Below are 101,264 nucleotides of genomic sequence, written 5' to 3'. Positions count from 1 at the left end.
ATCTTGAGGTTGACGTTGCGGCGCAGGGCGTGGATGAGGTGGTTGCCGCCGATGGACAGCGCGTCGCCGTCACCGGTGACCACCCACACCGACAGATCCCGGCGCGAGCTGGCCAGCCCGGTGGCGATGGCGGGGGCGCGGCCGTGGATGGAGTGCATCCCGTAGGTGTTCATGTAGTACGGGAAACGGGAGGAGCAGCCGATGCCCGAGACGAAGACGATGTTCTCCTTCGCCAGCCCCAGCTCCGGCATGAAGCCCTGCACCGCGGCGAGGATGGCGTAATCGCCGCAGCCCGGGCACCAGCGCACTTCCTGATCGGACTTGAAGTCCTTCATCGACTGCCTGCCCTCGGCCTTGGGGACGAGGGACAGCGCTTCGACGGTGCCCGCGCCGTGCGTGGACGTCTCAGCCATCGATGGCCTCCTTCAGAGCCGCGGCGAGCTGTTCCGCCTTGAACGGCATGCCGTTGACCTGGGTGTAGGAGTGGGCGTCGACCAGGTACTTCGCCCGGATGAGCGTGGCGAGCTGCCCGAGGTTCATCTCGGGGATCACCACCTTGTCGTAACGCTGCAGCACCGGACCCAGATTCCGCGGGAAGGGGTTGAGGTGGCGCAGATGCGCCTGCGCGATCGACTCCCCGGCCCGGCGCAGCCGCCGCACCGCCGCCGTGATCGGCCCATAGGTCGAACCCCACCCCAGCACCAGCGTCTTCGCCCCGTGCGGGTCGTCCACCTCGACGTCGGGCACGTCGATGCCGTCGATCTTCGCCTGGCGGGTGCGCACCATGAAGTCGTGGTTGGCCGGGTCGTAGGAGATGTTGCCCGTGCCGTCCTGCTTCTCGATGCCGCCGATGCGGTGCTCCAGCCCCGGCGTGCCCGGGATCGCCCAGGGGCGGGCCAGCGTCTCGGCGTCGCGCTTGTACGGCCAGAACACCTCGGAGCCGTCGTCGAGCGTGTGGTTGGGCCCTTGCGCGAACTGCACCCGCAGGTCCGGCAGCTCCTCGATGTCCGGGATCCGCCACGGCTCGGAGCCGTTGGCCAGATAGCCGTCGGACAGCAGAAACACCGGCGTGCGGTACGTCAGCGCAATCCGGGCCGCCTCCAGCGCGGCGTCGAAGCAGTCGGCCGGGGTGCGCGGCGCCACCACCGGCACCGGCGCCTCACCGTTGCGCCCGAACATCGCCTGCAGCAGATCCGCCTGCTCCGTCTTGGTCGGCAGACCCGTCGACGGGCCGCCGCGCTGGATGTCCACGACCAGCAGCGGCAGCTCCAGGGACACCGCCAGGCCGATCGTCTCCGACTTCAGCGCCACACCCGGACCGGACGTCGTCGTCACCGCAAGCGAACCACCGAACGCCGCACCCAGCGCCGCCCCGATCCCGGCGATCTCGTCCTCCGCCTGGAACGTGCGCACCCCGAAGTTCTTGTGTTTGCTCAGCTCGTGCAGGATGTCCGAGGCCGGAGTGATCGGGTACGACCCCAGGTACAACGGCAGATCCGCCTGCCGGCTCGCCGCGACCAGCCCGTACGACAGGGCGAGGTTGCCGGAGATGTTGCGGTACACACCCGGCGGGAACGCCGTCGCCGCCGGCGCCACCTCGTAGGAGACCGCGAAGTCCTCCGTCGTCTCCCCGAAGTTCCAGCCCGCCCGGAACGCCGCGATGTTGGCGGCCGCGATGTCGGGCTTCTTCGCGAACTTCGACCTCAGGAACTTCTCCGTGCCCTCGGTGGGCCGGTGATACATCCAGCTCAGCAGACCCAGCGCGAACATGTTCTTGCTGCGCTCGGCCTCCTTACGGCTCAGGTCGAACTCCTTCAGCGCCTCGACCGTGAGCGTCGTCAACGGCACCGGGTGCAGGTGGTAGCCGTCCAGCGAGCCGTCCTCCAGCGGGGACGTCTCGTAGCCGACCTTCTGCATCGCCCGCCGGGTGAACTCGTCCGTGTTGACGATCACCTCGGCACCGCGCGGCAGGTCGCCGATGTTCGCCTTCAGTGCCGCCGGGTTCATGGCCACCAGCACGTTCGGCGCGTCGCCGGGCGTGAGGATGTCGTGATCGGCGAAATGCAACTGGAACGACGACACACCCGGCAGGGTCCCGGCGGGCGCCCTGATCTCGGCCGGGAAGTTCGGCAGCGTCGACAGGTCGTTGCCGAACGACGCCGTCTCCGAGGTGAAACGGTCACCGGTGAGCTGCATACCGTCACCCGAGTCCCCCGCGAACCTGATGATCACCCGGTCCAGACGACGCACGTCCTTCGCGCCCGCCGCTTTGCGCTGCTCCTCTGCGACTGCTTCGTCGGCCTGCTCCGCTGGGCTACTGACCTGGCTGGTCACTGAACTGGACCTCCCTAGAGGACGCTGTCCGGGACAGGCCCTCCCGGAGGCCTTCCCAGGATCAACACTACGACCGCGGGGGTCGCGTTCTTCGGGTCATTCGCATCTTGGACACGACTTCGGTATGGCTATGCGTCCGTCTTTGTCCGGGTTTCCGGTGGCGGGGATCGTGAACGTCAGGAGTTCAGATACGTCAGCACGGCCAGGACCCTGCGGTGGTCGCCCTCGCTCGGGGACAGCCCCAGCTTCATGAAGATGTTGCTGACGTGCTTCTCGACCGCCCCGTCGCTGACCACGAGCTGCCGTGCGATCGCCGAGTTCGTCCGCCCCTCGGCCATCAGCCCCAGCACCTCACGCTCCCTCGGGGTGAGCCCCGCCAGCACGTCCTGCTTGCGGCTGCGTCCCAGCAGCTGCGCGACCACCTCCGGGTCGAGCGCCGTACCGCCCTCCGCGACCCGCACCACCGCGTCCACGAACTCCCGTACCTCGGCGACCCGGTCCTTCAGCAGGTAGCCGACACCCCGGCTGGATCCCGCGAGCAGCTCCGTGGCGTAGCGCTCCTCCACGTACTGCGACAGCACCAGCACCCCGAGTCCCGGGTGGGCCTTGCGCAGCTGCACCGCCGCCCGCACCCCCTCGTCGGTGTGCGTCGGCGGCATACGGACGTCGGCCACGACCACGTCCGGCAGCTCGCCCTGCGCGTCCAGCTCCGTGATGGTCTTGATCAGTGCCACGCCGTCACCCACACCGGCGACGACGTCGTGACCCCGGTCGGTCAGCAGCCGGGTCAGGCCCTCCCTGAGCAGCACTGAATCCTCGGCGATGACCACCCGCACCCTGTCCTCCACGATTGTCCGGCCCCCCACAGCCCGATGCCGCCCGTCCGCAGCCCACAACGGCTGCGCGCCCACCCGTGCGACGGGTCCAGCATTTCAGGGTCGGGGGGTGGATGGGGGCAGGAGCGGCCTCTTGGCCGACGGAATCGGGGGCCCCGCGGCTCTCGTCCGGCCGGTCCCCTGGCCTTGCTTCCTGGCCCACCGCGTCGGACGGCGGACGGGCGAAGGCCGCCGGCCCAGGGGGCGGAGCGGCCTGGCCAGGTCACCGGGGCGGAGCCCCGGCACCGGCCCCCGACCGCAGGTCACCGCACATGAGCTCCCCGCCACGGCAACTCCGCGGTCACCCGGGTCGGGCCGCCCGCCGGCGAATCCACCACCAGGATCCCGTCCACCGCGTCGAGCCGGTCCGCCAGACCCGCCAGACCCGAGCCCCGGGACGCGTCGGCCCCGCCCACGCCGTTGTCCACCACCTGCAGCATCAGCCGGTTCTCCGTCCGCCACACCTCCACCCCGGCCCAGGTGGCCCGCGCGTGCTTGCTGATGTTCTGCAGCAGCTCCGACACCGTGAAGTACGCGATCCCCTCGATCGCCGGCGCCGGCCGCTCCCCTAGGTCGACCTCGACCCGCACCGGGACCGTGCACCGCGATGCCACCGAGGACAGGGCCGCGTCCAGACCCCGGTCGGTCAGGACCGCCGGGTGGATGCCGCGCGCCAGGTCCCGCAGCTCCTGCAGCGCCGTCTTCACCTCGCCGTGCGCCTCGTCCACCATCCGCGCGGCCGCCCTCGGATCCTCATGGAGCTTCTCCTTCGCCAGCCCCAGATCCATGGCCAGCGCCACCAGCCGGGCCTGCGCCCCGTCGTGCAGATCCCGCTCGATCCGCCGCAGATCGGCCGCCGCGGTGTCGACCACCACCCCCCGGTCCGACTCCAGCTCCACCACCCGCGAGACCAGCCGCGACGGCCCGAGCAGCCCGTGCACCAGCAGCCGGTCCACCATCGTCAGCGCCCGCACGATCCACGGCGCCGCGATCGTGAACAGCAGCCCCACCAGCGCGGTCACCGTGATCTCGAAGGGGTTGTCGAGGCGGATCCCGCGCGTCTCGCTGCTGTACAGCTGGAACCCGTCCGTGCCGGCCCGCATCGGGAGCGCCCAGAACCACAGCGGATACGTCAGCAGCCCCCAGCCCAGCACCCACACGTTCACGGCGACGACGAACGAGAACACCGCCCAGGGCAGATGCAGCACCGCGTACAGCAGCGCCCGCCACGAGGCGCCGCTCTTGAGGACGGCCCCCATCCACGCCATCGCGCCCGGCTTGGCCGCCCGCAACGGCTCCGGCTCGCCCACCTCCATGCCCAGCAGCGCCCGCGCCCGCGCCCGCTCCAGCGCCCCGATACCGCGGCACCCGGCGAGCGCCGCCGCCAGCACCGGAATCCCGATGAACGTGACCAGCAGCCCCGCCCCCAGCGACACCATCGTGACCGCGTAGGTGAACATCAGGATGCCGACCGGCAGGCTGAGCAGCACATGGGCGAACTCGCGCCACGAGCGGCCCTCGACCGGCGCCCGCAGTGCGGCCGGCAGCCGGTACCGCCGTTCGGTGCTCCCGGGGAACCCGGACCCACCGTCGAGCCCGTACCCCTGTCCGTACTCCGTGGCCATCGGCGCCGTCCTTCTCCTCGTCACGCGACTGTGCTCCCGTACCTCCACCCTGCTCCGCCGCAGGCCGGCGGACCATGGAGTACGTCGGCGTGTTGAGCGGGGGGTTTTCCCTACCCCCGGGCCTCGGACCGGTCACGCCACGGCAGTTCCGCGGTGACCGTCGTCGGGCCGCCCTCAGGCGACTCCAGGACGAACAGCCCGTCGACGGCGTCCAGCCGGTCCGCCAGGCCCTTCATCCCCGTACCGCCGCCGAGGCTCGCGCCGCCCACCCCGTCGTCCCCCACCTGAATCAGCAGCCGGGTGTCGGTCCGCCACACATCCACCGAGGCCGACTTCGCCCCGCTGTGCTTGCTGACGTTCTGCAGCAGCTCCGAGACGGTGAAGTAGGCGATGCCTTCGATGGCCGCGGCCGGCCGCTCCGGCAGGTCGACCGTCACCTTCACGGGGACCGTGCAGCGCGAAGCCACCGAGGACAGGGCCGCGTCCAGACCCCGGTCGGTCAGCACCGCCGGATGGATGCCGCGTGCCAGGTCCCGCAGCTCCTGCAGCGCCAGCTTCACCTCGCCGTGCGCCTCCTCGACCATCGCCGCCGCCGCGTCGGGATCCTCCAGCACCTTCTCCTTCGCCAGGCCGAGCCCCATCGCCAGATTGACCAGCCGGGCCTGCGCCCCGTCGTGCAGGTCCCGCTCGATGCGCCGAAGGTCGGCCGCGGCCGTGTCCACCACGACCCCCCGGTCCGACTCCAGCTCGGCGATCCGCCGCTCGAGCTCGTCCGAGGGTGACAGCAGCGCCCGCACCATGGCCCGGTCGGCATTGGCCAGCCCCCGCGCGATGAAGGGCAGCACCGGCCACAGCACGAACAGCGAGACCAGCGTGACGGTGAAGGTGAGCACCCCCCACGGCAGCCGGATGAACTCGTACAGCACCGTGCGCCAGCCCACCGGGTCCTTCAGCTGCATCCACAACCGCTGGAAGAAGCCGCCCTCACCCCACAGGCGCAGCCGGCTCGGCTCCTCGATCCGCACCCCGAGCAGCGCCCGGGCCCGCGCCCGCTCCAGCCTGCCCAACAGCCGCGCACCCATCAGACCGGCCGCGAGCAGCGGGAACCCGACCACCGTGACGGTCAGCCCGAAACCGACGGACAGCATCGTCACCACATAGGTGAAACCGAGCAGCGCGACCGGAAGGTTCGCCAGCAGGTGCGCGATCTCTTTCCAGGTGTGCCGGTCATAGGCGAGACGGGCCGGCGGCGGACGGTCGTCCGGCCCGGCCGCCGACCGGGCCGCCGTCGTGCCCGAGGACGGGATGCGTTGGGTCATGTGCGTCAGCCTGCCCGGCGGCGGACGGCTGCGCCATGAGGGGGACCGCCAGGATCGACTGAGGAAAACCCCACCCCCCGTATGCCCGGCGGTGACGGGCTGCTTACCCTGCCCTTATCAGGGCCTAGACTCCCGTGCGTACAGATCGCCGAACGGCGGCACCCAGCGAGCCGCGGCCTCGTCGAAGGATCCAGGTCCGAAATTCTGAGGGAGCGAGGGACGGACGTGCCGGAACCGACCGTCGTCACCACGACCGTCGTCGCGGCGGACTACTTCCAGTCCTACTCGGTCGTCGGACTGCTCGCCGTGATCGGCGTGCTGTTCGTCGCCGTCGCCTTCGGGGCCGGCCGCCTGCTGCGGCCCGTGGTCCCCACCCCCGAGAAGCTCCTGACGTACGAGTGCGGCGTCGACCCCGTCGGCGAGGGCTGGGCCCACACCCAGGTCCGCTACTACGTGTACGCCTTCCTCTACGTGATCTTCGCCGTCGACTCGATCTTCCTGTTCCCCTGGGCGACCGTCTTCGCCGCCCCCGGCTACGGCGCGACGACCCTGGCCGAGATGTTCATCTTCCTCGGCTTCCTGGCGGTCGGCCTGCTCTACGCCTACAAGAAGGGCGTCCTGGCATGGACGTGAACCCCTCGGTGTCCGAGCCTGTTCTGCTGCCCGAGCCCAAGCGGCTGGGCGCCCTGGCCCGCCTCGCCCCCGAGCCGATGAAGGTCGTCCTCAACTGGGGCCGCCGCTACTCGCTCTGGGTCTTCAACTTCGGCCTCGCCTGCTGCGCGATCGAGTTCATCGCCGCGTCGATGGCCCGCCACGACTTCATCCGCCTCGGCGTCATCCCGTTCGCCCCGGGCCCCCGCCAGGCCGACCTGATGGTCGTCTCCGGCACGGTCACGGACAAGATGGCCCCGGCCGTGAAGCGCCTCTACGAGCAGATGCCGGAACCGAAGTACGTCATCTCCTTCGGCGCGTGCAGCAACTGCGGCGGCCCCTACTGGGACTCGTACTCCGTCACCAAGGGCGTCGACCAGATCATCCCCGTCGACGTCTACGTCCCCGGCTGCCCGCCCCGCCCCGAGGCGCTGCTCCAGGGCATCCTCAAGCTCCAGGAGAAGATCGCCCGCGAGTCGCTGGGGGAGCGGTACGGCAGCGGTGCCGAGCGCCCCTCGGCTGCGGCACTGCAGAGCGGACTGGTGCGGCCGCCCGCCCCGGAGACGGCCCCGGGGGAGGGGCGATGACCGCCGTCGGCTGGCTGCCCGCCACCGCCGAGGAACTCTTCGGCCCCGACGCCACGGCCGAGGAGTCCTACGAGGTCCTGACGGTCGACGTCCCCCCGGCAGCCTGGATCACCGCCCTGGAGACCGCCCGCGACCGCCTCGGCTGCACCTACTTCGACTGGCTGAGCGCCGTCGACGAACCGGGTACGGGCTTCCGCGTCACGGCCCACGTCGCCGCGCTCTCTCCCGTCCGACGCCTCCTGCTGCGTACGACGGTCCCGCACGACGCCCCCACCCTGCCCTCGGCGGTCGACGTCTACGCGGGCGCCGCCTGGCACGAACGCGAGACGTACGAGATGTTCGGCATCACCTTCGACGGCCACCCGGCGCTCGACCACCTCCTCCTGCCCGAGAACTTCGAAGGCCACCCCCTGCGCAAGGACTTCGTCCTCGCCGCCCGCGTGGCCAAGGCCTGGCCCGGCGCGAAGGAGCCGGGCGAGTCGGACCACGGCGGCCCCAAGCGCCGTCAGATGCTCCCGCCCGGCGTCCCCGACCCCAACGAATGGGGCCCCCTCAAGGGCCAGCTCCCGCCGGCCCCCGCACGCCCGGCCCGCGGCGCGGCCCGCGCCGCAGGCGACCGTCCCGCCCGATCCGCGGCACGCCCCCCGGGGGAACGCCCCGCGGGAGAACGCCCGCCCCGCCGAACCCGCTCGGCATCGGAAGGCTCGGCGAGCCAGTCTGCTGCCGGTGAAGGGTCTCCGGCCGCGGGCACGGAAACCTCGGCTGCCGGTGGTGCGGACACCCCGGCTCCCCGTGCGCAGGCTCCGGCTGTTCCGCGCCGTGGGCGTACGGCCGCCGAGGGCTCGGCGAGCCAGTCGACCCCCGGCGAGCCGACGGCCCGGGCCTCGGCGGGGCCGCGCCGGAACCGCTCGGCGGCACAGGGATCGGCAAGCCAGCAGCCCAGCACTGCCGCATCTCCGACGCCCGGCTCCGGATCCCCACAGCCTGGCCGCCCCGAGCCGGCGACGCCTGGTTCCGAAGCCTCGAACTCCCCGCGCAGCTCGGACGCCCCCTGGCACCACGCCCGTCCCGCCTTCGATGAACCGGCCCCCGAACCGTCGCCGGAAGCAGCGCAGTTGCCGCCTCAGTTGCCGTCGGTCGCGTCGCAGCCCACCGAGCCCGCGGACAACCCGGAGTCCTCCAAAGCCCCGCAGAGCCCCACCAGCTCGCCGGATGCCCCGAACGCCCCCGATGCCCCGGGTTCCTCGGGCACCCCGAGCTCGGGTACCAGGGACACCCCGGGCTCGGGTACCAGGGACACCCCGGGCTCGGGTACCAGGGACACCCCGGGCTCGGGTTCCTCGGACGCCCCGGGCTCGGGTTCCTCGGGCCCGGCGGACGAGACGAAGCCCACGGACGACGACGCGAAACCCACCGCCAAACCCGGCGAGACCGGTGATCCGGCCGACCCCGCCACCCCCGAGGACCCCACAGGAGGCCCGCAGTGAACGACGTGCTCGACGTCGCCCTGCGACTCCTGGTCGTCTTCGTCGTCTTCCTCACCTTCCCCCTGATCATCGGCCAGACCGAACACAAGGTCATGGCCCATATGCAGGGCCGCCTCGGCCCCATGTACGCCGGTGGCTTCCACGGCTGGGCCCAGCTGATCGCCGACGGCGTGAAGTTCGCGCAGAAGGAGGACGTCGTCCCCGCGGGCGCCGACCGCCGCATCTTCCAACTGGCCCCCGCCGTCGCCCTCCTGCCCTACCTCCTCGTCCTGCTCGCCATCCCCGTCGGCCCCGGCGAGGGAGCCGTCGGGCAGGTCATCGACGCGGGCGTCTTCTTCGTCCTGGCCGTCATGGGCGTCGGCGTCCTCGGCTCACTCATGGCCGGCTGGGCGTCCGCGAACAAGTTCTCCCTCCTCGGCGGACTGCGCACCGCCGCCCAGCTCCTCGCCTACGAACTGCCGATGCTCCTGACCGCCGCCTCGGTGGCCATGGCGGCCGGCACCGTCTCCCTCCCCGGCATCCTCGACGCCTTCGAGTGGTGGTGGCTGCCCTGGCAGATCGTCGGCGCGATCGTGTTCTTCGTGGCCGGACTCGCCGAACTCCAGCGCCCGCCCTTCGACATGCCCGTCGCCGACTCGGAGATCATCTTCGGCGCCTACACCGAGTACACCGGCCTCCGTTTCGCTCTCTTCCTCCTCGCCGAGTACGCCGGAATCGTCGTCCTGTGCGGCCTGACCACCGTCCTCTTCCTGGGCGGCTGGCACGGCCCCTGGGGCGCCGACGGCCTCGGCTGGGTCTGGACCCTGCTGAAGACCGCCGTCCTCGCCTTCCTCGTGATCTGGCTGCGCGTCACCTATCCGCGCCTGCGCGAGGACCAGCTGCAGAAGCTCGCCTGGACCCTCCTCGTCCCCCTCTCCCTCGCCCAGATCGCCCTCACCGGCATCGTCAAGGTGGTGATCCGGTAACCATGGCTGAGTCGCTTCCGCCCACCCGGCCCCGCATCCCCGGCCGTGGCCTCGCCAAGGGCCTGGCCGTCACCCTCCGCACGATGACGAGGAAGTCCGTCACCGCGCAGTACCCCGACGCCCAGCCCGACCTCCCGCCCCGCACCCGCGGTGTGATCGGCCTGTTCGAGGAGAAATGCACCGTCTGCATGCTGTGCGCCCGCGAGTGCCCGGACTGGTGCATCTACATCGACTCCCACAAGGAGACGGTCCCGCCGGCGGCCCCGGGGGGCCGGGAGCGCAGCCGCAACGTCCTCGACCGCTTCGCCATCGACTTCTCCCTGTGCATGTACTGCGGTATCTGCATCGAGGTGTGTCCTTTCGACGCCCTGTTCTGGTCACCTGAGTTCGAGTACGCCGAGACCGACATCCGCGACCTCACGCACGAGCGCGACAAGCTCCGCGAGTGGATGTGGACCGTCCCGGCCCCGCCGGCCCTCGACCCCGGCGCGGAGGAACCGAAGGAACTCGCCGCCGCCCGCAAGGCCGCCGACAAGCTGGCCGCCCAGCAGGCCCCGCCGGCCGCCGAACCCCACGCCGACGAGCAGGCCCGCGCCGCCGAACAGCCCACCCGGCCCCAGGGCGACTCCCAGCAGCAGACCGACCAGCCGAAGCCGGACCGCCAGGAGCCGGGCCGTCAGGACCCGGACCACCGGGAGCCGATCCGCCAGGAACCGGATCGCCCCAGGCCGACTCGTCCGGAGCCGGGTCACCCGAAGCCGGATCGCCCCAAGCCCGGGCAGGAGGGCGCGGAATGACGCTCGCCGCACACCCCGCTCTCCTCGCGACCGGTCCGGCCACCGGGGCCGCCGCGCAGACCCACGGCTTCCTCTCCCCGACCGGCGTCGAGATCGCCTTCCTCCTCGTCGGCCTGGTGACCTTCGGCGCCGCCCTCGTCACCGTCACCACCAGGCAGCTGGTGCACGCCGCCCTGTGGCTGGTGGTCACCCTCGGCGGACTCGCCGTCGAGTACCTCCTGCTCACCGCCGAGTTCATCGCGTGGGTGCAGGTCCTCATCTATGTCGGTTCCGTCGTCGTCCTCCTCCTGTTCGGTCTGATGCTCACCAGGGCCCCCATCGGGCGCTCTCCGGATGCCGACTCCGGCAACCGCTGGGCCGCCCTCGTCGTGGCCGTCGCCGCTGCCGCCGCTCTGGTCTGGGTCGTCGTCGACGCCTTCCGCACGACCTGGATCGACCTGGACGGCCCCGCCGCCGGCTCCACCGAGGCCACCGGCGCGAGTCTCTTCCAGAACTGGGTGCTCCCCTTCGAGGCCCTCTCCGTTCTCCTCCTCGCCGCACTGGTCGGCGCCATCGTCCTGTCCCGCAAGGCGAAGGCGGAGTCGAGCTCTCCCCCCGTGAACGCCCCAGGTGCCACCAGGAGTTCCCGGACGGTCACGGAGAGTTCAGGTTCAGGCCATTCGGGGCGTTCCGAGCAGGAAGGCACCCGCTGATGCACCTCGCCTACCCCGCCGTGCTCTCCGTCCTGCTCTTCTGCACGGGTCTGTACGGAGTCCTGGCCCGTCGCAACGCGATCCTGGTCCTGATGTCGGTCGAGCTCATGCTCAACGCCGTCAACCTGAACCTGGTCGCCTTCGACGTCTGGCTCAGCAAGGCCGCCAGGGAGACCCTGCACTCCGGTCAGGCCCTGACCCTGTTCACCATCGCCATCGCCGCCGCCGAGATCGGCATCGGGCTGGCCATCGTCCTGGCCGTCCACCGCAACCGCGGCACCTCGGACATCGACAAGCTCCGCGACACCGCCGAACGGCACGACCCCGACGACCCCGACCACGACGCCCGCCCGGCCCAGCAGTCCGACGAGGCCCAGAAGGCTGAGGCCACCGCGTGACCACCACCACCCTCGCCGCCCTCGTCCCCCTCCTTCCGTTCCTCGGCGCCGCCGCCGGCCTGCTGCTGGGCCGCACGGCACCCGGCTTCGTCCGCCCCCTCGCCGTCCTGCCGACGCTCACCTCCCTGGTGCTCGCCGCACTGGTCGCCGTACGCCAGGGCGGCGGAGCGGCCGTCGACTCGGCCACGGAACTCACCCCCACCGGCTCGGTCCCGATCGAGCTCGCCCTGCACATCGACGGCTTCGCCGCCCTCGTCGCCGTGCTGGTCGGCCTGGTCGCCTCCTGCGTGCAGATCTACTCGACGGGCTATCTGCGCGACGACCCGCGCTACCCCTCCTACGCCGCCCTCGTCTCGCTGTTCACCTCCGCGATGTTCCTGGTCGTCTACTCCGGCGACCTGATCGTGCTGCTGGTCGGCTGGGAGGTCATGGGCATCTGCTCCTACTTCCTCGTCGGCCACTACTGGGAGACCCCGGAGGCCCGCGCCGCCTCCCTCAAGGCCTTCCTCGTCACCAAGCTCGGCGACGTCCCCTTCCTCATCGGCCTGTTCGCCCTCGCCACCGACGCCGGCTCGTTCCGCATCACCCGCATCCTCGGCACCGTCGCGTCCGGCGGGCTCGACAACCCGACGCTCATCGCGTTGCTGCTCCTGGCGGGAGTGGCGGGCAAGTCCGCGCAGTTCCCGCTGCACACCTGGCTCCCCGACGCGATGGCGGGCCCGACCCCCGTCTCCGCCCTGATCCACGCGGCGACGATGGTGGCCGCAGGTGTCTACTTCATCGCCCGTCTCCTCCCGGTCTTCGAGGCCTCCCAGGCCGCGATGGTCGTCCTCGCGGTCATGGCCGCCGTCACGATGACCGGCTCCGCGCTCGCCGCGCTCGCCCAGGACGACATCAAGCGCGTCCTCGCCTACTCGACGATCGGCCAGCTCGGCTACATGACCGGCGCTCTCGCCGTCGGCGACCGCGGGGCCGCCGTCTTCCACCTCCTGTCCCACGGCGCCTTCAAGGCGCTGCTGTTCCTCGCGGCCGGCGTGATCATCCACGCCGCCGGCACCAACTCGCTCGCCGCCATGTCCCGCATGCGGAACCTGCGCGACCGCATCCCCGACGCCTACTGGACGATGACCGTGGCGCTGCTCGCGCTCGCCGCGATCCCGCCGTTCAGCGGTTTCTTCTCCAAGGAGGCCGTCCTCGGTGTCGCCGAGCACGTCGTCACCGGGCACACCGAGCACGCCCCCGCCGCCGCGGGCTGGATCGTCCTCGTCGCCGGCCTGCTCACAGCCGTGCTCACCGCCGCCTACGCCATGCGCCTGTGGCTGCTCGCCTTCCGCGGCCAGGGTCCCGAAGCCCCCGACCACGGCAGGCAGCCCCTGACGATGACCGTCGTGCTGTGGGTCCTCGCCGTCCCGTCCCTGGCCCTCGGCGGGTTCGCGTTCCGCCTGCTTCCCGACTGGTTCGACGGCCGGGACCTCGGCCCGACCCTGACCACCTCCGTGCTCGGCACGGGCGTGGCCCTGGTCGGCGGCATCGTCACCTACGCCGCCTGGCGGCACACCACCGCCCTCGCGGCCCGCGTCCCGCTGGGAGCCGTCGCGGCGCATCCCGAGGGCGACGCCGCCCAGGTCGAGGCAGAAGCCATCGCCACCCATGAGCCGGCCTACGGCGACATCGCCTACGCGCCCGACCCCGCCGATCCCGGGCGGCTCCTGCTCGGCCCGCTGCACCGCCACGCGGCCGCCGGCTTCCACCTGGACGCGGTGTACACGGCCCTCTTCGTCCGCCCGGTCCAGGCCGGGGCGAGCCTCGTCAGGTTCCTCGACCGCGAGGTCGTCGAGACCTATGTCCGCGGTGCGGGGGAGCTGCCCCGCTGGCTCGGCGCCGCCGTACGGCGGTCCCAGACCGGCAACGTCCAGACCTATGTGAGCGCGCTGCTCGCCGGCACCGTCGTCCTCGCGGTCGCCGTCGTCCTCGTCGCCACGGGAGCGTGAGCAGGCGTGATCGATATCAACGAGTCCGTGATGCAGTTCCTTCTGGCATTCGTTGTCGTCGGCCCGCTCCTGGGCGCCGCCGCGGCTCTGCTGCCCGCCCCGCCCGGGCTGAAGGGGAAGTCACCCGAGCAGGCCGTCCTCCGGCACGGTGTCACGGTCACCGGCGCGATCCTCATCGCGGCGATCGTCCTCGCGCTCGGCTTCGACCACGACCAGCCGTCGAAGATGCAGGCCAGCACCGACATCAGCTGGATTCCCGCACTCGACGTACGCATCCACCTCGGCATCGACGGCATCTCCCTCCCCCTCCTGGTCCTCACCGCGCTGCTGACCTTCCTCTGCGCGCTCTACTCGTACTTCAAGATGCCCGAAGGGCCGACCCCGAAGGCCTTCGTCGCCCTGCTGCTCGTCCTCGAAGCCGGCACGCTCGCGACCTTCGCCGTCCTCGACCTGGTGCTGTTCTTCCTCGCCTTCGAGATGGTCCTCATCCCGATGTACTTCCTCATCGCCCGCTGGGGCGGCGAGGGCCGGAGCCAGGCCGCCTGGCGATTCATCCTCTACACCCTGCTCGGCTCCGTGGTCATGCTGCTCGGCCTGCTCCTGATCGGGATCAAGGCGGGCACGTTCGACATGATGGCACTGGCCACTGACAACGGCCGGTCACTGAGCACATCCGTGCAGGTCATCGCCGTTCTGTCGATCGGGATCGGACTCGCGGTGAAGACGCCGATGTGGCCGCTGCACAGCTGGCTGCCCGACGCCCACACCGCCGCGCCGACCGTCGGCTCGGTCCTCCTCGCCGGCGTGCTGCTGAAGATGGGTACGTACGGGTTCGTCCGGATCCTGCTTCCCATCGCACCCGAGGGGTTCCGCACCTTCGCGCCCTACCTCGCCGCCCTGGCGGTCGTCGGCATCATCTACGGATCCCTGGCCTGCCTGGCCCTCGCCAAGCAGGGCGCGAAAGGCGACCTCAAGCGCCTCATCGCCTACTCCTCCGTCGGCCACATGGGCTTCGTGCTGCTCGGCATCGCCACCATGACCCCGACCGGCGTGAACGGCGCCCTGTTCGCCAACATCGCCCACGGCCTCATCACCGGCCTGCTCTTCTTCCTGGTCGGCGCGCTGAAGGACCGCACCGGCACCACCGACCTCGACACCCTCGCCGAGGAGACCGGCGCCGCCCTCTACGGCAAGGCCCCGCGCCTCGGCGGCCTGCTCGCCTTCGCCGCCGTCGCCTCGCTCGGCCTGCCGGGCCTGGCCGGGTTCTGGGGCGAGATGCTGGCCCTGTTCGGCGCGTTCCGGCCCGCCGAGGGACTCAGCCGGCCGGCCTTCCTCACCTTCATGGCGATCGGGGCGTTCGGCACGCTGCTGACGGCCGCCTACCTGCTGGTCGTGGTCCGCCGCGTCTGCATGGGCGCCCGGCCCCAGGACGCTCCGACGCTCCCCGACGTCCGTGCCTACGAGTTCGCGGCGTGGACCCCGCTCGTGGCCCTCACCGTCGTCGCGGGCCTGTGGCCCAGAGTCCTCCTCGGCCTGAGCGACCCGGCCGTCCAGCAGCTCCTCGCAGGAGGCACCCGATGAGCTCCCCGGTCCAGCCCCCGGCGGCGTCGCTGGTCCAGTCCGTCGACTGGCTCGCGATCGCCCCGCCCACCATCGTGGCGGTCGTCGCACTCGTCGTCCTGGTGGCCGACCTGTTCGTCGCCGAACACCGCAAGGCCGTGCTCGGCTGGACATCGGTGGCGGGCCTGGCCGCCGCCACGCTGATGCTGCTGCCCCTCCTGGACGGCGACCGCAGCACCTTCTGCCTGACCGGTGACACCACCGTGTGCAGCTACACGGCCGACCGCTTCACCCTGGTCATCCAGTTCCTGGTCCTCGGCGGCGCTCTCCTCGCCGCCCTCCTGTCGGTCACGGCCCTGAAGGACGCCCGCAAGGAGCTCCCCGAAGGCGAGTACTGGTTCCTGCTGCTGTCCTCCGCGGCCGGTGCCGCCCTCCTGCCCGCCTCCCGCGACCTCGCGACCCTGATCGTCGCCCTGGAGGTCGCCTCTCTGCCCGCCTTCGCACTGGTCGGCCTCAGGTACGGCGACCGGAAGTCCTCGGAGGCGGCGCTGAAGTTCTTCCTGTCCTCGGTCACCGCGACCGCGGTCAGCCTGATGGGCATCAGCTTCGTGTACGCCACCACGGGCACCCTCTACCTCACCCAGGTCGCCGACCGCATCCAGCACGTCGACGGGCAGTTCCACACCCTCGCCCAGACCGGCGTCGTCCTCACCCTCGTCGGCTTCGCCTTCAAGACGGCCGCCGTGCCCTTCCACTTCTGGGTGCCCGACACCTACGTGGGAGCGCCCCTGCCGATCGCGGCCTACCTGTCGGTCATCGGCAAGGCGGTCGGCTTCAGCGGCCTCATCCTCGTCACGGTCGTGGCCCTCCCGTCGTACGCCGACGTCTGGGGCCCCGCCCTGGCAGCACTGGCGGCGCTCACCATGACCGTGGGCAACGCCGGAGCCCTGCGCCAGCAAGCCACGCGCGCGTACAGCGCCGTCCGCCTGCTCGCCTGGTCCTCCGTCGGCCAGGCGGGATACCTCCTGGTGCCGATCGCCGCCGCCGCGTACTCGGGGGACGCCGAGAAGTCGATCGGCTCCACCGTCGCCTACGCTCTGATGTACGGCGCCGTGAACCTCGGCGCCTTCGCGGTGGCCGCCCTCGTGGGCCGCACGAAGACCCCCAACCGGATCGCCGACTACCGCGGCCTGTACGCCTCCAGCCCGCTGTCCGCGCTGCTCCTGGCGTTCTTCCTGCTCTGCCTCGCCGGACTGCCGCCGGGCATCATCGGTCTCTTCGCCAAGGTCACCGTCTTCTCGGCGGCCGTCGACGCCGGGCTCGGCTGGCTGGCCGTGGTCATGGCCGTCAACGTCGTGATCGCACTGTTCTACTACCTCCAGTGGACGGCCCTGCTGTTCCGCGCCCCGGAGGGTGAACCCGAGAAGCACCGTGTCCCCGGACCGGTCACCGCCGCGATCGCCCTGACCGCAGTCCTCGGTATCGCCCTGTCCGGCGCACCCCAGCTGGTCCTGCGCTTCACCGACACCCAACTCTTCTGAATCTCGCTCCGGGTACGGACGTCTACCGGAAGGACGGCGAAGGCCCACCGGAATGACGGCCGCTTACACCGCACGCGTGCGGGGCACTCGCTCCACGGGTGCGGGGCACTCGCTCCACGCGTGCGTGCCGCTTGTCGGTGCCGTCACCCGGACGGTCCACACCCGCCGCCGCACGCACCAGGGAACTCGAGCCTCCCGCCTGGCGTTGACCAGTACGGGAGGGTCCACTGGACGTGAGAACGCGGCACCAGTGGCACCGCAGATTCAGCAAGCAAGGGTCCCCCTGCCGCACGACTTGGAGGGCGTACCGTGCACCGCCGGCACAACGGGCTCAGGACAGCGATACTCCTGGGAGGCCTGTCCGCACTCATCATCGTCATCGGCAGCTTCTTCGGCCGCATGGGGCTCGTCATCGCCGTCCTGGTAGCGCTGGCCACCAACGCGTACGCCTACTGGAACAGCGACAAACTGGCCCTGCGCGCGATGCGTGCCCGCCCGGTGAGCGAGTTCGAGGCGCCGGCGCTCTACCGCATGGTCCGCGAGCTCTCCACCCAGGCCCGCCAGCCCATGCCGCGCCTGTACATCTCCCCGACGGAGGCCCCCAACGCCTTCGCCACGGGCCGCAACCCACGCAACGCCGCGGTGTGCTGCACCGACGGCATCCTGCGCCTGCTGGACGAGCGTGAACTGCGTGGCGTCATCGGCCACGAGCTCAGCCACGTCTACAACCGCGACATCCTCATCTCGTCGGTGGCCGGCGCCCTCGCCTCCGTCATCATGTTCCTGGTCAATTTCGCCTGGCTGATCCCCATCGGACGCTCGGACGACGACGACGGCCCCGGTCTGCTCGGCATGCTGCTGATCATGCTCCTGGGCCCGCTCGCCGCCTCGCTCATCCAACTCGCCATCAGCCGCTCGCGGGAGTACCAGGCGGATGCCTCCGGTGCCCAGCTCACCGGCGACCCGCTCGCCCTGGCCAGCGCCCTGCGCAAGCTCGAACTCGGCACGAAGCAGCTCCCGCTGCCGCCCGAGCCGCGCATCGAGACCGCCAGCCACATGATGATCGCGAACCCGTTCCGGCCCGGCCAGGGCCTCTCGAAGATGTTCTCCACGCACCCGCCGATGGCGGAACGCATCGCCCGGCTCGAGAAGATGGCAGGTGGGAACCAGTGAGGACCATACTCAACGTCATATGGCTCGTGCTGAGCGGCTTCTGGCTGTTCCTCGCCTACATGCTCGCGGGGGTGCTGCTCTGCATCACCATCATCGGCATCCCGTTCGGGATCGCGGCCTTCCGCATCGGCGTCTACGCCCTGTGGCCCTTCGGGTACACGACGGTCGAGCGCCGTGACGCGGGCGCGCCGTCCTGTGTGGGCAACGTGCTGTGGCTGGTGCTCGCGGGCTGGTGGCTCGCCCTGGGCCACATCGCCACCGGCATCGCCCTGTGCGTCACGATCATCGGCATCCCGCTGGGCGTCGCCAACTTCAAGCTCATCCCGGTCTCGTTGCTTCCGCTCGGCCGCGACATCGTGCGGACGGACGAGCCGTTCGCGGTGCGCTGAACGGAGAGACGCCGCTCCTCCGTTGTCCACAGGCCGGAGGTTGTCCACAGGCCCGCCCGGCTGTCAGCGGCGGTCTGCATCATGGATCCATGACCGCGATCGAGCAGTTGCCGACCCGAGTGACGACCGAGACTCACAACACCGGCTGGCCGGGCGGTACTCCGCCCCACGAGCCGACCACCGCGATACGAGGCGCCCGAAGGACGATGGCGAACGGCCGTGGGAGATCCGAGCCGAGAAGCCATGCAAGTTCTGGGCTGGCAGGCCGTGCGGGGCTTGAACCGAGAGGCTCCCGAAGCCCGGGCTGAAAGGCCGCGCGGGCCCGAGCCCAGGCGCTCCTGCAGTTGCGGGCCCTCGTGGAGGCCGGTCCTACCGTTCCCCTGCCCCGGCCCCTGCCTGCTTCGACCGCCGCACCGCATAGGCAACGATCCCCGCCACCAGCACCCCCGCGCCCACGACGACCGACACCACGGGCAGCGAGAACGCCAGCACCGCACACCCGGCCAGCCCCACCGCCGGCACCACCCTTGCCGACCACGCCGAAGACAGAGTCCAGGCCGACGCGTTGGCCACGGCGTAGTACGCCAGCACACCGAAGGAGGAGAACCCGATCGCGCCCCGGACGTCCACCGTGGCCGCCAGGACCGCCACCACGGCACCCACGGCCAGCTCCGCCCGGTGCGGCACCTGGAACCGCGGATGCACAGAGGCCAGCGCCCTCGGCAGATGCCGGTCCCGTGCCATGGCAAGCGTCGTCCGCGACACCCCGAGGATCAGCGCCAGCAGCGACCCCAGCGCGGCCACGGCGGCACCCACCCGCACCACCGGCACGAGCCAGGGAACCCCGGCCGCCCGCACCGCCTCGGCCAGCGGCGCCGTCGTGGCCCCGAGACCACTCGACCCCAGTACCGAAAGGACAGCCACCGCGACACACAGGTAGACCACCAGGGCGATGCCCAGCGCCAGCGGGATCGCACGCGGGATGGTCCGTGCCGGATCCCGCACCTCCTCACCGAGGGTCGCGATCCGGGCGTACCCCGCGAAGGCGAAGAACAGCAGACCGGCCGCCTGCAGCACCCCGTCCGCCCCGCCTGAGGCCCCGATGTCCAGGCGCCCCGCGTCGGCCTCACCGGATGCCAGACACACGACCACCACACCTGCGAGGACCGACAGGACGAGCGCCACGATCACCCGCGTCAGCCGGGCGGACTTCTGGACACCGCCGTAGTTCACCGCGGTCAGTGCCACCACGGCCGCGACCGCCACCGCGTGCGCCTGCTCCGGCCACACGTACGTGCCCACGGTGAGCGCCATAGCCGCACAGGAGGCCGTCTTCCCGACCACGAACGACCAGCCCGCGAGATACCCCCAGAACTCCCCGAGCCGCTCCCGCCCGTACACATAGGTACCGCCCGAGGCCGGATACAGGGCGGCGAGCCGAGCCGACGACATGGCGTTGCAGTACGCGACCACAGCGGCCACGGTCAGCCCGAGGAGCAGCCCGGAGCCGGCGGCGTGCGCGGCCGGCGCGAGGGCGGCGAAGATCCCGGCTCCCACCATCGAGCCGAGTCCGATGACGACGGCGTCGCCCACGCCGAGCGTGCGGCGCAGTCCAGGGCCGGAGGCTGTCATGCGTCGCACCCTACTGATCAGTGCAACCGGCGGGCGTGGCCGGGGCGTCTTCCCGACCAAGACGGCGTGAACGTGCGGGGCGAGGAGGCCGCGCGCGGGATCCCCGACGTACGACGCATGGGCCGGGCCTGCCGAAAGCAAGATCACATGCCCGAAACCGTGCGGGCACAGCGTGGAAGGGCAGGTTCACGGCATGACCATCATCAGCTGGATCATCCTGGGGCTGTTGGCCGGAGCCATTGCGAAGTTCCTGTTGCCCGGGCGCGACCCGGGCGGCCTCGTCGGCACGACTCTGATCGGCATCGCGGGCGCGTTCATCGGCGGCTGGATCTCGGCCCGCTGGATGGACCACCCGGTCACCAAGGACTTCTACGACGGTGCGACCTGGGCAGCGGCGATCGGCGGATCGCTCGTCCTCCTGATCGCCTACCGCCTCCTGTTCGGCAACTCGCGCGACTGACGCGCCCGCCGAGGGAAGCCGGCGGACGAGAAGGGTGGGCACCGCGGGTGCCCACCCTTCTCATGTCCGTGGATGCGTGGGCCAGGGCCCTGCGGGGGGCCGGACCTACCGGTAGTTCACGAACTGCAGGGCGAAGTCGAAGTCCTTGCTCTTCAACAGGGCGATGACGGCCTGCAGATCGTCACGGTTCTTGGAGCTGACCCGCAGCTCCTCGCCCTGCACCTGCGCCTTCACGCCCTTGGGGCCCTCGTCGCGGATGGTCTTCGCCACCTTCTTCGCGTTCTCCTGGGAGATGCCCTCCTTGATGGACGAGAAGATCTTGTACTCCTTGCCGGAGAGCTGGGGCTCGCCCGCCTCCAGAGCCTTCAGCGAGATGCCCCGCTTGATCAGCTTGGACTGGAAGACGTCGAGGATGGCCTTCACCCGGTCCTCGGAGTTCGCCTCCATGAGGATCTGCTCACCGGACCACGAGATCGAGGCACCCACGCCCTTGAAGTCGTAGCGCTGCGAGATCTCCTTGGCGGCCTGGTTGAGTGCGTTGTCGACCTCCTGCCGCTCGACCTTCGAGACGATGTCGAAACTGGAGTCGGCCATGTCCTGTGGCTCCTTGTATCGGGGTGCGTATCGTGCGTACCGGCGTTGTGGGCGGTCGCAGGGCCCGTTCGGGTCCCGGGCCGCATCCGGACCAGCCTAGCCACCCGCGGCCCTCCGAGCGCTGATCAATCGGGTGGCGAAGCACCCCTCGGCATCAGGTATTGTTTACGTCGTTGCCACGGAGCGCCGCGGAAGAGCGGCTCGAAGGGCAGCAACCCCGGCGGTGTGCCCGAGCGGCCAAAGGGAGCAGACTGTAAATCTGCCGGCTCAGCCTTCCCAGGTTCGAATCCTGGCGCCGCCACACTGGGGAAGACCCCCTCTGATCAGGTTGTGTACCTGACCGGAGGGGGTTTTTCGTTGTCTGCTCCTCGCCAGGCCAGGCCCCCGGGCGGTCCCTCCGGCCCCGGTCCCCCCGGCGCCCCGGGCGTGAGCATGATCACTGCACCTTGCCGGGACCGGAAGGGATGAGCGTGTCGGATACGCTGCCGCCTCTTGTAACGGCACCCTCCTGAAGAGGTGTAATGAAATCAGTCAGACGGACCGTCGCGGTGGCCACGCTCGTGGGGGCGCTGGGGCTCTCGGTGCTGAACGCGCCGACCGCTCAAGCGGCGGACACCGGTATCACCGTGTCGGACATCGTCATCAACAACGGCAAGCCGATCGTCGTCGGCACGTCGAAGGTGGTGGAGCCGCCCATACGCTTCAACATCGCGCTGCCCTCCGGGTACAGCACCGCGGACCCCTCCCGGTACGACGCGTATCCCTTCCTCTACCGCGGCACCATGAAGACGGCGGCCGACACGGGCGAGAACTTCATCCAGCCGGGCGGCTACACCTGCTTCGAGATCGACGCCAAGCACGCTCGCTGCGAGGGCAACCTCTACATCGACCCGCATCCGAGCCAGGAACACGTCGACTCCAACAGCGACGCCACCAGCTGGAAGGTCGGCGTCTCGCTCAAGCTCTGGAAGGCCGACGGCGGCCTCAAGACCGGGGAACTGGAGACGCGGTCCACGACCGTTCAGCTGAAGCGCGCGGCCAAGGCCACCACCAACGCCTCGCCGGAACCGGTCGTCAAGGGCAAGACGATCACCGTCACGGGCAAGCTGACCCGGGCGAACTGGAGCACGAAGAAGTACGACGCCTACAGCGGCCGCACGGTCAGCCTGCAGTTCCGGGCCAAGGGCACGGACAGCTACAAGACGCTCAAGAAGGCCACCACCAGCAGCACCGGGGGACTGAAGACCACGGTCACCGCCTCGGTCGACGGCTCCTTCCGCTGGGTGTACTACGGCAACTCCACGACCGGCGCGGCCACCAGCGCGGCCGACTACGTCGACGTGAACTGACGCCCTTCGGCGATCCGGCCGAAATCCCGGGCCCGGTCTTCCCCTGGCCCGGCCCGGCTATTGGCGCCGCACACCGGGAAAGCCCCCTCTCATCTACGGAGACGCAGATGAGAGGGGGCTTTCCCCGTGCCCCCGAAATCAACGTCCCCGCAAATCAGCGTTCCCTCACCTCGCCGGCCCAGCGCGGCCGGAGCCCGCATGATGACCTCTGACCTGCCGTTACGCAGTGAAATGAGATGCGTTGGCACACATGAGAAAGGCAAGGAGTTCCTCACTCCTTGCCACTCTCAACGTATAGCGCATGGGGGGTCTTGCGGCAAGGCCCCTGTCGTACCGCACAATTTCCGGCCTGAAGTCAGAAACGGGCGAAAATTGGGGTCTGCCTTGATCGATGTGGTCATTGCCGGCGGTGGTCCGACCGGAATGATGCTGGCCGGGGAGCTGCGACTGCACGCCGTGCGGGTGCTCGTACTGGAGAAGGAGGCGGAGCCGGCCCCGTACGTTCGCGCGCTCGGGCTGCACGTGCGCAGCATCGAGATGCTCGACCAACGCGGGCTGCTGGAGCGCTTCCTCGCCGAGGGCAGCAAGCACCCGCTCGGCGGCTTCTTCGCCGGACTCGCCAAGCCGGCGCCCGACCGGCTGGACACCGCGCACGGATACGTCCTCGGCATCCCGCAGCCCGTCACCGACCGCCTGCTGGCCGAGCACGCGGCCGAGCTCGGGGCCGAGATCCGGCGCGGCTGCGAACTGGTCGGGCTCAGCCAGGACGACGACGGTGTGACCGCCGAGCTGGCCGACGGCACGCGGCTGCGCTCCCGCTACCTCGTCGGGTGCGACGGCGGCCGCAGCACGGTGCGCAAGCTGCTCGGCGTCGGTTTCCCCGGCGAGCCCTCCAGGGTCGAGACGCTGATGGGCGAGATGGAGGTCGCCGCCCCGCCGGAGGAACTGGCGGCCGTGATGGCCGAAGTCCGCAAGACCCACTTCCGGTTCGGCGCCATGCCGATCAGGGACGGCGTCCACCGCGTCATCGTGCCCGCCGAGGGCGTGGCCGAGGACCACACGACCCCGCCGACCTTCGAGGAATTCAGGCGGCAGCTGCACAAGTTCGCCGGCACCGATCTCGGTGTGCACTCCCCGCGCTGGCTCTCCCGCTTCGGCGACGCCACGCGGCAGGCCGAGCGCTACCGCACCGGCCGGGTCCTGCTGGCCGGCGACGCCGCGCACGTCCACCCGCCGACCGGCGGGCAGGGGCTCAACCTCGGCCTCCAGGACGCCTTCAACCTCGGCTGGAAGCTGGCCGCCGAACTGCGCGGCTGGGCACCCGAGGGATTGCTGGACAGCTACCACACCGAACGCCATCCGGTGGGCGCCGCGGTGCTGGACAACACCCGCGCGCAGATGCACTTGCTGGCGCCAGAGCCGGGGCCGCAGGCGGTGCGCCGGCTCCTGGCGGAGCTGATGGACTTCGAGGAGGTGAACCGGCTCCTGATCGAGAAGGTCACCGCGATCGCCGTCCGCTACGACTGCGGCGAGGGCCATGAACTGCTCGGCCGGAGGCTGCGGGACGTGGCGTTGCGGCGGGGCCGCCTCTACGAGCGGATGCGTGACGGCCGCGGCCTGCTGCTCGACCGGACCGGCGGCCGGCTGTCGGTGGCGGGCTGGTCGGACCGCGTCGGCCACGTCGTCGACGTCAGCGCGGAACTCGACGTGCCCGCGGTGCTGCTGCGACCGGACGGACACGTGGCATGGACCGGCGACGACCAGCAGGATCTTCTCGACCGGCTGCCGAGGTGGTTCGGGGCGGCAACCGGCTGACATGACGTCGTGCGGCCGGTGGGGGCGTGCGGGCGGCCGAGCTCACCACCCCACCGGCGCACGCCCTGCCACGCCTCCTCACACGCCCCGGACGCCAAGGGGGCAGCACGTGAGAAGGAGCCGCAACCGCGGGGGAGCGGCTCCGCGCGGCACACTGGCCCCATGTCCTCCCGCCGCAGACTCTGCCCCGAGTGCCGCCGTGAGATCGCCGTCGTCGCCGGGCGGTACGCACGCCACGACCCGCCCGGCGCCCGCGAGCACGGCGAACTCACCTCGTGCCCGGGCTCCCGCCGCCAGGCTCGCCCGGGCCCGGAGCAGCCGTCCCTGGACGGCTACACGGTTCCGGACTTCCCCGGCCAACTGCCCCTCTTCTAGAGCCCTGCGAAGGGCCCCACGAGTCGGCGGACGCGAACCTCAGTTCCCGGCCACCGACTTCACCGCCACGGACACCGGTACCGGACCGCTGATCAGCTCCAGGGTGAGCCCGGCGGTCGCCGACGTGTCCACCAACTCCGCCAGTACGGCGGCCACGTCGTCGCGTGGGATCGGACCGCGGCCCGTGCGCGCCTCCAGCCGTACGAGACCGGTGCCGGCGTCGCCGGTGAGCTGGCCGGGGCGCAGGATCGTCCAGTCCAGGGCGTCCAGGCCACGCACGTACGCGTCCGCCTCGCCCTTGGCCCGCAGATACACGTCGAAGATCTCGTCACCCTGGTGACGCGGGTCGGCGCCCATGGACGACACGACCACGAAGCGCCGCACGCCCGCCCTCACCGCCGCGTCCGCGAAGAGGACCGCCGCCGCCTTGTCCACCGTGTCCTTGCGGGCCGCCCCGCTGCCAGGCCCCGCGCCCGCCGCGAAGACCGCGGCGTCGGCGCCCCTGAGCCGCTCCGCGACCTCGTCGACGGACGCCGACTCCAGGTCGAGCACGACCGGTTCGGCACCGGCCTGTCGCAGCTCGTCGGCCTGTTCGGCCTTCCGGATGATCCCGACTGCTTCGTCCCCGCGCGCGGCGAGCAGCCGCTCCAGCCGCAACGCGATCTGACCATGACCACCAGCGATGACAATGCGCATGCCTTCGACCGTACGCCTCGACAGCACCCTCCGCCGCACGACTTGGGCCGCGCCCCACCGCAGGCCCACCACACTTCGCCCCGCCCCCCCGCTCCCCTCCGTGCCTACGACACCTCGCCCCGCCCCAGGCCCGCCCCCCGCTCGACTCCGTGCCTACGACACCTCGCCCCGGCCCTGCCGCGGCAGCCCCAGTTCGACCGAAGCCGCCGAACTGCAGTACTCGCGCACCGCGCTGGTCCGCGCCACCACGCGCCCCTGGTGCACGACGATGCGGCTGTACGCCAGGGACAGCACCCCCGCGAGCCGCTCCCCGCGCACCGCGAGCAGCTCCGCCGGGAAACCCGCCTCCACCCGCACCTCCGGCAGCCCCAGCACCGCCCGCGCCGAGGAGCTCACCGCGTCGTACGCCTCCTCGGGCGGCAACCCGTGGCGCGAGGCCAGCAGGAAGGCCGCCTCCAGGGGGTCGCCGCGTCCCACCGGGTTGGACACGTCCCGCAGCGCCCCGCTCCCGGCGGCCACCCGCACCCCGGCCGCGCGCAGCAGCCGTACCGGAGCCGCCCCGCGCCGGTCGACGCCGCCGCAGCCGCCCTGCGGCAGGCACGCCACGGACACACCGGCCGCCGCGAGCTGGTCGGCCGTCCGCGAGGCCACCTCGGAGGGCAGCCGGCCGAGGTCGCCGCACGGGCTGAGGGTCACCCCGGGGCGCAGTCCGCCCGCCATCGCGGCGAGCCGGGCGAGCCGGGCCGGGTCCCCGGCGTCCGTGTGCAGGTCGACGGGACAGCCGTGCTCGGAGGCCGTCTCCAGGACCGCTTCCACGTACCCCGCCGGATCCGGGTCGAGGTCCGGCCGGCCGCCCACCACCGAGGCGCCCATCTTCACGGCGTCCCGCAGCATCGCCAGCCCGTCCGCGCCGGCCACCCCGGTCAGCACCCGGGGCATCGCCACCGTCGTCAGCTCCGCAAGCCCCCGCAGTGCCCGCCGCGCCTGCAGCACGGCCGTCAGTGCGCCGAGGCCCTGGACGTCCCCCACGCGCACGTGCGCCCGCAGCGCCGTCGCCCCGTGCCCGAGCTGGAGCAGCGCGGCCTCCGTGGCCCGGCGCTGCACGTCCTGCGGCTCGTAGGAGACGGGCCCCTCGGTGTCGGCCGACAGGGCTGTGTCGGCGTGGGCGTGCGGCTCGGCCGGGGCCGGCAGCAGCAGATAGCCGCTGAGGTCCACCCGTGCCCCGCACGCGCGCGTGCCGCCGCCTCCCAGGCTGCCGGCCGTGCCGACCGCCTCGATGCGCCCGCCGCACAGCCGCACGTCCACGGTCCGGCCGTCGGTGAGCCGCGCCCCGCACAGCAGCAGCGACGACGGGTCGGCCGGACCCGGCGAGGACGACGGGGGCGGTGGTGGCTGCGGCCGGCTGTCGGGCATCGCACTCCAGGGGCTCGGGCTGCGCACGGGAGGACGCGTGATCACGCAGAGTGAGACGAGCCTAGGACGGCCTCACGCCGCTGTCGGGGAGGAGCGCAATAGTCGTACCGGCGTGGTCCGCCCGTGGTGCGCCCACCGTCCGACCGAGGTCCGCTCCTGGGGCGGGAGACGTTCACGGGGCTGCCGGGAGGACGGTTCGAGCGCCCGGGGCGGGGGCATCGCAACGGATTTGGGCGAACGGCGGCCGAGCGTGTAATGTCTTCATCGCTCGCCCCAATAGCTCAGTCGGCAGAGCGTCTCCATGGTAAGGAGAAGGTCAACGGTTCGATTCCGTTTTGGGGCTCTGGTGTGACTGGTTCCGTCGCGAGGCGGAGCCGGACCACATCAAAGCGGTGTAGCTCAGTCGGTAGAGCAAGCGGCTCATAATCGCTGTGTCACCGGTTCAAGTCCGGTCACCGCTACTCTCAGTAGCCGATTGCGGGGTCGGTCCTTCGATCGGCTACTCTTTTCTGCGTTAAATAGTCCATCCGTTCGTCTTAGGAGCACTCACGTGGCTGCCACCGACGTCCGCCCGAAGATCACGCTGGCCTGCGTGGAGTGCAAGGAGCGGAACTACATCACCAAGAAGAACCGGCGTAACAACCCGGACCGTCTTGAGATGAAGAAGCACTGCCCGCGTTGCAACGCGCACACCGCGCACCGCGAGACGCGATAAATCAGGCTCGTACGCGAGGCCGTTCCCGAGTGATCGGGGACGGCCTCGCGTCGTTGAGGTACCCGTAGCGGTCAGTAGAGCCGCAGAGCTACCAGGAGGTGCCGAGCCATGGCGCTCGACCAGTCCTTCGTGGGGCGGACGTACCCGCCCACCGCGCCCTACGAGGTGGGCCGGGAGAAGATCCGTGAGTTCGCCGAGGCGGTCGGGGACGACAACCCCGCGTACACGGACGCGGAGGCCGCCAAGGCGCTCGGCCACCCCGACGTGATCGCCCCGCCGACCTTCGTCTTCGCGATCACCTTCAAGGCCGCCGGTCAGGTCGTCCACGATCCGCAGCTCGGCCTGGACTACAGCCGCGTGGTGCACGGCGACCAGAAGTTCGCCTACCGCCGCCCGGTCCGTGCCGGTGACCGGCTCACGGTCACCTCGACCATCGAGGCGGTCAAGTCCCTCGCGGGCAACGACATCCTGGACGTCCGTGGCGAAGTCCACGACGAGGCCGGCGAGCACGTCGTGACGGCCTGGATCAAACTCGTGGCCCGCGCGGCCGAGGAGGCGTGAGCGATTCCATGACCGCGAAGATCTCCTACGCCGACGTCGAGGTCGGCACCGAACTGCCCGCCCAGACCTTCCCCGTGACCCGCGAGACCCTCGTCCGGTACGCAGGTGCCTCCGGCGACTTCAACCCGATCCACTGGAACGAGAAGTTCGCCAAGGAGGTCGGCCTGCCGGACGTCATCGCGCACGGCATGTTCACCATGGCCGAGGCGATCCGGGTGGTCACCGACTGGACCGGCGACCCGGGCGCGGTCGTCGAGTACGGCGTCCGCTTCACCAAGCCGGTCGTGGTCCCGAACGACGACCAGGGCGCCGTGATCGAGGTGGCCGGCAAGGTCGCCGCCAAGCTCGACGACAACACCGTCCGCGTGGACCTGACGGCGACCAGTGCCGGGCAGAAGGTCCTGGGCATGTCCCGGGCGGTCGTCCGGCTGGCCTGAGGCGGTTCGCGACATCACGTAAGGGGCGCTCGCCGTTGCGGGCGCCCCTTACGCATCGCGGGGAAGGCGCACTGCTTGACATAGTTAGTGATTGAGCACTAACTTCATTCGCATGGCCAGGATGAGTGCGGAAGAGCGACGCGAGAGCGTCATCCGGGCGGCGACGACCGAGTTCGCCCGCGGCGGCTACCACGGCACCTCGACCGAGGCGATCGCCCGCCGGGTCGGCGTCTCGCAGCCGTATCTCTTCCGGCTGTTCCCGGGCAAGAAGGCGATCTTCCTGGCGGCGGCCGAGCGGTGCGTCGAGGACACCATCCGGATGTTCGCGGAGGCGGCCGAAGGGCTGGAAGGCGAAGAAGCTCGCCATGCCATGGGCGGGGCGTACATCGAGACCATCTCCGAGCAGCCCGAGCGGCTGATGATGCAGATGCAGATGTATCTCGCCGTGGCGGCCGCCGAGGAGGAGGGGGACCGCGAGTTCGGTGAGGCCGTGCGTGCGGGCTGGATGCGGCTGTGGGACACCATCCATCTGCCGCTGGGCGCCGACTCTCACGAGACGACGACGTTCCTCGCGCAGGGCATGCTGATCAACTGTCTGGTGGCCATGGGCTTCCCGGCCGATCACCGGGTCTGGGCGGGGCTGGGTGCGCCGGAGTCGGACGGCTGACACAGCAAGGTGAGGAGTCGGACCCTTTTCATGACCTCGAAAGTTAGTAATCAATAACTAATCGATCACGGCACACACTCCATGGGGGAGCGATGTCACAGCAGACCGCACGTCGCGGGGGAGCCGCCTGGGCCCTCGTCATCACCAGCGTCGCCGGGTTCATGGCGGCTCTCGACAATCTCGTCGTCACCACCGCCCTGCCCTCCATCCACGAGGACCTCGGCGGCGGCCTGCACGACCTGGAATGGACGGTGAGCGCCTACACGCTCACCTTCGCCGTCCTGCTGATGTTCGGCGCGGCCCTCGGTGACCGCTTCGGCCGCCGCCGGCTGTTCATCGCCGGACTCGCCGTCTTCACCGGCGCCTCCGCCGCCGCGGCCATGGCGCCGGGCATCGACTCCCTCATCGCCGCCCGGGCGGTCCAGGGCGCGGGCGCCGCGGTGATGATGCCCCTGACGCTCACCCTGCTGACCGCCGCTGTTCCCGCCGCCAAACGCGGGATGGCGTACGGCATCTGGGGCGCCGTCAACGGGCTCGCCGTCGCCTCCGGACCGCTCGTCGGCGGCACCCTCACCGAGCACATCTCCTGGCAGTGGATCTTCTGGCTGAACGTCCCGCTCGGCCTGGCCCTGCTGCCGCTCGCCCGCCTCCGCCTCGCCGAGTCCCACGGCACCGGAGCCCCGCTCGACGTCCCCGGCACCCTCCTTGCCAGCAGCGGCCTCTTCGGCATCGTCTACGGCCTGGTCCGCGGCCCCGTCGACGGCTGGACCGGCGGCATGGTCCTCACCGGCCTCGTCGCGGGCACCGCGCTGCTGACCGGCTTCGTCCTCTACAGCGTCCGCGCCAAGAACCCCATGCTCCCGATGCGGCTGTTCCGCTCCCGGGCGTTCGCCGGCGTCAACGCGGCCAGCCTGCTGATGTTCCTCGGCATGTTCGGCTCGATCTTCCTGCTGAGCCAGTACATGCAGGGCGTGCTCGGCTACTCGCCCACGGAGGCGGGCCTGAGGATGCTGCCTTGGACCGGCATGCCGATGCTGGTCGCCCCGATCGCCGGCCTCCTGGCCGACCGCGTCGGCGGCCGCCCGGTCGTCGCCACGGGTCTGTTCCTGCAGGCCATGGGCCTCGGCTACATGTCGGTCGTGGCCACCACGGACGCCTCCTACGCCGCCCAGCTGCCCGCCCTGATCATCAGCGGCGTCGGCATGGCCCTGTTCTTCGCCCCCGCCTCGCATCTGGTGATGTCCAGCGTGCGGCCGTCGGAGCAGGGCATCGCCTCCGGCGCCAACAACGCCCTGCGCGAGGTGGGTGGGGCGCTCGGCATCGCCGTCATGGCCTCGATCTTCGCGGCCCAGGGCGGCTACGAGACCGGCCAGACCTTCGTCGACGGCATGCGGCCCGCCCTGGTGACGGGGGCCGCGGTGGTCGCCCTCGCGGGCATCGCCGCCCTGCTGATACCGACCCGGCGGCACACCGAGCGGCAGGCGGCCCCGGCCGAACCGGCCCCGGCACTGGAGACGGCCACCCACTGACCCCTCAGGACCCCGACAAGGAGAAGCGGCATGCCCACTCTTCCCTGGACCGTCCCGAACACCCCGCCCCGCGACACCGAGGTGCACGTCTTCGCCTCCCGCTTCGAGACCCGCACGCTGTGGGGAGCGCTGAAGTTCCTCGCCGGGACGCCCGCCGTCTGGCGGCAGGTCCGCCGCAGCCCCGGCGCCTACGGAGCGACCCTGAGGGCGAAGCCCCTGAAGCGGACCTTCTGGACCCTGTCGGCCTGGGAGTCCAAGGACGCGCTGCACGCCTTCGTCCGTGCCGGTGCCCACGGCCCGGCCTCCCGGGGCCTGGCCCCGCAGATGAAGGACGCGGCCTTCACCTCCTGGCAGGTGAGCAGCGACGACCTCCCCCTCTCCTGGTCCGAGGCGCTCCGCCGCCTGTCCTGACAACCACCACACGCGCGTGCGGCCCCTTCCCTCCCGGAACGGGGCCGCACGCACGCGTGCCCGGCGCCGTCAGTGCCGTCTCGTACGCTTGGGCCCGTGCAGGAACTCCACGACGCCCCCCTCGCCCCGCTGACGACCTTCCGGCTGGGCGGCCCCGCGACCCGGCTGCTCACCGCCACGACGGACGACGAGGTGATCGCCGCCGTCCGCGAAGCCGACGAGGCGGGCACCCCGCTGCTGCTCATCGGCGGCGGCTCCAACCTGGTCATCGGCGACAAAGGCTTCGACGGCACCGCCCTCGTCATCGCCACCCGGGGCTTCACCCTCGACGGCACGACGCTGGAGCTGGCCGCCGGCGAGGTATGGACCGACGCCGTCGCCCGTACGGTCGAAGCGGGCCTGGCGGGCATCGAATGCCTGGCCGGCATCCCCGGCTCGGCCGGCGCGACGCCCATCCAGAACGTCGGGGCGTACGGCCAGGAGGTCTCCGCCACGATCACCGAGGTCGTCGCCTACGACCGCCGCACCGGCGACACGGTCACGCTCGCCAACGAGGACTGCGCCTTCTCCTACCGCCACAGCCGCTTCAAGTCCGACCCCGAGCGGTACGTGGTCCTGCGCGTCCGCTTCTCCCTGGAGGACGCCGAGGGCCTGTCCGCCCCCCTCCGGTACGCCGAGACGGCCCGTGCCCTCGGTGTGGAACCGGGCGATCGCGTCCCCCTCGCGCAGGCCCGCGAGACGGTGCTCGAGCTGCGCGCCGGCAAGGGCATGGTCCTGGACCCCGAGGACCACGACACCTGGTCGGCGGGCTCCTTCTTCACCAACCCGATCCTCACGGACACGGACTTCGAGACGTTCCGCGTCCGCGTCCGCGACCGGCTCGGCGACGGGGTGGAGCCCCCGGCGTACCCGGCCGGCGAAGGCCGCACCAAGACCTCCGCGGCCTGGCTGATCGACAAGGCGGGCTTCACGAAGGGGTACGGCGAGGGTCCGGCCCGTATCTCCACCAAGCACACCCTGGCGCTGACGAACCGCGGCAGCGCGACGACCGAGGACCTCCTCGCCCTCGCCCGCGAGGTCGTCGCCGGAGTCAACGAGGCCTTCGGCATCACCCTGGTCAACGAGCCGGTGACGGTCGGGGTCAGCCTGTAGCCACGCGGCGTCGCTGCTGGGGCCGGGGGTGCAACCCGGCGGAGCGGGGTGCCGCTGCGCCCACCCGTGCCGCCCTCAGCCGCACGCATGCCCGCAGCGGGGCCGCCGTACGACGCAAGGGGCCGTGTCGGGGGGTGTCCGCCCGCAGCGGTTGTCGCGTCAACGCCAGTCAGTCGGTATGGGGGCCCATCGCGACGTTCCGAGGACGGACACCCCCCGGCGCGGCCCCGACCCCCACCCGGCGCCAGGCGAAGACGCGCACCTACGACGCCAGCCAGTCGTCCACCCCCGCCAGCAGCTTCGACTTCACATCCTCCGGCGCCGCCGACCCTCGCACCGACTGCCGCGCCACCTCCGCCAGCTCCGCATCCGTGAACCCGTGATGCCGCCGCGCGATCTCGTACTGCGCCGCGAGCCGCGACCCGAACAGCAACGGATCGTCCGCACCCAGCGCAAGCGGCACCCCCGCCTCGAACAACGTCCGCAGCGGCACGTCCTCCGGCTTCTCGTACACCCCCAGCGCCACGTTCGACGCCGGGCACACCTCGCACGTCACCTGCCGGTCCGCGAGCCGCTTCATCAGCCGCGGATCCTCCGCCGCCCGCACCCCGTGCCCCACCCGGTTCGCCCCCAGGTCGTCCAGACAGTCCCGCACCGACGACGGCCCGGCCAGCTCACCCCCGTGCGGCGCCGACAGCAACCCGGCCTCACGCGCGATCCCGAACGCCCGGTCGAAGTCCCGCGCCATCCCCCGCCGCTCGTCGTTCGACAGCCCGAACCCGACGACCCCCCGGTCCGCGTACCGAGCCGCCAGCCGCGCCAGCGTCCGCGCGTCCAGCGGGTGCTTCATCCGGTTCGCCGCGACCAGGACCCGCATCCCGAGCCCGGTCTCCCGCGACGTCGTCTCCACCGCGTCCAGGATGATCTCCAGTGCCGGGATCAGCCCGCCCAGCCGCGGCGCGTACGACGTCGGGTCGACCTGGATCTCCAGCCACCCGGACCCGTCCCGCAGATCCTCCTCCGCGGCCTCGCGCACCAGCCGCTGGATGTCCTCCGGCTCCCGCAGGCACGAGCGCGCGGCGTCGTACAGCCGCTGGAAGCGGAACCAGCCCCGTTCGTCCGTCGCCCGCAGTCTCGGCGGCTCCCCGCCGACCAGCGCCTCGGTCAGCGCGTCGGGCAGCCGCACCCCGTACTTGTCGGCCAGTTCCAGCACGGTCGAGGGCCGCATCGACCCGGTGAAGTGCAGGTGCAGATGGGCTTTCGGCAGCTCAGAGACATCACGTTCACGCTCCATCCCAGGATCCTGCCGCATGCCTCAGCAGTCACAACAGCGTTTTCCCCGAACGTGGTCTTGCTCGCACGCGCACACGGCAAAGCACACAGCAAAGCGGGCCGCTCCCCGCAAGGGGAAGCGGCCCGCTCAGCCGACTCACATGAGGAGGCTGGATCAGTCCCTGGCCTCCGCCAGCAGCTTCTGGATCCGGCTCACGCCCTCGACCAGGTCCTCGTCGCCCAGCGCGTAGGACAGCCGCAGGTACCCGGGCGTGCCGAACGCCTCACCCGGCACCACCGCGACCTCGGACTCCTCGAGGATCAGCGCGGCCAGCTCGACCGTGTCCTTGGGCCGCTTGCCCCGGATCTCCTTGCCGATCAGCGCCTTCACCGACGGGTAGGCGTAGAACGCCCCCTCCGGCTCCGGGCACAGCACGCCGTCGATCTCGTTCAGCATCCGCACGATGGTCTTGCGGCGCCGGTCGAAGGCCTCTCGCATCTTCGCCACGGCGTCCAGCTCACCGGAGACGGCGGCCAGCGCGGCCGCCTGGGCGACGTTGGACACGTTGGACGTGGCGTGCGACTGCAGGTTCGTCGCGGCCTTGACGACGTCCTTCGGGCCGATGATCCACCCGACGCGCCAGCCGGTCATCGCGTACGTCTTCGCGACGCCGTTCACCACGACGCACTTGTCGCGCAGCTCGGGCAGCACCGCCGGCAGCGACACGGCGGAGGCGTCGCCGTAGACCAGGTGCTCGTAGATCTCGTCCGTCATCACCCACAGGCCGTGCTCGACGGCCCAGCGGCCGATCGCCTCGGTCTCCTGCTCGCTGTAGACCGCGCCGGTCGGGTTGGACGGCGAGACGAACAGGACGACCTTCGTCTTCTCCGTACGGGCGGCCTCCAGCTGCTCGACGGTCACCCGGTAGCCGGTCGTCTCGTCGGCGACGACCTCCACCGGGACACCCCCGGCCAGCCGGATCGACTCCGGGTACGTCGTCCAGTACGGCGCGGGCACGATGACCTCGTCGCCCGGGTCGAGGATCGCGGCGAAGGCCTCGTAGATGGCCTGCTTGCCACCGTTGGTGACCAGGATCTCCGAGACGTCCGGCTCGTAGCCCGAGTCACGCAGGGTCTTCGCGGCGATCGCGGCCTTCAGCTCGGGGAGGCCGCCGGCCGGCGTGTAGCGGTGGAACTTCGGGTTCGAGCAGGCCTCGATCGCGGCCTGCACGATGTAGTCCGGGGTCGGGAAGTCCGGCTCACCGGCGCCGAAGCCGATCACCGGACGCCCGGCGGCCTTGAGGGCCTTGGCCTTGGCGTCCACGGCGAGGGTGGCGGACTCGGAGATCGCGCCGACTCGGGCGGAGACCCGGCGCTCGGTGGGAGGGGTTGCAGCGCTCATGGGCCCATCGTTTCAGACCGGAAACGCGCGCGGCACGGGGGTTTCACAGACTGAACAACGTCGGGCAAACCCCTGAACAACCGTGCGGATCGCCCGCTCGGCCTGGGCGATCTTCAGCGGATTCACGTCAGCCCCGCCCCCGTTCCGCAGGCGATCTTCCGTCAACGAGCCCTCCCGCGGGCCCTTTCTGTTCGACGACCGGCCTCGGAGCACGTACACTCTCACCTCGTTGGCCTCCCGCAGGCCGCGCCCGTTCGGTGCACACCAAGCATCCGGACGGATGCGGTACGTTGGGGGACACACAAAGGGTCGTAGCTCAATTGGTAGAGCACTGGTCTCCAAAACCAGCGGTTGGGGGTTCAAGTCCCTCCGGCCCTGCTACACACTCCATCGCCAGGATGTGTGCGCATGTACGTACAGCAATGCACCGCCGTGCGGCTCAGACCGGGCGCGGCACGGCCACGACCCGGAATCAGGTGAGGACGAGTGACGGACGCCGTGGGCTCCATCGACATGCCTGATGCCCAGGACGAGGCGCCGGAGTCAAAGAAGGCCCGCAAGGGCGGCAAGCGCGGAAAGAAGGGCCCGCTGAAGCGGCTCGCCCTCTTCTACCGCCAGATCGTCGCGGAGCTGCGCAAGGTCGTCTGGCCGACCCGCAACCAGCTGACGACCTACACGACCGTGGTGATCATCTTCGTCGTCATCATGATCGGCCTGGTCACCGTGATTGACTATGGGCTCAGCAACGCCGCGAAGTACGTGTTCGGCTGAGCAGTCCGCGAAGAGCGCCGAGGTACCCGGCGCTCCTTTCGCATGTTCCACCCCTATGTATCCAGGAAGAAGCAGCCACCGTGTCTGACCCGAACGTGAACGACGCCATCGAGCCGGTCGAGTCCGTCGAGGACGAGCTCGACATCGTCGAGGGCGCGGACAACGAGGACACCGAGGCCTCCGCCGAGGTCGAGGCTGCCGACGCCGTCGCGGACGACGCCGCAGAGGCGGAGACCGAGGACGGCGAAGAGGCCGCGGAAGAACTTGAGGAAGAGCCCGAGGACGACCGCGACCCGATCGAGAAGCTCCGCGAGGAACTGCGGGTCCTGCCCGGCGAGTGGTACGTCATCCACACCTACGCCGGCTACGAGAACCGCGTGAAGACCAACCTCGAGCAGCGCGCCGTCTCGCTGAACGTCGAGGACTACATCTTCCAGGCCGAGGTGCCGCAGGAAGAGGTCGTCCAGATCAAGAACGGCGACCGCAAGACGATCAAGCAGAACAAGCTCCCGGGCTACGTCCTGGTCCGCATGGACCTGACGAACGAGTCCTGGGGCGTCGTCCGCAACACCCCCGGCGTCACCGGCTTCGTGGGCAACGCCTACGACCCGTACCCGCTGACCCTGGACGAGATCGTCAAGATGCTCGCCCCCGAGGCGGAGGAGAAGGCCGCCCGCGAGGCCGCCGAGGCCGAGGGCAAGCCGGCTCCGCAGCGCAAGGTCGAGGTCCAGGTCCTGGACTTCGAGGTCGGCGACTCGGTCACCGTCACCGACGGCCCGTTCGCCACGCTGCAGGCGACCATCAACGAGATCAACCCCGACTCGAAGAAGGTCAAGGGCCTCGTCGAGATCTTCGGCCGCGAGACGCCGGTCGAGCTCTCCTTCGACCAGATCCAGAAGAACTAGTTTCTTCCGGACACCACCGCTTCCGCGCAGGTCAGGCGATCGCTCGAGCGTCCGCCTGACCTGCTCGGTTTTCAGCCGCGCATCTATACCCGCTATCGTTGTGCGGTATGCCTGCGTCCGGGTGGTCCCCGGCGGCGGGCAGGACCCGAATCGAAAGGACCCGGAGAGCTATGCCTCCCAAGAAGAAGAAGGTCACGGGGCTCATCAAGCTCCAGATCCAGGCCGGTGCCGCCAACCCGGCCCCGCCGGTCGGCCCCGCGCTGGGTCAGCACGGCGTGAACATCATGGAGTTCTGCAAGGCCTACAACGCCGCGACCGAGTCGCAGCGTGGCTGGGTGATCCCGGTGGAGATCACGGTCTACGAGGACCGTTCCTTCACCTTCATCACCAAGACGCCGCCGGCCGCGAAGATGATCCTGAAGGCCGCGGGCGTCGAGAAGGGCTCTGGCGAGCCGCACAAGACCAAGGTCGCGAAGATCACGCGTGACCAGGTCCGTGAGATCGCCACGACCAAGATGCCCGACCTCAACGCCAACGACCTGGACGCCGCCGAGAAGATCATCGCCGGCACCGCCCGTTCCATGGGCGTCACGGTCGAGGGCTGAGCCCCAACCTCCATCAGCAGAAGTGGCAGGGCCTGCTCGGCCCGGACCACGACTCCTAAGAATCCACAGGAGCAGTAGTGAGCAAGCGCAGCAAGTCCCTTCGCGCTGCGGACGCCAAGGTCGACCGGGAGAAGCTCTACGCCCCGCTCGAGGCCGTCCGTCTCGCCAAGGAGACCTCCACGACCAAGTTCGACGGCACCGTCGAGGTCGCCTTCCGTCTGGGTGTCGACCCGCGCAAGGCCGACCAGATGGTCCGTGGCACCGTGAACCTTCCGCACGGCACCGGCAAGACCGCCCGGGTCCTGGTCTTCGCGACCGGTGACCGTGCTGCGGCCGCGGAGGCCGCGGGCGCCGACATCGTCGGCTCCGACGAACTGATCGACGAGGTGGCGAAGGGCCGTCTGGACTTCGACGCCGTCGTCGCCACCCCGGACCTCATGGGCAAGGTCGGCCGTCTCGGCCGCGTGCTCGGTCCGCGTGGTCTGATGCCGAACCCGAAGACCGGCACCGTCACCCCCGACGTGGCCAAGGCCGTCACCGAGATCAAGGGCGGCAAGATCGAGTTCCGCGTCGACAAGCACTCGAACCTGCACTTCATCATCGGCAAGTCGTCCTTCGACGACACCAAGCTGGTGGAGAACTACGGCGCCGCGCTGGAGGAGATCCTCCGTCTGAAGCCGTCCGCCGCCAAGGGTCGCTACATCAAGAAGGCCGCCATCACCACCACGATGGGCCCCGGCATTCCGGTCGACCCGAACCGCACCCGCAACCTCCTCGTCGAGGAGGACCCGGCCGCGGTCTGAGCCTGAGGCTCACCCAACCGGTCACGGGCCCCGCACCTCTTACAGGTGCGGGGCCCGTTCCCTTTTCCGGTACGTACGCCGGTGGCCTGGGTTAACGTGCGGGAACCGGATGCGAACGGGGGGACGTATGCAGGGCACGACCGTGCGCCGCGTGGGCCTGGTGCTCGTGGCGACCGCGCTGACGGGGGTGGCCGCCTGCACGTCCCAGGAGTCCTCCGGCACCCCCGGCCGGGACGACCGCGCCGTACGCGGCCGGGCCCTCGCCGCCCTGCGCGCCGCCGAGCGCGCCACCGAACACGCCGAGTCCGCCCGGGTGGAGTCCACGACGACCATGGGCTCGCTGATGTCCATGACCGCCGACGGCACCCTCGGCTGGAGCGACGGCATCACCGGCACCCTCACCATCGAGTACACCGGCGGCACCATCGCCGACACCATGCGGCGGCTCGGCACCACCTCGATGGAGGCCCGCTACCTGCCGGAGGCCTACTACGCCCGCATGGGCGAGAAGTTCGCCGAGCAGACCGGCGGCAGGCGCTGGATCCGGTACGCGTACGAGGACCTCGAAGCCCTCGCGGGCGGCTCCGGTGCCCACCTCGGCGACCAGATGCGCAGCACCACGCCGAACCAGTCCGTGAAGCTCCTGCTGTCCTCCGGCGACGTCAGGAAGGTCGGTGAGGAGACCGTTCGCGGCCGGTCCGCGACGCACTGGTCCGGCACGGTGACAGCGGCCGACGTCGCCGATGCCGGCCTGCGCAAGCAGCTCACCGGGGCCGGGGTCACCACCGAAACCGTCGACATCTGGGTCGACGAGCGGAACCTGCTGGTCAAGAAGGTCGAGAAGGCGCGGATGGCCACCGGTCTGATGACCCAGACCGCCCACTACGCCGACTACGGCGTCACGGTCCGGGCCGAGCGACCCCCGCGGTCCGACACCGGAGACTTCGAGGACCTGATGCGCAAACAGCCGGGCACGCCCTGAGGCCTGCGCCTATAGCGATAGATCACGTGTGCCCCCTGGGATAGGCTCACGGCCTTGCTGTGTAGCAAGCATGTATTCCTTGGGGGGAATCGATGAGAACATCCATACCTGCCGCCGGGGCCTGTGCCCTGCTTCTCGCCGTCGGCGCCGTCGGCTGCGGATCCGAGCAGTCGCCGGAGATGACGCCCGCCGCGGCGGTCGCCAAGGCGGCGAAGAACACGGAGGACATCACGTCCTTCCGTTACCGGCTGAAGGGCACGGTCCCGGAGTCGGGCCGCGTCGAGGGCGAAGCCTCCATGCGTCTGAAGCCCACGATCGCCATGAGCATGAAGATGACGGCCCCCGATCAGGCGGCCGGCGAGAGCGTCGAGATCCGTCTCGTCGACAAGGCCATGTACCTCGGTGGGGGAGCCGAGATGGCCAAGGAGATGGACGGCAAGCGCTGGCTGAAGTTCGACTTGTCCGGCTCCGACGCCGCCAAGGACCTGGAGCAGATGGGGTCCCCGAGCCAGGCCGAGCAGAACCCGGCGGCGCAGTCCACCTTCCTCACGGGTGCCAAGGACGTGAAGAAGGTCGGCAGCGAGAAGGTCGACGGCGTCGAGACCACCCACTACACGGGCACGGCCACCCTCGCCGATCTGCGTGCTTCGCTCAAGGACAGCAAGGGCGAGACCCGCGAGCAGCGCGAGAAGAGCCTCAAGCAGTTCGAGAAGCTCGGCGTCGACAAGCTCACGATGGACATGTGGGTCGACGGCGAGGACCACACCAAGCAGTTCCGCATGAAGGGCCAGGCCGACAAGGGCCCGATGGACATGACCATCACCTTCCTCGACTACAACAAGCCCGTCACCGTCACGGCCCCGCCGACCAAGGACGTCGCGGACCTGAGCGAGATGTTCAAGGAGCTGGGGCAGGGCTGAACCGCCCCGCTCCGATCCGCCGTACGGGCGGATTTGCCTCACGGTGAACCGTTCCCGTACTCTCCTACTGAAGCCAAAGACCGCTGGTCGTTACCGCGCGCTCATCAGAGGGCGCGGTGGCCGAAGGATCCGCTGAAACGGCGGACGGCCCGCGCAGGTGACACTGGAGAAGCTCCCGGAACCCGCCGCCTCGTGCGTGTGTGAGACCGGTCGAGCTACGCCCCGTGCGCTTGCGCCGGGGCGTTTCGTTTTCCCCAGTCCTCCTTCGGGTCCGCGCGGTCCGAATCACCCGGAAGGAGGCCGAGGCTCATGGCGAGGCCTGACAAGGTCGATGCCGTCGAGGAGATGCGGGACAAGTTCCGCAACTCCAACGCTGCTGTCGTTACCGCGTACACCGGTCTCACCGTCGCGCAGCTCCAGAAGCTGCGTCGTTCACTCGGTGAGAACGCTCAGTACCGTGTGGCGAAGAACACGCTGACCAAGATTGCGGCCAACGAGGCCGGGATCACGACGCTGGACGACCTCTTTGCGGGTTCGTCGGCCGTCGCCTTCGTGACCGGTGACCCGGTCGAGGCGGCGAAGGGTCTCCGTGACTTCGCCAAGGACAACCCCAACCTCGTCATCAAGGGCGGCGTCCTTGACGGCAAGGCGTTGTCCGCCGATGAGATCAAGAAGCTTGCGGACCTCGAGTCCCGCGAGGTTCTGCTCTCCAAGCTGGCCGGTGCCATGAAGGGCAAGCAGTCCCAGGCTGCCTCTGTCTTCCAGGCGCTGCCGTCGAAGCTCGTCCGCACCGTGGACGCGCTCCGTGCCAAGCAGGACGAGCAGGGCGGTGCCGAGTAACTCGGCTCGCATCCCGGCCGCCGCTGCCTGAACGCGGCGACCGTCGCGGGCCAGTAGTACGCCCGCCTCACATGTACATCCGGCACCTGCCGAATTAGTGGAAGGACCGCCAATCATGGCGAAGCTCAGCCAGGAAGACCTGCTCGCGCAGTTCGAGGAGATGACCCTCATCGAGCTCTCCGAGTTCGTGAAGGCGTTCGAGGAGAAGTTCGACGTCACCGCCGCCGCTGCCGCGCCGGTCGTCGTCGCCGGTGGTGCCGCTGGTGGCGCCGCTGCCGAGGCCGCTGAGGAGCAGGACGAGTTCGACGTCATCCTCACCGGTGCCGGCGACAAGAAGATCCAGGTCATCAAGGTCGTGCGTGAGCTGACCTCCCTGGGTCTGAAGGAGGCCAAGGACCTCGTGGACGGCGCCCCGAAGCCCGTTCTCGAGAAGGTCGCCAAGGACGCCGCCGAGAAGGCCAAGGAGTCCCTCGAGGGCGCCGGCGCCTCCGTCGAGGTCAAGTAAGACCTTCCGGATCCGCCAGGATCCACGACACGTCCCCCTGGACGTGTAACGCGTAAGCGCGGAAGAGCGATCATCCATCCGGGTGGTCGCTCTTCGGCGTTCTCGGGGGCGGGCCACGGTTGCCTTGAAGCCCCGGTGACGGGGGGTATGGTGATCTTCCTCGTGTCCCCGGGCGGCGCCGGATCGGGCAAGGGGGCCTTGACGAACCGCACGCAGCGCGCAATTCTCAGGACGCGTCGTCACGGGATCCGAATCCGAGGCATGGATCGACGACGAAGAGGGCAGTATCAACGTGCGTTGAGGGCAGCGCCTTGTCGCAGGAGTGGAACAACGAGGGTGAACACGGGTTCCAGAACCCGCACTGGACATCAGTGTGCCAAGTGGCTACACTGACCCTTTGCGCTGCCTGTTAGCTGTCCCCTGCCCGTCACCAGGGGTCTGCCCTCGCCCGAGCATCGATGACAAGACATGCCTGACCTGGCCTTTAGGCCCCCATGGCACAGCTTGTCTCCGTGTACGGGAGAGGGGCCGGTACGCGCGTAGTGAGTCCGAGCCCTCGGAAGGACCCCCTCTTGGCCGCCTCGCGCAACGCCTCGACCGCGAATACGAACAACGCCGCCAGCACTGCCCCGCTGCGCATCTCTTTTGCAAAGATCAAGGAGCCTCTTGAGGTTCCGAACCTGCTCGCGCTGCAGACCGAGAGCTTTGACTGGCTCCTCGGCAACACCGCCTGGCAGAGTCGGGTCGAGGAGGCTCTCGAGAACGGTCAGGACGTCCCCACCAAGTCCGGGCTCGAGGAGATCTTCGAGGAGATCTCCCCGATCGAGGACTTCAGCGGGTCGATGTCGCTGACCTTCCGCGACCACCGCTTCGAGCCGCCGAAGAACTCCATCGACGAGTGCAAGGACCGCGACTTCACGTACGCGGCCCCGCTCTTCGTCACTGCCGAGTTCACGAACAACGAGACCGGCGAGATCAAGTCCCAGACGGTCTTTATGGGCGACTTCCCGCTCATGACGAACAAGGGCACCTTCGTCATCAACGGCACCGAGCGTGTCGTGGTGTCGCAGCTCGTCCGTTCGCCCGGTGTCTACTTCGACTCCTCCATCGACAAGACGTCCGACAAGGACATCTTCTCCGCCAAGATCATCCCCTCCCGGGGTGCCTGGCTGGAGATGGAGATCGACAAGCGCGACATGGTCGGTGTCCGCATCGACCGCAAGCGCAAGCAGTCCGTCACCGTCCTGCTCAAGGCGCTCGGCTGGACCACCGAGCAGATCCTCGAGGAGTTCGGCGAGTACGAGTCCATGCGCGCCACCCTGGAGAAGGACCACACCCAGGGCCAGGACGACGCGCTGCTCGACATCTACCGCAAGCTGCGTCCGGGCGAGCCCCCCACGCGTGAGGCCGCGCAGACGCTGCTCGAGAACCTCTACTTCAACCCCAAGCGCTACGACCTGGCCAAGGTCGGCCGCTACAAGGTCAACAAGAAGCTGGGTGCGGACGCTCCGCTGGACGCGGGCATCCTGACCGTCGAGGACATCATCTCGACGATCAAGTACCTGGTGAAGCTGCACGCGGGCGAGACCGAGACGGTCGGCGACAGCGGTACGAACATCGTCGTCGAGACCGACGACATCGACCACTTCGGCAACCGCCGCCTGCGCAGCGTCGGCGAGCTCATCCAGAACCAGGTCCGTACGGGTCTGGCGCGTATGGAGCGTGTCGTCCGCGAGCGGATGACGACCCAGGACGTCGAGGCGATCACGCCGCAGACCCTGATCAACATCCGGCCGGTCGTCGCCTCCATCAAGGAGTTCTTCGGCACCAGCCAGCTGTCGCAGTTCATGGACCAGAACAACCCGCTGTCGGGTCTCACCCACAAGCGCCGTCTGTCGGCTCTTGGCCCGGGTGGTCTCTCCCGTGAGCGGGCCGGCTTCGAGGTCCGTGACGTGCACCCCTCGCACTACGGCCGCATGTGCCCGATCGAGACGCCCGAAGGCCCGAACATCGGTCTGATCGGCTCGCTCGCCTCCTACGGCCGGGTCAACGCGTTCGGTTTCGTCGAGACCCCGTACCGCAAGGTGTTCGAGGGCCAGGTCACCGACGAGGTCGACTACCTGACCGCCGACGAGGAAGACCGCTTCGTCATCGCGCAGGCCAACGCGCCGCTCACCGACGACCTCCGCTTCGCCGAGGCGCGCGTGCTGGTCCGCCGCAAGGGCGGCGAGGTCGACTACGTCGGTGGCGAGGACGTGGACTACATGGACGTCTCGCCGCGCCAGATGGTGTCGGTCGCGACCGCCATGATCCCCTTCCTCGAGCACGACGACGCCAACCGTGCCCTCATGGGCGCGAACATGATGCGTCAGGCCGTGCCGCTGATTAAGTCCGAGGCCCCGCTCGTCGGCACCGGCATGGAGTACCGCTCCGCGGTCGACGCCGGCGACGTGGTCAAGGCCGAGAAGCCCGGTGTGGTCCAGGAGGTCTCCGCGGACTACATCACCACCGCCAACGACGACGGCACGTACATCACGTACCGCCTGGCCAAGTTCGCCCGCTCCAACCAGGGCACCTCGGTCAACCAGAAGGTCATCGTCAACGAGGGCGACCGGATCATCGAGGGCCAGGTCCTCGCCGACGGTCCGGCCACCCAGAACGGCGAGATGGCGCTGGGCAAGAACCTGCTCGTGGCGTTCATGCCGTGGGAGGGTCACAACTACGAGGACGCGATCATCCTGTCGCAGCGCCTCGTGCAGGACGACGTCCTCTCCTCGATCCACATCGAGGAGCACGAGGTCGACGCCCGTGACACCAAGCTCGGCCCCGAGGAGATCACCCGGGACATCCCGAACGTCTCCGAGGAGGTCCTCGCCGACCTCGACGAGCGCGGCATCATCCGCATCGGTGCCGAGGTCGTCGCCGGTGACATCCTCGTCGGCAAGGTCACGCCCAAGGGTGAGACCGAGCTGACGCCCGAGGAGCGCCTGCTGCGCGCCATCTTCGGTGAGAAGGCCCGTGAGGTCCGTGACACCTCGCTGAAGGTGCCGCACGGCGAGATCGGCAAGGTCATCGGCGTCCGCGTCTTCGACCGCGAGGAGGGCGACGAGCTTCCCCCCGGTGTGAACCAGCTGGTGCGCGTGTACGTGGCGCAGAAGCGCAAGATCACCGACGGTGACAAGCTCGCCGGCCGTCACGGCAACAAGGGCGTCATCTCGAAGATCCTGCCGATCGAGGACATGCCGTTCCTGGAGGACGGCACCCCGGTCGACATCATCCTCAACCCGCTCGGTGTGCCGTCCCGAATGAACCCGGGACAGGTCCTGGAGATCCACCTCGGCTGGCTCGCCAGCCGCGGCTGGGACGTCTCCGGCCTCGCGGACGACTGGGCGCAGCGCCTGCAGGCCATCGAGGCCGACCAGGTCGCCCCGGGCACCAACGTCGCCACCCCCGTCTTCGACGGTGCGCGTGAGGACGAGCTGGCCGGTCTGCTGAACCACACCATCCCGAACCGCGACGGCGAGCGCATGGTGCTCCCGACCGGTAAGGCGCCGCTGTTCGACGGCCGCTCCGGCGAGCCGTTCCCGGAGCCGATCTCGGTCGGCTACATGTACATCCTCAAGCTGCACCACCTGGTCGACGACAAGCTGCACGCCCGGTCGACCGGTCCGTACTCGATGATCACCCAGCAGCCGCTGGGTGGTAAGGCCCAGTTCGGTGGCCAGCGCTTCGGTGAGATGGAGGTGTGGGCGCTGGAGGCTTACGGCGCCGCGTACGCCCTCCAGGAGCTGCTGACCATCAAGTCCGACGACGTGACCGGCCGCGTGAAGGTCTACGAGGCCATCGTCAAGGGCGAGAACATCCCCGAGCCCGGCATCCCCGAGTCCTTCAAGGTGCTCATCAAGGAGATGCAGTCCCTGTGCCTCAACGTGGAGGTGCTGTCCTCGGACGGCATGTCCATCGAGATGCGCGACACCGACGAGGACGTCTTCCGCGCTGCGGAGGAGCTTGGCATCGACCTGTCCCGGCGTGAGCCGAGCAGCGTCGAAGAGGTCTGACGGGAGTTCGGCGGCCTTCGTCATGAAGGCCGCCGGCCCCAGGACCCCCGTATCAGACCCCATGACTTACAACCCTGAGAGGGATTGACGCATAGTGCTCGACGTCAACTTCTTCGACGAGCTCCGGATCGGTCTGGCCACCGCTGACGACATCCGTCAGTGGAGCCACGGCGAGGTCAAGAAGCCCGAGACGATCAACTACCGCACGCTCAAGCCCGAAAAGGACGGACTCTTCTGCGAGAAGATCTTCGGTCCGACCCGGGACTGGGAGTGCTACTGCGGCAAGTACAAGCGTGTCCGCTTCAAGGGCATCATCTGTGAGCGGTGTGGCGTCGAGGTCACCCGCGCCAAGGTGCGCCGTGAGCGGATGGGCCACATCGAGCTGGCCGCCCCGGTCACGCACATCTGGTACTTCAAGGGTGTTCCGTCGCGCCTGGGCTACCTGCTCGACCTGGCGCCGAAGGACCTCGAGAAGGTCATCTACTTCGCGGCGTACATGATCACGTACGTCGACGAGGAGCGCCGTACGCGCGACCTGCCCTCGCTGGAGGCCCACGTCTCCGTCGAGCGCCAGCAGATCGAGCAGCGCCGCGACGCCGACCTGGAGGCCCGCGCCAAGAAGCTCGAGACCGACCTGGCCGAGCTGGAGGCCGAGGGCGCCAAGGCCGACGTGCGCCGCAAGGTGCGCGAGGGTGCCGAGCGCGAGATGAAGCAGCTGCGTGACCGCGCGCAGCGCGAGATCGACCGCCTCGACGAGGTGTGGAACCGCTTCAAGAACCTCAAGGTCCAGGACCTCGAGGGCGACGAGCTGCTCTACCGCGAGCTGCGTGACCGCTTCGGCACGTACTTCGACGGCTCGATGGGTGCCGCGGCGCTGCAGAAGCGCCTGGAGTCCTTCGACCTCGACGAGGAGGCCGAGAAGCTCCGCGAGATCATCCGCACCGGCAAGGGCCAGAAGAAGACCCGTGCGCTCAAGCGCCTGAAGGTCGTCTCCGCGTTCCTGCAGACCAGCAACAGCCCCAAGGGCATGGTGCTCGACTGCGTGCCGGTCATCCCGCCGGACCTGCGTCCGATGGTGCAGCTGGACGGTGGCCGCTTCGCGACCTCCGACCTGAACGACCTGTACCGCCGTGTGATCAACCGCAACAACCGCCTGAAGCGCCTTCTCGACCTCGGTGCGCCCGAGATCATCGTGAACAACGAGAAGCGCATGCTCCAGGAGGCCGTGGACGCGCTGTTCGACAACGGCCGTCGTGGCCGTCCGGTCACCGGTCCCGGTAACCGCCCGCTGAAGTCCCTCAGCGACATGCTGAAGGGTAAGCAGGGCCGCTTCCGTCAGAACCTGCTGGGTAAGCGTGTGGACTACTCCGCGCGTTCCGTGATCGTCGTCGGTCCGCAGCTGAAGCTGCACCAGTGCGGTCTGCCCAAGGCGATGGCGCTGGAGCTCTTCAAGCCGTTCGTGATGAAGCGCCTGGTCGACCTGAACCACGCGCAGAACATCAAGTCGGCGAAGCGCATGGTCGAGCGCGGCCGCACGGTCGTGTACGACGTGCTGGAAGAGGTCATCGCGGAGCACCCGGTTCTGCTGAACCGTGCGCCCACGCTGCACCGCCTCGGCATCCAGGCCTTCGAGCCGCAGCTGGTCGAGGGCAAGGCCATCCAGATCCACCCGCTCGTCTGCACCGCGTTCAACGCGGACTTCGACGGTGACCAGATGGCCGTGCACCTGCCGCTGTCCGCGGAGGCGCAGGCCGAGGCCCGCATCCTGATGCTGTCCTCGAACAACATCCTCAAGCCGGCCGACGGCCGCCCGGTGACGATGCCGACCCAGGACATGGTCCTCGGTCTGTTCTTCCTCACCACCGACGGCGAGATGCGCGACCTCAAGGGCGAGGGCCGTTCCTTCGCCTCGGTCGCCGAGGCGATCATGGCCTTCGACGCGGGCGAGCTGTCGCTCCAGTCGAAGATCGACGTCCGCTTCCCGGTCGGCACCATCCCGCCGCGCGGCTGGACCCCGCCGGCGCGCGAGGAGGGTGAGCCCGAGTGGCAGCAGGGTGACAGCTTCCGGCTGAACACCACGCTGGGCCGCGCGCTCTTCAACGAGCTGCTGCCCGAGGACTACCCGTTCGTCGACTACGAGGTCGGCAAGAAGCAGCTCTCCGAGATCGTCAACGACCTCGCCGAGCGCTACCCCAAGGTCATCGTGGCGGCGACGCTCGACAACCTGAAGGCGGCCGGCTTCTACTGGGCGACCCGCTCCGGCGTCACCGTCGCCATCTCCGACGTCGTCGTTCCCGAGGCGAAGAAGGAGATCGTCCGCGGTTACGAGGCGCAGGACGAGAAGGTCCAGAAGCAGTACGAGCGCGGTCTGATCACCAAGGACGAGCGCACGCAGGAGCTCATCGCGATCTGGACCAAGGCGACCAACGAGGTTGCCGAGGCGATGAACGACAACTTCCCGAAGACCAACCCGATCTTCATGATGGTGAACTCGGGTGCACGAGGCAACATGATGCAGATGCGTCAGATCGCCGGTATGCGTGGTCTGGTGTCGAACGCCAAGAACGAGACGATCCCGCGTCCCATCAAGGCCTCCTTCCGTGAGGGCCTGTCCGTGCTGGAGTACTTCATCTCCACGCACGGTGCCCGTAAGGGTCTGGCGGACACCGCTCTGCGTACCGCCGACTCGGGTTACCTCACGCGTCGTCTGGTCGACGTCTCCCAGGACGTCATCATTCGCGAGGAGGACTGCGGCACCGAGCGCGGTCTGCGTCTGAAGATCGCCGACCGCACCGAGACCGGTCTGGTCAAGACGGAGGACGTCGAGACGTCCGTGTACGCGCGCTGCCTCGCCGAGGACATCGTGGTCGACGGACAGGTGCTGGCCCCGGCCGGTACCGACCTCGGCGACGTCCTCATCGAGGAGCTCGTGCAGCGCGGCGTCGAGGAGGTCAAGACCCGCTCGGTCCTGACCTGCGAGTCCGCCGTCGGCACCTGCGCGATGTGCTACGGCCGTTCGCTGGCCACCGGCAAGCTGGTCGACATCGGTGAGGCGGTCGGCATCATCGCCGCCCAGTCCATCGGTGAGCCCGGTACCCAGCTGACGATGCGTACCTTCCACACCGGTGGTGTGGCCGGTGACGACATCACCCAGGGTCTGCCGCGTGTCGTCGAGCTCTTCGAGGCCCGTACCCCGAAGGGTGTCGCCCCGATCTCCGAGGCCCAGGGCCGCGTGCGGATCGAGGAGACCGAGAAGACCAAGAAGATCGTCGTCACCCCGGACGACGGCAGCGACGAGACGGCGTTCCCGATCTCCAAGCGTGCCCGTCTCCTGGTCAGCGAGGGCGAGCACGTCGAGGTGGGCCAGAAGCTCACCGTGGGTGCCACCAACCCGCACGACGTGCTGCGCATCCTGGGTCAGCGTGCCGTTCAGGTCCACCTGGTCGGCGAGGTCCAGAAGGTCTACAACTCGCAGGGTGTGTCGATCCACGACAAGCACATCGAGATCATCATCCGGCAGATGCTCCGCCGCGTGACGATCATCGAGTCCGGCGACGCCGAGCTGCTGCCCGGCGAGCTGGTCGAGCGCTCGAAGTTCGAGACCGAGAACCGTCGTGTGGTCCAGGAGGGCGGTCACCCGGCTTCGGGCCGTCCGCAGCTCATGGGTATCACCAAGGCCTCGCTGGCGACGGAATCCTGGCTGTCGGCCGCCTCCTTCCAGGAGACGACCCGAGTCCTGACGGACGCGGCGATCAACGCCAAGTCCGACAGCCTCATCGGCCTCAAGGAGAACGTCATCATCGGTAAGCTCATCCCGGCCGGTACGGGTCTGTCCCGCTACCGCAACATCCGGGTCGAGCCGACCGAGGAGGCCAAGGCCGCGATGTACTCGGCCGTCGGCTACGACGACATCGACTACTCGCCGTTCGGCACGGGCTCCGGCCAGGCCGTTCCGCTGGAGGACTACGACTACGGTCCGTACAACCAGTAAGCGAGTGGCTTGAGCCATGGAGGGCGGTCATCCTGCGGGGTGGCCGCCCTTCGGCGTTCCCGGTACCCGGGGCGCGCGCGGGAAGGGCCCCGACGCCGTCTCACCGGGCGTCTGCGGGCGTGCCGACACGGCGGCGAATCCGGGGCGCGGCTGCGCGAGGGAGCGCCTGAGTCGGCTGTCTGGCCGACTTGCGCCGCCCCGCGCCGGACGCACCGGTGCCGGAACCTCCGCTTCGGCGCATCATGGAAGGACTCCGGCCCCTCGGGGAGGTGCTCCGTGTCGCAGTCGCCCTACTCGTCCTGGCAGCCGTGGCAGCCCTGGCAGGGCTCCGGTGGCCCGTCGATGCTGGCGTCGCACGCCGATCGGGAGCGGGCCGTGGACGTGCTCAGAGCCGGGTACGGCGAGGGGCGGATGGAGCAGGGGGAGTTCGAGAGGCGGGTGGGGCGGGCGTATGCGGCGCGGACCGTGGGGGAGCTGGCGCTGCTCGTCGCGGACCTGCCGCAGGGACCGCTGCCGCAGCCGACCTCGGTCATGCCCGTCCCGGCGACGTTCGTGCCCGTGCCGCGGGCGCGGACCAACGGCAAGGCCGTCGCGGCCGGGGTGTGCGGGCTGCTGTGTGTGCCGACCATGGGGCTGACCGGGATCCCGGCCGTCGTGCTGGGGCATGTGGCCCGGGCCGAGATCCGCAGCCGGGGAGAGCTGGGGGACGGGCTCGCGCTGACGGGCCTCGTACTCGGGTGGTTGTCCACGGCGGGCTGGGCACTCGTACTGGTGTTGCTCACGGTGGTGTCCGTCGTAGCATCGTGAAGGTATGCAAAACGGACAGTCGCCGTCGAATTGAAGATCGATAACGGCCGGGGGGCTTGACATGTCCCGCATGGCGATGCGGGCGGTGCCCATTTGTTTTGACCGCAGCGAATGCGGTAGGTACGCTCAGACCTTGTGCCTGGGGTGTGCCCTGGCTCGCGTGTGTGCCATGAACCGCACGGCGGGCCGACACCGGCCACCGTAATCTGCGCTGTTTCTGCCTCGCGGCGGGAGTCCGCGGGTTCGACACACCCGACCGCGTGGGTCGGCGACGTTCCAGGTTAGCTTCACCATTCGGCACACAGAAACCGGAGAAGTAGTGCCTACGATCCAGCAGCTGGTCCGCAAGGGCCGGCAGGACAAGGTCGAGAAGAACAAGACGCCCGCACTCGAGGGTTCCCCTCAGCGCCGGGGCGTCTGCACGCGTGTGTTCACGACCACCCCGAAGAAGCCGAACTCGGCCCTGCGTAAGGTCGCGCGTGTGCGTCTGACCAGCGGGATCGAGGTCACCGCTTACATTCCGGGTGAGGGACACAACCTGCAGGAGCACTCCATCGTGCTCGTGCGCGGCGGCCGTGTGAAGGACCTGCCGGGTGTTCGCTACAAGATCATCCGTGGCTCCCTCGACACCCAGGGTGTCAAGAACCGCAAGCAGGCCCGTTCCCGCTACGGCGCCAAGAAGGAGAAGTAAGAATGCCTCGTAAGGGCCCCGCCCCGAAGCGCCCGGTCATCATCGACCCGGTCTACGGTTCTCCTCTGGTGACGTCGCTCATCAACAAGGTGCTGCTGAACGGCAAGCGCTCCACCGCCGAGCGCATCGTCTACGGCGCCATGGAAGGTCTGCGTGAGAAGACGGGCAACGACCCGATCATCACGCTGAAGCGCGCGCTGGAGAACATCAAGCCGACCCTCGAGGTCAAGTCCCGCCGTGTCGGTGGTGCGACGTACCAGGTTCCGATCGAGGTCAAGCCCGGTCGTGCCAACACGCTCGCGCTGCGCTGGCTGGTCGGTTACTCCCGCGCCCGTCGCGAGAAGACCATGACCGAGCGTCTGCTCAACGAGCTTCTCGACGCCTCCAACGGCCTTGGTGCCGCTGTGAAGAAGCGCGAGGACACCCACAAGATGGCCGAGTCCAACAAGGCCTTCGCGCACTACCGCTGGTAGTCGCTACCCACATCGAGACCGAGAGAAGACTGAAGCCTTATGGCTACCACTTCACTTGACCTGGCCAAGGTCCGCAACATCGGGATCATGGCCCACATCGACGCGGGCAAGACGACCACCACCGAGCGGATCCTGTTCTACACCGGCGTGTCGTACAAGATCGGTGAGGTCCACGACGGCGCTGCCACCATGGACTGGATGGAGCAGGAGCAGGAGCGTGGCATCACGATCACGTCTGCTGCGACCACCTGTCACTGGCCGCTCGAGGACAACGACTACACCATCAACATCATCGACACCCCTGGTCACGTCGACTTCACCGTCGAGGTGGAGCGCTCCCTGCGCGTGCTCGACGGTGCCGTGACGGTGTTCGACGGTGTCGCCGGTGTCGAGCCGCAGTCCGAGACGGTGTGGCGTCAGGCCGACCGCTACGGCGTGCCGCGTATCTGCTTCGTCAACAAGCTGGACCGTACCGGCGCCGAGTTCCACCGCTGCGTGGACATGATCTCGGACCGCTTGGGCGCGCAGCCGCTGGTCATGCAGCTGCCGATCGGTGCCGAGGCGGACTTCAAGGGCGTCATCGACCTCGTGACGATGAAGGCCCTGGTCTGGTCGGCCGAGGCGACCAAGGGCGAGATGTACGACACCGTCGACATCCCGGACACCCACGCCGAGGCTGCCGAGGAGTACCGCGGCAAGCTGCTCGAGGCCGTCGCCGAGAACGACGAAGAGCTGATGGAGCTGTACCTGGAGGGCACCGAGCCCACCGTGGAGCAGCTCTACGCCGCGATCCGCCGTATCACCATCGCGTCCGGCAAGGGCGGCGGCACCACCGTCACCCCCGTGTTCTGCGGCACCGCGTTCAAGAACAAGGGCGTTCAGCCCCTGCTCGACGCGGTCGTGCGCTACCTGCCCACCCCGCTCGACGTCGAGGCCATCGAGGGTCACGACGTCAAGGACCCGGAGCAGGTCGTCGTGCGCAAGCCGTCGGACGAGGAGCCCCTCGCCGCGCTCGCGTTCAAGATCATGAGCGACCCGCACCTCGGCAAGCTCACCTTCGTCCGCGTGTACTCCGGCCGTCTGCAGTCCGGCACGGCTGTGCTGAACTCGGTGAAGGGCCGCAAGGAGCGCATCGGCAAGATCTACCGCATGCACGCCAACAAGCGTGAGGAGATCGAGTCGGTGGGCGCCGGCGACATCGTCGCCGTCATGGGCCTGAAGCAGACCACCACCGGTGAGACGCTGGCGGACGAGAAGAACCCGGTCATCCTGGAGTCCATGGACTTCCCGGCGCCGGTCATCGAGGTCGCCATCGAGCCCAAGTCGAAGGGCGACCAGGAGAAGCTCGGCGTCGCGATCCAGCGCCTGGCCGAGGAGGACCCCTCCTTCCAGGTGCACACCAACGAGGAGACCGGCCAGACCGTCATCGGCGGTATGGGCGAGCTTCACCTCGAGGTGCTCGTGGACCGCATGAAGCGCGAGTTCAAGGTCGAGGCCAACGTCGGCAAGCCGCAGGTCGCGTACCGCGAGACGATCCGCAAGGCCGTCGAGAAGGTCGAGTTCACCCACAAGAAGCAGACGGGTGGTACCGGCCAGTTCGCTCGCGTCATCATCGCGATCGAGCCGATCGAGGGCGGCGACGCCTCGTACGAGTTCATCAACAAGGTGACCGGTGGCCGTGTGCCGAAGGAGTACATCCCTTCGGTGGACGCCGGTGCGCAGGAGGCCATGCAGTTCGGCATCCTCGCCGGTTACGAGATGACCGGTGTGCGCGTGACGCTGCTCGACGGTGCCTACCACGAGGTGGACTCCTCCGAGCTCGCGTTCAAGATCGCCGGTTCGCAGGCCTTCAAGGAGGCCGCGCGCAAGGCCAGCCCCGTGCTGCTCGAGCCGATGATGGCCGTCGAGGTCACCACGCCCGAGGACTACATGGGTGAGGTCATCGGCGACATCAACTCCCGCCGTGGCCAGATCCAGGCCATGGAGGAGCGGGCCGGTGCCCGCGTCGTGAAGGGCCTCGTGCCCCTCTCGGAGATGTTCGGTTACGTCGGCGACCTGCGCAGCAAGACGTCCGGCCGTGCGAGCTACTCCATGCAGTTCGACTCCTACGCCGAGGTTCCGCGGAACGTCGCCGAGGAGATCATCGCGAAGGCCAAGGGCGAGTAACGCACCGCGTCTACACGCCGTAGGCTTGACTCCGGAGCCTCGTGGGGCATTCCGCCGCAACAGTGGAGGGAATGCCCCGGGGATCCGGGCCATCCAGCAAAGATCACCTGGCGCCGATGAGTAAGGCGTACCAGAACCACTCCACAGGAGGACCCCAGTGGCGAAGGCGAAGTTCGAGCGGACTAAGCCGCACGTCAACATCGGCACCATCGGTCACATCGACCACGGTAAGACGACCCTCACGGCCGCCATTACCAAGGTGCTGCACGACGCGTACCCGGACCTGAACGAGGCCTCGGCCTTCGACCAGATCGACAAGGCTCCTGAGGAGCGCCAGCGCGGTATCACCATCTCCATCGCGCACGTCGAGTACCAGACCGAGACGCGTCACTACGCCCACGTCGACTGCCCCGGTCACGCGGACTACATCAAGAACATGATCACGGGTGCGGCGCAGATGGACGGCGCCATCCTCGTGGTCGCCGCCACCGACGGCCCGATGCCGCAGACCAAGGAGCACGTGCTCCTGGCCCGCCAGGTCGGCGTTCCGTACATCGTCGTCGCCCTGAACAAGGCCGACATGGTGGACGACGAGGAGATCCTGGAGCTCGTCGAGCTCGAGGTCCGTGAGCTCCTCTCCGAGTACGAGTTCCCGGGCGACGACGTTCCCGTCGTCAAGGTCTCCGCTCTGAAGGCCCTCGAGGGCGACAAGGAGTGGGGCAACTCGGTTCTCGAGCTCATGAACGCCGTCGACACGGCGATCCCCGAGCCCGAGCGTGACGTCGACAAGCCGTTCCTCATGCCGATCGAGGACGTCTTCACGATCACCGGTCGCGGTACGGTCGTCACCGGCCGTATCGAGCGTGGTGTCCTGAAGGTCAACGAGACCGTCGACATCATCGGCATCAAGACCGAGAAGACCACCACCACGGTCACCGGTATCGAGATGTTCCGGAAGCTCCTCGACGAGGGCCAGGCCGGTGAGAACGTCGGTCTGCTCCTCCGCGGCATCAAGCGCGAGGACGTCGAGCGCGGCCAGGTCATCATCAAGCCGGGCTCGGTCACCCCGCACACCGAGTTCGAGGCGCAGGCCTACATCCTGTCCAAGGACGAGGGTGGCCGCCACACGCCGTTCTTCAACAACTACCGCCCGCAGTTCTACTTCCGTACGACGGACGTGACCGGCGTGGTGACCCTCCCCGAGGGCACCGAGATGGTCATGCCGGGTGACAACACCGAGATGAAGGTGGAGCTCATCCAGCCCGTCGCCATGGAGGAGGGCCTGAAGTTCGCCATCCGTGAGGGTGGCCGGACCGTGGGCGCCGGCCAGGTCACCAAGATCAACAAGTAAGTCTTCGGACTGGCTTGAGGGTCCACTGACCTGAGTGGCTCGAAGGGGCCCGTACGACTTCGGTCGTGCGGGCCCCTTTGCTGTGCCCTTGTGCAGCGGGGCCCGGCCGCCGGTACGACTCTGATGGGCTCGGGGCGGGTGTGCCGGCCCGGGTCGGTCGGGTGGTTCCGGGCGCGCTTGGCGTAAGAAGGGGTGATTCTCGGCGAAGGAGTGCCAGAAGACGTCGAAGGCGGTGCGTGGGTCCTCGGGGGTGGTGCGGGTGCAATCGGCCGGCCGTTCCCGGGCGCGCCGCAGTGAGCGGTGTCGGTGTCCGACCGAGGTGTCGAAGCCCAAAGTGGCGCGGTTTCCACCAGGGCCGGGGCGGACGGTCATCGTGGCGCCGTCCGCGGTCGCGTACGGGCCGGGGCCGGTCCGTCGAGCGCTGTCACCCTCGGGGCAGCTGACGGAGGTCGTCTGGAACTCCGGGAGGGTGTCGCCGTCGCGCGAGAGGACGGTGCCGTAGCCGTCCATCCACCCGAGGGCCCGCGCTCGGTCTGTCGCCGCGGTGGCGGGGGCGGCTGCCGCCGTTGCTGCCGCGAGGCCGAGGCGAGGGCGGTGGCTGTGAGGGTGCGCATGCCGGGTTCCCGTGGTGTGGTCGTGTGCCACCACGGTGACTGGGGGAGGGGAGTACCGGCCGTCCGGCGGGCTGGTGGACGGGGATGTCGGGCCGTAACACTGGAGCATGACCTCGGAAACGGCGTGCGACGACCCTCTCGATCCCGGCGCGGACACGGCCGGTGACCACCCCGACCTGGACGCGATCGAGGAGCTGTGCTCGGGTTCGACCCCCGACTCCGTACTGGCCGCCAGGGCCAGGGAGACGGTGCCGCGACTCGTGGCGGAGGTCAGGCGCCTGCGGTGGCTCGTCGAGTACGGGGCATGTCCCACGGCGGGCACCACCGGGACGGAGTTCGTGCTTCCTCTCGACGAGGACATGCTCGGCTACTTCCGCGAGATGGTGGACGTAATGGTGGGGCGTATCGGTGTCCCCCGTGCGGAGGCCGTCGCCAGGGTCAACGCGGCGTACGGGACACGGCAGTGGGTCGCCCTGGACCTCCAGCTCATGGGGCACGAGCTGCCCGAGTACTGGGCCTACGGTCTGTATTACGGCCCGGACAGCCGGGGCCGCAGTCCGGTCGGGGACCCGGTCGTGGATGCGGACATCGACTTCATGGCGCTCCCCGTACGCCCGGCACCGCCGAAGGACTCCCCATTCTGGACAGAGGAGGAGCCCGAGGTGCTCAGCGAGCCGGCCGAGGGCCCAGGAGCGGCAGAAGTCGGTCCCTGAGGAGGCCGCGCGCGGGTTCCATGGACATCCAGAGCAGCTTGTGACGGGTTCCGTCGGCCATGGAGAGCGTCATTCCGGAGGTGGTCAGGCCGCCGTGGAGCCGGGCGTGCGTGATCTCGGTCAGGGGGAGCACCTTGTTGGTGCGGTGGGCGGAGCGGATGGCGTCGGGGTCGTGGGCGAGGGTCAGGAACGTGTCCGGGGTCGCCAGTTCGGGCCCGAGGAGCCCGACCGCCATGGTGGCCGGTACGCCGCCGCGGATGCGGAGCAGCTGATCGGGGAGCAGCCACAGCTCGCCGTGGATCCAGTCCAGCCAGCCGGTCGTGCAGGTACGGGCGATGAGCTGCGCCGACCGCAGGCTGATCCGCCCGGCCCGGGCCACCGCCTCATCGAGCAGTGCGCCGACCGCCTCCACGGAGGCGACCCGGCGGGACTCCTGGACGGCCTGGCCTCCGCTTCCGAACTCGCTCTCGCTCGGCGAAGTGAAGTGGAGGCGCGCGTGACCGCTGCAGTGCACCTCCACCAGCAGCCGCACGGCCCAGCCCGCAGCGCTGAAGTGCACTGCCAGCCACTCGCGATCGTCGGCCCAGGGCACGGAGGACACCTGGATCCCGTCCGAGATCCACTGCGACCTGCGCCGCTCGATCTCCGCCCCGGCCATGTCCATGGCTATCGCTTGTCTCATCCGTCTCACGCCGCTGATCTTGTCGCACTCAGCCCTCGCACGATGGGACGATGGCCGGACTTGTGATCGAGTGAACGGGAGGCCGGCGCCATGGCCCGGTACATGGAGACCCTGACCGTCGAGCGGGGCGGTTTCCGGATCAAGGTGCCGGAGTCGTGGTGGGAGTTCGACGTACGGCCGGAGACTCGGGACGACTCGATCCGGCGGATGGTGAGCGAACGGGTGCGGGAGCGTCCGGAGTTGGAGCAGCACCGCGGCACCTACGTCGACTTCCTCCGGAAGGCCGCTGCCGATGCCTGGAAGTCGGGCGCGCTGTACTGCGGTTGCATGGCGGAGAACTTCGGCGGGGACACGCCGATCACCGGCTCGGTGACCGTCTCCCTGGTCGGCGGCCGCAACGAGCGCGGCGAGCCGCTGTCCAACGACCCGTCGGTCATCGCGAGCCAGCTCGCGGTCAAGGAGGCCAAGCGGGAGGGCGACTCCTGGCGGAAGGTCACGACGGTCGACATCCCGGGTGTCGGCCCGGCCGCGCGCACGCAGGGCATCGAGGACATCGCCGTACCGGGGGACGCACTCAACCGCACGATCCGGGCCGTGCTGATGCAGACGTACATCCCCGTGCCGGGCCAGGAGGGCAAGGTCGCCCTGGTCGCCGGCAGCACCCAGGTCCTCGACCTCGCGGACTCGTTCTTCGACATCTTCGACGCGATCACGTCGACGTTCCGCTTTTCGGGCTGATGTGCCGGTGTCCCGGGGGTGGGACTGGGAGAGCGTTGAGGGACTGCTCGGGCTGGACGACCCGGGGGAGTGGGACCTGGCCTTCGAGCGCGGCGAGGCGCGTCTCGGGACGGCGGTGACAGGCCTGGCGTTCCACTGCTCACTGGCGGAGGCATCCCCGCGGATCGCCCGGGCGATGCGGTTGCCGGACGCCGCTCAGCGGGGGTTCGCCTTCACGGCGGCGGGTCACGCGGCGCGTCTCAACGGGGAGTTGACGACCGAGCTGTACGCGGCCCGGCGGGCGGTACGCGGACACATCTCCTGACGCTGGTCTCCGTAGTCTCCGTCGGCAGTACCACCTATCCGTCGAACGGCTGTGCCTTGTAAGTTCACGTGTGCATACGGTTGTTGCTGGAGATGTGCACGTGACGGGGGTTGCGGTATGGCGGGGCACAGGCCTTCGGACTGGCATGTCCTGGACTTGGACGGGGATCCGACGCCTGGTGATCCGCAGCGGGTGCGCACGCTTGCGAAGCATCTGCACGATTTCGCCGATGACGTCTCCGACGCGTTGCGTCTGGTCAAGGGCATGGCGGGGGAGGGCACGCTCCTGGAGTGGGCGGGCAAGTCGGCGGACGTGTTCAAGGAGGACTTCGCCGACGTCCCGAAGAACCTCAAGAAGCTGAAGAAGTCCTATGAGATGTGCGGGGATGCGCTGGCGGACTTCTGGCCGAAGCTGGAGCGTGCGCAGTCCCTGGCGGACAAGGCTCTGCGCAAGGGCCGGGAGGCCCGCGACACCCTCTCCTCGGCCCAGTCCCGCCTCACCTCGGCCGACTCGTGGGTGACACGGGCCGGCAAGGAGGCGGACAAGTACAAGGACGACCCGACCGGCAGCAAAGGTGCCGAGACGCCGGATGAGGCCAAGGTGCGGGCGGCGACCCGGGACGTCCAGCACGCCAAGTCGGCACAGTCCAAAGCTCAGTCGGACGTCTCCGACGCGCAGGACGCCCTAGCCGCCGCGAAGAAGATGGCCGCGGACGCGCGCAAGATGCGTGACGAGGCGGCTCGGGAAGCCAAGTCGAAGATCGACGAGGCTTCCGATGCCGGGATCCAGAACCGGTCGTGGTGGGAAGAGGCCGGCGACTGGTTCGTCGACAACTGGGACACCATCGTCGCCGTGTGCAAAGTCGTCGTGGCCGTCGTCGGGATCGTCGCGATGATCATCGGTGGACCGATCCTCGCCGCGATCGTGGTGGTGGCGGGACTCATCGTCCTTGCCGACTCGCTGTACAAGTATTCCAAGGGACAGGCGTCCCTATGGGATGTGGGATTCGCGGCACTGGACTGCATACCCGGCATGAAGGGCCTGACCACCCTCGGCAGACTCGCGAAGGGCATGAAGGCTCTCGGCAAAGGCGGTCTCAAGGCCATGGCCAAGGGGCTCAGGAGCGGTCTGCGCAGAGAGGCGGACGACGCCCTGGCCAAGAGCAAACCGGTGGAGGGCCGGTGCAAGGGTGGCGACCCCGTCGACATGGTTTCCGGCGAGATGCTGATGGAGCACACCGATGTCGAACTGCCAGGTCTGCTGCCGCTGATAGTGCGCCGCACCCACCTGTCCACCTACGCCTCCGGTCAGTGGTTCGGTCCCTCCTGGGCCTCGACGCTGGACGAGCGACTGGAACTCGACAGCGCGGGCGCCTTGTTCGCAGCTGAGGACGGAATGGTCCTCGTCTATCCGGTCCCCGCCCCCGGGGAATCGGTGCTCCCCCTCGAAGGACCCCGATGGCCCCTCGACTGGGACGGTGAGCCCGGCGCCCCGATCCGCATCACGAACCCGGCCACAGGGCGCACCCGTCACTTCGCGCCGACTTCCCAGCCGCCCTCCACCGCACAGAGTTTCACTCTCCCGCTCGCCGCAGTGACCGACCGCAACGGGCATCGGATGGACATCGACCGTGATGAGCGTGGCGTCCCGGTGGCCGTGCGCCATTCCGGCGGCTATCACCTGCGCATTCTCACCGACGATGCACGCATCACTCAGCTGCGACTGAGCGACCCGCAGGCCGGCCCGGACGGGATCACACTGGTGAGGTACGGCTACAACGCCGAGGGGCACCTCACCGAGATCTACAACTCGAGCGGTCTGCCGTACCGGCTCACCTATGACGATCGGGGACGTGTCACCTCGTGGACCGACCGTAAGGGCTCCTGGTACCGCTACACCTACGACGACCAGGACAGGTGCATACGAGGTGAGGGGGCGGAAGGCTTCCTCGACTGCGTCATTTCCTACGACACCGAAGCTCGTGAGACCCGGTACACGAACGCGCTTGGGCACACCACGGTCCATCGCTACAACGAGTTCCTGCAACGTACGGAGATGATCGACCCGTCGGGCCGAACGGTCCGCACGGCCTGGGACCGGTACAACCGGATGCTGTCCTATACGGACGCACTGGGCCACACCACCACATTCACCTACGACTCACACGGCAACCTCGCCACCGTCACGCGTCCGGACGGTCTTCGAACGACGGCTGAGTACGACGACCTCGGTCTTCCCGTCCGACTCGTCGAGGCGGACGGGGCCGTGTGGGAGCAGCGTTTCGACGACTGCGGCAACCGTCTGAGGATCGTCGACCCGTCGGGCAACTCACGTCAGTACAGCTACGACGAGCAAGGCCGCAGCACTGCGGTGACCGACGGCCTCGGCCATGTGACCCGTATCGAGTGCAATGCGGCCGGATTGTCGATTCGAGAGACCGATGCGCTCGGAAACACGACGCACGCCGAACGTGACGCCTTCGGCCGTGTCGTCAGGGTCGTGGATGCCGAAGGCCGGGTCGAGTCCATGGGATGGACCGTGGAGGGGCATCCGGCATGGCGTCTCGCCGCCGACGGTTCCCGGGAAAGCTGGGAATGGGACGGCGAAGGCGACCTCGTCGCCCACACGGACCAGCTCGGCCGCAGGTCCCTGATCGAGACCGGTCACTTCCACCAGCCGACCAGCCGCATCGACCGCAACGGCAGCGAGTACCGGTTCACGTACGACTCCGAGGTGAACCTGACCGAGGTCATGAACCCTCGGGGCCAGACCTGGAAGTACGTGTACGACTCCACCAACCGCCTGGTCGCCGAAACGGATTTCGAGGGGCGCTCGCTCACCTACTCCTACGACGCGGCCGGCCGCCTGGCCCGTCGCACGGATGGCGACGGCCAGGAGACCGTGTTCCTGCGCGACGAACTCGGCAGGATGGTCGAACAACGCACGGGCGACCAGGTGTCGCGCTTCACCTACGATCCGGCCGGGCGGTTGGTCCGAGCGGTGAGCGACACCAGCACCCTTGAATGCGCCTACAACTCCTCCGGACGCTTGGTGCGCGAGGCGCTGGACGGTGCTGAGACGACCTACGCCTACGACGCACTGGGCCGTCGGACGGAACGCCGCACGCCCAGTGGGATCACCTCGACATGGAGCTATGACGCCGTTGGCCGCCCGGCGTCCCTGCATGCGGCAGGGCAGACGGTCACCTTCGGGTTCGACGCCCTGGGACGGGAGCGCGTCCGCGAGTTCGGGTCGTTCGCGTCGCTCACTCAGGCTTGGGACGAGCGCGGACACCTCGTCGGACAGGAACTCCACGGCAACGGAATCCGCGGCCGAGCGCTCCTGCAGAACCGCACCTACACCTACAGGCCGGATGGCCTGCTGTCCGGAATCGACGAACTCACCACGGGGCAGCGCAGGTTCGATCTCGACGCAGTCGGCCGCGTCACGGCGGTACACGCGCGGGACTGGACGGAGAACTACGCGTACGACGCCCTGGGCAACATCCAGGATTCGACCGCGCCCTCGTCGGTGGACCGCCCGACCACGCGTGACTACGCCGGAACGCGACTTCGGCGATCCGGCCGTACCAGCTACGAGTACGACCAGCGAGGACGGCCTGTCCGCACCGTCAAGCGGCTCCTGAACGGGCAGAAGCGCATTGCCACCTACACCTGGGACGCGCAGGACAGGCTCACGGCCGCTGTCACACCGGACGGAGACCACTGGCGCTACCGCTACGACCCCACGGGACGGCGCCGCGCCAAGGTGCGGCTGGGTGCCGACGGCTCGGTCGCCGAGGAGACGCGGTTCACCTGGGACGGCACGCGCCTCGCCGAGCAGGTCAACGACTCCGGAGAGGCGCTGACTTGGGACTACTTCTCCGGCACGCATCGCCCGCTGACACAGATACGTCGCGGGGCGGACGGTGTCCGGTTCCACGGCGTGGTCACGGACACCGTCGGAGCTCCCACCGAACTCGTCGACGCCGAGGGCACCGTGGCATGGCATCGCAGGACCGAGCTGTGGGGCCGGGAGCTGGAGCCACGCCCGGCAGATGTGGGCTCCGGTGTGCCGGTCGACTGCCCACTGCGTTTTCCTGGACAGTACGCCGACGCCGAGACCGGCTGGAACTACAACCACGCCCGCTACTACGACCCCGAAAACGGCCGCTACCTGACGCCCGACCCGTTGGGGCTCGCTCCGCAGCCGAATCACTACGGGTACGTCCCCAACCCCTTCTGCTTCATCGATCCGCTCGGCCTGGCACAACCCCGCGGCGGAAACGGACGGTGGGTAAGGGACCCCGACGCACCGGACACCCGCCACAACCGTTCTTCGGAATACCCCCATTCGTACTGGGACGAGACGCATGAGGACATGGTCTCCCGATTCACCGACGAGGGCCGGGCAGCGGGTGGCTGGCCTCTCGATCAGAACGGCAATCGAATCCCGCGGGACCAGCTCACATGGCGAAACAATGCGGGTGAAGTAATTCCGGCAGACTCGAAGATCCTCACCTACGACCACAATCCGCGAGTGGTCGAACATTGGAATGAGACGGGTTACAACACCAATTATCCGGAACGTGAGGCTTGGTACAATGACACAACCGACATGGAGCCCATGACGCGGGCGGACAATGGCCGGGACGGTGCGCGCGCTCCCAGGTACCGTCAGGACACCGGGCCCAACTATTCCTGCAAGGGAGCATAAGGGGAGGTAGATGTGGATCCGGTTGCCGTAGTGTCCAAATTTCCCGGGGTAGAGGTCTTCGACGGAATCCCCGATGCCTGGCACTGGTCTCCTGTGCCAGGGCTGGATTTCGCCGCGGCGCTCAGTGCTGATGGGCGCCACCTCTTCCAGGTGAATGCTCGCGACTCGTACGACCAGGCTCTGGTGGCTGCGATCCTCCGGACTGCTCGCGAGGCCAGTTCGCTGTTCCTGGAAAGCGGTGCGTTGCTGAGTGCTCCCCAAGGTTTTCGTCACCCCGGGCGCGACTTTGAGGTCATCGCGGCAGCACGGCCCGGAGTCCATCGCTACCACGAAGTTCAGCAGCCCGAGCTGCAGCAGGTCACATGGGCGGTATTCCCCGGCTACACGTGTGAGTTCGCCGATCCCGGCCGGTACTCCCTTGAAGACGCCCGGGAGAGCTTTATCCGGTTCCTTACGCCGGCCGATCTCAACAGGGAGCCCGTACCGTTCCTGAGGCTCTGGTACGACAACACGGTCACCAAGGGCGGAACGGACGGGCCGGACGGAATCCTCGCAGCGGAGAAAACGTTGTATCGAGAGATCAAGCTGCTGGAAGGCGCTCCGGGCAGCTTCGTCCGCTTCGAGAACTTCCGAGGGAGCATTTTCCGGATCGAGTGGAGCCCGGAGCGGGCCTGGACACTTGCCGAAGAGACGCAGAACAGCAGTCCGGAGCCTTTCGAGATCTCCGGCCTGCTGTCATTTGTGGAGCGGTCTCTGCGATGACCCAGCCCCGCCTGCGGGTCACCGTGGCCGACGACGAGGTGTGGGACGGCCCCTCCGGCCAGCAGATCCAGAAGCTTTTCGCCGGACTCAACACGCGTCGGCACTTCCTCGTTCTCGAGCGGCTCGACGTGCCGGAGGGCGAGGTCGGGCAGCACTACCTGCAGATCGCGCTCCGCGACGATCTGACGCTGCTGCTCGAGTACCGGGCCGGGAGCGCCATCGCACACCATCGCGCGGAAGTCGGCGTGCCGTCGGATCAGGGGGGCGCCGATCTGGTGGTCCCTGTGATGCTCGACTGGGCCGCGGGCCGACCGGGCTGGCGTACGGCACTGCCCTGGGTGCACTGGGATACGGAGCGCGAATGCCCCTGGGGCGACCGGCGGTGAAGGCTCCCTCGCGTGCTCGCCCAGCCGGCTGGGCGTGATGATGCGCGGGTACGGCCCGGACGCGCAGGACGACGAGGGGGAGTGGCTCTGACGCGCAGCCCGGCGTGCGACGACGGCCGGATCCCCTCGACCCGGGCCGAGCCCATGGCGCGGGCGATCTTCGCCGCCCTCGGCGGCACCGTGGAGATCGGCGCCGTCCGCTCCACCGGAACCTGGCTGCTCGCCGACGTCTCGGTCGGGGCCTTCCTCGCGCCCCGTACGGAGGACCTGGGCCGTCTCATGGAGGGCGTGCGCGTGGTCGGGCGATTCTCCGGGGAGGTCATGGTCGTCGCCGACGAACTCGGACACTTCCGGGACCACGAGGTGTCCGCTGCTTCCCTCCTGCTCTGGTCCGAGGGCATCACAGGGGTCCCCCAGCCCCCGAGCGACGGGTGGAGCCGGCCCTGGTGCGCCACATGTGCCGGATCGGGGTGGATCCTCAGCTGACCCGGCTGCTCCAGGCCCGCGCCGTCCGCAGCGCGCTGCGCTCGGAACTTCGCTCCATCGGACAGCGGGTCGAGAGGGCGCCGGCGAGCGGGCAACCGGCTGCGAACGCGTGTGGACGGCACCGTGATGGACTGTGCCGGTGCGACGGCGGACAAGGATGGTGACGCGATGACTGACGTGCCCGGTGGGGCGCTGTCGGTATACCGGCTCCTGCCGAGCCTCAGTGAGTACCGGCAGCTGCATCTCGACAGCGTCGGAGTGCGTCACCTCATGCGCTGGCAGAGTGCGGGCGCCCGTGCGGAGCCGCCCGCCCGGCTGAGCGCGGAGTGGATGGGTGAGCGGCGCTGGGCCAGAAGCGAGTTCCCCTCCGGCAGACCGGGCGCTCCCGTGCTCAGTCGGCGTCTCGCCGACGGCCTGGGGGACGCCTTGTCGTCGGCCGGTCGTCTGGTGCCGGTCGACATCAAGGGCGCCGAACACGATGAGTACTTCGTCCACCTGGTGGAACAGGTGGTCGACTGCCTCGATCTGCGCAGGTCGTCGAAGCCGAAGCGGCTGGACGGGGAGGTCAAGAAGCCCGTGTACCGCGTCGAGGCGCTGCCGACGCGTCTTCCCGCCTTCCGGCTGCCGCAGTTTCCTGGTGCGGTCCAGTGGAACGGCTGGGCGGCCGACCGGCTCGTCGACCTCACCGGGGACCAGATCGAGAAGCGTCTGACATGGTCCCAGGATCCGGCACTCAAGCCACACCCCGACCCCTGGGGCATCTGACAGAGCACTCGGGGTGCCGGGCCGGAGCGGCTCGGCGGCGGACCGCGCCCGTCCACCGGTTTGACCTACGTCACCCCCGGGGTATTCTCTCCGGCTCGATTGGCGTAGCCCCCGCCCCATATGGCAGACTGTCCGAGTTGCTCGGTCGAGTGTTGATGCTGCGCGCCTCCCGCCGGGGGGACCGGAAGCGAGTCCCACAGTACTCGTCGCCCTAACTGCCGTAAGGCAGCGCTGGGGCGGACGTACGGGAATCTTTCGGGAAGTGCGGTGCGGCACTGGCCAGGCACCCGGTGGGCCTTCGCCCCCGGTCTGCGGTTCCGGAAGGGCCGTGTGCATTCCCAGCAGGGATGTTCGAACAAGGGACATCTGTGTCAGCGGGAGCGCGACACGCCCGACCGCGTGGGTCGGAGGAGCGAAGGCAGCAGAAGGAATCCGCCGGGTTCCAGAGCGTAAGAGAGACAGGACTACTGAGTAGCCATGGCGGGACAGAAGATCCGCATCCGGCTCAAGGCCTACGACCACGAGGTCATCGACTCCTCGGCGAAGAAGATCGTCGAGACGGTGACCCGCACTGGTGCGTCGGTCGCGGGCCCGGTGCCGCTGCCCACTGAGAAGAACGTGTACTGCGTCATCAAGTCGCCGCACAAGTACAAGGACTCGCGCGAGCACTTCGAGATGCGCACGCACAAGCGCCTGATCGACATCCTCGACCCGACCCCCAAGACCGTTGACTCTCTGATGCGACTCGACCTCCCGGCCGGTGTCGACATCGAGATCAAGCTCTGAGGCCGGTGATCTGAACGATGGCTAAGCAGATCAAGGGCATCCTGGGCGAGAAGCTCGGCATGACGCAGGTGTGGGACGCGAACAACCGTGTTGTTCCGGTCACCGTCGTCAAGGCCGGCCCCAACGTCGTCACCCAGGTCCGTACGAACGACGTCGACGGCTACGAGTCCGTCCAGATCGCGTTCGGCGAGATCGACCCGCGCAAGGTGAACAAGCCCCTCAAGGGCCACTTCGCCAAGGCCGACGTCACTCCCCGCCGCCACCTCGTCGAGATCCGTACCGCTGACGCCAGCGAGTACACCCTCGGCCAGGAGATCACCGCCGAGGTGTTCGAGGCCGGCATCAAGGTCGACGTGACCGGCAAGAGCAAGGGCAAGGGCTTCGCCGGTGTCATGAAGCGTCACAACTTCAAGGGCCTCGGCGCCGGACACGGCACCCAGCGCAAGCACCGCTCGCCCGGTTCCATCGGTGGCTGCGCCACCCCGGGCCGTGTGTTCAAGGGCCTCCGCATGGCGGGTCGCATGGGCAACGAGCGGGTCACCACCCAGAACCTGACCGTCCACGCCGTTGACGCGGAGAAGGGTCTGCTGCTCATCAAGGGCGCTGTCCCCGGTCCGAACGGCGGCCTCGTCCTGGTCCGCACCGCGGCCAAGGGGGCCTGAGGTAACCGATGAGCACTGTTGACATCCTTTCGCCGGCGGGCGACAAGGCCGGTTCCGTCGAGCTCCCCGCGGAGATCTTCGACGTCGAGAAGGTCAGCATCCCGCTGATCCACCAGGTCGTCGTCGCGCAGCTGGCCGCGGCCCGTCAGGGCACGCACAAGACCAAGACCCGTGGCGAGGTCCGCGGCGGTGGCAAGAAGCCGTACCGCCAGAAGGGCACCGGTCGCGCCCGTCAGGGTTCGACCCGCGCGCCGCAGTTCGCCGGTGGTGGCGTCGTGCACGGTCCCGTGCCGCGTGACTACTCGCAGCGGACCCCGAAGAAGATGAAGGCTGCCGCGCTGCGTCACGCCCTCACCGACCGGGCCCGCCACAACCGCATCCACGTCGTCTCCGGCGTCGTCGAGGGTGAGAACCCGTCGACGAAGGCCGCCAAGACGCTGTTCGGCAAGATCTCGGAGCGCAAGAACCTGCTCCTGGTCGTCGACCGCGCCGACGAGGCCGCGTGGCTGTCCGCCCGCAACCTGCCCCAGGTCCACATCCTGGAGCCGGGCCAGCTGAACACGTACGACGTTCTCGTCTCGGACGACGTGGTCTTCACCCAGGCCGCCTTCGAGTCCTTCGTGTCCGGCCCGAAGGCCAATGACACCGAAGGGAGCGAGGTCTGATGGCTATCCGTCACCCCGCAATCGCCTCCAAGGCCGCGAAGAAGGCCAAGGCCGCTCGCGTCGCCAAGGCGCGTCGCCACGCGACGGAGGGCAAGAACACCGTCGAGACCCCGCTGAGCAAGTCCTTCACGGACCCCCGTGACGTGCTGCTCAAGCCGGTCGTCTCCGAGAAGAGCTACGCGCTCCTCGACGAGGGCAAGTACACGTTCGTCGTGGACCCGAGCGCCAACAAGACCCAGATCAAGCAGGCCGTCCAGGCGGTCTTCTCGGTCAAGGTCACCGGGGTCAACACGATCAACCGCCAGGGCAAGCGCAAGCGGACCCGCACCGGCTTCGGCCAGCGCGCGTCCACCAAGCGCGCGATCGTGACCCTCGCTGAGGGCGACCGTATCGACATCTTCGGCGGTCCGACCGCCTAAGGGCGGTCCGGATCGTCCGATATCGGACGAGGACTGAGAAATGGGAATCCGCAAGTACAAGCCGACTACGCCGGGCCGTCGTGGCTCCAGCGTCGCCGACTTCGTCGAGGTCACGCGGTCCACGCCGGAGAAGTCGTTGGTCCGCCCCCTGCACAGCAAGGGTGGCCGTAACAACTCCGGTCGTGTGACCGTCCGCCACCAGGGCGGTGGCCACAAGCGCGCCTACCGCGTGATCGACTTCCGTCGTCACGACAAGGACGGCGTGCCGGCGAAGGTCGCGCACATCGAGTACGACCCCAACCGCACCGCGCGCATCGCGCTCCTGCACTACGCGGACGGCGAGAAGCGCTACATCCTCGCGCCGCGTGGCCTGAACCAGGGCGACCGCGTCGAGAACGGTCCCGGGGCCGACATCAAGCCGGGCAACAACCTTGCCCTGCGCAACATCCCGGTCGGTACCACGCTGCACGCCATCGAGCTGCGTCCGGGCGGCGGCGCGAAGTTCGCCCGCTCCGCCGGCGCCTCGGTGCAGCTGCTCGCGAAGGAGGGCTCCATGGCCCACCTCCGCATGCCGTCCGGTGAGATCCGCCTGGTCGACCAGCGCTGCCGCGCCACGGTCGGCGAGGTCGGCAACGCCGAGCAGAGCAACATCAACTGGGGTAAGGCGGGCCGTAAGCGCTGGCTGGGCGTTCGCCCGACCGTGCGTGGTGTGGTCATGAACCCCGTGGACCACCCGCACGGTGGTGGCGAAGGCCGTACCTCGGGTGGTCGCCACCCGGTGTCCCCCTGGGGCAAGAAGGAAGGCCGTACTCGTTCGCCCAAGAAGGCGTCGAACAAGTACATCGTCCGCCGCCGCAAGACGAACAAGAAGCGCTAAGGACGGGTTGAGATGCCTCGTAGCTTGAAGAAGGGGCCCTTCGTCGACGACCACCTGATCAAGAAGGTGGACGCCCAGAACGAAGCCGGCACCAAGAACGTCATCAAGACCTGGTCCCGTCGCTCCATGATCGTGCCGGCCATGCTCGGCCACACGCTCGCGGTGCACAACGGCAAGACCCACATTCCGGTGTTCGTCACCGAGTCGATGGTCGGCCACAAGCTCGGCGAGTTCTCGCCGACGCGCACCTTCCGGGGTCACGTCAAGGACGACCGGAAGTCGAAGCGCCGCTAAGCGCGGGGTGGAATGACCATGACAGACACTGGAAGGACAACCATGGAAGCCAGGGCCCAGGCGCGGTACATCCGCGTCACGCCCATGAAGGCCCGCCGCGTGGTGGACCTCATCCGTGGCCTCGACGCCACGGAGGCTCAGGCGGTCCTGCGTTTCGCCCCGCAGGCCGCGAGCCAGCCGGTCGGCAAGGTGCTGGACAGCGCCATCGCCAACGCCGCGCACAACTACGACCACACCGATGTCGACAGCCTCTTCGTCTCCGAGGCCTACGTCGACGAGGGCCCGACCCTGAAGCGGTTCCGTCCGCGCGCCCAGGGCCGTGCCTACCGGATCCGCAAGCGGACCAGCCACATCACCGTGGTCGTCAGCAGCAAGGAAGGAACCCGGTAATGGGCCAGAAGGTAAACCCGCACGGGTTCCGGCTCGGTGTCACGACCGACTTCAAGTCGCGTTGGTACGCCGACAAGCTGTACAAGGACTACGTCAAGGAAGACGTCGCCATCCGTCGGATGATGACGTCCGGCATGGAGCGCGCCGGCATCTCCAAGGTCGAGATCGAGCGCACCCGTGACCGCGTGCGTGTGGACATCCACACCGCTCGTCCGGGCATCGTCATCGGCCGCCGTGGCGCCGAGGCCGACCGCATCCGCGGTGACCTCGAGAAGCTCACGGGCAAGCAGGTCCAGCTGAACATCCTCGAGGTCAAGAACCCCGAGACCGACGCTCAGCTGGTTGCCCAGGCCGTCGCCGAGCAGCTCTCCTCCCGCGTCTCCTTCCGCCGTGCCATGCGCAAGAGCATGCAGTCGGCGATGAAGGCCGGCGCCAAGGGCATCAAGATCCAGTGCGGTGGCCGCCTCGGTGGCGCCGAGATGTCCCGCTCGGAGTTCTACCGCGAGGGCCGTGTGCCCCTGCACACGCTCCGCGCGAACGTGGACTACGGCTTCTTCGAGGCCAAGACGACCTTCGGCCGCATCGGCGTGAAGGTCTGGATCTACAAGGGCGACGTCAAGAACATCGCCGAGGTCCGCGCCGAGAACGCTGCGGCCCGTGCGGGTAACCGCCCGGCCCGTGGTGGCGCCGACCGCCCGGCCCGTGGTGGCCGCGGTGGCGAGCGTGGCGGGCGCGGTCGCAAGCCGCAGCAGGCTGCCGGTGCCGAGGCCCCCAAGGCCGAGGCTCCCGCCGCCGCCGCTCCGGCTGAGAGCACCGGAACGGAGGCCTGACCGTCATGCTGATCCCCCGTAGGGTCAAGCACCGCAAGCAGCACCACCCCAAGCGCAACGGCATGTCCAAGGGTGGCACGCAGGTCGCGTTCGGCGAGTACGGCATCCAGGCGCTGACCCCGGCGTACGTGACGAACCGCCAGATCGAGGCCGCTCGTATCGCCATGACCCGCCACATCAAGCGTGGCGGCAAGGTCTGGATCAACATCTACCCGGACCGCCCCCTCACCAAGAAGCCCGCCGAGACCCGCATGGGTTCCGGTAAGGGTTCTCCTGAGTGGTGGATCGCCAACGTCAAGCCCGGACGCGTGATGTTCGAGCTGTCGTACCCCAACGAGAAGATCGCGCGCGAGGCCCTGACCCGTGCGGCTCACAAGCTGCCGATGAAGTGCAAGATCGTCAAGCGCGAGGCAGGTGAAGCGTGATGTCGGCCGGTACCAAGGCGTCCGAGCTGCGCGAGCTGGGCAACGAGGAGCTCCTCAACAAGCTCCGCGAGGCCAAGGAAGAGCTGTTCAACCTCCGCTTCCAGGCGGCGACGGGCCAGCTCGAGAACCACGGCCGGCTCAAGGCCGTCCGTAAGGACATCGCGCGGATCTACACCCTGATGCGTGAGCGCGAGCTGGGCATCGAGACGGTGGAGAGCGCCTGATGAGCGAGAGCAACGTGACTGAAGAGACCAAGACGGACCGCGGTTTCCGCAAGACCCGTGAGGGTCTGGTCGTCAGCGACAAGATGGACAAGACCGTCGTCGTCGCCGTCGAGGACCGCGTCAAGCACGCGCTGTACGGCAAGGTCATCCGCCGTACGAGCAAGCTCAAGGCCCACGACGAGCAGAACGCCGCGGGTGTCGGCGACCGCGTCCTCCTCATGGAGACCCGGCCGCTGTCCGCGACGAAGCGCTGGCGCGTCGTCGAGATCCTCGAGAAGGCCAAGTAATTCCCGCGAGGGAATTCCGAAGGCAAGCACATCCCTCCTAGGGGGACTCCCTAGGAATCGTTCCGCCAGGCTCGGGGCGGGGAGCGTCATGCACTCCGCCCCGGGAACCGGCAGACAATCAGGAGATAGACGTGATCCAGCAGGAGTCGCGACTGCGTGTCGCCGACAACACTGGTGCGAAGGAGATCCTTTGCATCCGTGTGCTCGGTGGCTCCGGTCGCCGCTACGCGGGTATCGGTGACGTCATCGTCGCCACCGTCAAGGACGCGATCCCCGGTGGCAACGTGAAGAAGGGTGACGTCGTCAAGGCGGTCATCGTTCGCACCGTCAAGGAGCGCCGCCGTCCGGACGGCTCGTACATCCGCTTCGACGAGAACGCCGCCGTCATTCTGAAGAACGACGGCGACCCTCGCGGCACCCGTATCTTCGGCCCGGTCGGCCGTGAGCTGCGCGAGAAGAAGTTCATGAAGATCATCTCGCTCGCGCCGGAGGTGCTGTAAGCATGAAGATCAAGAAGGGCGACCTGGTCCAGGTCATCACCGGTAAGGACAAGGGCAAGCAGGGCAAGGTCATTGCCGCTTACCCGCGCGACGAGCGCGTCCTGGTCGAGGGTGTCAACCGGGTCAAGAAGCACACCAAGGCCGGTCCGACGGCTCGCGGTTCGCAGGCCGGCGGCATCGTCACCACCGAGGCGCCGATCCACGTCTCCAACGTCCAGCTGGTCGTGGAGAAGGACGGCAACAAGGTCGTGACCCGCGTCGGTTACCGCTTCGACGACGAAGGCAACAAGATCCGCGTTGCCAAGCGGACGGGTGAGGACATCTGATGGCTACCACCACCACTCCGCGTCTGAAGCAGAAGTACCGTGAGGAGATCACGGGCAAGCTGCGTGACGAGTTCAAGTACGAGAACGTCATGCAGATCCCCGGTCTCGTCAAGATCGTGGTCAACATGGGTGTGGGCGACGCCGCCCGCGACTCCAAGCTGATCGAGGGTGCCATCAAGGACCTCACCACGATCACCGGTCAGAAGCCGGCCGTCACCAAGGCCCGTAAGTCCATCGCGCAGTTCAAGCTGCGTGAGGGCCAGCCGATCGGTGCCCACGTCACGCTTCGTGGCGACCGCATGTGGGAGTTCCTGGACCGCACCCTGTCGCTCGCGCTGCCGCGCATCCGCGACTTCCGCGGCCTGTCCCCCAAGCAGTTCGACGGCCGTGGCAACTACACCTTCGGTCTCACGGAGCAGGTCATGTTCCACGAGATCGACCAGGACAAGATCGACCGCACCCGGGGTATGGACATCACCGTGGTGACCACGGCGACCAACGACGCTGAGGGCCGCGCGCTCCTTCGTCACCTCGGCTTCCCCTTCAAGGAGGCGTGAGCGAGATGGCGAAGAAGGCTCTGATCGCTAAGGCTGCTCGCAAGCCCAAGTTCGGTGTGCGTGGCTACACCCGCTGCCAGCGCTGCGGCCGCCCGCACTCCGTGTACCGCAAGTTCGGCCTCTGCCGCGTGTGCCTTCGTGAGATGGCTCACCGTGGCGAGCTGCCGGGCGTGACCAAGAGCTCCTGGTAATCCCCCTTATAAGGGATACGCAGGGCTCTCGGTAAGCACGTAAGGGTGGTAAGACGCCCGGCCCGCATGGCTTAGGCTTGTGGGGTTGGGCGTCTGCCGCCGCCCGTACGCCGCGGACACCTGTCCGCTCATTGAATGCTTACTACGCCGTAGGTCCACCGCGCCGCACCCGTCCCGTCTCGGATCGGGGAGAGGGATGGCGCACCAGGAAACCCCGGCGAGAGAGGCCGAAGGCCAATTCATGACCATGACTGATCCGATCGCAGACATGCTGACGCGTCTGCGGAACGCGAACTCGGCATACCACGACTCCGTGACGATGCCGGCGTCCAAGATCAAGTCGCACATCGCGGAGATCCTCCAGCAGGAGGGCTTCATCACGGGCTGGAAGGTCGAGGACGCCGAGGTCGGCAAGAACCTCGTCCTGGAGCTGAAGTTCGGCCCCAACCGTGAGCGCTCCATCGCGGGCATCAAGCGGATCTCCAAGCCCGGTCTCCGGGTGTACGCGAAGTCCACCAACCTGCCGAAGGTTCTCGGCGGCCTGGGCGTGGCCATCATCTCCACGTCCCACGGTCTCCTGACCGACAAGCAGGCGCAGAAGAAGGGCGTGGGTGGGGAAGTCCTCGCCTACGTCTGGTAATTCGGGAACGGAGGAGAGACAGCAATGTCGCGTATCGGCAAGCTCCCCATCCCGGTTCCCGCCGGCGTGGACGTCACCATCGACGGCCGTACGGTCTCGGTCAAGGGCCCCAAGGGCGAACTGACCCACACCGTCATCGCGCCGATCGACATCGCGAAGGCCGAGGACGGCACCCTTCAGGTGCTGCGGCCGAACGACGAGCGGCAGAGCAAGGCCCTGCACGGCCTGTCCCGCACGCTGGTGGCGAACATGATCACCGGTGTGACCACGGGATACGTCAAGAAGCTCGAAATCAGCGGTGTCGGCTACCGTGTCCTGGCCAAGGGCTCCAACCTGGAGTTCTCCCTGGGCTACAGCCACCCGATCCTGGTCGAGGCCCCCGAGGGCATCACCTTCAAGGTGGAGTCCCCGACCCGCTTCTCGGTCGAGGGCATCGACAAGCAGAAGGTCGGCGAGGTTGCGGCCAACATCCGCAAGCTGCGCAAGCCCGACCCGTACAAGGCCAAGGGTGTCAAGTACGAGGGCGAAGTCATCCGCCGCAAGGTCGGAAAGGCGGGTAAGTAAGCCATGGCATACGGGCAGAAGATCCTTAAGGGCGACGCCTACAAGCGCGCCGCGATCAAGCGCCGCCACATCCGTATCCGTAAGCACATCAACGGTACGGCGGAGCGTCCGCGTCTGGTCGTCACCCGCTCGAACCGCCACATCGTGGCCCAGGTGATCGACGACATCAAGGGTCACACCCTGGCGTCGGCGTCCACCCTGGACACGTCGATCCGCGGTGGCGAGGGCGACAAGTCCGCGCAGGCCAAGCAGGTCGGCGCCCTGGTCGCCGAGCGCGCCAAGGCCGCCGGTGTCGAGGCCGTCGTGTTCGACCGTGGTGGTAACCAGTACGCGGGGCGCATCGCCGCCCTGGCGGACGCCGCCCGCGAGGCCGGACTCAAGTTCTGAGTCGGTTCCGTAGCTAGCGGAAACAGAGAGAGGTAATTCCAATGGCTGGACCCCAGCGCCGCGGTGGCGGTGCCGGTGGCGGCGAGCGGCGGGACCGGAAGGGCCGTGACGGCGGCGCTGCTGCCGCCGAGAAGACCGCGTACGTTGAGCGCGTCGTCGCGATCAACCGCGTCGCCAAGGTTGTGAAGGGTGGTCGTCGCTTCAGCTTCACCGCGCTGGTCGTGGTGGGCGACGGTGACGGCACCGTGGGTGTCGGATACGGCAAGGCCAAGGAGGTGCCGGCCGCCATCGCCAAGGGTGTTGAGGAGGCCAAGAAGCACTTCTTCAAGGTCCCCCGCATCCAGGGCACCATCCCGCACCCCATCCAGGGTGAGAAGGCTGCCGGCGTCGTGCTCCTGAAGCCCGCGTCGCCCGGTACCGGTGTTATCGCCGGTGGTCCGGTGCGCGCCGTGCTCGAGTGCGCCGGTATCCACGACGTGCTGTCGAAGTCGCTCGGCTCCGACAACGCGATCAACATCGTGCACGCGACCGTGGAGGCCCTGAAGGGTCTGCAGCGTCCCGAGGAGATCGCGGCCCGCCGTGGTCTGCCCCTCGAGGACGTCGCTCCCGCGGCTCTTCTCCGTGCGCGTGCCGGGGCGGGTGCGTAATCATGGCGCAGCTCAAGATTACGCAGGTCAAGTCCTACATCGGCAGCAAGCAGAACCACCGTGACACCCTGCGTTCCCTTGGTCTCAAGGGCATCAACACGCAGGTCGTCAAGGAGGACCGCCCCGAGTTCCGCGGCATGGTGCACACCGTCCGCCACCTCGTGACGGTCGAGGAGGTCGACTGATCATGGCGGAGCAGAACCCGCTCAAGATCCACAACCTCCGTCCCGCCCCGGGCGCCAAGACCGCCAAGACCCGTGTCGGTCGTGGTGAGGCGTCGAAGGGTAAGACGGCCGGTCGTGGTACCAAGGGCACGAAGGCCCGTTACCAGGTTCCGGAGCGCTTCGAGGGTGGCCAGATGCCCCTCCACATGCGTCTCCCGAAGCTGAAGGGCTTCAAGAACCCGTTCAAGACCGAGTTCCAGGTCGTGAACCTCGACAAGCTGGCCGCGCTCTACCCCGAGGGTGGCGAGGTCACCGTCGAGGGTCTGGTGGCCAAGGGGGCCGTTCGCAAGAACAGCCTCGTCAAGGTCCTCGGCCAGGGCGAGATCTCCGTGGCGCTGCAGGTGACGGTCGACGCCGTCTCCGGCTCCGCCAAGGAGAAGATCACCGCCGCCGGCGGTTCTGTCACCGAGCTCGTCTGAACACCACAGGCGTCTCGATGACCTGAACGATCCCGACCGGGGATACTCCACAAATGGGGTATCCCCGGTCGGTCGTTCCTAGGGCGGCAGTCTCGCCGGTAAGGTGGCCTGCACTGCCCACTTTTCACAGGGTGCTTCACTTCGGGCACTCTGGGCGGCAGTTGACCGTTACTCATGTCGTTGTTCTATTGGACTCTCAAGACGTCACCCTTGACGCAGTTGCGCGGGGGTCGCAGGAGGCACCGTGCTCACCGCGTTCGCCCGGGCGTTCAAGACGCCCGACCTGCGCAAGAAGCTGCTCTTCACGCTCGGCATCATCGTGGTCTACCGGGTCGGCACGCACATCCCGATCCCCGGCGTCGACTACCGGAACGTCCAGACCTGTATCGACAACGCCCAGGCCAACCAGGGAATCTTCGGCCTGGTCAACATGTTCAGCGGCGGCGCGCTGCTGCAGATCACGATCTTCGCGCTGGGCATCATGCCGTACATCACGGCGAGCATCATTCTGCAGCTGCTGACCGTGGTGATCCCGCGCCTGGAAGCCCTGAAGAAGGAGGGCCAGGCCGGTACGGCGAAGATCACGCAGTACACCCGTTACCTGACGATCGCCCTCGCCATTCTCCAGGGCACCGGCCTCGTCGCCACCGCCCGCAGCGGCGCTCTGTTCCAGGGCTGCCCGGTGGCCAGCCAGATCGTCCCGGACCAGTCGATCTTCGTCACCATCACCATGGTCATCACGATGACCGCCGGTACGGCGGCCGTGATGTGGCTCGGTGAGCTGATCACCGACCGCGGCATCGGCAACGGCATGTCGATCCTGATGTTCATCTCGATCGCCGCCACCTTCCCCTCCGCCCTGTGGGCCATCAAGCAGGAGGGCTCCCTGGCCGGCGGCTGGATCGAATTCGGCACGGTCATCCTGGTCGGCTTCGCCATGGTCGGCCTGGTGGTCTTCGTCGAGCAGGCCCAGCGCCGTGTCCCGGTGCAGTACGCCAAGCGCATGATCGGCCGCCGTTCCTACGGCGGCACGTCCACCTACATCCCGCTCAAGGTGAACCAGGCGGGTGTGATCCCCGTCATCTTCGCCTCGTCGCTGCTCTACATCCCCGCGCTGATCGCTCAGTTCGCCGGTGGCACCTCGGGCTGGAAGACCTGGATCGAGCAGCACTTCGTCAAGGGCGACCACCCGTACTACATCGCCACGTACTTCCTGCTGATCGTTTTCTTCGCGTTCTTCTACGTGGCGATCTCGTTCAACCCCGAGGAAGTCGCCGACAACATGAAGAAGTATGGTGGCTTCATCCCGGGCATCCGGGCTGGCCGACCGACCGCTGAGTACCTGAGCTACGTACTCAACCGGATCACCTGGCCGGGTTCGCTGTATCTGGGGCTGATCGCTCTCGTGCCGACGATGGCGTTGGCTGGTTTCGGGGCAAACCAGAACTTCCCGTTCGGCGGGACCAGCATCCTGATCATCGTGGGTGTCGGTCTCGAGACGGTGAAGCAGATCGAGAGCCAGCTTCAGCAGCGCAATTACGAAGGGTTCCTCCGCTGATGCGTATCGTCCTCGTCGGGCCGCCGGGCGCCGGTAAGGGAACGCAGGCCGCGTTCCTGGCACGAAACCTGTCGATCCCGCACATCTCCACGGGCGACTTGTTCCGGGCCAACATCAGCCGGCAGACGGAACTCGGCAAACTGGCGAAGTCCTACATGGACGCGGGCAACCTGGTGCCCGACGAGGTCACCATCGCCATGGCGAAGGACCGCATGGAGCAGCCGGACGCCGAGAACGGCTTCCTGCTGGACGGCTTCCCGCGCAACGTCTCGCAGGCCGAGGCGCTCGACGAGCTCCTCGAGACCGAGAGCATGCAGCTCGACGCGGTGCTGGACCTGGAGGTCCCCGAGGACGAGGTCGTCAAGCGGATCGCCGGCCGGCGCATCTGCCGCAACGACTCCTCGCACGTCTTCCACGTGACGTACAAGCAGCCGGCCAAGGACGGCGTCTGCGACGTCTGCGGCGGCGAGCTGTACCAGCGCAACGACGACTCCGAGGAGACGGTGCGCACGCGCCTGGAGGTCTACCACACCCAGACCGAGCCGATCATCGACTACTACAAGGCCCAGGGCCTGGTGGTCACGATCTCCGCGCTCGGCAAGGTGGAGGACGTCACGACCCGCGCCATGGAGGCGCTGAAGCGTGGCGAGGACGGCAAGTAGCCGTCCGTACGCAGCTCCGGCCGCGGTTCCCCTCGGGGTGCCGCGGCTGCTGTGTGGAGGGGGCCGGTCGCGCGGCCCCGTATCGTTGAAGGCGTTCGTCGTCGCCGAAGGTCCAGAAAGGCCGTAGCTCCCATGGTGCAGATCAAGAGCCCCGAGCAGATCGCCAAGATGCGTGAGGCGGGGCTGGTCGTCGCCGCCATCCACGCGGCGACCCGTGAGGCCGCCGTCCCCGGGGCCACGACGAAGGATCTGGACCAGGTGGCGCGCAAGGTGCTCGCCGAGCACAACGCCAAGCCGAACTTCCTCGGCTACGGCGGCTTCCCCGCGACGATCTGCACCTCGGTGAACGAGGTCGTCGTCCACGGCATCCCGTCCGACGACGTCGTCCTCAAGGACGGGGACGTCATCTCCATCGACTGTGGCGCCATCATCGACGGCTGGCACGGCGACGCGGCCTTCACGGCCTTCGTGGGGTCCGGTCACTCCCCGGAGCTCGTCGAGCTCTCCCGGGTGACCGAGGAGTCGATGTGGGCCGGTATCGCCGCCATGAAGCAGGGCAACCGCCTGGTCGACGTTTCCCGGGCCATCGAGACCTACATCCGCCGCCAGCCCAAGCCCGGCGGCGGCAAGTACGGGATCATCGAGGACTACGGCGGCCACGGCATCGGCACCGAGATGCACATGGACCCGCACCTGCTGAACTACGTCGACCGGCGGCGCGGCAAGGGCCCCAAGCTGGTGCCGGGCTTCTGCCTGGCCATCGAGCCGATGGTGTCCCTGGGGACGCCGAAGACGGAGGTCCTCGAGGACGACTGGACCGTCATCACGACGGACGGTACGTGGTCCTCGCACTGGGAGCACTCGGTCGCTCTGACGGAGGAGGGGCCGCTCGTGCTGACGTCTCCCGACGGGGGGAAGGCGAAGCTCGCCGAGCTGGGGATCGTCGCTGCTCCGGATCCGCTGGCCTGACCGCTTTCCGGGGTGGGGTCCCGTGCACGTCGGCGACTGCGGGTGCGTTGTGGTTTGTCGCGCAGTTCCCCGCGCCCCTGAAGGGCGCGCATAAAGCCCTCTCCGCCGGGGCAGACTCTCGATTCGTGTTTCTGAGGGCCCTGTCGTAGACTGACTCGTCGGCTCTTGTGTACCCGCATGTCTGCATGCGGCCCGCGCAGAGTCGATCAAGGTAGTCGATTCGAAGGGCGAAGCGTGGCCAAGAAGCAAGGTGCCATCGAGATCGAGGGCACTGTCGTCGAGTCTCTGCCGAACGCCATGTTCAAGGTCGAGCTCCAGAACGGCCACCAGGTCCTGGCACACATCAGCGGCAAGATGCGTATGCACTACATCCGCATCCTCCCTGACGACCGGGTCGTGGTGGAGCTGTCTCCGTACGACCTGACCCGTGGCCGGATCGTCTACCGCTACAAGTAGATCTTGCCCGCATCCCGTTCCGGCGGGGTGGTGGCACTGACCCGGAGAACCTCAATCCCATGAAGGTCAAGCCGAGCGTCAAGAAGATCTGCGACAAGTGCAGGGTGATCCGCCGTCACGGCCGGGTCATGGTCATCTGCGACAACCCGCGCCACAAGCAGCGCCAGGGCTGACGCACGACCGATCCCTCTGCCTTCCTCGCAGAGTCTTCGCGCGACGCAAGCTGAATTAGTTCATACGCAGGGCCCAGGCGGACAGCGATCCGTCTGACACCCCCGGTCGGAGGCCGGGGACCCAGTTCGTACCTGGTACGGCGGCTGGGAGTCGGTTCCTGTGGAAGACCTCCGACAAGTAACTGGAGCCATTGAATGGCACGCGTTTCCGGTGTTGACATCCCGCGCGAAAAGCGCGTGGAGATCGCCCTCACCTACGTGTTCGGCATCGGCCGGACCCTCTCCCAACAGACGCTGGCCGCCACCGGCGTGGACCCGAACACCCGTGTTCGGGACCTCTCCGAGGAGCAGCTGGTCGCGATCCGCGAGTACGTCGACAACAACATCAAGACCGAGGGTGACCTCCGTCGCGAGATCCAGGCCGACATCCGCCGCAAGGTCGAGATCGGTACCTACCAGGGTCTCCGTCACCGTCGTGGTCTGCCCGTCCGCGGTCAGCGCACCAGCACCAACGCTCGTACCCGCAAGGGTCCGCGTCGCGCCATCGCCGGCAAGAAGAAGCCGGGCAAGAAGTAGTCCACAGCGGACGCCTGTCCACGGTCTTCGCTGTAGGACCGACCACCTCCCGTAGGAGTTATAGATGCCCCCCAAGGGTCGTCAGGGCGCTGCCAAGAAGGTGCGCCGCAAGGAAAAGAAGAACGTCGCTCACGGCCACGCGCACATCAAGAGCACGTTCAACAACACGATCGTCTCGATCACGGACCCGTCCGGCAACGTGATCTCCTGGGCCTCCGCCGGCCACGTCGGCTTCAAGGGCTCCCGGAAGTCCACGCCGTTCGCCGCGCAGATGGCCGCCGAGTCGGCTGCCCGCCGCGCCCAGGAGCACGGCATGCGCAAGGTCGACGTGTTCGTGAAGGGCCCGGGTTCCGGTCGTGAGACCGCGATCCGCTCCCTGCAGGCCACGGGCCTCGAGGTCGGCTCCATCCAGGACGTCACCCCGACCCCGCACAACGGCTGCCGTCCGCCGAAGCGCCGCCGCGTCTGACGCACCGGCTCAGGCCGGTCGGCATCCTGCTGGGGGTGCGGGGGTCGTCCCCCGCAGTGTCGCAGCACGGCTGCCGTCCGCCGAAGCGCCGCCGCGTCTGACGCGAGGCTGCTGCACGCAGACCGTGGTTCCGGGCGGTACGGCTCCGTAAAAGGGCCGTATCGCCCGTACCCTTGCAGTACCCGCACTTTTCCCGGTGCGGTTTCCGTCGGGCGTCATATAGCGGGCGTCCACGAAAGAAGGATCTGATCCACACATGCTGATCGCTCAGCGTCCCTCGTTGACCGAAGAGGTCGTCGACGAGTTCCGCTCCCGGTTCGTGATCGAGCCGCTGGAGCCGGGCTTCGGTTACACCCTCGGCAACTCCCTGCGCCGCACCCTCCTGTCGTCGATCCCCGGTGCCGCTGTCACCAGCATCCGCATCGACGGCGTCCTGCACGAGTTCACCACCGTGCCGGGCGTCAAGGAGGACGTCACCGACCTGATCCTCAACATCAAGCAGCTGGTCGTCTCCTCGGAGCACGACGAGCCGGTCGTGATGTACCTGCGCAAGCAGGGCCCGGGTCTGGTCACCGCCGCCGACATCGCGCCCCCGGCCGGTGTCGAGGTGCACAACCCCGACCTGGTCCTCGCCACGCTCAACGGCAAGGGCAAGCTGGAGATGGAGCTGACGGTCGAGCGCGGCCGCGGTTACGTCTCCGCCGTCCAGAACAAGCAGGTCGGCCAGGAGATCGGCCGGATCCCGGTCGACTCCATCTACTCGCCGGTGCTCAAGGTCACGTACAAGGTCGAGGCCACGCGTGTCGAGCAGCGGACCGACTTCGACAAGCTGATCGTCGACGTCGAGACCAAGCAGGCCATGCGCCCGCGTGACGCCATGGCGTCCGCCGGCAAGACCCTGGTCGAGCTGTTCGGTCTGGCCCGCGAGCTCAACATCGACGCCGAGGGCATCGACATGGGCCCGTCCCCCACGGACGCCGCCCTGGCCGCCGACCTGGCGCTGCCGATCGAGGAGCTGGAGCTCACCGTTCGGTCGTACAACTGCCTCAAGCGCGAGGGCATCCACTCCGTGGGTGAGCTCGTCGCCCGTTCCGAGGCGGACCTCCTGGACATCCGCAACTTCGGTGCGAAGTCCATCGACGAGGTCAAGGCGAAGCTGGCCGGCATGGGCCTGGCCCTGAAGGACAGCCCGCCCGGATTCGACCCGACCGCCGCCGCGGACGCGTTCGGTGCCGATGACGATGCTGACGCCGGTTTTGTGGAGACCGAGCAGTACTGATTCGGCTGCCGGTCCGTTGTGGCTGGTCGCGCAGTTCCCCGCGCCCCTTACGGGGCGCGGACCCTTCCGGGCGTCTGAAAGGGCGCCCGGATCTCTGACAGGCAACCGTCTGCTCAGATACTGACCCCGGTACCTGATACGGCCGGGGCAGACACCTAGGAGAAACACCATGCCGAAGCCCACCAAGGGTGCCCGTATGGGCGGCAGCGCCGCGCACGAGAAGCTGCTCCTCGCGAACCTCGCGAAGGCGCTGTTCGAGCACGGTCGCATCACCACCACCGAGGCGAAGGCGCGCAAGCTGCGTCCGTACGCCGAGCGTCTGGTCACCAAGGCGAAGAAGGGTGACCTTCACAACCGCCGTCAGGTGCTCCAGGTCATCACGGACAAGAGCATCGTGCACACGCTCTTCACCGAGATCGGCCCGCGCTACGAGAACCGTCCGGGTGGCTACACCCGCATCACCAAGATCGGTAACCGCCGTGGCGACAACGCGCCCATGGCCGTCATCGAGCTGGTCGAGGCGCTGACGGTGGCGCAGGAGGCGACGGGCGAGGCCGAGGCCGCGACCAAGCGCGCCGCGAAGGACGCCGAGGCCTCCGAGGCTCAGGTCGACACCACCAAGGCCGAGGACGCCGAGGAGTCGAAGGACGCGTAAGCGTCTGCCGGGGACCGTGCGTCGGAGGCTGCGGCTTCGTCGTGGTCGTTCGCGCAGTTCCCCGCGCCCCTGAAGGGCGTTGTTGGCGGGTCCGTTCCCCTTGTGGAGGGGGACGGGCCCGCCTTCGTGTTGGTGAGAGGATCCTGGGGTGAGTGACGAAGTAGAGGCCGGCCACGTCCGGGTCCGGCTCGATCTGTCGTACGACGGGAGTGAGTTCTCCGGGTGGGCCAAGCAGGCCGGGGGGCGGCGCACCGTGCAGGGGGAGATCGAGGACGCCCTGCGGACCGTGACGCGGTCGGGGGAGACGTACGAGCTGACCGTCGCGGGGCGTACCGATGCCGGGGTGCACGCGCGGGGACAGGTCGCGCATGTCGATCTGCCGCGTGAGGTGTGGGCCGAGCACCACCAGAAGCTGCTGAAGCGGCTGGCCGGCCGGTTGCCCCGGGACGTACGGGTCTGGGCCCTCCGGGAGGCGCCCAGCGGCTTCAACGCCCGTTTCTCGGCGGTCTGGAGGCGGTACGCCTACCGGGTCACCGACAACCCCGGCGGCGTCGATCCGCTGCTGCGCAGCCATGTGCTGTGGCACGACTGGCCCCTCGACGTGGACGCCATGAACGAGGCGGCCCGGGGGCTGCTGGGCGAGCACGACTTCGCGGCCTACTGCAAGAAGCGGGAGGGCGCGACCACGATCCGCACCCTCCAGGAGCTGAGCCTGGTGCGCGGTGACGACGGGATCATCACCGCCACCGTGCGGGCCGACGCCTTCTGCCACAACATGGTGCGCTCGCTCATCGGGGCGCTGCTGTTCGTCGGGGACGGGCACCGGCCGGCCGACTGGCCGGGCAAGGTGCTGGCGGCCGGGGTGCGGGACTCGGCCGTGCACGTCGTACGGCCGCACGGGCTGACGCTGGAGGAGGTCGGCTACCCGGCCGACGAACTGCTCGCCGCGCGCAGCAGGGAGGCGCGCAACAAGCGGTCGCTGCCGTCGGCCGGCTGCTGCTGACGTCCGGTCACTCGTTCGCCGCGGCCGAGGCCTGGGCCTCGCCGCGGCGGCGGATCTGGTTGAACGTGAACTGGACCAGGTCGTCCCCGGTCCTGTAGACCGCGGTGTCCTTGGGCGTCACGTTCTTGCCGCTGGTGAAGCCGGCGTTGCTGAAGTAGGCGTAGCGGCCGTAGGAGTTGCTGGTGGTGCGGCAGAAGCCGGACTCGCAGAAGGCCTTCACGCCGCCGCCGGAGAGCGACTTGATGTAGCTCTTCTTGGTGCTCTGGCCCCTTGCCTCGGCGGCCTGGGCCTCGGTGTCGAAGACGGCCACGCCGACCGTCACCGCGATGCCGTCCTTGACGTAGGTCACCCGTATCAGACGGGTGCAGTCGTTCCCGGTGAGGATCTTGGGGAGGGTGCCGCCGGCCGCCGAGGCGCAGTCCCTCGTGTCCGCCGTCGGGCCCTTCTTGTAGACCGTCTCGCCCACGGTGAGCTGGGTGCCGGGGAAGAGCGTGTCCGGGCTGAGCGGGGCCTTGTCCTTCTTCGCGCTGGCGATGAAGTCCTTCGGGTCCAGCGGCGGCGGGGCGCTGGTCGGGGCGAAGGACGGGGCCGAGGCGGACTGGCTCGGGAGGTCGGACGAGGGCAGGGAGGTCGGGTTGCCCCGGTTGTCGCCCCCGGCCGAGACCACGGCCACCGCGACGGCCGTGCCGATCGCGACCGTGGCGAAGGCGCCGCCGCCGATCAACAGGACCCGTCGTCGCTTGTTGCGGGCCTCGGAGGCTTCAGCGAGCGCTGCCCAGTCCGGGGACTGGCCGCCCCCGCTGTTCCAGGGCTGCTGCGACTGCGGTTTCCAGGGATCCCACTGGGACTGAGGTCCCCCCTGCCCAAAGCTCATGGGGCGCATCTTAGACGGGACAAGGGGCGTGCTGGTCCGTCCGGTTGGGCTCTCGAGCCCCTAGCGTTCCTCCCATGCGCACGGGCAAAGGCGACATCTGCGGGTGGTTGGGGCGACTGCTGCCGACCGTGGTGCTGCTGGGGTGTCTGCTGTCCTGGCCGGCCCTGGCGGCCGGGGTGTGGCCATCGGTCGTGGTGGGGGCGCTGGGGGCTGTGGGGGCGGTCCGCCGGCCGCGCGGTGGCGGGTCCGTGCTGCGGTGGTGTGCCGCGGTGGCGGTGGACGTGCTGGTCTCGTCGGTGTTTCCCTATGCACGGCCGCCGCGCCGGCGGACCCTGCGCAGGGCGGTCACGCTCTGTGCCGCCCTGTGCGTCTCGGTGACCGAGCGGCTGCGGTGATACCGCGTTTTGACCCTTGTGGTGCGCCCCGGTATTCTGCTTGTTCGTTGTGTATTGGCTTGCTCATTCTCACGGGACGGGCCCTTACACCGGTCCACCGGGCCGATGACCAGCGACCCCACGTACGCGGTATGCGTCGCCGCAGTGCGGTCCAGGCTGTCGTGATCGTTTCGGTGACCAGTTATGGACCATTCACTCGAAGCGAAGGCTACGAACCGTGCGTACGTACAGCCCCAAGCCCGGCGATGTGACGCGCCAGTGGCACGTCATCGACGCTCAGGACGTTGTCCTGGGTCGTCTCGCCACCACTGCCGCGACGCTCCTCCGGGGCAAGCACAAGCCGATCTACGCGCCCCACGTCGACGCTGGTGACTTCGTCATCATCATCAACGCGGACAAGGTGCACCTGTCCGGCAACAAGCGGACCCAGAAGATGGCGTACCGCCACTCCGGCTACCCGGGTGGTCTGCGCTCCGTCCGCTACGACGAGCTGCTCGACAAGAACCCCGAGAAGGCCATCGAGAAGGCCGTCAAGGGCATGCTCCCCAAGAACACGCTGGGCCGTCAGATGCTCTCGAAGCTGAAGGTCTACAAGGGTGACCAGCACCCGCACGGCGCGCAGCAGCCGCAGCCGTTCGAGATCACCCAGGTCGCGCAGTAAGTCCGGCCACCCCCTAAGACTGAAGAGAATCTGAGGAGCATCGTGGCCGAGACCACTGCCGAGCAGCCGCTCGAAGAGATCGACATCGACAGCTACACCACCGAGTCCGAGGTCCCCGTCGAGGGTGAGTACACCTCGGAGTCCATGGCGTCCCGCTTCGGCGAGCCCCAGCCGGCCGCCGGCCTGGGCCGTCGCAAGAACGCCATCGCCCGCGTCCGGATCGTTCCGGGCACCGGCAAGTGGAAGATCAACGGTCGCACCCTCGAGGACTACTTCCCGAACAAGGTGCACCAGCAGGAAGTCAACGAGCCGTTCAAGGTTCTGGAGCTCGAGGGCCGTTACGACGTCATCGCCCGCATCGCCGGTGGCGGTGTCTCCGGTCAGGCCGGTGCGCTCCGTCTCGGTGTCGCCCGTGCGCTGAACGAGGCCGACGTCGACAACAACCGCGGCCCGCTGAAGAAGGCCGGCTTCCTCAAGCGCGACGACCGTGCGGTCGAGCGCAAGAAGGCCGGTCTGAAGAAGGCCCGCAAGGCTCCGCAGTACAGCAAGCGCTAAATCGCGTCGCCTGTCCTCGCGACCGGCCTCGCTACGATCGCCCCGGCGGCACGGTTGTGCTGCCGGGGCGGTTCGTTTACACAACCCCTACAGCCCCCGGACAGTCTCAGGGGGTGCACATCGGGATGTGAGCCGCATTCCCCTCAGCAATTCGGAGGACACCACTGTGGGACGACTCTTCGGCACGGACGGCGTGCGCGGTGTCGCCAACGCGGACCTGACGGCGGAAATGGCCCTGGGCCTCTCCGTGGCCGCGGCACACGTACTGGCCGAGGCGGGCACGTTCGAGGGACACCGGCCCAAGGCCGTGGTCGGACGTGACCCCCGTGCGTCCGGGGAGTTCCTGGAAGCCGCGGTGGTCGCGGGCCTCGCCAGCGCCGGCGTGGACGTCCTGCGGGTCGGTGTGCTGCCGACGCCCGCCGTGGCGTACCTGACCGGGGAGCTCGGTGCCGACCTCGGCGTGATGCTCTCCGCCAGCCACAACGCCATGCCGGACAACGGCATCAAGTTCTTCGCCCGCGGCGGCCACAAGCTCGCCGACGAGCTGGAGGACCGCATCGAGTCCGTCTACGAGGAGCACCGCACCGGTGCCCCGTGGGACCGGCCGACCGGGGCCGGAGTGGGCCGCGTGCGCGCGTACGAGGAGGGCTCCGAACGGTACGTCGCGCATCTGCTGAGTGTCCTGCCGAACCGGCTCGACGGGCTGAAGGTCGTCCTCGACGAGGCGCACGGCGCCGCCGCCCGGGTCTCGCCCGAGGTGTTCCAGCGGGCCGGTGCCGAGGTCGTCACGATCGGGGCCGAGCCCGACGGGCTCAACATCAACGACGGGTGCGGTTCGACGCACCTGGACAAGATCAAGGCCGCCGTCGTCGAGCACGGCGCCGACCTCGGCATCGCGCACGATGGCGACGCCGACCGCTGCCTCGCCGTCGACCACACCGGCGCGGAGGTGGACGGGGACCAGATCCTCGCCGTGCTCGCGCTGGCGATGCGGGAGCGGTCCGTGCTGCGGTCGGAGACGGTCGTCGCCACGGTGATGTCGAACCTCGGGTTCAAGCTCGCCATGGAGCGCGAGGGCATCCGGCTGGTGCAGACCGCCGTCGGTGACCGGTACGTGCTGGAGGAGATGAAGGAGCACGGGTTCGCCCTCGGGGGCGAGCAGTCCGGGCACGTGATCATCCTCGACCACGCGACGACCGGCGACGGGACGCTGACCGGGCTGCTGCTGGCGGCCCGGGTGGCGCAGAGCGGCCGCACGCTGGCGGATCTCGCCGGTGTCATGGAGCGGCTGCCGCAGGTGCTGATCAATGTGCCGGATGTCGACAGGACGCGGGTGGGGACGTCCGCGGAGCTGTCGGCGGCGGTCTCGGATGCGGAGCGGGAGCTCGGGGAGACCGGGCGGGTGCTGTTGCGGCCCTCCGGGACCGAGCCGCTGGTCCGGGTGATGGTGGAGGCGGCCGATATCGAGCAGGCCCGGTCCGTGGCCGGGCGGCTCGCCGATGTGGTGAAGTCCGCGCTCGGCTGACGAACCGGGCCGGGGGGCTGCGGTTGGCTGCGGGCTGACCGTCCGTTGTGGCTTGTCGCGCAGTTCCCCGCGCCCCTCTAGGCGTCGGCCTTCTGGCGTTCTCTTGCCCAGAACCACTTCTGGGCCAGCAGGGTCGCCGTGCCCGCCACGACGATGCCCAGCAGGTTCAGCAGCAGCTGCTCCGTGGAGCCCCAGGTCTGGCTGGTGTCGCCGTAGCTGAGGGCGACTGCCGCGTTCGCGGCGGCCGGGACCGTGGTGACGGAGATGGCCACCCCCACCAGCGCGCCCGACTTGGCGGAGGTCAGGGAGAGGGTGCCGGCGATGCCGGCCAGGACCGCCACGATGAAGGAGAACTTGTCGGGGGCGTAGATGAAGCCGGTGTTGGGGCGGTCGGCTTCCAGGCGGCTCTCCGTGAACTGGCCGGCCGCGTCCATGAGGAGGCTGAAGCCGACCGTCACCGCCATCGCCACCGCGAAGCCCACCAGCAGTGCGATCAGCGAGCGAAGGGCCAGCCGCGGCCGGCGCCGGACGATCGCGGTGCAGATGCCGGTGAGGGGGCCGAACTCGGGGCCCACCGCCATGGCGCCCACGATCAGGATCGCGTTGTCCAGGACCACACCGCACGCGGCGATCATGGTGGCGAGCGTGATGAAGGCGAGGTAGGTGACGGAGAGGGTCGACTCCTCGTGCGTCGCCTCGGTCAGCTGCTCCCACAGGACCGCGTCCGCGCCCTCGCCCGGGGCGTCGGCCTCCGCCTTGTCGGCCCGCTCCGACAGGGACAGGTCGATGGACTCCACAGCGATGGAACCGGTGGTGTCGATGCCCAGTTCCCGCAGCCCGGCGAGGAGTTCGTCGCCCGCCTCGCGGGCCACGTCGCACATCACCACGTCCCCGGCGGGGTCGCGGGAGACGCCGGGCAGCACGACGAGGTGGGTGGTGCCGACCGTCTTCTCGATCAGCAGGACCACCTCGTCGGTCCTGCCGGCCGGTGTGATCAGACGCAGATGGAGCATGGCGCCCATCTAACCGGTCTTTCCCCCGGCGGTCACAGCTTGCGCAGGCTCAGCCGCTGCACCTTGTGGTCCGGGCCCTTGCGCAGCACGAGGGCGGCGCGGCCGCGGGTGGGCGCGATGTTCTCCACCAGGTTGGGCCGGTTGATCGTGCGCCACATCGTCCGGGCGTAGTCCAGGGCCTCCTCCTCCGAGACCTGGGTGTACTTGCGGAAGTACGAGGACGGGTCCTGGAAGGCGGTCGCGCGCAGCTTGCGGAAGCGGTTGAGGTACCAGGTCTCGATGTCCTCGACGCGGGCGTCGACGTACACGCTGAAGTCGAAGTAGTCGGCGAGGCCGACGCGGGTGCGGCCGTCCTTGCCGGGCAGGGCCGGCTGGAGGACGTTCAGGCCCTCGACGATCAGGATGTCGGGGCGGCGGACCGTGAGCCTCTTGTCGGGGACGATGTCGTAGATCAGGTGGGAGTAGACGGGCGCGGTGACCTCGTTCTTGCCGGCCTTGATGTCGGCGACGAAGCGGGTCAGGGCGCGGCGGTCGTAGGACTCGGGGAAGCCCTTGCGGGACATCAGGCCGCGGGCCTGGAGGTCCTTGGTGGGCAGCAGGAAACCGTCGGTGGTGACCAGCTCGACGCGCGGGTGCTCGGGCCAGCGCGAGAGCAGGGCCTGCAGGAGGCGGGCGACCGTCGACTTGCCCACGGCGACCGAACCGGCGACCCCTATGACGAACGGGGTGCCCGACTGGGAACCCTGCTCGCCCAGGAACGTGTTCAGCGCGCCTCTGAGGCCGTCGGTGGCACCGACGTAGAGGTTGAGAAGTCTGGACAGCGGGAGGTAGATGTCCCGCACCTCGTCGAGGTCGATCACGTCGCCGAGACCGCGCAGCTTCTCGACCTCCTCGGCCGTCAGTGGAAGCGGCGTCTTGTCACGCAGCGCGCTCCACTCGGCTCGGGTGAGGTCGACGTAGGGAGTCGCCTCCGGGCGGGGCCGGTGGGCGCTCCGGGGCATCGAGGAGACCGGAGAGATCACAGTCCATTGTTACGGGCGTACGAACGGGTGGTGAGGTGGGATCCGTCACGCGAGGTGTTCGCCCCGTTTCCTCCTGAGAAAAAGTGATGCGGGAGGAATGTCAGTGGTGTGCGTCACAGTTGTGGGAGAGGTGGGCCCGGTCCGGGGTCCACGGACGCCTGGGGGTACCCATGACGTACGCGATAGAGGCGGAAGGCCTGGCCAAGCGGTTCAAGGAGACCGAGGCGCTGGTCGGCGTCGACCTGGCGGCCCGCAAGGGCACGGTGCTCGGGCTGCTGGGGCCCAACGGCGCGGGAAGACGACCGCGGTGCGGATCTTCGCGACACTGCTGCACCCGGACCGCGGCAGGGCTCGGGTGGCCGGCCACGACGTGGTCCGGGAAGCCGGGGTCGTACGCTCCCTCGTCGGGCTGACCGGGCAGTACGCGGCGGTCGACGAGAACCTGACCGGAACGGAGAACCTGCTGCTCATCGGCCGTCTGCTGGGCCTGCCGAGGCGAGAGGCGAAGGCGCGGGCCGGTGAACTGCTGGAGCGGTTCCAGCTGACCCACGCGGCCGGGCGGGCAGCCAAGACCTTTTCGGGCGGCATGCGCAGGCGCCTGGATCTCGCGGCCAGCCTCGTCGGCCGGCCCAGCATCCTCTTCCTCGACGAGCCGACCACCGGTCTCGATCCGCACAGCCGCGGTGAGCTGTGGGACATGCTGCGCGGCCTGGTCGCGGACGGTGCGACCGCCCTGCTGACCACGCAGTATCTGAACGAGGCCGATGTCCTCGCCGACGACATCGTGGTGATCGACAAGGGCCGCGTGATCGCCGAGGGCACACCGGACCAGTTGAAGGCGCAGGTCGGAGGCCAGGTGCTGGAGCTCAGGCCGATCGTCGGGCGGGACCTCGGGCGGGCCCACGCGCTGGTGGCCGGGGCCGCAGGGCCCCAGGCCCGGATCGAGGGCGAGACGGTCACCGCCCCGGTGAAGGACCCCGAGCTGATGCCGGCCGTCGTGCGCGCGCTGGACCGGGAGGGCATCGCGGTCGGTGAGCTGGCCCTGCGCCGCTCCTCGCTCGACGAGGTCTTCCTCTCCCTGACCGGCCACCGCGCCGAGCCGGGCGAGGCCGAGGAGGACGGTGGTGCGGCCGTCCGAGAGGAGGATCTGGAAAAGGCGGTGAGCGGGTCATGACCGCCACCAGCCTCACCGCGCCGGTCACGGGGTCGGGTCGGGTGCCCGCCCTCGCAGGGCTGCGGCAGACCTTCACGATGGCCTGGCGGAGCCTGGTCGCCGTCAAGCACAACCCCCTCGAACTGGTCGACTACAGCATCACGCCGATCATGTTCGTGTTCCTGTTCACCTACGTGCTGGGCGGGCAGATGGCCGGCTCACCCGATGCCTATCTGAAGTACGCGCTGCCCGGGATCATCGTGCAGAACACCCTGTTCATGACGATGTACACGGCGATGGCACTCAACACCGACCTCACCAAGGGCGTCTTCGACCGGCTGCGCAGCCTGCCCATCGCCCGCTCGGCCCCGCTCATCGGCCGGATCACCGCGGACCTCGCCAAGCACCTGTGGGCGCTGCTGCTGATGATCTGCCTCGGCCTGGCGCTCGGCTTCCGCATCACCGGCGGACTCGGCGGTCTGGTGCTCGGCGCGCTGCTGGTGATGGTGTTCGCCGCAGCCGTGTCCTGGAGCGCGGTGTTGATCGGGATGCTGGCAGGCGACGCCGAGAAGGTCCAGGCGTTCGCCTTCACGCTCATCTTCCCGATCACCTTCACCAGCAGCGCGTTCGTCGTCGTCGACACGATGCCCGGCTGGCTCCAGGCCTGGAGCGACGTCAATCCCGTGACGCACCTGTCCGACGCGTTCCGTGGGCTGCTGCTGGGCGGGGCGGTCGCGGAGCCGGTCTTGTGGTCGCTGGTGTGGGCGGCGGGTATCGCGTTGGTCTTCTACCCGCTGGCGATGCGGGCTTACCGGGCGAAGGTCTGAGAGGTGCTCAGGGGCGCGGAGGCATCGGTTCCGCCATGAGTTCGGAGTTCGGCGGATCGCAGGCGACGGGAGCGGAAAGTCACCGCCGCAGGTCCGCGAAAGGCGGGATCATTTCCGATTCCGGGCACGCTGGAGGGGTTTTCCGGGAGTATCGGCCCGTAGGCTGCGCCTCATGTGTGGAATCGTGGGATACGTGGGGCCGCAGTCCGCGCTCGAGGTCGTGATGGCCGGGCTGAAGCGGCTGGAGTACCGGGGGTACGACTCGGCGGGCGTCGCCGTCCTGGCCGACGGGGGGCTGGCGACGGCGAAGAAGGCCGGCAAGCTGCTCAACCTGGAGAAGGAGCTGGACGGCAGACCGCTGCCGACCGGCACGACGGGCATCGGGCACACCCGCTGGGCCACGCACGGCGGGCCCACGGACCGCAACGCCCACCCGCACATCGACAACGCGGGCCGCGTCGCGGTGGTGCACAACGGCATCATCGAGAACTTCGCGCTGCTGCGGGCCGAACTGGCGGAGCGCGGCCACGATCTGTCCTCCGAGACGGACACCGAGGTCGTGGCGCATCTGCTCGCCGAGGAGTTCTCCTCCTGCGCGGATCTCGCCGAGGCGATGCGGCTGGTGTGCCGACGGCTGGAGGGGGCGTTCACCCTGGTCGCCGTGCATGCCGACGAGCCGGACGTGGTTGTGGGCGCGCGGCGCAACTCGCCGCTGGTGGTCGGCGTGGGGGAGGGCGAGGCCTTCCTCGCGTCGGACGTCGCCGCGTTCATCGCCCACACGCGTGCGGCGATCGAGCTCGGGCAGGACCAGGTGGTGGAGCTGCGCCGGGACGGCGTGACGGTGACGGGCTTCGACGGCCGCCCGGCCGACGTGCGGTCGTACCACGTCGACTGGGACGCGTCGGCCGCGGAGAAGGGTGGCTACGACTACTTCATGCTCAAGGAGATCGCCGAGCAGCCCAAGGCGGTCGCCGACACGCTCCTGGGCCGGGTCGACGGGGCCGGGTCGCTGACGCTGGACGAGGTGCGGATCCCCCAGGGGGTGCTGCGGGAGATCGACAAGGTCGTCATCGTCGCCTGCGGTACGGCCTTCCACGCCGGGATGATCGCCAAGTACGCGATCGAGCACTGGACGCGGCTGCCCTGCGAGGTGGAGCTGGCGAGCGAGTTCCGCTACCGGGACCCGATCCTCGACGCGCAGACGCTCGTGATCGCCATCTCCCAGTCGGGCGAGACCATGGACACGCTGATGGCGTTGCGGCACGCCCGTGAGCAGGGCTCCAGGGTGCTGGCGATCTGCAACACCAACGGCTCGACGATCCCGCGCGAGTCGGACGCGGTGTTGTACACGCACGCCGGGCCGGAGGTGGCCGTCGCCTCGACCAAGGCGTTCCTGACGCAGCTCGTGGCGTGCTACCTGGTCGCCCTGTACCTGGGTCAGGTGCGCGGCACGAAGTGGGGGGACGAGATCCGGGCGGTGATCCGCGACCTGTCCTCGATCGCCGGTGCGGTGGAGGAGGTGCTGGGCACGATGGAGCCGGTGCGGGAGCTGGCGCGCACCCTGGCCTCGAAGAACACGGTGCTGTTCCTCGGCCGGCACGTGGGGTATCCGGTGGCTCTCGAAGGGGCGTTGAAGCTCAAGGAACTCGCCTACATGCACGCGGAGGGGTTCGCGGCCGGGGAGCTGAAGCACGGGCCGATCGCCCTGATCGAGGAGGACCTGCCGGTGGTCGTGGTGGTGCCCTCGCCGCGCGGCCGGTCGGTGCTGCACGACAAGATCGTGTCCAACATCCAGGAGATCCGGGCGCGCGGCGCGCGCACGATCGTGATCGCGGAGGAGGGCGACGAGGCGGTCGTGCCGTACGCGGACCACCTGATCCGGGTGCCGGCCACGCCGACCCTGCTGCAGCCGCTCGTGGCGACGGTGCCGCTGCAGGTGTTCGCCTGTGAGCTGGCGACGGCCCGCGGCAACGAGGTGGACCAGCCGCGGAACCTGGCGAAGTCGGTGACGGTGGAGTGAGCGGGAAGCCGGAGTGAGCGGAAGGGGCGAAGGGCCGGATGCCCTTCGCCCCTCGGCTCAGCCCGTCAGGGCGTCAGTGCTCGGCTCAGATGGGCAGGCAGGTCGCCGGGACCCAGCCCTCCACGCTGGTGCTGTTGGGGCCGCCGAAGTACCACTTGTTGCTCGTCTTGCCGCAGGCCGTGTAGCTGCCGCCCGTCACGGGCCTGCTGCCGCCGAAGCAGATGCCGCCGTTCTGGCCCTTGCCCCAGGTGCCGAGGGCGGTCGAGCTCGTCTTGGGCTGGCTGCGGAGGTTGACGGTCGCCTTGGGCTTCACGTTGGTCAGCGCGCTGCTGCAGTCGGGCTGCGTCGCCGCGGCGGCGGTACCGGCCGTGGCGACGGTGCCGGTGAGGGCCGTGGCGAGGAGAGCTATGGCACTGGCCGTGGTCCCCAGCGACGTGAACTTCATGGGGTGGATGTCCTCCCGTTCGGTGCGATGCCGTTTGCTCATCGCGGTCAGCGCGAACTCTACATCTGCCAGGGGGAGTTGAAGATCGTGGGTGGCGCGGGCGGCGCTTGGGGAGCCTTTGCCGCCGGATCCGGCCCGTCACCGTAGGGTGCTGCCCATGAGCATCATCGGGGTCGGCATCGACGTTGCCGAGATCGAGCGGTTCGCGGCTTCGCTGGAGCGTACGCCCGCGCTGGCGGGACGGCTGTTCGTGGAGCGGGAGTTGCTGCTGCCCAGTGGGGAGCGGCGGGGGGTCGCCTCGCTCGCCGCGCGGTTCGCGGCCAAGGAGGCGTTGGCCAAGGCGCTGGGTGCTCCGCCGGGGCTGCTGTGGACCGACGCCGAGGTGTGTGTCGAGAACACGGGGCGGCCCTGGCTGCGGGTGACCGGGACGGTGGCCGCCCGGGCCGCCGAACTCGGCGTGCGCAGCTGGCACGTGTCGCTGAGTCACGATGCGGGCGTCGCCTCCGCGGTGGTCATCGCCGAGGGGTGAGAGCCCCTCCGGGGCGGGGCCGGGACCCGCGACGCCGGCATGCTCCGAACGGCAGGCCCTAGTACAGGGCAAAGAGCAGTGTGGCCGTGGCGATGAAGGCGATCGCGCCCAGGGCCGCACCGGCCGCCGCCGGCCACGCCCGGCCCATGCCCTTGCGGGCGTAGTGGAGGCCCATGGCGCCGAACGTCATCGCGAGCGCTCCGGCGAGGACCGTCCAGGGAAACAGGAACGCCCAGGTGCCCACGGCCGAGAAGATGCCGAGGACCAGGGCCGTGGGGCCGAGGGCGGTGGCGGGGCTGTCCGATGTCGTGGATGCAGTCGAGTTGGTCATGTCTCGTCGATCCCCCTTTTTGAACGAGTTCAAAACACGGCTCGACTATACGCCCGGCACGGCATCCGGCGAAACAGGGCCCGAAGCCCCCGCCCTGGTGAGGCGCGAGGGCTTCGGTGGCGCGGTCAGCAGATCGACTGGCCGCTGTTCACCCGGGTGATGTTGCGGAACGTCGTGTTCTCGCCGCACGGGCTCTCCCTGATGGCCGTGTCGGTGACCGTCAGGTTCTGGATGGTGATGTCCCTGTTGTTGGGGAACTCCGAGCGGGCGGCCAGGCGCAGTTCGCCGCCGCCCGTGATCGTGCCGCTCCGGGCCGCGAGGCTGACGTTGTAGCAGTTCTCGATCAGGACCGAGTTGTTGCCCGTGCGGGAGAGCGTCACCTTGTCGATGACGGCCCCGCCGCTCTCCGAGACGCAGAACACGCCCCGTCCGCCGCCGCGTGCGACGACCTCGCCGACGCGGATGTTCGTGGGGTAGCCGCTGCCGATCCGGCCGTTGCGATTGGCCATGCGAAAGGCGGCGTACCCGGTGCCCGTGCCGGCGTTCTCGGCGTCCACCTTGGTGATCGTGGCGTTGACGGTCTGGTTGAGCAGCAGGCCCGACTCGCCGACGTTGCGGGCCGTCACCGTGCCGATGGTGAGGCCGTCGACGCCGTACGTCTCGACCGCGTGGCTGGACGCGCCGGAGACGTAGACGTCGTCGATGCGGACGTTGCGCGTCCACTGGCTGGTGTCGCCGCGGTTGTCGATGCGGACGCCCAGGCCGCGGGTCAGGCGCATGTCGATCTGGCCGAGCACCACGTTCTGGACGTTGCGCAGGAAGATGCCGTACAGCGGGGTGCCGGTGAGCTTGAGGTTCTGGACCTCGACGTCGCGGGTGCCGCGCGAGTAGACCGGCGCCTGGTCGCCCGAGCCGCTGCCGGTGACGTCGATGGTGCCGCAGACGTCGAGGGCCGTGTAGCTCGGCAGGGAGATGCGGGAGCCCGCCGGTACCGAACCCGAGCCGCGGACCACGACCCGTTCCTTCGCGGTGCGCCCGGGGGTGAGGCTGTTGACCGCGGCCTGGACGGCCGCGCGCATGTCGGTGCCGGTGTACACCGTGCCGCCGCCGCGCCGGGCGGTCCAGGTGCCGCCGCTCTGCACGGCCTCGGCGTGGTGGGAGCCGTCTCCGCAGGCCAGTGCGCGCGTGGGCGCGGCCGTGGCGGGGGCGGTCAGGGTGCCGGCCGCGGTGAGGAGGGTGGTTGCGGCGACGGCGGCGAGTAAGGCGGCTCTGCGTCCCATGGGGGCCTCGGTTTCGTCGGACGTGGGGGGGTGGGCAAGCGGTGCGCAGCGGGTGGGCAAGCTGCGTGCAAGCGCTTTCTGCGCGGCCGGGAGTCTGGCAAAGGGGCGGCAGAGCGTCAATGGACGCGGCACGGATCGCGCAGCGGGAGAGGAGCGGAGGCGCGTGTGAGGGGGAGTGGCCTGGCGGTACTGCGGGAAACTCGACCGCATGCGTACTGCGTACAGCGTGGAGACGGTCCGGAACGCCGAACGGGAGCTGATGGCGCGGCTGCCGGAGGGGGCGCTGATGCAACGCGCCGCCGCCGGGCTCGCCGCGGCCTGCGCCGACCTGCTGGGGCGGGTGTACGGGAGCAGGGTCGTGCTGCTGGTCGGCAGCGGCGACAACGGCGGTGACGCCCTGTACGCCGGAGCCCGGCTGGCCCGCCGGGGGGCGGGGGTCACCGCGGTGCTGCTCGCGCCGGAGCGGGCGCACGCGGCGGGGCTCGCGGCGTTGCGGCGGGCCGGAGGGCGGGTCGCGGCGGCCGGCCGGGGTGAGGCGCTCGTCGAGGGCGCGGACCTCGTCCTCGACGGGATCGTCGGGATCGGGGGGAAGGGCGGGCTGCGGCCGGACGCGGTGCCGTTGGCCGCTGCCGCCGCACGGTCGCGGGGAGCCGTGGTCGCCGTCGATCTGCCGAGCGGTGTCGACGCCGACACCGGGGAGGTGCACGGGGTCGCCGTGCGGGCCGATCTGACCGTCACGTTCGGGACGCACAAGCCGGGACTCCTGATCGATCCCGCCCGCGAGTACGCCGGTTCGGTACGGCTGGTCGACATCGGGCTGGAACTGCCCCCCGAGCCGGAGCTGGAGGCGCTGCAGCACCTGGACGTGGCCCGGCTGCTGCCGGTGCCGGGGGCGGAGAGCGACAAGTACCGGCGGGGCGTGGTCGGGATCGCCGCCGGGTCGGCGCGGTACCCGGGGGCCGCCGTGCTCGCCGTCTCCGGGGCGCTGCGGGGCGGTGCCGGGGCCGTGCGATACGTAGGCCCGGCCGGGGACGCGGTCATCGCGCGGTTTCCCGAGACGCTCGTGTCGGACCAGGGGCCGAAGCAGGCCGGACGGGTGCAGGCGTGGGTCGTCGGTCCGGGGGCCGGGGACGACGCCGGGACGGTGGCGGAGGTGCTGGCGGCGGACGTGCCGGTGCTGATCGACGCGGACGGGCTGCGGCTGGCGGACGCCGGGGTCGTGCGGGGGCGGCGGGCGCCGACGCTGATGACACCGCACGCGGGGGAGGCGGCGGCCCTGCTGGGCGTGGACCGGGCGGAGGTCGAGGGCGGCCGGCTGGCGGCGGTCCGGGAGCTGGCCCGGCGGTACGGGGCGACCGTGCTGCTGAAGGGATCCACGACGCTGGTGGCCGACTCGGGAGGCGGCGCGGTGCGGGTGAACCCGACGGGGACGGGGTGGCTGGCCACGGCCGGAAGCGGCGACGTGCTGTCGGGGCTCGGCGGCTCGCTGCTGGCGGCCGGGCTGTCCGCGGTGGACGCGGGGAGTGCCGGGGCGTACCTGCACGGTCTGGCCGGACGGCTGGCGGCGGACGGGGCGCCGGTGGGGGCGCATGACGTGGCGGAGGCGGTCCCGGAAGCCTGGCGGAATGTGCTGGGGTGACGCCCCGGTGTGTCGCGGGACGGGGCCGGGCGCTTCCGGGCTCGGCGGCATGCCGGGGGCGAGTGGGGTGCCGGGGATCGAGGGGCCGGGCCGGTCGGAGGCGGCCTGAACACGAGGGCGACCACTCCAACGGCGGCACCGTCATATCCGGCCACGCTGTACGACACGCCCCTGCCGTACCCCCGGTACAGCCCTCCGCACCGTGGTCGGCTCGCCGGGCCGCGTCGCAGTCGCCCCCGGCGACGCACAGAGGCACGTAGGCGACCCGCCGTCGGAGCCCTCTGAGACACTGGGCGCGATGAGCGAGAGAACAGCCCCGACCGCGCCCCTGCGGGCCCGCGCCGAGATCGACCTGGCGGCCCTGCGGGCCAATGTGCGGGCCCTGCGCGGCCATGCGCGGGGCGCGGCCGTGATGGCCGTGGTGAAGTCCCAGGCGTACGGCCACGGGGCTGTGCCGTGCGCCCGCGCGGCACTCGCGGCCGGGGCGAGCTGGCTGGGCACGGCCACGCCCGAGGAGGCCCTCGCCCTGCGGGCCGCCGGGCTGCCGGGCCGCATCATGTGCTGGCTGTGGACGCCCGGAGGGCCGTGGCGCGAGGCGATCGACGCCGAGCTGGACGTGTCGGTCAGCGGGATGTGGGCCCTGGAGGAGGCCGTCGAGGCGGCCAGGGGAGCCGGCCGGCCCGCTCGGGTGCAGCTGAAGGCCGACACCGGCCTCGGGCGGGGCGGCTGTCAGCCCGGGGACGACTGGGCCGCGCTCGTCGACGCGGCGCTGCGGGCCGAGGCCGAGGGGCTGCTGCGCGTCACGGGGCTGTGGTCGCACTTCGCCTGCGCCGACGAGCCCGGGCACCCCTCCATCGCCGCCCAGCTCGCGGTGTTCCGGGACATGGTCGCGTACGCCGAGGGACGGGGCGTACGGCCCGAGGTCCGGCACATCGCCAACTCCCCGGCCACCCTCACGATCCCCGAGAGCCACTTCGACCTGGTCCGCACCGGCATCGCCACCTACGGCATCTCGCCCAGCCCCGAGCTCGGCACGCCGGCCGACTTCGGGCTGCGCCCGGTGATGACCCTGTCCGCCTCGCTGGCCCTGATCAAGCACGTACCGGGCGGGCACGGCGTCAGCTACGGCCACCAATACGTGACACCCGGCCCGACGACCCTCGGCCTGGTGCCGCTGGGTTACGCGGACGGTATCCCGCGGCACGCCTCCTCGGCCGGGCCGGTCCTGGTCGAGGGCAAGTGGCGCACGATCGCCGGACGGGTCGCCATGGACCAGTTCGTGGTCGACCTGGGGGGCGACGAGCCGGAGGCGGGGGCCCAGGCCGTCCTCTTCGGGCCGGGGGACCGCGGCGAGCCCACCGCTGAGGACTGGGCCCAGGCGGCCGGAACCATCGCCTATGAAATCGTGACCCGGATCGGAACGCGTGTTCCTCGCGTCTATGTGAATGAGGAACAGGACGGGTAACTCGCACAGAGAACCGGTCACACGAGAAACGGCAGTCACCAAGGCAACATCAGCACCACCCGACCCGGCGAGTCACCCGATCGGCACCCCGGTGAAGAGGAGCGGTACGTGAGCGAGAGCAGCGCGGAGGTCGTCGCGGACGTCGCCTCCGCGGCCGTCGCGGCCTCCGCCGCGGGGGCGGCGGGAGGCTGGCGCCGGGCGACCGGTATCGCCGGCGTGGCGATAGGCGTGGTGGCCGCGGGCGCGGCCGCCGGTGTCGCCCTGGAGCGGATGACGGTCGGCCGCGGCATGCGCCAGAAGGCCCGGCTCGCACTGGACTCGGCGGGACCGTACGGCTCCCTGCGGGGCATGCCCGGCAAGGCGTTCGCCGACGACGGCACGGAGCTGTACTACGAGGTCGACGACCTCGACGACGAGGCCGCCGCCCCCGCCGCCATCGGACCGCGCCGCCGGAGGCTGTTCGGCCGCAAGTCACCCGCCCCCGTCACCGTCGTCTTCAGCCACGGCTACTGCCTCAGCCAGGACTCCTGGCACTTCCAGCGGGCGGCCCTGCGGGGCGTCGTGCGGACCGTGCACTGGGATCAGCGCAGCCACGGCCGGTCCGGGCGGGGCCTGGCCCAGACCCGGGACGGCGAGCCGGTCACCATCGAGCAGCTGGGCCGGGATCTGAAGGCCGTCATAGACGCGGCGGCGCCCGAGGGGCCGCTGGTGCTCGTCGGGCACTCCATGGGCGGCATGACCGTGATGGCCCTGGCCGACCAGTACCCGGAGCTGATCCGCGAGCGGGTCGTCGGGGTCGCTTTCGTGGGCACGTCGTCGGGACGGCTCGGCGAGGTCAACTACGGCCTGCCCGTCGCCGGGGTCAACGCGGTGCGGCGGGTGCTGCCCGGGGTGCTGAAGGCGCTGGGGCAGCGGGCCGAGCTGGTGGAGAAGGGACGCCGGGCGACGGCGGACCTGTTCGCCGGGATCATCAAGCGGTACTCCTTCGCCTCCCGGGACGTCGACCCGGCCGTCGCCCGGTTCGCCGAGCGGATGATCGAGAGCACGCCGATCGACGTGGTCGCCGAGTACTACCCGGCGTTCAACGACCACGACAAGACCGAGGCGCTCGCCCACTTCGCCGACCAGCCGGTTCTCGTGCTGGCCGGGGTGCAGGACCTGGTCACGCCGAGTGAGCACAGCGAGGCCATCGCCGATCTGCTCCCCGACGCCGAGCTGGTGCTGGTGCCGGACGCGGGGCACCTGGTGATGCTGGAACACCCGGAAGTGGTCACCGACCGCCTCGCCGACCTGCTCACCCGCACGGGTGCCGTGCCCGCAGGGGCTACCGTGAAGGGTTATGGAAGCACCAGCACCGCACAGCCCGGCTGAGCCCGGCTCCGTCCAGATCGTCGTCACGTCCCCCGAGCAGATGCGGGAGCTGGGCCGCCGGCTCGCGAAACTGCTGCGCGCGGGTGACCTGGTGATGCTCAGCGGGGAGCTCGGCGCGGGCAAGACGACGCTGACCCGTGGGCTGGGCGAGGGGCTCGGCGTGCGCGGGGCCGTCACCTCACCGACGTTCGTGATCGCCCGGGTGCACCCCTCGCTGGGCGACGGACCGCCGCTGGTCCACGTCGACGCCTACCGGCTCTCCGGCGGTCTCGACGAGATGGAGGACCTCGACCTCGACGTCTCGCTGCCCGACTCCGTGGTCGTCGTGGAGTGGGGCGAGGGCAAGGTCGAGGAGCTGACCGAGGACCGGCTCCAGGTCGTGATCCACCGGACGGTGGGCGACACGACCGACGAGGTCCGGCAGATGACGGTCACCGGTGTGGGGGAACGCTGGGCCGCGGCGGATCTGAGCGTGCTCGCCGCCTGAGTCCGCCCGAGTCCGGGTGTGCGGGCATTCGATGGACGTTCCGACAAGACGTCGGCAAGATGTTGCATCCGGCGTCTTGTGCGTGGTCACATGGTATCCAGTCAGTGGTTAGGTGTGCCTAACCACGTTGCCCCGGCCCTTCGGGAGGCATCCATGTCGGCTACAGAGAGCAAGGGGCAGCCGCAGTGGTTCGCGGTCGCCGGGGTGTCCATGCGCGACCTGCTGGCGGCCGGTGAGGCGGCGGCGCTGCTCTCCACGCCCCCGCGCGCACCCGACCCGGAACTCTCCCGGCGCGACCCCGGGCACCGCGAAGCGGCCTGAAGCCTTGGGCCCGGCCCGCACCACGGGCCTAGCGGACGACCACGACCGTGCGGCCGATCGTCGCGAACGTCCACATCGCGTCGCCGTCCGCCCGGGATTCGCGGATGCCGCCCGTGCGGACCGTGTGGCCGGGGGCGGGAGCCGGGGCGGCCGACTCGTTCACGGCCGCGCTGAAGCCGATGACCACGCCGTCCACACTGGCGAAGCGCACCACGTGCTCGACCGGGACGCCGTCGGAGCCGGTCACCGAGTTGGAGCGGGACGTCACCGCGTAGCTGCCCGGAGCCGGGTCCACATCGCTCGGGTCGACCTTGAACGTACGGCTGATCGCCTCGTCCC

At 69.2% G+C, this 101,264-nt stretch carries 108 protein-coding genes, 4 tRNA genes and 1 pseudogene (1 of these 113 only partly in view); 94 read left to right on the top strand and 19 right to left on the bottom strand.

Features of this window, described 5'->3' with window-relative positions; translation table 11 throughout:
* The 5 genes from AB0F04_RS30465 to AB0F04_RS30445 all read right to left on the bottom strand — a co-directional run.
* On the bottom strand, positions 1–413 hold a 413-nt coding region (locus tag AB0F04_RS30465), incomplete at its 3' end, for a thiamine pyrophosphate-dependent enzyme (RefSeq protein ID WP_362047175.1).
* Complete coding sequence (locus AB0F04_RS30460) at positions 406–2,334, bottom strand: 2-oxoacid:acceptor oxidoreductase subunit alpha (protein WP_362047172.1); 1,929 nt, start codon at positions 2,332–2,334, stop codon at positions 406–408. The genes AB0F04_RS30465 and AB0F04_RS30460, both read right to left, overlap by 8 nt.
* A gap of 176 nt (positions 2,335–2,510) precedes the next feature.
* Complete coding sequence (locus AB0F04_RS30455; RefSeq protein WP_362047202.1) at positions 2,511–3,170, bottom strand: response regulator transcription factor; 660 nt, start codon at positions 3,168–3,170, stop codon at positions 2,511–2,513.
* Positions 3,171–3,472: 302 nt separating this feature from the next.
* Positions 3,473–4,834, bottom strand: a complete 1,362-nt coding sequence (locus AB0F04_RS30450; RefSeq protein ID WP_362047169.1) for a sensor domain-containing protein — start codon at positions 4,832–4,834, stop codon at positions 3,473–3,475.
* A gap of 110 nt (positions 4,835–4,944) precedes the next feature.
* Positions 4,945–6,153, bottom strand: coding sequence for a sensor domain-containing protein (locus AB0F04_RS30445; RefSeq protein ID WP_362047166.1), 1,209 nt, complete (start codon positions 6,151–6,153; stop codon positions 4,945–4,947).
* Positions 6,154–6,378: 225 nt separating this feature from the next.
* On the opposite strand from AB0F04_RS30445, the gene AB0F04_RS30440 reads away from it, so the two are divergent.
* From AB0F04_RS30440 to AB0F04_RS30385, 12 genes are all read left to right on the top strand, one after another.
* Entirely contained in the window at positions 6,379–6,786 is a 408-nt protein-coding gene (locus AB0F04_RS30440; RefSeq protein WP_104785621.1) for an NADH-quinone oxidoreductase subunit A, read from the top strand.
* A complete protein-coding gene (locus tag AB0F04_RS30435; protein WP_362047163.1) occupies positions 6,777–7,391 on the top strand; it encodes an NADH-quinone oxidoreductase subunit B family protein in 615 nt (204 codons plus the stop codon). Before AB0F04_RS30440 ends, AB0F04_RS30435 begins: the two co-directional genes overlap by 10 nt.
* Positions 7,388–8,878 carry an NADH-quinone oxidoreductase subunit C gene (locus tag AB0F04_RS30430; RefSeq protein ID WP_362047160.1) on the top strand — a complete coding sequence of 497 codons (1,491 nt, stop codon included), beginning with the start codon at positions 7,388–7,390 and terminating at the stop codon, positions 8,876–8,878. Before AB0F04_RS30435 ends, AB0F04_RS30430 begins: the two co-directional genes overlap by 4 nt.
* The gene (locus AB0F04_RS30425) at positions 8,875–9,843 is read left to right on the top strand and encodes a complex I subunit 1 family protein (protein WP_362047157.1); all 969 of its coding nucleotides are present in this window, start codon (positions 8,875–8,877) and stop codon (positions 9,841–9,843) included. Before AB0F04_RS30430 ends, AB0F04_RS30425 begins: the two co-directional genes overlap by 4 nt.
* 2 nt (positions 9,844–9,845) lie before the next feature.
* A complete protein-coding gene (locus AB0F04_RS30420; protein WP_362047154.1) occupies positions 9,846–10,640 on the top strand; it encodes a 4Fe-4S binding protein in 795 nt (264 codons plus the stop codon).
* A complete protein-coding gene (locus tag AB0F04_RS30415; protein WP_362047151.1) occupies positions 10,637–11,332 on the top strand; it encodes an NADH-quinone oxidoreductase subunit J in 696 nt (231 codons plus the stop codon). Before AB0F04_RS30420 ends, AB0F04_RS30415 begins: the two co-directional genes overlap by 4 nt.
* Positions 11,332–11,730: an NADH-quinone oxidoreductase subunit NuoK gene (gene nuoK / locus AB0F04_RS30410; protein ID WP_362047148.1), complete on the top strand. Its 399-nt coding sequence runs from the start codon at positions 11,332–11,334 to the stop codon at positions 11,728–11,730. The genes AB0F04_RS30415 and nuoK overlap by 1 nt, the downstream gene beginning before the upstream one ends.
* A complete protein-coding gene (locus AB0F04_RS30405; RefSeq protein ID WP_362047145.1) occupies positions 11,727–13,721 on the top strand; it encodes an NADH-quinone oxidoreductase subunit L in 1,995 nt (664 codons plus the stop codon). Before nuoK ends, AB0F04_RS30405 begins: the two co-directional genes overlap by 4 nt.
* Before the next feature lie 6 nt (positions 13,722–13,727).
* The gene (locus AB0F04_RS30400; RefSeq protein ID WP_362047142.1) at positions 13,728–15,302 is read left to right on the top strand and encodes an NADH-quinone oxidoreductase subunit M; all 1,575 of its coding nucleotides are present in this window, start codon (positions 13,728–13,730) and stop codon (positions 15,300–15,302) included.
* Positions 15,299–16,822: an NADH-quinone oxidoreductase subunit N gene (locus AB0F04_RS30395; protein WP_362047139.1), complete on the top strand. Its 1,524-nt coding sequence runs from the start codon at positions 15,299–15,301 to the stop codon at positions 16,820–16,822. Before AB0F04_RS30400 ends, AB0F04_RS30395 begins: the two co-directional genes overlap by 4 nt.
* Before the next feature lie 309 nt (positions 16,823–17,131).
* On the top strand, positions 17,132–17,995 hold the full coding sequence (gene htpX / locus AB0F04_RS30390) for a zinc metalloprotease HtpX (protein ID WP_033309007.1): 864 nt from the start codon (positions 17,132–17,134) through the stop codon (positions 17,993–17,995).
* A complete protein-coding gene (locus tag AB0F04_RS30385) occupies positions 17,992–18,384 on the top strand; it encodes a YccF domain-containing protein (protein WP_362047135.1) in 393 nt (130 codons plus the stop codon). Before htpX ends, AB0F04_RS30385 begins: the two co-directional genes overlap by 4 nt.
* Before the next feature lie 369 nt (positions 18,385–18,753).
* Here AB0F04_RS30385 and AB0F04_RS30380 read toward each other — a convergent pair whose 3' ends face one another.
* The gene (locus AB0F04_RS30380) at positions 18,754–20,016 is read right to left on the bottom strand and encodes an APC family permease (RefSeq protein ID WP_362047132.1); all 1,263 of its coding nucleotides are present in this window, start codon (positions 20,014–20,016) and stop codon (positions 18,754–18,756) included.
* A gap of 193 nt (positions 20,017–20,209) precedes the next feature.
* On the opposite strand from AB0F04_RS30380, the gene AB0F04_RS30375 reads away from it, so the two are divergent.
* The gene (locus tag AB0F04_RS30375) at positions 20,210–20,476 is read left to right on the top strand and encodes a GlsB/YeaQ/YmgE family stress response membrane protein (RefSeq protein WP_362047130.1); all 267 of its coding nucleotides are present in this window, start codon (positions 20,210–20,212) and stop codon (positions 20,474–20,476) included.
* Between the two features lie 105 nt (positions 20,477–20,581).
* Here AB0F04_RS30375 and AB0F04_RS30370 read toward each other — a convergent pair whose 3' ends face one another.
* Entirely contained in the window at positions 20,582–21,070 is a 489-nt protein-coding gene (locus AB0F04_RS30370; RefSeq protein WP_053674489.1) for a YajQ family cyclic di-GMP-binding protein, read from the bottom strand.
* Positions 21,071–21,289: 219 nt separating this feature from the next.
* On the opposite strand from AB0F04_RS30370, the gene AB0F04_RS30365 reads away from it, so the two are divergent.
* The 4 genes from AB0F04_RS30365 (at position 21,290) to AB0F04_RS30350 (ending at position 24,609) form a co-directional block, all read left to right on the top strand.
* Positions 21,290–21,371 (top strand) — tRNA-Tyr (locus tag AB0F04_RS30365).
* Positions 21,372–21,591: 220 nt separating this feature from the next.
* On the top strand, positions 21,592–22,419 hold the full coding sequence (locus tag AB0F04_RS30360) for a hypothetical protein (protein ID WP_362047127.1): 828 nt from the start codon (positions 21,592–21,594) through the stop codon (positions 22,417–22,419).
* A 384-nt stretch (positions 22,420–22,803) separates the two neighbouring features.
* The gene (gene rox, locus AB0F04_RS30355) at positions 22,804–24,234 is read left to right on the top strand and encodes a rifampin monooxygenase (protein WP_362047124.1); all 1,431 of its coding nucleotides are present in this window, start codon (positions 22,804–22,806) and stop codon (positions 24,232–24,234) included.
* Between the two features lie 162 nt (positions 24,235–24,396).
* On the top strand, positions 24,397–24,609 hold the full coding sequence (locus AB0F04_RS30350) for a hypothetical protein (RefSeq protein WP_053674492.1): 213 nt from the start codon (positions 24,397–24,399) through the stop codon (positions 24,607–24,609).
* A 39-nt stretch (positions 24,610–24,648) separates the two neighbouring features.
* Here AB0F04_RS30350 and AB0F04_RS30345 read toward each other — a convergent pair whose 3' ends face one another.
* A complete protein-coding gene (locus tag AB0F04_RS30345; protein WP_362047120.1) occupies positions 24,649–25,305 on the bottom strand; it encodes an NAD(P)H-binding protein in 657 nt (218 codons plus the stop codon).
* A gap of 153 nt (positions 25,306–25,458) precedes the next feature.
* Positions 25,459–26,718: an amidohydrolase family protein gene (locus AB0F04_RS30340; protein WP_362047117.1), complete on the bottom strand. Its 1,260-nt coding sequence runs from the start codon at positions 26,716–26,718 to the stop codon at positions 25,459–25,461.
* A 270-nt stretch (positions 26,719–26,988) separates the two neighbouring features.
* Between AB0F04_RS30340 and AB0F04_RS30335 the strand changes: the two genes are divergently transcribed.
* The 9 genes from AB0F04_RS30335 to AB0F04_RS30295 all read left to right on the top strand — a co-directional run bounded on the left by AB0F04_RS30335 (position 26,989) and on the right by AB0F04_RS30295 (position 32,190).
* Positions 26,989–27,061: transfer RNA gene (locus AB0F04_RS30335), tRNA-Thr, on the top strand.
* 45 nt (positions 27,062–27,106) lie between these two features.
* Positions 27,107–27,179, top strand: a tRNA-Met gene (locus AB0F04_RS30330).
* An 89-nt stretch (positions 27,180–27,268) separates the two neighbouring features.
* Positions 27,269–27,433, top strand: a complete 165-nt coding sequence (gene rpmG / locus AB0F04_RS30325) for a 50S ribosomal protein L33 (protein WP_003948671.1) — start codon at positions 27,269–27,271, stop codon at positions 27,431–27,433.
* 108 nt (positions 27,434–27,541) lie between these two features.
* Positions 27,542–27,994 (top strand): MaoC family dehydratase N-terminal domain-containing protein, encoded by a 453-nt coding sequence (locus tag AB0F04_RS30320; RefSeq protein ID WP_352101219.1) that lies wholly within the window; start codon positions 27,542–27,544, stop codon positions 27,992–27,994.
* 8 nt (positions 27,995–28,002) lie between these two features.
* Positions 28,003–28,431: a MaoC family dehydratase gene (locus tag AB0F04_RS30315; RefSeq protein ID WP_362047199.1), complete on the top strand. Its 429-nt coding sequence runs from the start codon at positions 28,003–28,005 to the stop codon at positions 28,429–28,431.
* A gap of 112 nt (positions 28,432–28,543) precedes the next feature.
* A complete protein-coding gene (locus AB0F04_RS30310) occupies positions 28,544–29,098 on the top strand; it encodes a helix-turn-helix domain-containing protein (RefSeq protein WP_362047114.1) in 555 nt (184 codons plus the stop codon).
* Between the two features lie 92 nt (positions 29,099–29,190).
* Positions 29,191–30,627, top strand: a complete 1,437-nt coding sequence (locus tag AB0F04_RS30305; RefSeq protein WP_362047111.1) for an MFS transporter — start codon at positions 29,191–29,193, stop codon at positions 30,625–30,627.
* Between the two features lie 30 nt (positions 30,628–30,657).
* Entirely contained in the window at positions 30,658–31,038 is a 381-nt protein-coding gene (locus AB0F04_RS30300) for a DUF3291 domain-containing protein (protein WP_362047108.1), read from the top strand.
* 96 nt (positions 31,039–31,134) lie between these two features.
* Positions 31,135–32,190, top strand: coding sequence for a UDP-N-acetylmuramate dehydrogenase (locus AB0F04_RS30295; protein WP_362047105.1), 1,056 nt, complete (start codon positions 31,135–31,137; stop codon positions 32,188–32,190).
* Between the two features lie 262 nt (positions 32,191–32,452).
* On the opposite strand, the gene AB0F04_RS30290 is transcribed toward AB0F04_RS30295, so the two are convergent.
* Together AB0F04_RS30290 and AB0F04_RS30285 are read right to left on the bottom strand one after the other, a co-directional pair.
* Complete coding sequence (locus AB0F04_RS30290) at positions 32,453–33,484, bottom strand: adenosine deaminase (protein WP_362047102.1); 1,032 nt, start codon at positions 33,482–33,484, stop codon at positions 32,453–32,455.
* A 153-nt stretch (positions 33,485–33,637) separates the two neighbouring features.
* Positions 33,638–34,864: a pyridoxal phosphate-dependent aminotransferase gene (locus AB0F04_RS30285; RefSeq protein ID WP_362047099.1), complete on the bottom strand. Its 1,227-nt coding sequence runs from the start codon at positions 34,862–34,864 to the stop codon at positions 33,638–33,640.
* 305 nt (positions 34,865–35,169) lie between these two features.
* Between AB0F04_RS30285 and AB0F04_RS30280 the strand changes: the two genes are divergently transcribed.
* The 17 genes from AB0F04_RS30280 (at position 35,170) to AB0F04_RS30200 (ending at position 56,059) form a co-directional block, all read left to right on the top strand.
* Positions 35,170–35,242, top strand: a tRNA-Trp gene (locus AB0F04_RS30280).
* A gap of 108 nt (positions 35,243–35,350) precedes the next feature.
* Positions 35,351–35,635 carry a preprotein translocase subunit SecE gene (gene secE, locus AB0F04_RS30275; protein ID WP_104785540.1) on the top strand — a complete coding sequence of 95 codons (285 nt, stop codon included), beginning with the start codon at positions 35,351–35,353 and terminating at the stop codon, positions 35,633–35,635.
* Between the two features lie 80 nt (positions 35,636–35,715).
* The gene (gene nusG, locus AB0F04_RS30270; RefSeq protein WP_362047095.1) at positions 35,716–36,540 is read left to right on the top strand and encodes a transcription termination/antitermination protein NusG; all 825 of its coding nucleotides are present in this window, start codon (positions 35,716–35,718) and stop codon (positions 36,538–36,540) included.
* A gap of 170 nt (positions 36,541–36,710) precedes the next feature.
* Positions 36,711–37,145 (top strand): 50S ribosomal protein L11, encoded by a 435-nt coding sequence (gene rplK / locus AB0F04_RS30265; RefSeq protein WP_006130605.1) that lies wholly within the window; start codon positions 36,711–36,713, stop codon positions 37,143–37,145.
* A 77-nt stretch (positions 37,146–37,222) separates the two neighbouring features.
* On the top strand, positions 37,223–37,948 hold the full coding sequence (rplA, locus tag AB0F04_RS30260; RefSeq protein ID WP_362047092.1) for a 50S ribosomal protein L1: 726 nt from the start codon (positions 37,223–37,225) through the stop codon (positions 37,946–37,948).
* A gap of 127 nt (positions 37,949–38,075) precedes the next feature.
* Positions 38,076–38,930 carry a hypothetical protein gene (locus tag AB0F04_RS30255; protein WP_362047090.1) on the top strand — a complete coding sequence of 285 codons (855 nt, stop codon included), beginning with the start codon at positions 38,076–38,078 and terminating at the stop codon, positions 38,928–38,930.
* A gap of 92 nt (positions 38,931–39,022) precedes the next feature.
* Entirely contained in the window at positions 39,023–39,850 is an 828-nt protein-coding gene (locus AB0F04_RS30250) for a DUF1396 domain-containing protein (protein ID WP_362047087.1), read from the top strand.
* Positions 39,851–40,159: 309 nt separating this feature from the next.
* Positions 40,160–40,690 carry a 50S ribosomal protein L10 gene (gene rplJ, locus AB0F04_RS30245; RefSeq protein WP_053674508.1) on the top strand — a complete coding sequence of 177 codons (531 nt, stop codon included), beginning with the start codon at positions 40,160–40,162 and terminating at the stop codon, positions 40,688–40,690.
* A 115-nt stretch (positions 40,691–40,805) separates the two neighbouring features.
* Positions 40,806–41,195: a 50S ribosomal protein L7/L12 gene (rplL, locus tag AB0F04_RS30240; RefSeq protein WP_053674509.1), complete on the top strand. Its 390-nt coding sequence runs from the start codon at positions 40,806–40,808 to the stop codon at positions 41,193–41,195.
* Between the two features lie 572 nt (positions 41,196–41,767).
* A complete protein-coding gene (rpoB, locus tag AB0F04_RS30235; protein WP_362047083.1) occupies positions 41,768–45,253 on the top strand; it encodes a DNA-directed RNA polymerase subunit beta in 3,486 nt (1,161 codons plus the stop codon).
* Between the two features lie 94 nt (positions 45,254–45,347).
* Positions 45,348–49,244: a DNA-directed RNA polymerase subunit beta' gene (locus AB0F04_RS30230; protein ID WP_362047080.1), complete on the top strand. Its 3,897-nt coding sequence runs from the start codon at positions 45,348–45,350 to the stop codon at positions 49,242–49,244.
* Between the two features lie 276 nt (positions 49,245–49,520).
* Complete coding sequence (locus tag AB0F04_RS30225) at positions 49,521–50,051, top strand: DUF1707 and DUF4190 domain-containing protein (RefSeq protein WP_362047077.1); 531 nt, start codon at positions 49,521–49,523, stop codon at positions 50,049–50,051.
* A gap of 319 nt (positions 50,052–50,370) precedes the next feature.
* Positions 50,371–50,742 carry a 30S ribosomal protein S12 gene (gene rpsL / locus AB0F04_RS30220; protein WP_003948652.1) on the top strand — a complete coding sequence of 124 codons (372 nt, stop codon included), beginning with the start codon at positions 50,371–50,373 and terminating at the stop codon, positions 50,740–50,742.
* 2 nt (positions 50,743–50,744) lie between these two features.
* On the top strand, positions 50,745–51,215 hold the full coding sequence (rpsG, locus tag AB0F04_RS30215; protein ID WP_003992340.1) for a 30S ribosomal protein S7: 471 nt from the start codon (positions 50,745–50,747) through the stop codon (positions 51,213–51,215).
* A gap of 39 nt (positions 51,216–51,254) precedes the next feature.
* A complete protein-coding gene (gene fusA, locus AB0F04_RS30210; protein ID WP_362047074.1) occupies positions 51,255–53,381 on the top strand; it encodes an elongation factor G in 2,127 nt (708 codons plus the stop codon).
* Between the two features lie 157 nt (positions 53,382–53,538).
* On the top strand, positions 53,539–54,732 hold the full coding sequence (gene tuf / locus AB0F04_RS30205) for an elongation factor Tu (RefSeq protein WP_033308978.1): 1,194 nt from the start codon (positions 53,539–53,541) through the stop codon (positions 54,730–54,732).
* A 721-nt stretch (positions 54,733–55,453) separates the two neighbouring features.
* Positions 55,454–56,059 carry a hypothetical protein gene (locus tag AB0F04_RS30200; protein WP_362047071.1) on the top strand — a complete coding sequence of 202 codons (606 nt, stop codon included), beginning with the start codon at positions 55,454–55,456 and terminating at the stop codon, positions 56,057–56,059.
* On the opposite strand, the gene AB0F04_RS30195 is transcribed toward AB0F04_RS30200, so the two are convergent.
* On the bottom strand, positions 56,013–56,741 hold the full coding sequence (locus tag AB0F04_RS30195; RefSeq protein ID WP_362047068.1) for a hypothetical protein: 729 nt from the start codon (positions 56,739–56,741) through the stop codon (positions 56,013–56,015). The two genes, AB0F04_RS30200 and AB0F04_RS30195, sit on opposite strands and share 47 nt — an antisense overlap.
* Before the next feature lie 90 nt (positions 56,742–56,831).
* On the opposite strand from AB0F04_RS30195, the gene AB0F04_RS30190 reads away from it, so the two are divergent.
* From AB0F04_RS30190 to truA, 38 genes are all read left to right on the top strand, one after another.
* Positions 56,832–57,479 (top strand): hypothetical protein, encoded by a 648-nt coding sequence (locus tag AB0F04_RS30190; RefSeq protein ID WP_362047065.1) that lies wholly within the window; start codon positions 56,832–56,834, stop codon positions 57,477–57,479.
* A 7-nt stretch (positions 57,480–57,486) separates the two neighbouring features.
* Positions 57,487–57,783, top strand: a complete 297-nt coding sequence (locus AB0F04_RS30185) for a hypothetical protein (protein ID WP_362047062.1) — start codon at positions 57,487–57,489, stop codon at positions 57,781–57,783.
* Positions 57,784–57,900: 117 nt separating this feature from the next.
* Positions 57,901–62,499 (top strand): DUF6531 domain-containing protein, encoded by a 4,599-nt coding sequence (locus AB0F04_RS30180; RefSeq protein ID WP_362047059.1) that lies wholly within the window; start codon positions 57,901–57,903, stop codon positions 62,497–62,499.
* A gap of 12 nt (positions 62,500–62,511) precedes the next feature.
* Positions 62,512–63,261, top strand: a complete 750-nt coding sequence (locus tag AB0F04_RS30175) for a hypothetical protein (protein WP_362047056.1) — start codon at positions 62,512–62,514, stop codon at positions 63,259–63,261.
* Entirely contained in the window at positions 63,258–63,647 is a 390-nt protein-coding gene (locus AB0F04_RS30170) for a hypothetical protein (RefSeq protein ID WP_362047054.1), read from the top strand. Before AB0F04_RS30175 ends, AB0F04_RS30170 begins: the two co-directional genes overlap by 4 nt.
* Before the next feature lie 81 nt (positions 63,648–63,728).
* On the top strand, positions 63,729–64,133 hold the full coding sequence (locus tag AB0F04_RS30165; protein ID WP_362047051.1) for a hypothetical protein: 405 nt from the start codon (positions 63,729–63,731) through the stop codon (positions 64,131–64,133).
* 168 nt (positions 64,134–64,301) lie between these two features.
* Positions 64,302–64,898: a hypothetical protein gene (locus tag AB0F04_RS30160; protein WP_362047048.1), complete on the top strand. Its 597-nt coding sequence runs from the start codon at positions 64,302–64,304 to the stop codon at positions 64,896–64,898.
* A gap of 477 nt (positions 64,899–65,375) precedes the next feature.
* Positions 65,376–65,684, top strand: coding sequence for a 30S ribosomal protein S10 (rpsJ, locus tag AB0F04_RS30155; protein ID WP_003948644.1), 309 nt, complete (start codon positions 65,376–65,378; stop codon positions 65,682–65,684).
* Positions 65,685–65,701: 17 nt separating this feature from the next.
* Positions 65,702–66,346, top strand: a complete 645-nt coding sequence (gene rplC / locus AB0F04_RS30150; RefSeq protein ID WP_033308969.1) for a 50S ribosomal protein L3 — start codon at positions 65,702–65,704, stop codon at positions 66,344–66,346.
* An 8-nt stretch (positions 66,347–66,354) separates the two neighbouring features.
* Complete coding sequence (gene rplD / locus AB0F04_RS30145) at positions 66,355–67,011, top strand: 50S ribosomal protein L4 (protein WP_086601017.1); 657 nt, start codon at positions 66,355–66,357, stop codon at positions 67,009–67,011.
* Complete coding sequence (gene rplW / locus AB0F04_RS30140) at positions 67,011–67,430, top strand: 50S ribosomal protein L23 (RefSeq protein WP_030839674.1); 420 nt, start codon at positions 67,011–67,013, stop codon at positions 67,428–67,430. The genes rplD and rplW overlap by 1 nt, the downstream gene beginning before the upstream one ends.
* 40 nt (positions 67,431–67,470) lie before the next feature.
* Positions 67,471–68,307, top strand: a complete 837-nt coding sequence (gene rplB, locus AB0F04_RS30135; RefSeq protein ID WP_053674520.1) for a 50S ribosomal protein L2 — start codon at positions 67,471–67,473, stop codon at positions 68,305–68,307.
* A 12-nt stretch (positions 68,308–68,319) separates the two neighbouring features.
* Positions 68,320–68,601, top strand: a complete 282-nt coding sequence (rpsS, locus tag AB0F04_RS30130) for a 30S ribosomal protein S19 (RefSeq protein WP_003992359.1) — start codon at positions 68,320–68,322, stop codon at positions 68,599–68,601.
* Positions 68,602–68,643: 42 nt separating this feature from the next.
* Positions 68,644–68,991, top strand: coding sequence for a 50S ribosomal protein L22 (rplV, locus tag AB0F04_RS30125; RefSeq protein ID WP_053674521.1), 348 nt, complete (start codon positions 68,644–68,646; stop codon positions 68,989–68,991).
* Positions 68,991–69,821, top strand: coding sequence for a 30S ribosomal protein S3 (rpsC, locus tag AB0F04_RS30120; RefSeq protein WP_030317320.1), 831 nt, complete (start codon positions 68,991–68,993; stop codon positions 69,819–69,821). Before rplV ends, rpsC begins: the two co-directional genes overlap by 1 nt.
* Before the next feature lie 5 nt (positions 69,822–69,826).
* Positions 69,827–70,246, top strand: coding sequence for a 50S ribosomal protein L16 (gene rplP / locus AB0F04_RS30115; protein ID WP_003992362.1), 420 nt, complete (start codon positions 69,827–69,829; stop codon positions 70,244–70,246).
* Positions 70,246–70,470, top strand: coding sequence for a 50S ribosomal protein L29 (gene rpmC, locus AB0F04_RS30110; RefSeq protein WP_010036720.1), 225 nt, complete (start codon positions 70,246–70,248; stop codon positions 70,468–70,470). The genes rplP and rpmC overlap by 1 nt, the downstream gene beginning before the upstream one ends.
* Positions 70,470–70,757 (top strand): 30S ribosomal protein S17, encoded by a 288-nt coding sequence (rpsQ, locus tag AB0F04_RS30105; RefSeq protein WP_030839660.1) that lies wholly within the window; start codon positions 70,470–70,472, stop codon positions 70,755–70,757. Before rpmC ends, rpsQ begins: the two co-directional genes overlap by 1 nt.
* A 131-nt stretch (positions 70,758–70,888) precedes the next feature.
* Positions 70,889–71,257, top strand: a complete 369-nt coding sequence (rplN, locus tag AB0F04_RS30100; protein WP_003998823.1) for a 50S ribosomal protein L14 — start codon at positions 70,889–70,891, stop codon at positions 71,255–71,257.
* Between the two features lie 2 nt (positions 71,258–71,259).
* The gene (gene rplX, locus AB0F04_RS30095; protein WP_053674523.1) at positions 71,260–71,583 is read left to right on the top strand and encodes a 50S ribosomal protein L24; all 324 of its coding nucleotides are present in this window, start codon (positions 71,260–71,262) and stop codon (positions 71,581–71,583) included.
* On the top strand, positions 71,583–72,140 hold the full coding sequence (rplE, locus tag AB0F04_RS30090) for a 50S ribosomal protein L5 (RefSeq protein WP_333932834.1): 558 nt from the start codon (positions 71,583–71,585) through the stop codon (positions 72,138–72,140). Before rplX ends, rplE begins: the two co-directional genes overlap by 1 nt.
* 5 nt (positions 72,141–72,145) lie before the next feature.
* A complete protein-coding gene (locus AB0F04_RS30085) occupies positions 72,146–72,331 on the top strand; it encodes a type Z 30S ribosomal protein S14 (protein ID WP_003948630.1) in 186 nt (61 codons plus the stop codon).
* A 241-nt stretch (positions 72,332–72,572) separates the two neighbouring features.
* On the top strand, positions 72,573–72,971 hold the full coding sequence (gene rpsH / locus AB0F04_RS30080; protein WP_030839654.1) for a 30S ribosomal protein S8: 399 nt from the start codon (positions 72,573–72,575) through the stop codon (positions 72,969–72,971).
* A 24-nt stretch (positions 72,972–72,995) separates the two neighbouring features.
* A complete protein-coding gene (rplF, locus tag AB0F04_RS30075) occupies positions 72,996–73,535 on the top strand; it encodes a 50S ribosomal protein L6 (RefSeq protein ID WP_053674524.1) in 540 nt (179 codons plus the stop codon).
* A 3-nt stretch (positions 73,536–73,538) separates the two neighbouring features.
* Complete coding sequence (gene rplR, locus AB0F04_RS30070; RefSeq protein ID WP_007494754.1) at positions 73,539–73,922, top strand: 50S ribosomal protein L18; 384 nt, start codon at positions 73,539–73,541, stop codon at positions 73,920–73,922.
* 41 nt (positions 73,923–73,963) lie between these two features.
* Positions 73,964–74,569: a 30S ribosomal protein S5 gene (rpsE, locus tag AB0F04_RS30065; protein WP_009190144.1), complete on the top strand. Its 606-nt coding sequence runs from the start codon at positions 73,964–73,966 to the stop codon at positions 74,567–74,569.
* A 2-nt stretch (positions 74,570–74,571) separates the two neighbouring features.
* On the top strand, positions 74,572–74,754 hold the full coding sequence (gene rpmD, locus AB0F04_RS30060; RefSeq protein WP_003974250.1) for a 50S ribosomal protein L30: 183 nt from the start codon (positions 74,572–74,574) through the stop codon (positions 74,752–74,754).
* 2 nt (positions 74,755–74,756) lie between these two features.
* On the top strand, positions 74,757–75,212 hold the full coding sequence (rplO, locus tag AB0F04_RS30055) for a 50S ribosomal protein L15 (protein WP_030839644.1): 456 nt from the start codon (positions 74,757–74,759) through the stop codon (positions 75,210–75,212).
* Between the two features lie 244 nt (positions 75,213–75,456).
* Complete coding sequence (secY, locus tag AB0F04_RS30050) at positions 75,457–76,770, top strand: preprotein translocase subunit SecY (protein WP_362047042.1); 1,314 nt, start codon at positions 75,457–75,459, stop codon at positions 76,768–76,770.
* Positions 76,770–77,432, top strand: coding sequence for an adenylate kinase (locus AB0F04_RS30045; RefSeq protein ID WP_362047039.1), 663 nt, complete (start codon positions 76,770–76,772; stop codon positions 77,430–77,432). Before secY ends, AB0F04_RS30045 begins: the two co-directional genes overlap by 1 nt.
* 132 nt (positions 77,433–77,564) lie before the next feature.
* Entirely contained in the window at positions 77,565–78,401 is an 837-nt protein-coding gene (gene map, locus AB0F04_RS30040) for a type I methionyl aminopeptidase (RefSeq protein ID WP_362047036.1), read from the top strand.
* Between the two features lie 234 nt (positions 78,402–78,635).
* A complete protein-coding gene (infA, locus tag AB0F04_RS30035) occupies positions 78,636–78,857 on the top strand; it encodes a translation initiation factor IF-1 (RefSeq protein WP_003948620.1) in 222 nt (73 codons plus the stop codon).
* Positions 78,858–78,916: 59 nt separating this feature from the next.
* Positions 78,917–79,030, top strand: a complete 114-nt coding sequence (gene rpmJ, locus AB0F04_RS30030; RefSeq protein WP_003974245.1) for a 50S ribosomal protein L36 — start codon at positions 78,917–78,919, stop codon at positions 79,028–79,030.
* 195 nt (positions 79,031–79,225) lie between these two features.
* The gene (rpsM, locus tag AB0F04_RS30025; protein WP_004984507.1) at positions 79,226–79,606 is read left to right on the top strand and encodes a 30S ribosomal protein S13; all 381 of its coding nucleotides are present in this window, start codon (positions 79,226–79,228) and stop codon (positions 79,604–79,606) included.
* A 64-nt stretch (positions 79,607–79,670) separates the two neighbouring features.
* A complete protein-coding gene (gene rpsK, locus AB0F04_RS30020) occupies positions 79,671–80,075 on the top strand; it encodes a 30S ribosomal protein S11 (protein ID WP_003956432.1) in 405 nt (134 codons plus the stop codon).
* 256 nt (positions 80,076–80,331) lie between these two features.
* Entirely contained in the window at positions 80,332–81,354 is a 1,023-nt protein-coding gene (locus AB0F04_RS30015; RefSeq protein ID WP_003966937.1) for a DNA-directed RNA polymerase subunit alpha, read from the top strand.
* A 169-nt stretch (positions 81,355–81,523) separates the two neighbouring features.
* A complete protein-coding gene (gene rplQ / locus AB0F04_RS30010; protein WP_362047033.1) occupies positions 81,524–82,009 on the top strand; it encodes a 50S ribosomal protein L17 in 486 nt (161 codons plus the stop codon).
* Between the two features lie 148 nt (positions 82,010–82,157).
* Entirely contained in the window at positions 82,158–83,012 is an 855-nt protein-coding gene (gene truA / locus AB0F04_RS30005; protein ID WP_362047030.1) for a tRNA pseudouridine(38-40) synthase TruA, read from the top strand.
* Positions 83,013–83,019: 7 nt separating this feature from the next.
* On the opposite strand, the gene AB0F04_RS30000 is transcribed toward truA, so the two are convergent.
* Positions 83,020–83,886: a hypothetical protein gene (locus AB0F04_RS30000; RefSeq protein ID WP_362047027.1), complete on the bottom strand. Its 867-nt coding sequence runs from the start codon at positions 83,884–83,886 to the stop codon at positions 83,020–83,022.
* Between the two features lie 74 nt (positions 83,887–83,960).
* Here AB0F04_RS30000 and AB0F04_RS29995 point away from each other — a divergent pair, with 74 nt between their 5' ends.
* From AB0F04_RS29995 to glmM, 4 genes are all read left to right on the top strand, one after another.
* Positions 83,961–84,281, top strand: a complete 321-nt coding sequence (locus AB0F04_RS29995; RefSeq protein ID WP_362047024.1) for a hypothetical protein — start codon at positions 83,961–83,963, stop codon at positions 84,279–84,281.
* A gap of 217 nt (positions 84,282–84,498) precedes the next feature.
* Entirely contained in the window at positions 84,499–84,942 is a 444-nt protein-coding gene (rplM, locus tag AB0F04_RS29990) for a 50S ribosomal protein L13 (protein WP_033308956.1), read from the top strand.
* Between the two features lie 42 nt (positions 84,943–84,984).
* On the top strand, positions 84,985–85,497 hold the full coding sequence (rpsI, locus tag AB0F04_RS29985) for a 30S ribosomal protein S9 (RefSeq protein WP_077796742.1): 513 nt from the start codon (positions 84,985–84,987) through the stop codon (positions 85,495–85,497).
* Positions 85,498–85,663: 166 nt separating this feature from the next.
* Positions 85,664–87,022 (top strand): phosphoglucosamine mutase, encoded by a 1,359-nt coding sequence (gene glmM / locus AB0F04_RS29980; protein WP_362047022.1) that lies wholly within the window; start codon positions 85,664–85,666, stop codon positions 87,020–87,022.
* 77 nt (positions 87,023–87,099) lie between these two features.
* Here the strand turns inward: glmM and AB0F04_RS29975 are convergent, their stop codons facing one another.
* Together AB0F04_RS29975 and coaA are read right to left on the bottom strand one after the other, a co-directional pair.
* Entirely contained in the window at positions 87,100–88,035 is a 936-nt protein-coding gene (locus AB0F04_RS29975) for a DUF389 domain-containing protein (protein ID WP_362047020.1), read from the bottom strand.
* A 32-nt stretch (positions 88,036–88,067) separates the two neighbouring features.
* Positions 88,068–89,036, bottom strand: a complete 969-nt coding sequence (gene coaA / locus AB0F04_RS29970; protein ID WP_362047196.1) for a type I pantothenate kinase — start codon at positions 89,034–89,036, stop codon at positions 88,068–88,070.
* A gap of 191 nt (positions 89,037–89,227) precedes the next feature.
* Between coaA and AB0F04_RS29965 the strand changes: the two are divergent.
* From AB0F04_RS29965 to glmS, 3 genes and pseudogenes are all read left to right on the top strand, one after another.
* Positions 89,228–90,231: pseudogene (locus AB0F04_RS29965) on the top strand (ATP-binding cassette domain-containing protein).
* Positions 90,228–91,037 (top strand): ABC transporter permease, encoded by an 810-nt coding sequence (locus tag AB0F04_RS29960; RefSeq protein WP_362047017.1) that lies wholly within the window; start codon positions 90,228–90,230, stop codon positions 91,035–91,037. The pseudogene AB0F04_RS29965 and the gene AB0F04_RS29960 overlap by 4 nt, the downstream one beginning before the upstream one ends.
* Before the next feature lie 172 nt (positions 91,038–91,209).
* Positions 91,210–93,057 carry a glutamine--fructose-6-phosphate transaminase (isomerizing) gene (gene glmS, locus AB0F04_RS29955; protein WP_362047014.1) on the top strand — a complete coding sequence of 616 codons (1,848 nt, stop codon included), beginning with the start codon at positions 91,210–91,212 and terminating at the stop codon, positions 93,055–93,057.
* An 85-nt stretch (positions 93,058–93,142) separates the two neighbouring features.
* Here glmS and AB0F04_RS29950 read toward each other — a convergent pair whose 3' ends face one another.
* Entirely contained in the window at positions 93,143–93,544 is a 402-nt protein-coding gene (locus AB0F04_RS29950) for a hypothetical protein (RefSeq protein WP_362047013.1), read from the bottom strand.
* Positions 93,545–93,659: 115 nt separating this feature from the next.
* Here AB0F04_RS29950 and AB0F04_RS29945 point away from each other — a divergent pair, with 115 nt between their 5' ends.
* The gene (locus tag AB0F04_RS29945; protein WP_362047010.1) at positions 93,660–94,031 is read left to right on the top strand and encodes a holo-ACP synthase; all 372 of its coding nucleotides are present in this window, start codon (positions 93,660–93,662) and stop codon (positions 94,029–94,031) included.
* 58 nt (positions 94,032–94,089) lie between these two features.
* Here AB0F04_RS29945 and AB0F04_RS29940 read toward each other — a convergent pair whose 3' ends face one another.
* Together AB0F04_RS29940 and AB0F04_RS29935 are read right to left on the bottom strand one after the other, a co-directional pair.
* Positions 94,090–94,362 (bottom strand): hypothetical protein, encoded by a 273-nt coding sequence (locus tag AB0F04_RS29940; protein WP_362047007.1) that lies wholly within the window; start codon positions 94,360–94,362, stop codon positions 94,090–94,092.
* A gap of 125 nt (positions 94,363–94,487) precedes the next feature.
* Positions 94,488–95,642, bottom strand: coding sequence for a hypothetical protein (locus tag AB0F04_RS29935; RefSeq protein WP_362047004.1), 1,155 nt, complete (start codon positions 95,640–95,642; stop codon positions 94,488–94,490).
* Between the two features lie 208 nt (positions 95,643–95,850).
* Here AB0F04_RS29935 and AB0F04_RS29930 point away from each other — a divergent pair, with 208 nt between their 5' ends.
* The 5 genes from AB0F04_RS29930 to AB0F04_RS29910 all read left to right on the top strand — a co-directional run bounded on the left by AB0F04_RS29930 (position 95,851) and on the right by AB0F04_RS29910 (position 100,925).
* The gene (locus tag AB0F04_RS29930; RefSeq protein ID WP_362047001.1) at positions 95,851–97,281 is read left to right on the top strand and encodes an NAD(P)H-hydrate dehydratase; all 1,431 of its coding nucleotides are present in this window, start codon (positions 95,851–95,853) and stop codon (positions 97,279–97,281) included.
* Positions 97,282–97,579: 298 nt separating this feature from the next.
* Entirely contained in the window at positions 97,580–98,746 is a 1,167-nt protein-coding gene (gene alr, locus AB0F04_RS29925) for an alanine racemase (protein ID WP_362046998.1), read from the top strand.
* Positions 98,747–98,854: 108 nt separating this feature from the next.
* Entirely contained in the window at positions 98,855–100,117 is a 1,263-nt protein-coding gene (locus AB0F04_RS29920; RefSeq protein ID WP_362046995.1) for an alpha/beta hydrolase, read from the top strand.
* The gene (gene tsaE / locus AB0F04_RS29915) at positions 100,086–100,604 is read left to right on the top strand and encodes a tRNA (adenosine(37)-N6)-threonylcarbamoyltransferase complex ATPase subunit type 1 TsaE (protein ID WP_362046993.1); all 519 of its coding nucleotides are present in this window, start codon (positions 100,086–100,088) and stop codon (positions 100,602–100,604) included. Before AB0F04_RS29920 ends, tsaE begins: the two co-directional genes overlap by 32 nt.
* Before the next feature lie 153 nt (positions 100,605–100,757).
* Positions 100,758–100,925, top strand: a complete 168-nt coding sequence (locus tag AB0F04_RS29910; protein WP_362046991.1) for a hypothetical protein — start codon at positions 100,758–100,760, stop codon at positions 100,923–100,925.
* 28 nt (positions 100,926–100,953) lie between these two features.
* Here AB0F04_RS29910 and AB0F04_RS29905 read toward each other — a convergent pair whose 3' ends face one another.
* A protein-coding gene (locus AB0F04_RS29905; protein ID WP_362046989.1) for a hypothetical protein crosses the window boundary here: on the bottom strand, positions 100,954–101,264 show its 3' portion. The gene runs 256 nt beyond the window's last position; 311 of the gene's 567 nt are visible here — the last part of the coding sequence; its start codon lies beyond the right edge, outside the window; its stop codon occupies positions 100,954–100,956.

Origin of the sequence: Streptomyces sp. NPDC029041, assembly GCF_040637515.1 — a bacterium.
Taxonomy (GTDB): Bacteria; Actinomycetota; Actinomycetes; order Streptomycetales; family Streptomycetaceae; genus Streptomyces.
The sequence above is the reverse complement of the archived record's forward strand: the minus strand, read 5'-3'. Positions and strand labels throughout refer to the sequence as shown.

Bases quoted from the DNA above. Each gene is read 5' to 3' on its own strand.
- AB0F04_RS30315 (WP_362047199.1), top strand. From the start codon at position 28,003: ATGACCGCGAAGATCTCCTACGCCGACGTCGAGGTCGGCACCGAACTG.
- AB0F04_RS30360 (WP_362047127.1), top strand. From the start codon at position 21,592: ATGAAATCAGTCAGACGGACCGTCGCGGTGGCCACGCTCGTGGGGGCG.
- AB0F04_RS30345 (WP_362047120.1), bottom strand. From the start codon at position 25,305: ATGCGCATTGTCATCGCTGGTGGTCATGGTCAGATCGCGTTGCGGCTG.
- AB0F04_RS30395 (WP_362047139.1), top strand. From the start codon at position 15,299: ATGAGCTCCCCGGTCCAGCCCCCGGCGGCGTCGCTGGTCCAGTCCGTC.
- AB0F04_RS30180 (WP_362047059.1), top strand. From the start codon at position 57,901: ATGGCGGGGCACAGGCCTTCGGACTGGCATGTCCTGGACTTGGACGGG.
- rpmD (WP_003974250.1), top strand. From the start codon at position 74,572: ATGGCGCAGCTCAAGATTACGCAGGTCAAGTCCTACATCGGCAGCAAG.
- alr (WP_362046998.1), top strand. From the start codon at position 97,580: ATGAGCGAGAGAACAGCCCCGACCGCGCCCCTGCGGGCCCGCGCCGAG.
- rplL (WP_053674509.1), top strand. From the start codon at position 40,806: ATGGCGAAGCTCAGCCAGGAAGACCTGCTCGCGCAGTTCGAGGAGATG.
- AB0F04_RS30045 (WP_362047039.1), top strand. From the start codon at position 76,770: ATGCGTATCGTCCTCGTCGGGCCGCCGGGCGCCGGTAAGGGAACGCAG.
- rpsE (WP_009190144.1), top strand. From the start codon at position 73,964: ATGGCTGGACCCCAGCGCCGCGGTGGCGGTGCCGGTGGCGGCGAGCGG.
- AB0F04_RS29910 (WP_362046991.1), top strand. From the start codon at position 100,758: ATGTCGGCTACAGAGAGCAAGGGGCAGCCGCAGTGGTTCGCGGTCGCC.
- rplX (WP_053674523.1), top strand. From the start codon at position 71,260: ATGAAGATCAAGAAGGGCGACCTGGTCCAGGTCATCACCGGTAAGGAC.
- rplK (WP_006130605.1), top strand. From the start codon at position 36,711: ATGCCTCCCAAGAAGAAGAAGGTCACGGGGCTCATCAAGCTCCAGATC.
- AB0F04_RS29930 (WP_362047001.1), top strand. From the start codon at position 95,851: ATGCGTACTGCGTACAGCGTGGAGACGGTCCGGAACGCCGAACGGGAG.
- map (WP_362047036.1), top strand. From the start codon at position 77,565: ATGGTGCAGATCAAGAGCCCCGAGCAGATCGCCAAGATGCGTGAGGCG.
- rpsJ (WP_003948644.1), top strand. From the start codon at position 65,376: ATGGCGGGACAGAAGATCCGCATCCGGCTCAAGGCCTACGACCACGAG.
- AB0F04_RS30375 (WP_362047130.1), top strand. From the start codon at position 20,210: ATGACCATCATCAGCTGGATCATCCTGGGGCTGTTGGCCGGAGCCATT.
- rpsM (WP_004984507.1), top strand. From the start codon at position 79,226: ATGGCACGCGTTTCCGGTGTTGACATCCCGCGCGAAAAGCGCGTGGAG.
- rpsQ (WP_030839660.1), top strand. From the start codon at position 70,470: ATGAGCGAGAGCAACGTGACTGAAGAGACCAAGACGGACCGCGGTTTC.
- AB0F04_RS30415 (WP_362047151.1), top strand. From the start codon at position 10,637: ATGACGCTCGCCGCACACCCCGCTCTCCTCGCGACCGGTCCGGCCACC.
- AB0F04_RS30015 (WP_003966937.1), top strand. From the start codon at position 80,332: ATGCTGATCGCTCAGCGTCCCTCGTTGACCGAAGAGGTCGTCGACGAG.
- rplO (WP_030839644.1), top strand. From the start codon at position 74,757: ATGGCGGAGCAGAACCCGCTCAAGATCCACAACCTCCGTCCCGCCCCG.
- AB0F04_RS30445 (WP_362047166.1), bottom strand. From the start codon at position 6,153: ATGACCCAACGCATCCCGTCCTCGGGCACGACGGCGGCCCGGTCGGCG.
- rplW (WP_030839674.1), top strand. From the start codon at position 67,011: ATGGCTATCCGTCACCCCGCAATCGCCTCCAAGGCCGCGAAGAAGGCC.
- rpmJ (WP_003974245.1), top strand. From the start codon at position 78,917: ATGAAGGTCAAGCCGAGCGTCAAGAAGATCTGCGACAAGTGCAGGGTG.
- rpsG (WP_003992340.1), top strand. From the start codon at position 50,745: ATGCCTCGTAAGGGCCCCGCCCCGAAGCGCCCGGTCATCATCGACCCG.
- AB0F04_RS30290 (WP_362047102.1), bottom strand. From the start codon at position 33,484: ATGGAGCGTGAACGTGATGTCTCTGAGCTGCCGAAAGCCCATCTGCAC.
- AB0F04_RS30000 (WP_362047027.1), bottom strand. From the start codon at position 83,886: ATGAGCTTTGGGCAGGGGGGACCTCAGTCCCAGTGGGATCCCTGGAAA.
- AB0F04_RS30430 (WP_362047160.1), top strand. From the start codon at position 7,388: ATGACCGCCGTCGGCTGGCTGCCCGCCACCGCCGAGGAACTCTTCGGC.
- AB0F04_RS30285 (WP_362047099.1), bottom strand. From the start codon at position 34,864: ATGAGCGCTGCAACCCCTCCCACCGAGCGCCGGGTCTCCGCCCGAGTC.
- AB0F04_RS29940 (WP_362047007.1), bottom strand. From the start codon at position 94,362: ATGACCAACTCGACTGCATCCACGACATCGGACAGCCCCGCCACCGCC.
- AB0F04_RS30420 (WP_362047154.1), top strand. From the start codon at position 9,846: ATGGCTGAGTCGCTTCCGCCCACCCGGCCCCGCATCCCCGGCCGTGGC.
- AB0F04_RS30310 (WP_362047114.1), top strand. From the start codon at position 28,544: ATGGCCAGGATGAGTGCGGAAGAGCGACGCGAGAGCGTCATCCGGGCG.
- rplF (WP_053674524.1), top strand. From the start codon at position 72,996: ATGTCGCGTATCGGCAAGCTCCCCATCCCGGTTCCCGCCGGCGTGGAC.
- AB0F04_RS30190 (WP_362047065.1), top strand. From the start codon at position 56,832: ATGGCCCGGTACATGGAGACCCTGACCGTCGAGCGGGGCGGTTTCCGG.
- rplP (WP_003992362.1), top strand. From the start codon at position 69,827: ATGCTGATCCCCCGTAGGGTCAAGCACCGCAAGCAGCACCACCCCAAG.
- rplJ (WP_053674508.1), top strand. From the start codon at position 40,160: ATGGCGAGGCCTGACAAGGTCGATGCCGTCGAGGAGATGCGGGACAAG.
- AB0F04_RS30255 (WP_362047090.1), top strand. From the start codon at position 38,076: ATGCAGGGCACGACCGTGCGCCGCGTGGGCCTGGTGCTCGTGGCGACC.
- AB0F04_RS30160 (WP_362047048.1), top strand. From the start codon at position 64,302: ATGACTGACGTGCCCGGTGGGGCGCTGTCGGTATACCGGCTCCTGCCG.
- AB0F04_RS29995 (WP_362047024.1), top strand. From the start codon at position 83,961: ATGCGCACGGGCAAAGGCGACATCTGCGGGTGGTTGGGGCGACTGCTG.
- rpsK (WP_003956432.1), top strand. From the start codon at position 79,671: ATGCCCCCCAAGGGTCGTCAGGGCGCTGCCAAGAAGGTGCGCCGCAAG.
- AB0F04_RS30340 (WP_362047117.1), bottom strand. From the start codon at position 26,718: ATGCCCGACAGCCGGCCGCAGCCACCACCGCCCCCGTCGTCCTCGCCG.
- AB0F04_RS29945 (WP_362047010.1), top strand. From the start codon at position 93,660: ATGAGCATCATCGGGGTCGGCATCGACGTTGCCGAGATCGAGCGGTTC.
- rplQ (WP_362047033.1), top strand. From the start codon at position 81,524: ATGCCGAAGCCCACCAAGGGTGCCCGTATGGGCGGCAGCGCCGCGCAC.
- AB0F04_RS30380 (WP_362047132.1), bottom strand. From the start codon at position 20,016: ATGACAGCCTCCGGCCCTGGACTGCGCCGCACGCTCGGCGTGGGCGAC.
- AB0F04_RS30200 (WP_362047071.1), top strand. From the start codon at position 55,454: ATGACCTCGGAAACGGCGTGCGACGACCCTCTCGATCCCGGCGCGGAC.
- rpsC (WP_030317320.1), top strand. From the start codon at position 68,991: ATGGGCCAGAAGGTAAACCCGCACGGGTTCCGGCTCGGTGTCACGACC.
- AB0F04_RS30450 (WP_362047169.1), bottom strand. From the start codon at position 4,834: ATGGCCACGGAGTACGGACAGGGGTACGGGCTCGACGGTGGGTCCGGG.
- rplD (WP_086601017.1), top strand. From the start codon at position 66,355: ATGAGCACTGTTGACATCCTTTCGCCGGCGGGCGACAAGGCCGGTTCC.
- AB0F04_RS30370 (WP_053674489.1), bottom strand. From the start codon at position 21,070: ATGGCCGACTCCAGTTTCGACATCGTCTCGAAGGTCGAGCGGCAGGAG.
- AB0F04_RS30320 (WP_352101219.1), top strand. From the start codon at position 27,542: ATGGCGCTCGACCAGTCCTTCGTGGGGCGGACGTACCCGCCCACCGCG.
- rplR (WP_007494754.1), top strand. From the start codon at position 73,539: ATGGCATACGGGCAGAAGATCCTTAAGGGCGACGCCTACAAGCGCGCC.
- rplE (WP_333932834.1), top strand. From the start codon at position 71,583: ATGGCTACCACCACCACTCCGCGTCTGAAGCAGAAGTACCGTGAGGAG.
- AB0F04_RS30195 (WP_362047068.1), bottom strand. From the start codon at position 56,741: ATGAGACAAGCGATAGCCATGGACATGGCCGGGGCGGAGATCGAGCGG.
- AB0F04_RS30300 (WP_362047108.1), top strand. From the start codon at position 30,658: ATGCCCACTCTTCCCTGGACCGTCCCGAACACCCCGCCCCGCGACACC.
- rpsH (WP_030839654.1), top strand. From the start codon at position 72,573: ATGACCATGACTGATCCGATCGCAGACATGCTGACGCGTCTGCGGAAC.
- AB0F04_RS30250 (WP_362047087.1), top strand. From the start codon at position 39,023: ATGAGAACATCCATACCTGCCGCCGGGGCCTGTGCCCTGCTTCTCGCC.
- AB0F04_RS29935 (WP_362047004.1), bottom strand. From the start codon at position 95,642: ATGGGACGCAGAGCCGCCTTACTCGCCGCCGTCGCCGCAACCACCCTC.
- glmS (WP_362047014.1), top strand. From the start codon at position 91,210: ATGTGTGGAATCGTGGGATACGTGGGGCCGCAGTCCGCGCTCGAGGTC.
- AB0F04_RS29960 (WP_362047017.1), top strand. From the start codon at position 90,228: ATGACCGCCACCAGCCTCACCGCGCCGGTCACGGGGTCGGGTCGGGTG.
- rplC (WP_033308969.1), top strand. From the start codon at position 65,702: ATGGCTAAGCAGATCAAGGGCATCCTGGGCGAGAAGCTCGGCATGACG.
- coaA (WP_362047196.1), bottom strand. From the start codon at position 89,036: ATGCCCCGGAGCGCCCACCGGCCCCGCCCGGAGGCGACTCCCTACGTC.
- rpsS (WP_003992359.1), top strand. From the start codon at position 68,320: ATGCCTCGTAGCTTGAAGAAGGGGCCCTTCGTCGACGACCACCTGATC.
- fusA (WP_362047074.1), top strand. From the start codon at position 51,255: ATGGCTACCACTTCACTTGACCTGGCCAAGGTCCGCAACATCGGGATC.
- AB0F04_RS29975 (WP_362047020.1), bottom strand. From the start codon at position 88,035: ATGCTCCATCTGCGTCTGATCACACCGGCCGGCAGGACCGACGAGGTG.
- AB0F04_RS29950 (WP_362047013.1), bottom strand. From the start codon at position 93,544: ATGAGCAAACGGCATCGCACCGAACGGGAGGACATCCACCCCATGAAG.
- AB0F04_RS30350 (WP_053674492.1), top strand. From the start codon at position 24,397: ATGTCCTCCCGCCGCAGACTCTGCCCCGAGTGCCGCCGTGAGATCGCC.
- AB0F04_RS30305 (WP_362047111.1), top strand. From the start codon at position 29,191: ATGTCACAGCAGACCGCACGTCGCGGGGGAGCCGCCTGGGCCCTCGTC.
- AB0F04_RS30085 (WP_003948630.1), top strand. From the start codon at position 72,146: ATGGCGAAGAAGGCTCTGATCGCTAAGGCTGCTCGCAAGCCCAAGTTC.
- nuoK (WP_362047148.1), top strand. From the start codon at position 11,332: ATGCACCTCGCCTACCCCGCCGTGCTCTCCGTCCTGCTCTTCTGCACG.
- AB0F04_RS30170 (WP_362047054.1), top strand. From the start codon at position 63,258: ATGACCCAGCCCCGCCTGCGGGTCACCGTGGCCGACGACGAGGTGTGG.
- rplB (WP_053674520.1), top strand. From the start codon at position 67,471: ATGGGAATCCGCAAGTACAAGCCGACTACGCCGGGCCGTCGTGGCTCC.
- rplV (WP_053674521.1), top strand. From the start codon at position 68,644: ATGGAAGCCAGGGCCCAGGCGCGGTACATCCGCGTCACGCCCATGAAG.
- rpmC (WP_010036720.1), top strand. From the start codon at position 70,246: ATGTCGGCCGGTACCAAGGCGTCCGAGCTGCGCGAGCTGGGCAACGAG.
- tsaE (WP_362046993.1), top strand. From the start codon at position 100,086: ATGGAAGCACCAGCACCGCACAGCCCGGCTGAGCCCGGCTCCGTCCAG.
- AB0F04_RS30435 (WP_362047163.1), top strand. From the start codon at position 6,777: ATGGACGTGAACCCCTCGGTGTCCGAGCCTGTTCTGCTGCCCGAGCCC.